The 115,343-nt window shown below is 66.0% G+C and carries 106 protein-coding genes, 3 tRNA genes and 1 riboswitch (1 of these 110 cut by a window edge); of the genes, 72 read left to right on the forward strand and 37 right to left on the reverse strand.

The features are described from left to right. The 4 genes from N2K95_RS04775 to N2K95_RS04790 all read right to left on the reverse strand — a co-directional run. Positions 1–1,640: the 5' portion of a sensor histidine kinase gene (locus tag N2K95_RS04775; protein ID WP_260653148.1), read on the reverse strand. The gene continues 49 nt to the left of window position 1, outside the view; the window shows 1,640 of its 1,689 coding nt (coding positions 1–1,640); its start codon is at positions 1,638–1,640; the stop codon falls past the left edge of the window. A 130-nt stretch (positions 1,641–1,770) separates the two neighbouring features. Then, positions 1,771–2,142, reverse strand: a complete 372-nt coding sequence (locus tag N2K95_RS04780) for an Hpt domain-containing protein (RefSeq protein WP_260653149.1) — start codon at positions 2,140–2,142, stop codon at positions 1,771–1,773. A gap of 271 nt (positions 2,143–2,413) precedes the next feature. Beyond that, entirely contained in the window at positions 2,414–2,851 is a 438-nt protein-coding gene (locus N2K95_RS04785) for a VanZ family protein (RefSeq protein WP_260653150.1), read from the reverse strand. After that, positions 2,848–3,426, reverse strand: coding sequence for an arsenate reductase/protein-tyrosine-phosphatase family protein (locus N2K95_RS04790; protein ID WP_260653151.1), 579 nt, complete (start codon positions 3,424–3,426; stop codon positions 2,848–2,850). The genes N2K95_RS04785 and N2K95_RS04790 overlap by 4 nt, the downstream gene beginning before the upstream one ends. Positions 3,427–3,660: 234 nt before the next feature. On the opposite strand from N2K95_RS04790, the gene N2K95_RS04795 reads away from it, so the two are divergent. The 5 genes from N2K95_RS04795 (at position 3,661) to N2K95_RS04815 (ending at position 7,191) form a co-directional block, all read left to right on the forward strand. Then, positions 3,661–4,224 carry an alternate-type signal peptide domain-containing protein gene (locus N2K95_RS04795; RefSeq protein ID WP_260653153.1) on the forward strand — a complete coding sequence of 188 codons (564 nt, stop codon included), beginning with the start codon at positions 3,661–3,663 and terminating at the stop codon, positions 4,222–4,224. Positions 4,225–4,310: 86 nt separating this feature from the next. Beyond that, positions 4,311–4,859 carry a hypothetical protein gene (locus tag N2K95_RS04800; protein WP_260653154.1) on the forward strand — a complete coding sequence of 183 codons (549 nt, stop codon included), beginning with the start codon at positions 4,311–4,313 and terminating at the stop codon, positions 4,857–4,859. A 22-nt stretch (positions 4,860–4,881) separates the two neighbouring features. Next, positions 4,882–5,643 (forward strand): signal peptidase I, encoded by a 762-nt coding sequence (locus tag N2K95_RS04805; RefSeq protein ID WP_260653155.1) that lies wholly within the window; start codon positions 4,882–4,884, stop codon positions 5,641–5,643. 29 nt (positions 5,644–5,672) lie between these two features. Further along, positions 5,673–6,614: a hypothetical protein gene (locus N2K95_RS04810; RefSeq protein ID WP_260653156.1), complete on the forward strand. Its 942-nt coding sequence runs from the start codon at positions 5,673–5,675 to the stop codon at positions 6,612–6,614. Continuing rightward, positions 6,607–7,191: a hypothetical protein gene (locus N2K95_RS04815; RefSeq protein ID WP_260653157.1), complete on the forward strand. Its 585-nt coding sequence runs from the start codon at positions 6,607–6,609 to the stop codon at positions 7,189–7,191. Before N2K95_RS04810 ends, N2K95_RS04815 begins: the two co-directional genes overlap by 8 nt. Positions 7,192–7,199: 8 nt before the next feature. On the opposite strand, the gene nhaA is transcribed toward N2K95_RS04815, so the two are convergent. The 4 genes from nhaA to N2K95_RS04835 all read right to left on the reverse strand — a co-directional run bounded on the left by nhaA (position 7,200) and on the right by N2K95_RS04835 (position 10,264). Then, positions 7,200–8,567, reverse strand: a complete 1,368-nt coding sequence (gene nhaA, locus N2K95_RS04820) for a Na+/H+ antiporter NhaA (RefSeq protein ID WP_260653158.1) — start codon at positions 8,565–8,567, stop codon at positions 7,200–7,202. Between the two features lie 167 nt (positions 8,568–8,734). After that, a complete protein-coding gene (locus tag N2K95_RS04825; protein WP_260653159.1) occupies positions 8,735–8,956 on the reverse strand; it encodes an SCO4848 family membrane protein in 222 nt (73 codons plus the stop codon). Positions 8,957–8,959: 3 nt separating this feature from the next. Next, on the reverse strand, positions 8,960–9,463 hold the full coding sequence (locus N2K95_RS04830) for a DUF2505 domain-containing protein (RefSeq protein WP_255793331.1): 504 nt from the start codon (positions 9,461–9,463) through the stop codon (positions 8,960–8,962). Between the two features lie 129 nt (positions 9,464–9,592). Further along, positions 9,593–10,264, reverse strand: a complete 672-nt coding sequence (locus tag N2K95_RS04835) for a hypothetical protein (RefSeq protein WP_260653160.1) — start codon at positions 10,262–10,264, stop codon at positions 9,593–9,595. 564 nt (positions 10,265–10,828) lie between these two features. Between N2K95_RS04835 and N2K95_RS04840 the strand changes: the two genes are divergently transcribed. Continuing rightward, positions 10,829–12,265 carry a M28 family peptidase gene (locus N2K95_RS04840; protein WP_260653161.1) on the forward strand — a complete coding sequence of 479 codons (1,437 nt, stop codon included), beginning with the start codon at positions 10,829–10,831 and terminating at the stop codon, positions 12,263–12,265. Positions 12,266–12,472: 207 nt separating this feature from the next. Beyond that, on the forward strand, positions 12,473–16,072 hold the full coding sequence (mfd, locus tag N2K95_RS04845) for a transcription-repair coupling factor (protein ID WP_260653162.1): 3,600 nt from the start codon (positions 12,473–12,475) through the stop codon (positions 16,070–16,072). 2 nt (positions 16,073–16,074) lie between these two features. Here the strand turns inward: mfd and N2K95_RS04850 are convergent, their stop codons facing one another. The 3 genes from N2K95_RS04850 to deoC form a co-directional block, all read right to left on the reverse strand. Further along, a complete protein-coding gene (locus N2K95_RS04850) occupies positions 16,075–16,212 on the reverse strand; it encodes a hypothetical protein (protein ID WP_260653163.1) in 138 nt (45 codons plus the stop codon). Positions 16,213–16,347: 135 nt separating this feature from the next. Then, a complete protein-coding gene (locus N2K95_RS04855) occupies positions 16,348–16,599 on the reverse strand; it encodes a hypothetical protein (protein ID WP_146363517.1) in 252 nt (83 codons plus the stop codon). 39 nt (positions 16,600–16,638) lie between these two features. Next, complete coding sequence (deoC, locus tag N2K95_RS04860; RefSeq protein ID WP_255793336.1) at positions 16,639–17,313, reverse strand: deoxyribose-phosphate aldolase; 675 nt, start codon at positions 17,311–17,313, stop codon at positions 16,639–16,641. A gap of 546 nt (positions 17,314–17,859) precedes the next feature. Here deoC and N2K95_RS04865 point away from each other — a divergent pair. From N2K95_RS04865 to N2K95_RS04875, 3 genes are all read left to right on the forward strand, one after another. Next, entirely contained in the window at positions 17,860–18,888 is a 1,029-nt protein-coding gene (locus N2K95_RS04865; RefSeq protein WP_260653164.1) for a hypothetical protein, read from the forward strand. Between the two features lie 167 nt (positions 18,889–19,055). Then, positions 19,056–19,532, forward strand: coding sequence for a DUF7793 family protein (locus N2K95_RS04870; protein WP_260653165.1), 477 nt, complete (start codon positions 19,056–19,058; stop codon positions 19,530–19,532). Next, positions 19,529–21,103, forward strand: coding sequence for a putative bifunctional diguanylate cyclase/phosphodiesterase (locus N2K95_RS04875; protein WP_260653166.1), 1,575 nt, complete (start codon positions 19,529–19,531; stop codon positions 21,101–21,103). The genes N2K95_RS04870 and N2K95_RS04875 overlap by 4 nt, the downstream gene beginning before the upstream one ends. Positions 21,104–21,124: 21 nt before the next feature. On the opposite strand, the gene N2K95_RS04880 is transcribed toward N2K95_RS04875, so the two are convergent. Genes N2K95_RS04880 through N2K95_RS04890 form a run of 3 tightly spaced genes read right to left on the reverse strand, consistent with a single transcriptional unit; the run spans position 21,125 to position 24,316 of the window. Then, positions 21,125–21,682, reverse strand: coding sequence for a dihydrofolate reductase family protein (locus N2K95_RS04880; RefSeq protein ID WP_260653167.1), 558 nt, complete (start codon positions 21,680–21,682; stop codon positions 21,125–21,127). 18 nt (positions 21,683–21,700) lie between these two features. Next, positions 21,701–23,464 (reverse strand): phospho-sugar mutase, encoded by a 1,764-nt coding sequence (locus tag N2K95_RS04885; RefSeq protein WP_260653168.1) that lies wholly within the window; start codon positions 23,462–23,464, stop codon positions 21,701–21,703. A gap of 51 nt (positions 23,465–23,515) precedes the next feature. Further along, positions 23,516–24,316 (reverse strand): purine-nucleoside phosphorylase, encoded by an 801-nt coding sequence (locus N2K95_RS04890; protein ID WP_260653169.1) that lies wholly within the window; start codon positions 24,314–24,316, stop codon positions 23,516–23,518. Between the two features lie 91 nt (positions 24,317–24,407). On the opposite strand from N2K95_RS04890, the gene N2K95_RS04895 reads away from it, so the two are divergent. Further along, positions 24,408–25,814 carry an NAD(P)H-quinone dehydrogenase gene (locus tag N2K95_RS04895; RefSeq protein ID WP_260653170.1) on the forward strand — a complete coding sequence of 469 codons (1,407 nt, stop codon included), beginning with the start codon at positions 24,408–24,410 and terminating at the stop codon, positions 25,812–25,814. Between the two features lie 181 nt (positions 25,815–25,995). Beyond that, positions 25,996–27,423: an MFS transporter gene (locus N2K95_RS04900; RefSeq protein ID WP_260653171.1), complete on the forward strand. Its 1,428-nt coding sequence runs from the start codon at positions 25,996–25,998 to the stop codon at positions 27,421–27,423. 90 nt (positions 27,424–27,513) lie between these two features. Here the strand turns inward: N2K95_RS04900 and N2K95_RS04905 are convergent, their stop codons facing one another. Next, positions 27,514–29,319 carry an acetyl/propionyl/methylcrotonyl-CoA carboxylase subunit alpha gene (locus N2K95_RS04905; protein WP_260653172.1) on the reverse strand — a complete coding sequence of 602 codons (1,806 nt, stop codon included), beginning with the start codon at positions 29,317–29,319 and terminating at the stop codon, positions 27,514–27,516. Positions 29,320–29,875: 556 nt separating this feature from the next. Here N2K95_RS04905 and N2K95_RS04910 point away from each other — a divergent pair. Beyond that, entirely contained in the window at positions 29,876–30,538 is a 663-nt protein-coding gene (locus N2K95_RS04910) for an endonuclease domain-containing protein (protein ID WP_260653173.1), read from the forward strand. A gap of 174 nt (positions 30,539–30,712) precedes the next feature. Here the strand turns inward: N2K95_RS04910 and N2K95_RS04915 are convergent, their stop codons facing one another. The 5 genes from N2K95_RS04915 to N2K95_RS04935 all read right to left on the reverse strand — a co-directional run bounded on the left by N2K95_RS04915 (position 30,713) and on the right by N2K95_RS04935 (position 36,604). Beyond that, complete coding sequence (locus tag N2K95_RS04915) at positions 30,713–31,348, reverse strand: Maf family protein (RefSeq protein WP_260653174.1); 636 nt, start codon at positions 31,346–31,348, stop codon at positions 30,713–30,715. A gap of 93 nt (positions 31,349–31,441) precedes the next feature. Beyond that, positions 31,442–32,836 carry a dicarboxylate/amino acid:cation symporter gene (locus N2K95_RS04920; RefSeq protein WP_260653175.1) on the reverse strand — a complete coding sequence of 465 codons (1,395 nt, stop codon included), beginning with the start codon at positions 32,834–32,836 and terminating at the stop codon, positions 31,442–31,444. A 173-nt stretch (positions 32,837–33,009) separates the two neighbouring features. Beyond that, complete coding sequence (locus tag N2K95_RS04925) at positions 33,010–34,734, reverse strand: DUF885 domain-containing protein (protein WP_260653176.1); 1,725 nt, start codon at positions 34,732–34,734, stop codon at positions 33,010–33,012. 44 nt (positions 34,735–34,778) lie between these two features. Further along, positions 34,779–35,012 (reverse strand): acyl-CoA carboxylase subunit epsilon, encoded by a 234-nt coding sequence (locus tag N2K95_RS04930; RefSeq protein ID WP_260653177.1) that lies wholly within the window; start codon positions 35,010–35,012, stop codon positions 34,779–34,781. Next, positions 35,009–36,604 carry an acyl-CoA carboxylase subunit beta gene (locus N2K95_RS04935; RefSeq protein ID WP_407080117.1) on the reverse strand — a complete coding sequence of 532 codons (1,596 nt, stop codon included), beginning with the start codon at positions 36,602–36,604 and terminating at the stop codon, positions 35,009–35,011. Before N2K95_RS04935 ends, N2K95_RS04930 begins: the two co-directional genes overlap by 4 nt. A 248-nt stretch (positions 36,605–36,852) precedes the next feature. Between N2K95_RS04935 and N2K95_RS04940 the strand changes: the two genes are divergently transcribed. The 6 genes from N2K95_RS04940 to N2K95_RS04965 all read left to right on the forward strand — a co-directional run bounded on the left by N2K95_RS04940 (position 36,853) and on the right by N2K95_RS04965 (position 41,705). Continuing rightward, a complete protein-coding gene (locus N2K95_RS04940) occupies positions 36,853–37,710 on the forward strand; it encodes an SDR family oxidoreductase (protein WP_260653178.1) in 858 nt (285 codons plus the stop codon). A gap of 59 nt (positions 37,711–37,769) precedes the next feature. Then, a complete protein-coding gene (locus N2K95_RS04945; protein WP_260653179.1) occupies positions 37,770–38,657 on the forward strand; it encodes a biotin--[acetyl-CoA-carboxylase] ligase in 888 nt (295 codons plus the stop codon). A 34-nt stretch (positions 38,658–38,691) separates the two neighbouring features. Continuing rightward, the gene (locus tag N2K95_RS04950) at positions 38,692–39,261 is read left to right on the forward strand and encodes a PH domain-containing protein (RefSeq protein WP_260653180.1); all 570 of its coding nucleotides are present in this window, start codon (positions 38,692–38,694) and stop codon (positions 39,259–39,261) included. Then, positions 39,254–40,402 (forward strand): adenylate/guanylate cyclase domain-containing protein, encoded by a 1,149-nt coding sequence (locus N2K95_RS04955; protein WP_260653181.1) that lies wholly within the window; start codon positions 39,254–39,256, stop codon positions 40,400–40,402. Before N2K95_RS04950 ends, N2K95_RS04955 begins: the two co-directional genes overlap by 8 nt. A gap of 120 nt (positions 40,403–40,522) precedes the next feature. After that, the gene (locus tag N2K95_RS04960) at positions 40,523–41,350 is read left to right on the forward strand and encodes a PP2C family protein-serine/threonine phosphatase (protein WP_260653182.1); all 828 of its coding nucleotides are present in this window, start codon (positions 40,523–40,525) and stop codon (positions 41,348–41,350) included. A 37-nt stretch (positions 41,351–41,387) separates the two neighbouring features. Continuing rightward, a complete protein-coding gene (locus N2K95_RS04965) occupies positions 41,388–41,705 on the forward strand; it encodes a DUF6457 domain-containing protein (protein WP_260653183.1) in 318 nt (105 codons plus the stop codon). Between the two features lie 105 nt (positions 41,706–41,810). Here the strand turns inward: N2K95_RS04965 and N2K95_RS04970 are convergent, their stop codons facing one another. Beyond that, positions 41,811–44,159 (reverse strand): FdhF/YdeP family oxidoreductase, encoded by a 2,349-nt coding sequence (locus tag N2K95_RS04970; RefSeq protein WP_260653184.1) that lies wholly within the window; start codon positions 44,157–44,159, stop codon positions 41,811–41,813. A gap of 303 nt (positions 44,160–44,462) precedes the next feature. On the opposite strand from N2K95_RS04970, the gene N2K95_RS04975 reads away from it, so the two are divergent. From N2K95_RS04975 to N2K95_RS05020, 10 genes are all read left to right on the forward strand, one after another. After that, positions 44,463–44,912 carry a hypothetical protein gene (locus N2K95_RS04975; RefSeq protein ID WP_260653185.1) on the forward strand — a complete coding sequence of 150 codons (450 nt, stop codon included), beginning with the start codon at positions 44,463–44,465 and terminating at the stop codon, positions 44,910–44,912. A gap of 204 nt (positions 44,913–45,116) precedes the next feature. Then, a complete protein-coding gene (locus N2K95_RS04980) occupies positions 45,117–45,434 on the forward strand; it encodes an immunity protein YezG family protein (RefSeq protein WP_260653186.1) in 318 nt (105 codons plus the stop codon). Next, positions 45,424–45,918 (forward strand): hypothetical protein, encoded by a 495-nt coding sequence (locus tag N2K95_RS04985; protein WP_260653187.1) that lies wholly within the window; start codon positions 45,424–45,426, stop codon positions 45,916–45,918. The genes N2K95_RS04980 and N2K95_RS04985 overlap by 11 nt, the downstream gene beginning before the upstream one ends. A gap of 92 nt (positions 45,919–46,010) precedes the next feature. Continuing rightward, positions 46,011–46,847, forward strand: coding sequence for a hypothetical protein (locus N2K95_RS04990; RefSeq protein WP_260653188.1), 837 nt, complete (start codon positions 46,011–46,013; stop codon positions 46,845–46,847). Between the two features lie 122 nt (positions 46,848–46,969). Further along, positions 46,970–47,494 carry a hypothetical protein gene (locus tag N2K95_RS04995; RefSeq protein WP_260653189.1) on the forward strand — a complete coding sequence of 175 codons (525 nt, stop codon included), beginning with the start codon at positions 46,970–46,972 and terminating at the stop codon, positions 47,492–47,494. A gap of 371 nt (positions 47,495–47,865) precedes the next feature. After that, positions 47,866–48,066, forward strand: coding sequence for a hypothetical protein (locus N2K95_RS05000; RefSeq protein ID WP_260653190.1), 201 nt, complete (start codon positions 47,866–47,868; stop codon positions 48,064–48,066). 110 nt (positions 48,067–48,176) lie between these two features. After that, the gene (gene ligA / locus N2K95_RS05005) at positions 48,177–50,426 is read left to right on the forward strand and encodes an NAD-dependent DNA ligase LigA (protein WP_260653191.1); all 2,250 of its coding nucleotides are present in this window, start codon (positions 48,177–48,179) and stop codon (positions 50,424–50,426) included. After that, positions 50,423–51,217, forward strand: a complete 795-nt coding sequence (locus N2K95_RS05010; protein WP_260653192.1) for an inositol monophosphatase family protein — start codon at positions 50,423–50,425, stop codon at positions 51,215–51,217. The genes ligA and N2K95_RS05010 overlap by 4 nt, the downstream gene beginning before the upstream one ends. A 26-nt stretch (positions 51,218–51,243) precedes the next feature. Then, positions 51,244–52,107 (forward strand): aminoglycoside phosphotransferase family protein, encoded by an 864-nt coding sequence (locus tag N2K95_RS05015; protein ID WP_260653193.1) that lies wholly within the window; start codon positions 51,244–51,246, stop codon positions 52,105–52,107. Between the two features lie 529 nt (positions 52,108–52,636). Continuing rightward, the gene (locus N2K95_RS05020; protein ID WP_260653194.1) at positions 52,637–54,010 is read left to right on the forward strand and encodes an HNH endonuclease signature motif containing protein; all 1,374 of its coding nucleotides are present in this window, start codon (positions 52,637–52,639) and stop codon (positions 54,008–54,010) included. Positions 54,011–54,025: 15 nt separating this feature from the next. On the opposite strand, the gene N2K95_RS05025 is transcribed toward N2K95_RS05020, so the two are convergent. Further along, positions 54,026–54,775 (reverse strand): class I SAM-dependent methyltransferase, encoded by a 750-nt coding sequence (locus tag N2K95_RS05025; protein ID WP_260653195.1) that lies wholly within the window; start codon positions 54,773–54,775, stop codon positions 54,026–54,028. 151 nt (positions 54,776–54,926) lie between these two features. On the opposite strand from N2K95_RS05025, the gene N2K95_RS05030 reads away from it, so the two are divergent. The 9 genes from N2K95_RS05030 to N2K95_RS05070 all read left to right on the forward strand — a co-directional run bounded on the left by N2K95_RS05030 (position 54,927) and on the right by N2K95_RS05070 (position 63,497). After that, complete coding sequence (locus N2K95_RS05030; RefSeq protein ID WP_260653196.1) at positions 54,927–55,313, forward strand: TraR/DksA family transcriptional regulator; 387 nt, start codon at positions 54,927–54,929, stop codon at positions 55,311–55,313. Positions 55,314–55,431: 118 nt separating this feature from the next. Beyond that, a complete protein-coding gene (locus N2K95_RS05035; RefSeq protein ID WP_260653197.1) occupies positions 55,432–55,926 on the forward strand; it encodes a GNAT family N-acetyltransferase in 495 nt (164 codons plus the stop codon). Positions 55,927–56,119: 193 nt separating this feature from the next. Further along, positions 56,120–56,416, forward strand: a complete 297-nt coding sequence (gatC, locus tag N2K95_RS05040) for an Asp-tRNA(Asn)/Glu-tRNA(Gln) amidotransferase subunit GatC (RefSeq protein ID WP_227924393.1) — start codon at positions 56,120–56,122, stop codon at positions 56,414–56,416. Positions 56,417–56,424: 8 nt separating this feature from the next. Next, entirely contained in the window at positions 56,425–57,927 is a 1,503-nt protein-coding gene (gene gatA, locus N2K95_RS05045; RefSeq protein ID WP_255793366.1) for an Asp-tRNA(Asn)/Glu-tRNA(Gln) amidotransferase subunit GatA, read from the forward strand. After that, a complete protein-coding gene (gene gatB / locus N2K95_RS05050; protein ID WP_260653198.1) occupies positions 57,928–59,445 on the forward strand; it encodes an Asp-tRNA(Asn)/Glu-tRNA(Gln) amidotransferase subunit GatB in 1,518 nt (505 codons plus the stop codon). It abuts the gene before it with no gap. A 98-nt stretch (positions 59,446–59,543) separates the two neighbouring features. Then, positions 59,544–60,443, forward strand: coding sequence for an aminoglycoside phosphotransferase family protein (locus N2K95_RS05055; protein ID WP_260653199.1), 900 nt, complete (start codon positions 59,544–59,546; stop codon positions 60,441–60,443). A gap of 4 nt (positions 60,444–60,447) precedes the next feature. Then, positions 60,448–61,251: a SpoIIE family protein phosphatase gene (locus tag N2K95_RS05060; protein WP_260653200.1), complete on the forward strand. Its 804-nt coding sequence runs from the start codon at positions 60,448–60,450 to the stop codon at positions 61,249–61,251. Next, positions 61,248–62,408, forward strand: coding sequence for an NAD(P)/FAD-dependent oxidoreductase (locus tag N2K95_RS05065; protein WP_260653201.1), 1,161 nt, complete (start codon positions 61,248–61,250; stop codon positions 62,406–62,408). The genes N2K95_RS05060 and N2K95_RS05065 overlap by 4 nt, the downstream gene beginning before the upstream one ends. A 150-nt stretch (positions 62,409–62,558) precedes the next feature. Next, positions 62,559–63,497 (forward strand): hypothetical protein, encoded by a 939-nt coding sequence (locus N2K95_RS05070; RefSeq protein WP_260653202.1) that lies wholly within the window; start codon positions 62,559–62,561, stop codon positions 63,495–63,497. A 282-nt stretch (positions 63,498–63,779) separates the two neighbouring features. Here the strand turns inward: N2K95_RS05070 and N2K95_RS05075 are convergent, their stop codons facing one another. Together N2K95_RS05075 and hutH are read right to left on the reverse strand one after the other, a co-directional pair. Further along, on the reverse strand, positions 63,780–64,079 hold the full coding sequence (locus tag N2K95_RS05075; protein WP_260653203.1) for an acylphosphatase: 300 nt from the start codon (positions 64,077–64,079) through the stop codon (positions 63,780–63,782). A 61-nt stretch (positions 64,080–64,140) separates the two neighbouring features. Further along, complete coding sequence (gene hutH, locus N2K95_RS05080) at positions 64,141–65,718, reverse strand: histidine ammonia-lyase (RefSeq protein ID WP_260653204.1); 1,578 nt, start codon at positions 65,716–65,718, stop codon at positions 64,141–64,143. Positions 65,719–65,879: 161 nt separating this feature from the next. Here hutH and N2K95_RS05085 point away from each other — a divergent pair, with 161 nt between their 5' ends. The 8 genes from N2K95_RS05085 to N2K95_RS05120 all read left to right on the forward strand — a co-directional run bounded on the left by N2K95_RS05085 (position 65,880) and on the right by N2K95_RS05120 (position 75,780). Beyond that, positions 65,880–66,743, forward strand: a complete 864-nt coding sequence (locus N2K95_RS05085; RefSeq protein WP_260653205.1) for an IclR family transcriptional regulator — start codon at positions 65,880–65,882, stop codon at positions 66,741–66,743. Between the two features lie 24 nt (positions 66,744–66,767). Next, positions 66,768–68,453: a urocanate hydratase gene (gene hutU / locus N2K95_RS05090; protein WP_260653206.1), complete on the forward strand. Its 1,686-nt coding sequence runs from the start codon at positions 66,768–66,770 to the stop codon at positions 68,451–68,453. 17 nt (positions 68,454–68,470) lie between these two features. Then, complete coding sequence (locus N2K95_RS05095; protein ID WP_260653207.1) at positions 68,471–69,670, forward strand: allantoate amidohydrolase; 1,200 nt, start codon at positions 68,471–68,473, stop codon at positions 69,668–69,670. Positions 69,671–69,696: 26 nt separating this feature from the next. Further along, a complete protein-coding gene (locus tag N2K95_RS05100) occupies positions 69,697–71,136 on the forward strand; it encodes a formimidoylglutamate deiminase (protein WP_260653208.1) in 1,440 nt (479 codons plus the stop codon). Beyond that, positions 71,133–72,356, forward strand: coding sequence for an imidazolonepropionase (gene hutI / locus N2K95_RS05105; protein WP_260653209.1), 1,224 nt, complete (start codon positions 71,133–71,135; stop codon positions 72,354–72,356). Before N2K95_RS05100 ends, hutI begins: the two co-directional genes overlap by 4 nt. A 65-nt stretch (positions 72,357–72,421) precedes the next feature. Next, positions 72,422–72,982 (forward strand): dihydrofolate reductase family protein, encoded by a 561-nt coding sequence (locus N2K95_RS05110; RefSeq protein WP_260653210.1) that lies wholly within the window; start codon positions 72,422–72,424, stop codon positions 72,980–72,982. A gap of 60 nt (positions 72,983–73,042) precedes the next feature. Further along, complete coding sequence (locus tag N2K95_RS05115; protein WP_260653211.1) at positions 73,043–73,831, forward strand: CPBP family intramembrane glutamic endopeptidase; 789 nt, start codon at positions 73,043–73,045, stop codon at positions 73,829–73,831. A gap of 32 nt (positions 73,832–73,863) precedes the next feature. Further along, positions 73,864–75,780, forward strand: coding sequence for a glycoside hydrolase family 2 protein (locus tag N2K95_RS05120; RefSeq protein WP_260653728.1), 1,917 nt, complete (start codon positions 73,864–73,866; stop codon positions 75,778–75,780). On the opposite strand, the gene N2K95_RS05125 is transcribed toward N2K95_RS05120, so the two are convergent. After that, complete coding sequence (locus tag N2K95_RS05125) at positions 75,695–76,261, reverse strand: DUF3592 domain-containing protein (RefSeq protein WP_260653212.1); 567 nt, start codon at positions 76,259–76,261, stop codon at positions 75,695–75,697. The genes N2K95_RS05120 and N2K95_RS05125 overlap by 86 nt on opposite strands. 46 nt (positions 76,262–76,307) lie before the next feature. Then, a complete protein-coding gene (locus tag N2K95_RS05130; protein ID WP_255793381.1) occupies positions 76,308–76,958 on the reverse strand; it encodes a VOC family protein in 651 nt (216 codons plus the stop codon). Positions 76,959–77,118: 160 nt separating this feature from the next. Then, a riboswitch (SAM riboswitch) is annotated at positions 77,119–77,235 on the forward strand. Positions 77,236–77,312: 77 nt separating this feature from the next. Here N2K95_RS05130 and N2K95_RS05135 point away from each other — a divergent pair. Beyond that, positions 77,313–78,629: a bifunctional o-acetylhomoserine/o-acetylserine sulfhydrylase gene (locus N2K95_RS05135; protein ID WP_260653213.1), complete on the forward strand. Its 1,317-nt coding sequence runs from the start codon at positions 77,313–77,315 to the stop codon at positions 78,627–78,629. 38 nt (positions 78,630–78,667) lie between these two features. Next, positions 78,668–79,777, forward strand: coding sequence for a homoserine O-acetyltransferase MetX (gene metX, locus N2K95_RS05140; protein ID WP_260653729.1), 1,110 nt, complete (start codon positions 78,668–78,670; stop codon positions 79,775–79,777). A gap of 5 nt (positions 79,778–79,782) precedes the next feature. On the opposite strand, the gene N2K95_RS05145 is transcribed toward metX, so the two are convergent. After that, a complete protein-coding gene (locus tag N2K95_RS05145) occupies positions 79,783–80,562 on the reverse strand; it encodes a VOC family protein (RefSeq protein WP_260653214.1) in 780 nt (259 codons plus the stop codon). A gap of 119 nt (positions 80,563–80,681) precedes the next feature. Between N2K95_RS05145 and N2K95_RS05150 the strand changes: the two genes are divergently transcribed. Further along, positions 80,682–81,122: an SRPBCC domain-containing protein gene (locus N2K95_RS05150; RefSeq protein WP_260653215.1), complete on the forward strand. Its 441-nt coding sequence runs from the start codon at positions 80,682–80,684 to the stop codon at positions 81,120–81,122. A gap of 11 nt (positions 81,123–81,133) precedes the next feature. Here N2K95_RS05150 and N2K95_RS05155 read toward each other — a convergent pair whose 3' ends face one another. Continuing rightward, entirely contained in the window at positions 81,134–81,928 is a 795-nt protein-coding gene (locus N2K95_RS05155; protein ID WP_260653730.1) for an SGNH/GDSL hydrolase family protein, read from the reverse strand. Positions 81,929–82,057: 129 nt separating this feature from the next. Between N2K95_RS05155 and N2K95_RS05160 the strand changes: the two genes are divergently transcribed. After that, entirely contained in the window at positions 82,058–82,720 is a 663-nt protein-coding gene (locus N2K95_RS05160; RefSeq protein WP_260653216.1) for an alpha/beta hydrolase, read from the forward strand. On the opposite strand, the gene N2K95_RS05165 is transcribed toward N2K95_RS05160, so the two are convergent. Then, positions 82,717–82,947 (reverse strand): RNA-binding S4 domain-containing protein, encoded by a 231-nt coding sequence (locus N2K95_RS05165; RefSeq protein ID WP_260653217.1) that lies wholly within the window; start codon positions 82,945–82,947, stop codon positions 82,717–82,719. The genes N2K95_RS05160 and N2K95_RS05165 overlap by 4 nt on opposite strands. 76 nt (positions 82,948–83,023) lie before the next feature. On the opposite strand from N2K95_RS05165, the gene N2K95_RS05170 reads away from it, so the two are divergent. The 3 genes from N2K95_RS05170 to N2K95_RS05180 all read left to right on the forward strand — a co-directional run bounded on the left by N2K95_RS05170 (position 83,024) and on the right by N2K95_RS05180 (position 86,519). Next, entirely contained in the window at positions 83,024–84,037 is a 1,014-nt protein-coding gene (locus N2K95_RS05170) for a DMT family transporter (RefSeq protein WP_407080118.1), read from the forward strand. A gap of 188 nt (positions 84,038–84,225) precedes the next feature. Further along, positions 84,226–85,614, forward strand: coding sequence for a glycine--tRNA ligase (locus tag N2K95_RS05175; RefSeq protein ID WP_255793388.1), 1,389 nt, complete (start codon positions 84,226–84,228; stop codon positions 85,612–85,614). Then, positions 85,614–86,519, forward strand: coding sequence for a GNAT family N-acetyltransferase (locus N2K95_RS05180; protein WP_260653218.1), 906 nt, complete (start codon positions 85,614–85,616; stop codon positions 86,517–86,519). The genes N2K95_RS05175 and N2K95_RS05180 overlap by 1 nt, the downstream gene beginning before the upstream one ends. Before the next feature lie 76 nt (positions 86,520–86,595). Here the strand turns inward: N2K95_RS05180 and N2K95_RS05185 are convergent, their stop codons facing one another. Next, positions 86,596–87,180 (reverse strand): TetR/AcrR family transcriptional regulator, encoded by a 585-nt coding sequence (locus tag N2K95_RS05185; RefSeq protein WP_260653219.1) that lies wholly within the window; start codon positions 87,178–87,180, stop codon positions 86,596–86,598. Positions 87,181–87,286: 106 nt separating this feature from the next. Continuing rightward, a complete protein-coding gene (locus N2K95_RS05190; protein WP_260653220.1) occupies positions 87,287–88,741 on the reverse strand; it encodes a short-chain fatty acid transporter in 1,455 nt (484 codons plus the stop codon). A gap of 180 nt (positions 88,742–88,921) precedes the next feature. On the opposite strand from N2K95_RS05190, the gene dusB reads away from it, so the two are divergent. From dusB to N2K95_RS05215, 5 genes are all read left to right on the forward strand, one after another. Next, on the forward strand, positions 88,922–90,094 hold the full coding sequence (dusB, locus tag N2K95_RS05195; protein WP_260653221.1) for a tRNA dihydrouridine synthase DusB: 1,173 nt from the start codon (positions 88,922–88,924) through the stop codon (positions 90,092–90,094). A gap of 8 nt (positions 90,095–90,102) precedes the next feature. Next, positions 90,103–91,386 (forward strand): deoxyguanosinetriphosphate triphosphohydrolase, encoded by a 1,284-nt coding sequence (locus tag N2K95_RS05200; RefSeq protein WP_260653222.1) that lies wholly within the window; start codon positions 90,103–90,105, stop codon positions 91,384–91,386. Positions 91,387–91,510: 124 nt separating this feature from the next. Continuing rightward, a complete protein-coding gene (locus tag N2K95_RS05205; protein WP_260653223.1) occupies positions 91,511–94,582 on the forward strand; it encodes a thioester domain-containing protein in 3,072 nt (1,023 codons plus the stop codon). A 117-nt stretch (positions 94,583–94,699) separates the two neighbouring features. Further along, the gene (gene dnaG / locus N2K95_RS05210; protein ID WP_260653224.1) at positions 94,700–96,733 is read left to right on the forward strand and encodes a DNA primase; all 2,034 of its coding nucleotides are present in this window, start codon (positions 94,700–94,702) and stop codon (positions 96,731–96,733) included. A gap of 73 nt (positions 96,734–96,806) precedes the next feature. Next, positions 96,807–96,879 (forward strand) — tRNA-Asn (locus N2K95_RS05215). A gap of 45 nt (positions 96,880–96,924) precedes the next feature. Here the strand turns inward: N2K95_RS05215 and N2K95_RS05220 are convergent. Then, positions 96,925–97,380 carry an NUDIX domain-containing protein gene (locus N2K95_RS05220; protein ID WP_260653225.1) on the reverse strand — a complete coding sequence of 152 codons (456 nt, stop codon included), beginning with the start codon at positions 97,378–97,380 and terminating at the stop codon, positions 96,925–96,927. A gap of 113 nt (positions 97,381–97,493) precedes the next feature. On the opposite strand from N2K95_RS05220, the gene N2K95_RS05225 reads away from it, so the two are divergent. From N2K95_RS05225 to N2K95_RS05260, 8 genes are all read left to right on the forward strand, one after another. Further along, positions 97,494–97,566, forward strand: a tRNA-Asn gene (locus tag N2K95_RS05225). Positions 97,567–97,940: 374 nt separating this feature from the next. After that, positions 97,941–99,377 (forward strand): sugar porter family MFS transporter, encoded by a 1,437-nt coding sequence (locus N2K95_RS05230; RefSeq protein WP_260653226.1) that lies wholly within the window; start codon positions 97,941–97,943, stop codon positions 99,375–99,377. Between the two features lie 101 nt (positions 99,378–99,478). After that, a complete protein-coding gene (locus N2K95_RS05235) occupies positions 99,479–100,267 on the forward strand; it encodes a phage holin family protein (RefSeq protein ID WP_260653227.1) in 789 nt (262 codons plus the stop codon). 36 nt (positions 100,268–100,303) lie between these two features. Next, positions 100,304–100,945, forward strand: a complete 642-nt coding sequence (locus N2K95_RS05240; protein ID WP_260653228.1) for a CDP-alcohol phosphatidyltransferase family protein — start codon at positions 100,304–100,306, stop codon at positions 100,943–100,945. A 48-nt stretch (positions 100,946–100,993) separates the two neighbouring features. Beyond that, positions 100,994–101,926, forward strand: a complete 933-nt coding sequence (locus N2K95_RS05245; protein ID WP_260653229.1) for a DMT family transporter — start codon at positions 100,994–100,996, stop codon at positions 101,924–101,926. After that, positions 101,923–103,122, forward strand: coding sequence for a glycosyltransferase (locus tag N2K95_RS05250; protein ID WP_255793399.1), 1,200 nt, complete (start codon positions 101,923–101,925; stop codon positions 103,120–103,122). The genes N2K95_RS05245 and N2K95_RS05250 overlap by 4 nt, the downstream gene beginning before the upstream one ends. A gap of 72 nt (positions 103,123–103,194) precedes the next feature. Then, positions 103,195–103,268 (forward strand) — tRNA-Ile (locus N2K95_RS05255). 226 nt (positions 103,269–103,494) lie between these two features. Further along, a complete protein-coding gene (locus N2K95_RS05260) occupies positions 103,495–104,679 on the forward strand; it encodes an acyl-CoA dehydrogenase family protein (protein WP_260653230.1) in 1,185 nt (394 codons plus the stop codon). A 295-nt stretch (positions 104,680–104,974) separates the two neighbouring features. Here N2K95_RS05260 and N2K95_RS05265 read toward each other — a convergent pair whose 3' ends face one another. Then, on the reverse strand, positions 104,975–105,547 hold the full coding sequence (locus tag N2K95_RS05265) for a M23 family metallopeptidase (RefSeq protein ID WP_313771182.1): 573 nt from the start codon (positions 105,545–105,547) through the stop codon (positions 104,975–104,977). 453 nt (positions 105,548–106,000) lie between these two features. Between N2K95_RS05265 and rpsB the strand changes: the two genes are divergently transcribed. The 6 genes from rpsB (at position 106,001) to N2K95_RS05295 (ending at position 111,377) form a co-directional block, all read left to right on the forward strand. Next, positions 106,001–106,894 (forward strand): 30S ribosomal protein S2, encoded by an 894-nt coding sequence (gene rpsB, locus N2K95_RS05270; protein WP_255793402.1) that lies wholly within the window; start codon positions 106,001–106,003, stop codon positions 106,892–106,894. 128 nt (positions 106,895–107,022) lie between these two features. Continuing rightward, the gene (tsf, locus tag N2K95_RS05275; RefSeq protein ID WP_260653232.1) at positions 107,023–107,862 is read left to right on the forward strand and encodes a translation elongation factor Ts; all 840 of its coding nucleotides are present in this window, start codon (positions 107,023–107,025) and stop codon (positions 107,860–107,862) included. Positions 107,863–108,014: 152 nt separating this feature from the next. Then, positions 108,015–108,734 carry a UMP kinase gene (gene pyrH, locus N2K95_RS05280; RefSeq protein ID WP_313771183.1) on the forward strand — a complete coding sequence of 240 codons (720 nt, stop codon included), beginning with the start codon at positions 108,015–108,017 and terminating at the stop codon, positions 108,732–108,734. Between the two features lie 357 nt (positions 108,735–109,091). Then, positions 109,092–109,649, forward strand: coding sequence for a ribosome recycling factor (frr, locus tag N2K95_RS05285; RefSeq protein WP_255793405.1), 558 nt, complete (start codon positions 109,092–109,094; stop codon positions 109,647–109,649). Positions 109,650–109,726: 77 nt separating this feature from the next. Further along, entirely contained in the window at positions 109,727–110,614 is an 888-nt protein-coding gene (locus tag N2K95_RS05290) for a phosphatidate cytidylyltransferase (protein ID WP_260653234.1), read from the forward strand. 184 nt (positions 110,615–110,798) lie between these two features. After that, entirely contained in the window at positions 110,799–111,377 is a 579-nt protein-coding gene (locus N2K95_RS05295; RefSeq protein WP_260653235.1) for a DivIVA domain-containing protein, read from the forward strand. Here N2K95_RS05295 and N2K95_RS05300 read toward each other — a convergent pair. The 4 genes from N2K95_RS05300 to N2K95_RS05315 are packed head-to-tail and all read right to left on the reverse strand — an operon-like array spanning position 111,374 to position 115,263. Further along, positions 111,374–112,897, reverse strand: coding sequence for a sodium/solute symporter (locus N2K95_RS05300; protein ID WP_260653236.1), 1,524 nt, complete (start codon positions 112,895–112,897; stop codon positions 111,374–111,376). The two genes, N2K95_RS05295 and N2K95_RS05300, sit on opposite strands and share 4 nt — an antisense overlap. Positions 112,898–112,924: 27 nt before the next feature. Then, a complete protein-coding gene (locus N2K95_RS05305; RefSeq protein ID WP_255793409.1) occupies positions 112,925–113,305 on the reverse strand; it encodes a DUF485 domain-containing protein in 381 nt (126 codons plus the stop codon). Further along, positions 113,302–114,042 carry a LytR/AlgR family response regulator transcription factor gene (locus tag N2K95_RS05310; RefSeq protein ID WP_260653237.1) on the reverse strand — a complete coding sequence of 247 codons (741 nt, stop codon included), beginning with the start codon at positions 114,040–114,042 and terminating at the stop codon, positions 113,302–113,304. The genes N2K95_RS05305 and N2K95_RS05310 overlap by 4 nt, the downstream gene beginning before the upstream one ends. Positions 114,043–114,051: 9 nt before the next feature. Further along, on the reverse strand, positions 114,052–115,263 hold the full coding sequence (locus tag N2K95_RS05315) for a sensor histidine kinase (RefSeq protein ID WP_260653238.1): 1,212 nt from the start codon (positions 115,261–115,263) through the stop codon (positions 114,052–114,054). Between the last annotated feature and the right edge of the window lie 80 nt (positions 115,264–115,343).

A 115,343-nucleotide genomic window follows, 5' to 3' on the forward strand; every position in this document is an offset into this window, starting at 1 on the left:
CCGTGTCCGAGGGTGCTCTCCACCCGGATGCTTCCGCCGTGCGCCTCGGCAATATCCTTGCTGATGGCCATGCCGAGCCCGACGCCGGGGATTCCCGCCTGCCGCACCGTGCCGGTGCGGAAGAACTTCTCGAACACATCCTCCACGTCCACCGCGGACATGCCCATACCGGTGTCGGCCACACGGAAGACGGCACGGTCCGCCTCGCGCCAGGCGCTCACGGTGACCGTCCCGCCGTCGGGCGAGTACTTGATGGCGTTGGAAAGCAGGTTGTCCAGGACCTGCGCAATACGGTGCGGGTCGGCATGCATGGGCAGCTCGGTCGGTGCCTCGTTCACCAGGTCGACGCCGGCCTTCCGGGCCCTGGTCTCAGCTGTGCGGAGGCTGGTGGTGATGACGTCCGCCAGGCACATGGGCCGGTATTCCAGCTGAACGGTGCCTGAAGCGGCGGTGAGCAGGTCCGACACCAGCCGCAGCAGCCGTTCGCTGTTGCGCAGCGCCACCCGCAGGGATCCGGGGATGGGCCCCTGCAGCTGGGTTTCCTCGGCCTCGTCCAGGGCGAGGTCCAGATAGCCGATGATGGACGTCAGCGGGGTCCGCAGCTCATGCGACACGCTGGCGACGAAGTCGTCCTTCGCGGCCAGTGCACCAACCAGGGCAGTGATGTCCGAGAATACGATGACCGCGCCGTTGAAGCCGCCGTCGTCGTTCCGCAGTACCGCCCCTGAGGTGTTCATGGCCATCTGGTTGCCGGGAGGTCCGAGCCACAGCGGTACGTCATGGAAGTCGGAGCCGAGCAGGGCGCGGGCCACGGGCCGCTGCTCGAAGGGCATCAGGGTGGTGCGGTCGAGGGTATAAAGGAGCAGATCGCGTTCATGCGGGCGGGTTATTCCGGCGGGCAGCGCCCGCTCCTGCAGAAGCCGCTGGCGGCGGTTCATATGCCGCGGAATGCCGTCCTCATCCACCAGGAGGACCCCGACGTCGATGGCATTGAGCACTCCGTCGAGGCGTTGGGACTGCCGTTTGCTCTCGGCCAGCGCGGCTTCGAGCAGCCGGTCCTTGTTCTCCAGGGTTTCACGCTGCGAACGGATGTCCTCACGCAGCACGGACACGGTGACTGCGACGCCGAGGCTCACCAGCGGAACAAGCAGGGGAGCGGAGAGGTCCGCACCGCTGACCGGGCCGCCGGTGCCCAGGATGAAGGGATGCCAGACAGACAGCAACGGGCAGAAGAAGCTCAGCACCCGCGCAGACGCGGGGGATACCCGGGACCAGGAGATCCAGAACACGGGGAAGACGTGCAGCAGGCTCAGTCCCGTGAGGATGCCGTTGCTGCCGTGCTGGAGCTGGGCAATGGCCACGAAGTCCAGCAGGGGGATGATCCAGTAGGACGGGTACCAGAGCCGGTTCCAGGGAACGGCGATGCATACGGCGGTGACAACGGCCAGCGTGATCAGGCCCGAGACGAATTCCTGCCTCTGGAAGATCTCCGGCAACTGCCAGGCGGCAACGGCGCAGATCAGTCCCACCACGATGACCAGGGGCGCCTGGCTTAGGGCCGTCCGATAACGCAGCGGCAATTCGTGGAACTGGGAGGTGATGCCGAAAAACCCCAGTGTCGACCGTGACAACCGCGACATGCATGACCCCCTTGTAAGCACAACAGGGTCTAACGATACCGGGGGTATGTCGCTCCCGTGACCGCGCTCACGGGCGGGACGGCCGGGGGTCGGTTTCGGCGGCGTCGGCGCATCCTGGGGGGGGCAGGCCCTAGGCTGCGGAGAACAGGGAAGGCTGGTTCAGGTGTGCCATGGTTTCCGTGCCGCAGGCACGGACAGCAGCAACCATTGCTTCCAGGCCGAGTATGTCGCGGCGTGACACCAGGTCCTGCGCCGCAGCCCCCAGGGCCGAGAGCCGTTCCGCTCCGGCCATGTCGCTGGAGATCTTGATACTCAGGACCACGTCCATAGCGGCGTCGAAGTCCCGGCCCTGAACGGCCTGACAAAGGCGGGTAAACCGGCTCTCCCACATGGAGATGAAATTGGAGACGAACTGGCGGCAGGACTCGGTGCCCACCTGGTCGCTTAGCTCCCGGAGCCGCTCCAGGGAGATCAGCCGCACGTCAATTTCTTCGCGGGGCATCATCATGACCTGCTGCTCCCGGGGCGCTGGGCTGCGGCATTCTGTTTCAGCGGTCAGGCTGATGCACCGGCGGCCGGGCTCGGTGGCCCGGCCTGCGGAAGCTGCGGGGGAGTCAGATATAAACAAAATATCCTTCGGGTGGGTTGCCGTGGGGGGCATTCGGTTCCTGGCGGAAGCCAGCCGAAAGCTTCCGGCCGATGCTCTACGCTCTCACTCCAACCTCAGGAAACCTGGCCTGCGACGCTCAAGATCGAGGCAATATTGGCGGCCCTCACGCGTTGTGTTTCCGGCTGCGGACCGCGTAGACCGCAAGCGTGCCGAGCGCCGCACCCAGCGCGTTGGCCAGAACGTCGTGGACGGTGGCAAACCGGGCAGGCAGGAACACGTGCTGTCCGGTTTCAATGGTGCAGGAGACGGCAACGCCGACGACGGCGGCGAACCAGGCATAGCGTTCGGCAAGATACGCGGCGGCCAGGACACCGAAGGGAACGAACAACACCACATTGGCCGCGGACTCCACCAGGGTGTAGTCGACCCAGCCGGGCACGCCGCGGGCATGCAGGGCAGCGAGGATCTCCTGCAGGGTGCCGGCCGCGCCTGCGTCTACCGGGGAGGGCCAGAACGCGATCAGCCCCAGTGCACCTATATAGAGCAGAAACAGGCCCGCCAGCCGGCGTCGTCGTTGTGTTCCCGGAATGACTACATTCACCGGTAGCGGCGCTCCCAGGCGAGCAGTGCGTCCACCGCGGGGGCGAGCTGGCGGACCATCTGCTGGTAAACAGCATCGCTTCGGCGGTAGGGGTCCACCACGTCGTCTTCTTCCGGGCTCACCGGGTGGGCGCTGCGCATCCTCAGGGCTCCTGCCACCGCTGCCTGCCACCGGTCGGCGGCACCGACGGCGGGGTCGGCGTCCACCAGGGGGAGCAGGCGGGCCAGTTCGCGCAGAGTGAAGGTGCGGCGCAGCAGCCCAGGGGCGAGCTCCACTATGCGACTCCGGTGCGCCCGGGTCAGGGCCAGTACGAGGTCTTGATCCTGAAGGATCTCCGGCGTGAGCTGCCGGGAACTGAAATCGGCTGAGTTGCCGCCGAAGATGTTCACGAATCCGGCCACATGCGGTTCGATGCCTGAGCCGATCAGGGCGCCGGTGCCGGCACTGGAGACCTCGAATTCACCGGGGGCAACTCTATCCAGCCCGGCCTGAAGCAGACGCTCGGCCATGGGGGAACGGCAGATATTGCCGGTGCAGACGGCCAGGATGCGGAAAGGGGTACTGGTGGCTTTCATGTCCTCAGGCTTCGAATAGGGCGGATTCATCGGGCCGGATCCGGCCGTTTGCGCTGATGCTGAGGGTACCTTGCGCCGCAGTTGAGCTTTGCCGGAATGTTTCACGAACCCTGTGTCTGGGCGGCGATGTTTCTTGAGGGGAGCACGGAAAAGTAATACCCAGCGGCGAGGAGAAAAATCTCCTCAGGCCGAAAACGAATTTAGACGGAACAACAAGGGGACAAGATGAACAAGATGGCTAAAGGCGCACTGGCAATCGGTATCGGCTCGGCAATGCTGCTCGGCGGCGGCGGCACCTTGGCAGTCTGGAACCAGACGCAGGCAGCCAACGCCGGCCAGATCGCGGCAGGTGACCTGGAACTGACCACCCAGGCCGGTGTCTGGACCAACGCTTACGGCACCGTGGTGGATCTGGATCCCAGCAACACCGTTGCTGACTACAAGGTGGTGCCGGGCGATGTCCTCACCTACAGCCAGACCATGGACGTCAAGCTGACCGGTGACCTGATGCAGGCCAAGCTCTCCATCCAGAACGTCCCCTCCAGCACCTTCGTGGCCCAGAACGTCACCATCGACAACGTCGTGGTCAAGGACGCCGCAGGAGCCAACCTGCAGAACGCCATCCTGAAGCCGGCCAACTCCGGCAAGGTCACTGCCTCCGCCAAGTTCACCTTCAAGCAGGACACGGATCTGCGCAGCAGCGCCAACGCCCTGGCTGACTTCAAGAACATCACCTACAAGCTGGACCAGCAGGCACTGCCGGCCGCACCGGCCGCGACCCCCGCCGCCGGCAAGTAGTATCGGCTAAGGCCACCTTGTTCTAACCCCTGGCTGTGCGCGGTGCATCCGCACCGCGCACAGCCTGTTCCCTGGAGACAAAAACCATGAACAGTCTTCGATCACTGAAAGCGGCAGGTCTGATCCTCGCCGCGGTGGTGCTCGGGCTAATGACGGTCCAGGGAAGCTACGCATTATGGAATACCATCGCTCCGTCGAACGCCGGCACGATTCAGGCAGCTGACTTTCGGATCGACGTCAACAACGTGGAAATGACTCCCACCTTCGATTTTCCGGTGGGCCAATTGAGCCGCGGCGGGAAAGCCGTCAAATACTTTGAAGTCAAGAATTCCGTGAATGTCACCGCGGCGTCACCGCTTCGAATCCAGGCAAGCCTGGCCGGACTGGGGCCAGTCAAAGGTTTTGACGGACATTTGACCGTGACAGCAGCAGCGGTTGCCGCCGGAACGAACTGCGACACCCTGGCCCCCAACCGGTACACACCAGTTTCGCCGGCACCCGTCCTCGCCAAGGGCGCGCCGCAGGGGATCTGCCTGAAGGCAGAACTCAGCCCCTCCACCCCCTCCGCCTACCTGGGGCGGGACATCGCCAGCACAGTAACCCTCAACGTCGCGCAGACAGCGCCGGTCAAGTAACACGCAGAGGATAGGACAAACCATGAGCGGTCGCAGGAAAGCAGAAGCCTCAGCCAGCCCCCTCGGCTTCCTCGGCGCCGGCCTGAGCTACCTGGCCCTCTGCCTTGCCGCGCTTGCTGCCCTCGCCCTAGTGATTGTTCCGATGCTCACTGGCTCACAGACCTACAGCGTCCTGACCAGCTCCATGGCCCCCAAGTATGCGCCCGGAACTTTCCTCGTGGTTAAACCCCTGCCGTTCGAAGAACTGCGCGTGGGCGACATCATCACCTACCAGATTGAGTCGGGCAGCGCCGCCGTCATCACACACCGCATCACGGCCATCAGCGCTACGCAGAGCGGTGAACTGGAGTTCATCACTAAGGGTGACAACAACGACGCCGATGACGAGTTGCCCGTACGCGAACTTCAGATCCGCGGCAAACTCTTCTATGCGGTACCGTTCGTTGGATTCGCGGCCAATGCGCTCGGCAACTCGGACCGTGGAGCTGCCTTCCAGTGGGGAGCCGTTGCCCTCATGGGCTACGGGGTTATCTCACTCGTGCGCGGTGCACTGGCAAAACGGCGCGAGGACGGCTCCGAGGCAACGCCGGGGCAGGGACCGGAAGATGGCCGCGACGGCGACGACGGCGGCGACGATGCGGATACGACCGGCACAAAGGGCCCCGAACACCAGGAACCTGTTGATCCGCTGGAATACGACGACCCCATCCTCACGGACTGCGGCTGCAGCGCTCCCGCGAGGCACCCCCACCGGATGAATCACCGGACGCCCGCGGGCGTTTGATGGAAATATTGCCGAAGGTGTCCCTGCGTTTGGCGAGTGCATCCGCCGTGCTCGCGCTGGCCGGAACACTCGCCCTGGTTGGCGCCCCCAGTGCGCGGGCGTCCAACAACTACCTTGAATTCAGCCCGGACGGAAACCGGTATGGACCCACCATTGCGGGTCCCCTCTTCAACGAGTCCCTGACCTATGTTCCCGGGGCTGAACAGGCCGCTACGGTTTGGGTCCGCAACAACAGTGCTGATCCGGCCCGGCTGAGCTCCGCGGCCGTGATGGTCCGTTCCGACCCCGAACTGAACGGGTACCTGGGACTGGCCGCCGAGTCCGCCAGTAGTTCCTTCGCGCGCGCTCCGCTGGGAACTCAGGGCGCGTGCGCGGACCTGCCTGCAACCTGGGACCTGGCCGGCGGAGAAGAAATCGAACTGACGTTTGCCGTTGACCTGTCCATCGATGCACCCAACGCAACAATGAACCGCACCGCTGAATTCAACGTTCTCTTTTACCTCGAGTCGACGGACGCAGGGCAGGCGCCCCGCCCGGCCTGTGACGCCTTGGGCAACGGGACCGGCGACGGCAGCGACAATGGCGACAACGGAACTGACGTCGACGACGGAACCGTCGCTGCCGTGCCCCGCGGGGAAACCCCGGCAGTAGTGGAGGCAGCGGGCGCGGGCGCACAGAGCATTCCGCCGCCTGGCCCGGCAACGGGCTCGCTCGCAATCCTGCCGGGCAGCGGAACGTCCAGCGAACCGCAGGCCGTGGCGGCGGCGGCGGTCAGTGCTCCGGCTGCTGCCCAGGTTCCGAAGGGCACGGCGATAACAGGGGCGGAGTCGTCGCCCCCGGTCCTGGACGCCATGGTTCAAAGCACGGTGGAGCCGGTCATCCGCTCCATGTCCGGTACGCTCCTGATAGCAATGTCGGTGGCATTTACGGCGGCCGTGGTTCTTCGGGTATGGAGTAGAAGATATGAATGACAAGCAGCTGGGGGCTGCTCCTGAGCCGCAGGCGGAAACAGAGCAGGCTTCCGGCTGGGTCACTCGTCTGCGTGCCCAGCCGGGCTTCCGGACCGCCACCGTGGCTTTTGCCCTGACCGTAATGCTGGGGGTAGGCGGCCCGGCCGCATACGCCTATTGGAGCGCGTCGACCAGTGTCATGATCTCCGGCAAGACCGTTCGGCCACCGCTTCCAACGCTGCAGGGTGATGTCAGATGCGGCTGGAACGGCTCACGCGTTGTTATATCGCAGCCGACACCTGTATCTGCCCTGCCCGGCGGGGCGTCTGTGGTCATGCGGATCAGCGATCCGAAGGGCACAACATACTACACGGTCAGCCCGCGTGAATACGTGCGCCTCATCGATGTTCCAGACCTGGAAGATCGCTTGCGGTGGGGTAATTCCCTCAGTATCTCGTACGCAACGGCATACCTGAACGGAAATGCTGCACCCAATATAGGGCTCGTCCAGGAAGCCGATCTTCTCGACTTCAAGTCCCTCGCCTGGACTAAAGAGGCCAGCGCATACTATCGCGCATCGTTCTTCTGCGAGCGATGATTGGCAGTCTAACGCCCCCCGCCGTCCCCATACACGTCCGGAATGCCGTCCTGGTCATCGTCACGGCGGTCCTCCGCCTCAATGAGCCGGTAGCGCCGGTTCCGGGCGGTCAGCAGGGCTGAGGCCAGCAGCGCAGCGAAGACGGAAGCCAGGAGGATGCCCACCTTGGCGTCGTCGTTGTGCAGGGTTCCGACGGCGAAGCTCAGGTCGTTGACCAGAAGGGACACGGTGAAACCGATTCCCGCGAGGATACCGATGCCGGTCAGGTCCACCCACCGGACATCGGCATCGAGCTTCGCGCGGGTGCCGGCGGTGACGGCCCAGGTGGTGAGCAGGATGCCGATGGGCTTGCCGACCACCAGGCCGAGGATGATGCCGATGGCAACCGGATCCTTGACCACCGCGCCCAGCCCGCTCCAGCCGCCGAGGGCGACGCCGGCGGAAAAGAAGGCGAAGACGGGGACCGCAAAGCCGGTGGAGACAGGCCGGAACCGGTGCTCGAAGATTTCCGACAGGCCGGGGGCTTCCGGGTTGGCCGGCAGTTTCTGTCGGTCCGGTCCGCGGCGCAGCACCGGAACGGCGAAACCCAGCAGAACCCCGGCCACAGTGGCGTGGACGCCGGAGGCATGCATCAGGGCCCAAGTCGCGACGCCGAGCGGCAGGAGGATCACCCAGGCGGGCCAGCTGCGGGCGCCGAAGAAACGGGGGACGCGCTGGACCAGCAGGGTGAAGGCGGCCAGCGGCAGCAGCATCCACAGCAGGTAGACCAGGTGCACGTCTTCGGAGTAGAAGAAGGCAATGATGGCGATGGCAATCAGGTCATCCACCACGGCCAGGGTCAGCAGGAAGATCCGCAGCGCGCTGGGCAGGTGGGAACTGATGACGGCCAGGACAGCCAGCGCGAAGGCAATATCGGTGGCGGTGGGAATGGCCCAGCCGCGCAGGCCGTCGGACCCGGCAGCCACATTCACGGCTACGTAGACCAGGGCGGGAACAATAACACCGCCCACTGCGGCTGCAACAGGAACAATGGCCTGCCTCAGGTCCCGCAGGTCCCCGGCAATGAACTCCTTTTTCAGCTCAAGGCCAACCAGGAAGAAGAAGATGGCCAGCAGCCCGTCGGCGGCCCACGTACCGATGCTCAGCTTGAGGTGCCACGGCTCGTATCCGATTTCAAAGTCGCGCACGGCAAAGTAAGTGTCGGCAGCCGGGGAATTGGCCCAGATCAGTGCGGCAACGGTGGCGATGAGCAGCAGGATCCCGCCCACGGTTTCCTTGCGGAGGATCTCGCCGATGCGAAGTGTTTCGCCGTAGCTGCGCCTGCCAAGGATGGTGCGTGCACCGTTTGGCTGAGGGGAGGAGGGCTCAGAGGCCATGAAGGATTTCCTAACGAATTCGGGTACGGCAAAGTTATTGCCGACCAGACTTCCCGGCGCACCGTTTACCAGTCTAGCCGCACCGCGCAGGCGGTGTGTGGTGAAAGACGCGGCACGCAGCAAAACGCCCCGGAAGGAAACCTTCCGGGGCGTTCTGGAGGGGAAATTCAGCCGATCAGGCCGCGGACACCGATGACGAGGGTGGCCAGGCCGAAGATGATCGCCGTGCTGATCTTCATCAGGTTCAGGGTCATGTACCGGGTAGGTGCACCTTTGGCGTCCCGGGACTGCGGGGACTTCAGCACGTCCCGCAGATAGGACGGCCAGATCAGGATGGACCAGAGACCGGCAATAACCAGGACTAGCGCCAGGGGAGTGGAAAGGACCATGGGTTAGCTCTGCCGGCTTTCAATCCACTTGCCGGCCTGGCCGGCCTGGATGGTCAGTGCCTTGCCGATCATCGGTTCGGCAGCCTTCGCGATCTTGTCGCCGAGGAACGGAATGGAGGAGGCCACCTTGCCGTCGACGTCGACGCGGGTGCCCTCGGGGGTGTTGACCAGGCGCTGCACGGCGTTGACCTTCAGCGGTACCCCGCCTACAGACAGTTCCACCTTGGCTTCCCGGGATCCGTCGGCAGCAGGGGCGGCCCACTGCTCCTTCTGGGTGACGGTCAGGGTGGCACCGACGAACTTCTTGGCCATGTCCGGCAGGCGGTCCGTAGGCATGGTCCGCACAGCGGTGAGCACAAATGCCCCGGCAGTGTCACCGTCCACGGAAGCGGACACCAGGGAACCGCCGACGTGCTCGCTCATGCTGCGCAGGAACCCCTCGTTGGCGAACGTGTCGGTCACGGTGCGTACGTCGTAGGGCAGGATGGTGGATGCGTTCAGGGCCATAGGTCCTCCGTAAGGTGGGCGTGATGCCGGAATCCCGCGGGCTTGTAACCCCGCGGCCGGCCAACCCTCATCCTAAACTGCACCCGCAGCTGCCCTGAAACTCCGCGCCGGGGACCGGAGCGGACGGGGCTACGGCACCAGGTTGATGCAGCCCACCGGCTGCCCGGCCGCCCCGCCCTGTCCTGCATCGAGGACGAGGAGGGACTCGGCGTCGTCGTCCGGCAGCGTCCACTGCACCGTGGTGCTCGCGGAGGCATTGCCGGCGGCATCCGTGGTGAAGTCCAGAACGAGCCCGCCCTGGCTGGTTTGGTACTCCTCCCCGGCGTCCGCCGGATCCGCGCCGCAGTCGTCCGTGTGCAGCCGGGCGCTGTACGTCGTATTGGCTGCGAAGCTCTGCGCCTGCAGCCGGACCGTAGTGTCGGCGTCGGTCTCCTCGACGGTGACGATGGCGACGGATTCGTCCGGGATCAGTGCCGTGCTGTAGGAGGTCGCGACGGCGTCATCACAGTAGGGACCAAACGTCCCCTCAATGATGCCGCCCGGCGTCAGGGAAGCGGTGAACTTTCCGCACCGGTCGGGGTTGGCGGTGGTCCCCGGAATGCCGGCAGCCTGGCAGTTCTCTTCACCCGGGCCGTCGGGGGAAACGGTGGCGCAGGACGCGTCGCCGGAAGTGGAGGCAGTCCGCGAAGGACTAACGGGGGAGTCGTTGTAGCCGTCGCCTTCGGGGTTGCCGGCGCATCCGGCGAACGTGAGCGCAAGTACCGCGAATCCGGTCATCCAAAGGGGCGCGTTGCGTGCCATGGGGCACTCCTTACCTCGACAGGGACGTGCGGTCCGGTTCTGCCCGTGCCTTTCCAGCGTGGCAGGGGGGCCGGTGAAAAACCAGATATCCGGTGCCGCTTCCAGCCGCCGGGCTGCACCTGGGCAAAAACCCCGAGACTATGCGCCCCAACGGCAAATCAACAGGGGGGAGGCTGATTCTGCCCGCCATCGGTACCGATCAGGGTCCGGGCGCCACCCTGCCCTTACTCCGGCCCGGTGCGTCGCGTACGTTCTGCGGCACGGTACCGCCGTCGGGCGACGGGACGCGGCACCGGACCATCACCGCAGTTACGGGGACTCACACCTAGGGGAACGATGAACAGGAACAGAACTTTGCGTACGACGGCGCTCGCAGCAGCGGTCTTCCTAGCCGCGGCAGGTCAGGCGCCGGCAGTGGCGACCGGCAACGATGCTGCGGGAGGACAAGAGGAGATCAGTGGCACGGCATCAGGGAACGGGTATCCCGGGAAGGGGCATCCAGGAAAGGGCCATCCCGGAAAGGGGCACGGGAAGCCCGATGCCAGCGAGATACTGCGGCAGAAGGTGACCCTCAAGAATGTGATGCGGCATCTGGACGGACTGCAGCGGGCGGCGGATGCCAACGGCGGAAACCGCGCGTCCGGAACTCCCGGCTACGAGGCATCCGGCCGCTACATTGAGAAGCAGCTGCGCCGTGCCGGGTACAAGCCGGTCCGTCAGCCCTTCTCCTATGATCAGTTTGAACTGGTGTCGGAGGCGCTGGAGCAGGTGTCGCCGGAGGCGCGGACATTAGTGGCGGGGACGGATTTCAGCACCATGTCCTACTCCGGTCCCGGGGACGTCACGGCGGCCGTGACGCCGGTGGACATCAACCTCCTCGGGGACCGGGCAACGACCAGCGGCTGTGAACCGGAGGATTTCGCCGGCTTCCCCGCGGGCAACATTGCGCTGCTGCAGCGGGGCGAATGCACATTCGAGATCAAGGTAGACAACGCCGCCGCCGCTGGCGCCTCAGCTGCCGTCGTCTTTAACCAGGGCGACGATGTACCCGGTGACGACCGCACGGGTCTGGTGAACGGCGGGCTTGGCGCCGAGTTGGCGGCCATTCCCGCCGTGACCGCGACGTTTGCCCTGGGTGAGGAACTGGCTGGAACGCCCGGGGCCGTTCTGCATCTTTCCGTGGAATCCGGGATACGCACCACCGAGTCCTTCAATATCCTGGCGGACACAAGGAGCGGTGACCCGAACCGCACCGTGGTGGTGGGTGCGCACATGGATTCGGTGCCGGAGGGGCCCGGCATCAACGACAACGGCAGCGGCTTGGCGGCCACCCTGGAGACCGCAATCCAACTGGCCAAGACCAAGACAAAGGGCGGCCTGGAAAACCGGGTTCGGTTCGCGTTCTGGGGCGGGGAAGAGGACGGGCTGGTGGGCTCGGACTACTACGTCGAGCAACTGGGTGAAGCCGGGGTGGCCGGAACCCTGCTGAACCTGAACTTCGACATGGTGGGATCCCCGAACTTCGCCCGGTTCATTTACGACGGCGACGGCAGCATGCTCCCTCCAGGCGAAGAATCCTCCATACCTGCCGGATCCGATGTCATTGAGCAGGTCTTCGAGGAGTACTTCGCTTCCCAGGGCCTGACCACGGCACCCACCCCGTTCGACGGCCGGTCCGACTACGGCGGGTTCATCGCCGAGGGAATAGAGATCCCGGCGGGCGGGCTGTTCACGGGTGCCGAAGGCCTGAAGACGCCCGAGGAAGCCGCACTGTTCGGCGGGACGGCGGGTGCTGCGTATGACGCCTGCTATCACGCCGAGTGTGATGACATCACCAACATCAACCGCAGGGTGCTGGACCAGATGTCCGACGCCGTGGCCCACTCCGTGATCACCTTCGCCCGAATGGAGGAGGACCTGCGCGGGGGCGGCGAAACACAGTCCCGCCAGCTGAACGCCCCGGCTGACAACACCTACCGTGGCCATCAGCTGCTGAAGTAGGCGCGGAGCAGGACCGCCGCGTACCACCTGTAAATGCCCGGCGCGAAGCGGGAGGCCCCTCAACGGCCTCCCGCTTTTGCGTGCTTTCCGCTCTCAGCGGGAGCAGCAGATCACTGGCCCCGCAGCAGGTAATGTGGAAGAAAACCCCGGGGTTCCGTTTGTGGACTTCGGGTATTTGCGTTGCCGTCATGAAGGAGAAAACACCCCATGAGCCTGAACGGACTGCGTGCCGCCCTCGCTGAGGACCCCTCGTACGCAAGGGTGCGGACCCTTTCCTCCCGGCCCGTAGCAGGCCGCAGCGAAGACCTGCAGATCGGTGCACCGCAGGGCATGCGCGCCGCCCTGCTCGCGGAAGTCGTGGACGGGCTGGCGGCGGCCGGGACCGGTGACGGGATCCCGCCGGTGGTGCTGGCGGTGACGGCAACCGGACGCGAGGCCGAGGATCTGGCCGCCGCCCTGCGCAGCTACCTGCCGCTGGCCGGCATCGAGGAGTTCCCCAGCTGGGAGACGCTGCCGCACGAGCGGCTGTCCCCGCGCTCGGATACCGTGGGCAGGCGCCTGTCGGTGCTCCGCCGGCTGGCGCATCCGGAGACCGCTCCGGTGCAGATTGTGGTTGCCCCCGTGCGGGCCGTGCTCCAGCCGCTGGTTGCGGGACTGGGCGAACTGAAACCGGTCGCCCTGAAGGTCGGCCAGGAGCAGCCCTTCGACTCCGTGGTGTCCGCGCTGGCCGATGCCGCCTATGCGCGGGTGGACATGGTCTCCCACCGTGGCGAATTCGCCGTGCGTGGCGGCATCCTGGACGTTTTCCCGCCCACCGAGGATCACCCCATCCGCATCGACTTCTTCGGCGATGAGGTGGATTCCATGCGCTGGTTCGCGGTCGCCGACCAGCGGACACTCACAGGGGAGCACATCACCCACCCCTCCGAGCTCTACGCCCCTCCGTGCCGGGAAATCCTGATCACGCCGTCGGTCATGAGCCGCGCGGCGAAACTTCAGGGCCAGATGCCGGCCGCGTCCGACATGCTGGAGAAAATCGCCGGCGGGATCGCCGTGGAAGGCATGGAGTCCCTTGCCCCGGTCCTGGTGGACTCCATGGTTCCGCTGATGGGTGAGCTGCCCCGCGGGTCCATTGCCGTGGTGATCGAGCCCGAAAAGGTCCGTGCCCGCGCGCACGACCTGGCTGCCACCAACGAGGAATTCCTCGCGGCTGCATGGGCCACAGCGTCCGACGGCGGTGCCGCACCTCTGGATCTTTCCGCCGGGCTGGCTTCGGACCTGGACGCCGCAAGCTTCCGTTCCCTGGCAGACACGCGCACTGCAGCGCAGGCCAATGACGTGGGCTGGTGGTCCATCACCTCCTTCAACCCCGACGACGAAACCGTCCTAGACATCGACACCCTGACCATTAATGCCCGCGAACCGCGCGGCTACCGGGGCGACGTCGCGGAAATGATGGACTTCATCGGCGGCCGTGTCCGTGACGCCTGGCGCGTAGTGGTGGTGACAGAGGGTCCGGGCCCAGCCGCCCGCCTGGCCGAACTCTTCAAGGAAAACGACATCCCCGCCGCCCTGGTGGATTCCGTGGACGAAGAGCCGCGCCCCGGCGTCATCTCCATCACCACGGCCAGCGCCGGCCGCGGATACGTCTTCGACACCCTCAAGACCGGGCTGCTTACCGAAGCGGACCTGCTAGGCCGAGCCAGCGCCTACTCCACCCGCGACATGCGCAGGATGCCCTCGAAGCGGCGCAACGCCGTCGACCCGCTGCAGCTGCAGGAGGGCGACTTCGTGGTGCACGAGCAGCACGGGGTGGGCAAGTTCATCGAACTGATCCAACGGGCCACCGGAGCCGGCACCAACAAGACCGTGCGCGAGTACATGGTGCTCGAATACGCGTCCTCCAAACGGGGTGCACCCGGGGACCGGCTCTTCATTCCCACCGACCAGCTGGACCAGATCACCCGCTACGTGGGCGGCGAGACCCCCGTCCTGTCCAAGATGGGCGGCTCCGACTGGGCCAAGACCAAGAGCCGGGCGCGCAAGGCCGTCAAGGAGATCGCAGGAGAGCTGATCCGGCTCTACTCCGCACGGATGGCCTCCAGGGGCCACGCCTTCGGCCCGGACACCCCGTGGCAGCGCGAACTCGAGGAAGCGTTCCCCTACATCGAAACCCCGGACCAGCTGACCACCATCAACGAGGTCAAGGCGGACATGGAGCGCGAAGTTCCCATGGACCGGCTGGTCTCCGGCGACGTGGGCTACGGCAAGACCGAGATCGCGGTCCGGGCAGCCTTCAAGGCCGTGCAGGACGGCAAGCAGGTCGCCGTGCTGGTGCCCACCACCCTGCTGGCCCAGCAGCATATGGAGACCTTCGCCGAGCGGTTCTCCGGCTTCCCGGTCCGGGTGGACTCCCTGTCCCGGTTCCAGACCTCCAAGCAGGCCAAGGAGACCATGGAAGGCGTCAGGACCGGCGCCGTGGACGTAGTCATCGGTACCCACCGCATCCTGTCACAGGAAGTCCAGTTCAAGGATCTTGGCCTGGTGATCGTGGACGAGGAGCAGCGCTTCGGCGTCGAACACAAGGAAGCGCTGAAGAAGATGCGCACCAACGTGGACGTGCTGGCCATGAGCGCAACGCCGATTCCGCGCACCCTGGAAATGTCCCTGACCGGCATCCGCGAGACCTCCACGCTGGCCACCCCGCCGGAGGAACGGCACCCGGTGCTCACCTATGTGGGCCCGTACACGGACAAGCAGGCCTCCGCCGCCATCCGCCGCGAGCTGATGCGGGAGGGCCAGGTGTTCTTTGTCCACAACCGGGTCTCCTCGATTGACCGGACCGCCGCGCACCTGCGGGAGCTGGTCCCGGAGGCACGTATCGCCGTCGCCCACGGCCAGATGAGCGAGTCCAAGCTTGAGCAGATCATTGTGGACTTCTGGGAAAAGCGCTTCGACGTACTGGTCTGCACCACGATCATTGAAACCGGCCTGGACATCTCCAACGCCAACACCCTGATCGTGGACCGGGCGGACCACTTCGGCCTCTCCCAGCTCCACCAGCTGCGCGGCCGGGTGGGCCGCGGCCGGGAGCGGGCCTACGCCTACTTCCTGTACCCGTCGGAAAAGCCGCTGGGCGAGGTCGCCCTGGAGCGGCTGAAGGCCGTGGCCACGCACAACGAACTGGGTGCCGGAATGCAGCTGGCCATGAAGGACCTCGAGATCCGCGGCGCCGGCAACCTGCTGGGCGGGGAGCAGTCAGGCCACATTGCCGGCGTCGGCTTCGACCTGTACATCCGGCTGGTAGGCGAAGCCGTGGCCGACTACCGCGGCGAGGCCGAGGAAAAAGCAGCGGAGATGAAGATCGAGCTGCCGGTCAACGCGCATCTGCCGCACGAATACGTGCCGGGGGAGAGGCTGCGGCTGGAGGCCTACCGCAAGCTGGCCTCCGCGCTGACCAACGAGGCGATCGACGAAGTCCTGGCCGAACTGGTGGACCGCTACGGCGAGCCGCCGCAGGAAGTAAAGAACCTGATCGACGTGGCCCGCTTCCGGGTGGATGCACGCGCCGCCGGGCTGACCGACATCGCACTGCAGGGCAACTTCATCAAGTTCGCGCCGGCGGACCTGCCCGAATCGCGCACCATGCGGCTGCAGCGGATGTACCCGGGTGCGCTGGTGAAGCCGGCCTTGAACGCCGTGCTGGTGCCCAAGCCGAAAACCGCTCGAATCGGCGGGCGGGATTTGGTGGACGCCGAAATCCTCGCCTGGGCCAAGCAGGTGCTCGACGCCGTGTTCAAGGAGTAGGGCTAGCCCGTCACCGCGATAAGGAAGACAGCGGCGGCGGCCACTACGCAGGAGGCGAGTACCGAGTACCCGATGAGGACAATGCGCTGCTGCCGGGCGCGGTCCCGGCGCCACTGCCTGCGGGTCATGGTCGTAGTCATACCCGTAAATCTAGGGACGACGGGCCCCTGCGGCCTAGAGTAGGACACACCTGCCTGCCCGCGGCGACTACTCAGTTAAACAGCGATGCACCCCGGCGTGAAGGCCGGGGTGCATCGCTGTTTTAGGTAAGGGGTTTACTCGTTGTGCGAGTATCCCTTGGCCAGTTCCGTGGTGGTGTCGGAACGGCCGATGCTGAACGCTACGAGGTACATGCCGGTGGCGGCGACCAGCAGGATGGCCATCGGCCAGACGTTGTCCAGCGTCAGCCAGTTCACCGCGTAAATGGCGCCGAGGAAAATGGCGAACATCACGGCAAAGATGAGGATGTTGCTGACCAGGTGGCCCTCGCCTGAGTGTGAAGGCTGCTTTGACCGTGTTCCAACCATGAAGTTCTCCGTTTCAAAAAGTGTCAGTAGCTATGCCGGTCAGTAGTCCGACGTGGCTTTGCTTCCATTAACAATAGCGATTCCGGAGCTCGCTCCGATACGCGTGGCCCCGGCGTCGATCATTGCCTGCGCATCTTCGAGCGAACGGACACCGCCGGAAGCCTTGACTCCCAGGTCCGGGCCGACGGTGCGGCGCATCAGCGCGACGTCTTCGGCCGTGGCTCCGCCGCCGTTGAAACCGGTGGAGGTCTTGACGAAGTCGGCGCCGGCCTCGACGGAGGCTTCGCAGGCCAGGACTTTCTGCTCATCGTTGAGCAGGGAGGTTTCAATGATGACCTTCAGGATCCCGCCGGCAGCGTGTACGGCGTCCGCTACGGCGGCGATGTCGCGGACCAGGGCTGCGCGGTCTCCGCGCCGGGCTGCGGCGATGTCGATGACCATGTCGATCTCATCAGCGCCGTCCTGAAGTGCACCCTGGGCTTCGAAGACCTTCACCTCGGTGGTGGTGGCTCCCAGCGGGAAGCCGATGACCGAGCAGGTGAGGACTCCGCTGCCCTTCAGTGCGTTGCGGACCGTACCGACCCAGAGCGGGTTTACACAGACGGATTTGAACTGGTACTCAGCGGCTTCGGAGCAGACCCGGAGGATGTCGTCGCGGCTGGCCTCGGGTTTGAGGAGCGTGTGATCAATGTACGAGGCAATGGGTGTAGACATGGGATCTATCTTGCCATAGGGGAGTGTCAGCGCGTGGCTGAGATCACGCTTGCCCTGGTGGGCGCGGGGGCGCTCCATCGGCCCCCAACGGTCGTCAGAAGGCTTAGGCCCGGATGCCCCGCGCGATAGCGGCGCATCCGGGCTCTTGCGACGGAGTCTTTAGTCGCTCTTAGGCCACATTCCGAAAACGGAAGCACCGGCAATTTGCTTGACTACTTTGTCCGAGGTGGCCGGGGAAAGGGATGCCGCTGACGCGGGTGCAGCCACACCCACACCTGTTATAACTGCGGCCAGCAGCACTGCTGCACCAAGCTTTTTCATGTTGTGCTCCTAGGAAGATATATGTGCTGAACAATTCAGACACAAGGAGTATAGCTATACATATTCCGCGTGAAACGCCGATTGTTGTTCTATTAGGAAATCCTGACCAGGGCCGGCGAGGATGCGGTACGCCCGCTGACTGTAACCTTTGCGGCGCCAGCAAGATAGAGTCACGATAAGGTTCCATTAACATGCGGACGAATACTGTGAGAAGGTGTCGAGGTTTTGGATAACAATGCAGTGTTCATCCTGAACGAATACCGTGCCCTGAGGGCGCAGGAGCGACGGGACTATGTTGCCGCTGTCGATCATTCATGGACAGCAGCAAAAGCCGCGTCGCAGCATGATGACGCGTGGGGTTTCTGTCGCATGGCCTTTCAAGCAGGTCAGCTACAGCTTAATCTCGGCCTGCTCCAAGAGGCCGTAGACACCTGTCGGCAGCTGCTCGAGTCCGAAGCAATAAAGCAGTACCCCGAGTTTGAATCGAGGACACGGGTGCTGCTGTCGCGGATATTACAAAACGAAGGGCAGATGCAAGGAGCGCTGGCGGTGGCCCGGGAATTGTCGAGGATGCCATCGCGGGAGCTGTCCCAGGACGGGCGGCGAAGTGTCCAGCACGTACTGGTCGCGTCGCTAGCTGAGGAAGGGGACACTGAGGCAGCGTGGGTGGAAGCGCTGAATCTCGTTGGCATGTTGGAGGGCGTCACCAGTCCGAGGACCATAGGCATGGCGTACTGGACAGTCAGCAACGTGGCCTTCATGTCTTCTCGGATCGACGAAGCTTTGGAAAATCAACGCCTAGCGGCAGAGGCCTTGTCTCGATTGGACGATGTCAATCTGTGGGCACAGTTCAATAAGGCAATTGCTCACATGCGGTTGATGGCTGGGCTCAACGGGCCTGAGACCGCTGAGTTCGTCGAGCGTGCAGAGGTCGCTTTTGCCGTCGCCGGTGGTGGCGAAATAGATCTGTACGAAATCCTGATCACCCGCGCTTGGTGGGAATTCGCGTCCGGCAATGCGGCCAAAGCCGAAGGACTGCTTCGCCCACTCGAAAAAGAGTTAGCCGGTCCCTACCCGTTTTTGCAAGCACGTGCGTTGCTAGTCTTGGCTCGAAGCTTAAGGGCGTTGGGCTCCCACGCCGAAGCCTTGGAATGCGCCCTGCAATGTGAGCGTATCTTTACTGGGATCGGTGCGGACGTGTATGCCTCCGAATCTCGGAAACTCATTGACACCGTTCACGAGACGGTCTCATAATCGCAAGTCACCGAATTAACGTTTTAGCGTCGGATGCTCAAGAGATGGGTGTTGAACGGCGAACATTACAGACTGGGGCATCAATTCCAGGCGGTGATTCCAGACGCTCCGGTACGGTAAGGCACATCCGCTGCATTGAGGTCCTGCGCGGCAACTTGGGGGAAGCAATGGCAAGACAGGAAACAGTGCAGCACAACGGCTCCGGAGCGCTCAGAGACAGCGTCTCGCTCATCGTCCGGCAAAGTGCAGACCCTGACCGTGGAAACGGGATTCAAAACCCTTCGCCGCGCTCGGAAGCTTTGGTAAACCTGTCGGATGAGGGGCACCTTGTACTGGTGCTGCCTCCCGGCGAGGTGATTACTGGTTCCATGGCTACCGCCGTTGCCGAGAAGATTGATCAACTGGCGACTGCGCACAGTCTCCCGCTGCTTCTGACGTTGACGGGTGTGGAATCCATTTCCCGTAGTGCCCGGGACATCTTCAGTGCTGCACGTTCCCTGGCCGCCGTAGCTGTCCTCGGGGTTTCTCCGGTCGATCGGGTGATCGCGAATTTTCTGCTCGGAGGAGAGGTTCAGCCCTGTCCCACACGGTATTTTTCTCAGGAAGGCGATGCCCTGAACTGGCTCAGAAGGTATGCCGCGTGATCCCTCCACAAGAGGGAGCCGGGGACCTGCCGGCGGACCCGCGCCTCGGCAGCATCGTTGAGGGCATTGTCAGGATCGCAGCGGGAAACCTCACGTCCCGGATTCCGGTCTCATCCGCCCGCGATCAGGTTGATGCCGTCAGCACGGGCATTAACCTCCTGGCAGCGGAACTGGACGACATGTACCAGGACATGGAGCAGCGGGTCGAGTCCCGCACGCTGGAACTCCGCGCAGCGCACCAACAGGTGCAGCGAATGGCGCTTTCAGATCCGCTCACCGGACTGAGCAACCGGATTGACTTGATGCAGCAGGTGGAGTTGGCTCTGACGGACTGGGACGGTCGGGAAGCCGCACCCGCCGTGCTGATGATTGATCTGGACGGATTCAAGGAAATCAACGACAGTTTTGGACACAAAGCCGGGGACTTGGTGCTGCAGGAAGTGGCGGGCCGGCTGCTCGCCTCGGTTCCGGAGGAAATCGTTGTAGCGCGGCTCGGCGGCGACGAATTCGCGGTTTTGCTCCCCGAGGTTGCGCGGTTATCGGCGCTCGAAGCCGCGGAAAGGATCCAGGCGGCTTTGGGCATTCGGACCGTTGTGGAGGGACTGGATGTTTGGCCTCGTGCGAGCATCGGCGTGCACCTTGCCGAGGCTGGGCAATCCGCCGAGGATCTGCTGCTCCGCGCCGATACCGCCATGTACGAGGCGAAGGAAGGCGGCCCGGGCCAGGTGCGGTTATTTGAACCGGTGATGCTCTACGCCCGCCAACTGCGGCGGGAAATGGCCTCTGACCTGCGCAGGGCCGTTGAACGCAACGAATTCCGGTTGGCGTACCAGCCTGTCGTTGACATAGTCACCGGTAAGATGCAGGGCGTGGAGGTGCTGCTGCGCTGGGAGCATCCGACGCAGGGACTGGTCATGCCGGACATCTTCATCCCGCTGGCCGAGGAGAGCGGAGCCATCCTGGGGATCGGACGCTGGGTGCTGCGGTCTGCCCTGGAACAACTAGCGCAGTGGCGTAATTCGGGTCAGGACCAGGACGGCTTCCATATCCGCGTCAATGTGTCCCCGTCCGAGCTGGAGAGCATGGATCTGGTGGACTACGTCCGCGCCGTCCTGCGCGAAACCGGTGCCGTGCCCAGAGACCTGGTCCTGGAAATCACCGAGAGTGCCTTTGTCGGCAGCGGAGATGTGGAGACCTATTCCATGAAAGCGCTGAAGGCCTTGGGCGTCCGCCTGGAAATCGACGATTTCGGCACGGGCTATTCCTCCATAAGCTACCTGCGCCGGCTGCCCGTGGACACCGTTAAGGTGGACCGGGCACTCATCGCGGACATTGGCCGGGACAAGGGGCAGCTGGAGTTCGTCGACGCTGTCCACCACCTCATCCAGGCCGCGGGCATGGAGGCGGTCTTCGAGGGGATCGAAACCCCGGAGCAGGCCGAACTGCTGCAGGACATGGGCTGCTGCAACGGCCAGGGCTACTACTTCAGCCGGCCGCTTACCGCAGAGCAGGTGGGGACGCTCCTGGCGAGCGGAAGCCGCCTGCCGGTGGCTACGGAGCTGGTGGCGTAGCCTGACTCCCGGACGGGAAGATCAGTTCAGGACCCGGTAGTGCAGGAACACGACGCCGTTGGCGAAGCGTTTCTCATCCAGCAGCTCCAAACCCAGCCGGAGTCCGTCCGGGAGGAACCGCTTCCCGCCGCCGATGATCACGGGGGAGAGCAGCTGATGCAGCTCGTCAACCAGTCCAGCCTTCAGCGCCTGCCCCGCGAGGTTCGCGCCGCCCACTGACACGTCGTCGTCGGACGCCTCCACAAGCGCCCGCACGGCGGCGGGATCGAACGTCCGCGCGAGCCGCGTGCGCGGGGCGGAGACCTCGGTGAGCGAACGGGAAAAGACCACCTTGTCCGCCGCCTGCCAGATCCGTGCATATTCCTGGATGGCCTGCGGCTCGCCTTCGGGCGGCAACGAATCCCAGTACGACATCACCTCGTACAGCTGCCGCCCGATCAGATGCGTGCCTACGTTGCGCTCGAGTCCATTGACGAAGAGATGCACCTCTTCATCGGGCATGCTCCAGTCAAAGGACCCGGCCTCATCCGCAACGTAGCCGTCCAGGGAAGTGATGCTTGTGTAGATCAGCCGTCCCATGCCGGCCTCCTGACCTGGTTAGAGTCCCAGGGCCGTCCGCACATCCGCCAGTACTGCATCCAGCGTGGCGCGGGCGTTTGCACGCGCAGCCGGCAGATCGGCGGCCGAGCCGACGGGTTCAATCACTTCGAGGTAGCACTTGAGCTTCGGTTCGGTTCCGCTGGGACGGATGATGACCCGGGTGTTGTCCTCGGTAATGTACCGCAGTCCGTCCGTGGGCGGCAGGCCGCCTGCACCTTCCGAAAGGTCGACGGCGGTTGCCACGGGTGAGCCTGCGAACGAGGCGGGCGGGAACTCGCGGAGCCGCTGCATCATTTCCGTGCGCAGTCCAAGGTTCTGGACGCGGATGGAGAGCTGGTCGCTCTGGTGCAGGCCGTGCTCCAGGGCGAGCTCATCGAGTTCGTCAAAGAGGGTGCGCCCGGCAGCCTTCAAAGAGGCCGCCAGCTCGGCCAGAAGCACGCCGGCGGAGATTCCGTCCTTGTCCCGGACCAGTCCGGGGGCCACGCAGTAGCCCAGGGCCTCTTCGTAGCCGAAGGTCAGCTTCGGCACACGGGAGATCCACTTGAAACCGGTCAGGGTTTCCTGGTGCTCAAATCCTGCAGCCTCGGCAATGCGGGCCAGCAGCCGGGAGGACACGATCGAGTTGGCGAAGACGACGCCGGAACGCGTCTTCTCGCCGCGCACCTTCCACCGGCCGGCGGCGATCCGGCCGGCGATGTGGCGGCCCAGCAGGGCCCCCACTTCGTCACCGCGCAGCATGCGCCAAACACCAGTGGCGGGATCCTTGGCGGCGACGGCGGCGCGGTCGGCGTCGGGATCGTTGGCCAGGACGAGGTCCGCGTCGCGTTCGGCGGCAAGCTTCAGGGCCAGGTCCAGTGCTCCGGGTTCCTCCGGATTGGGGAAGGCAACGGTGGGGAAGTCCGGGTCCGGCAGGGCCTGCTCGGGAACCAGGGTCACCGACGTGAAACCGGCTCCGCGAAGCACTGCGGACATGGTTTCGCCGCCGACGCCGTGCATGGGCGTGAGGACGATGTCCAGGTCCCGTGCCGGGTAGCCTTCACGGTGCGCCAGGTCGTCCACGGCGCCGATGTAGTCGGCGATCAGAGATTCGGAAACCTCCGTGTAGCCATCCGGTGCCAGCTCAATGGAGTCCAGCGGAACGGTGTAGTCGATCCGCGCGGCGATCTCGGCGTCGTACGGTGTGACGATCTGTGCGCCGCGGCCCGGGCCCTTGACCGTACGGCCGCCCAGGTAGACCTTGTAGCCGTTGTCCGCGGCAGGGTTGTGGCTGGCCGTGACCATCACGCCCGCGTCCGTGTCCAAAGCGCGCACCGCGTAGGCGAGCAGCGGCGTTGGAAGCGTGCACGGCAGGAGGAAGGTTTCGATGCCGGCGGCGCCGAACACGGCAGCCGTTTCCAGGGCGAAGTCCTTCGACTTGTACCGGGCGTCGTATCCGATGACGGCGCTGGGGGTCCAGCTGTCGCGGGCAGTGTCCTGCAGGAAGGAGGCAATGCCGGCGGCGGTGCGGCGCACCACCACACGGTTCATCCGGTTGGGGCCGGCGCCCAGCTCCGCACGCAGCCCCGCGGTTCCGAACTCAAGCGTGCCGGCAAACCGGTCCGCCAGCTCCTGGGCCGCCGCGGCTGCCCCGGCGTCCGTACCGTCCGCGATGGTGCGCAGAAGGGTACGGAGCTGGAGCACGGTGTCAGGATCGGGGTCGCTGTCCGCCCATTCCTGCGCGGCGGCGGTGAGTTCTTCGAGTTCAGCGGGAATCAAAGTCATGTGGATACCTAATGTTGCTGGTGCGGATAGCTGAGCGGCGGCGGAAGCGGGCTAGATCTTGTTGATGATCTCGGCAAGCAGCTTGGAGATGCGCGGTCCGGCGGCCTGTCCCGCTTCGAGGACCTCGCCGTGGCTCAGTGCCACCGGGCTGATGCCGGCGGCGAGGTTGGTGACCAGGGAGATGCCGAAGACCTCCATGCCGGCGTGGCGAGCGGCAATGGCTTCCAGCGCGGTGGACATGCCCACCAGATCGGCGCCGATGGTCTTGGCGTAGCGGACCTCGGCCGGGGTTTCGTAGTGCGGACCGGTGAACTGGGCGTAAACGCCTTCGTCAAGGGTGGGGTCCACGCTGCGGGCAACGTCGCGCAGGCGCGACGAGTAAAGGTCCGTCAGGTCCACGAACGTGGCGCCTTCGAGCGGTGAGGTTGCCGTGAGGTTCAGGTGGTCGCTGATGAGCACCGGGGTGCCGGGCTGCCACTCGGGGTTCAACCCGCCGCAGCCGTTGGTGAGGACCATGACCTTGGCGCCGGCAGCTGCTGCGGTGCGGACGCCGTGGACGACGGCGCGTACGCCCTTGCCCTCGTAGTAGTGGGTGCGTGCACCCAGGACGAGGGCGCGCTTGCCATCGGTGGTGAGGACGGAGCGGATGGTACCCACGTGCCCCTGCACGGACGGGGCGGAGAAGCCCGGGATGTCGGAGGCGGAGAGGGTGGCGGTGGTCTCGCCGATCAGTTCAGCAGCTTCACCCCAGCCGCTTCCGAGGACCAGGGCAATGTCATGGGTGGGCACGCCGGTGTGCTCTGCAATGTAGTCGGCGGCCTGCTGGGCAAGTTCAAATGGGTCGTTAGTCACTTAACAAACTTACAGCCTGCAGGGAGCGCCGGAGTCCGCGGCGGAGACCACCGTTTGAGCGCCGTCACGGGATGGGACAGAATAGAGCCTTGTGACCACCCAACTAGATTTCACTGCCCGGAAACTTGCGATTCTCGGAGGGGGCCCCGGCGGCTATGAGGCTGCCCTCGTGGCCGCATCCCTCGGTGCGGACGTAACCATCGTCGAGCGGCAGGGGTTGGGCGGCTCTGCAGTGCTCACCGACGTCGTTCCCTCCAAGACCCTCATCGCCACCGCCGATGTGATGACCCGCATGAATGCTGCCCGCAATCTCGGCGTGGAATTCGGGGACGTGGCCTCGCCGGTCTTCGCGGACCTGAAGGTGGTCAACCACCGTCTGCTGGCCCTGGCCAAGGAACAGTCCAACGATATCCGCAGCACCCTCGAGCGGGCGGGCGTCAAGGTGAAGATCGGTGACGGCCGCCTGCTGGACAACTCCACCATCGAGGTCACCGCCGCGGATGGCACCGTGGAAACGGTCAAGGCCGAGGCGCTGCTGATTGCCACCGGCGCGAACCCCCGTGAGCTGGACACCTCCGTGCCGGATGGTGAACGGATCTTCACCTGGAAGCAGATCTACAACCTCACCGAGGTTCCCGAGCACCTGATCGTCATCGGTTCCGGTGTCACCGGCGCCGAATTCGCCTCTGCCTACAACGGCCTCGGCACCAAGGTCACACTGATCTCCAGCCGCGACCGGGTGCTGCCGGGCGAAGACGCAGACGCCGCCGTTGTGCTGGAGGACGTCTTCCAGGCCCGCGGCATGACCGTGCTCAGCCGGTCCCGCGCCGACTCCGTGAAGAACACCGGCGACGGCGTGCTCGTGACGCTTTCGGACGGACGCACGGTGGAGGGCAGCCACTGCCTCGTGGCCGTGGGCGCCATCCCCAACACCGCCGGCATTGGCCTGGAAGAAGCCGGCGTGCAGCTGGACGAGCGCGGCCAGATCCGGGTCGACGGCGTCTCCCGCACCACGGCGGACAACGTCTACGCCGCGGGCGACTGCACCGGCGTCTTCAACCTGGCGTCCGTGGCGGCCATGCAGGGCCGCATCGCGGTGGCGCACCTGATGGGCGACGGCGTGAAGCCGCTGAAGCTCAAGACCGTGGCCTCGAACATCTTCACCTCCCCGGAGATTGCCTCCGTGGGCGTCAGTGAAGCCGACGTGGCCGAGGGCCGCTACCAGGGCGACGTCATCAAGCTGTCCCTGCACACCAATGCCCGGGCCAAGATGATGGACGTCAAGGAAGGCTTTGTGAAGATCATTGCCCGCAAGGGCTCCGGCAGTGTGATCGGCGGCGTTGTGGTGGGTCCGCGTGCGTCGGAGCTGATCTTCCCGATTGCCATCGCCGTCACGCAGAAGCTGCACGTGGATGACCTGGCCAGCACCTTCGCCGTGTACCCGTCCCTCACCGGGTCCATTTCCGAAGCCGCCCGGCGGCTGCACGTTCACCTGTAGGGAGCTGCTCTTTTTACTTCCCGCGTCCGCGGCGGATTATCCGTCCGCGGGCGCGGGACTTTTTTTATGCCCGGATTTCGACGGCGCGAAACATTTGTCCGGTATTTGGACACAAATCTCAAATAACGGACGGATGCTCCTACGATATGGATACTTCATTTCCTCTTGCGAAAGAGTTCCAATGTCTACTAAGAAACCCTCCGCGGCATCCACGCCGGCGCCGGTGCCGGCCAAGGCCAATTCCAAGGGCCGCGTGATTGTTGCCAGCCTCGTCGGAACCTCCATCGAGTTCTACGACTTCTACGTCTACGCAACGGCTGCGGTCCTCGTCTTCCCCCGGCTGTTCTTTCCGAACGCCGATGGGTTCACGGCCCTGCTGAGCTCGTTCGCCGTGTTTGGGGTGGCTTTCATTGCCCGGCCGCTGGGCTCCATCGTCTTCGGGCACTTCGGTGACAAGGTGGGCCGCAAGGGAACCCTGGTGGCATCGCTGTTGACCATGGGGATTGCGACGTTCCTGATCGGCTGCCTGCCGGAGGCCAAGGACGGCTGGATTATCTTAGCCCCGGCGCTGCTGGTAGTCCTGCGGTTCGCCCAGGGCCTGGCCCTCGGCGGCGAATGGTCCGGCGCCGCACTGCTGGCAACGGAAAACGCACCGGCGAACAAGCGCGCCGTGTGGGGAACATTCCCGCAGCTGGGCGCGCCCATCGGCTTCATCCTGGCCAACGGCTTGTTCCTGCTGCTGAGCTTCCAGCTGACCCCAGATCAGTTCGACACCTGGGGCTGGCGCGTGCCGTTCCTGGCCAGTGCCGTCATGGTCATCATCGGTCTGTACGTCCGGCTGAAACTGGTTGAGACGCCTGCATTCCAGAAGGTCGTCGACTCCGGCGAGGTCAGCAAGCTGCCGCTGAGCCGCGCCTTCAAGTACAGCTGGCGTCAGATGATCGCCGGCACGTTCATCATGCTGGCCACCTATGTGCTGTTCTACCTGATGACCACCTTCACGCTCACCTACGGCACTTCCGCGAAGACCGAGGAAGCCGCCCGTGCCGCCGCCGAAAAGGCCGGGAAGATTTTCGACCCCGAAACATTCACCGCCGGCCTGGGGTATGCGCGCAACGACTTCCTGATCATGCTGATCATCGGCGTGGTGTTCTTCGGGATCTTCACGCTGGTCGCCGGCCCGCTGGCGGAGAAGCACGGCCGCCGCAAGACGCTGCTGGTGGTCACCGCCGGGATCTTCCTCTTCGGCTTCACCTTCTCCCCGCTGCTCGGCGGCGGAACCGTGGGCGTCATGGCGCTGCTGATCATCGGCTTCACCCTGATGGGCCTGACCTTCGGACCGATGGGTGCGATGCTGCCGGAGCTGTTCCCGACGAACGTGCGCTACACCGGCTCGGCGATCGCCTACAACGTCTCCTCGATCCTGGGCGCTGCGGTGGCTCCGTTCATCGCCGTCGCGCTGTGGCAGGCGGCGGACGGCAGTCCGTGGCTGGTGGGCATCTACCTGTCCTCGATGGCGGTGCTGACGCTGATCGCGCTGTTCGTCACCAAGGACACCAAGGACGTCGACTACGAGAACAACTCCAGTGAGGCCGTGAAGGTCCTCTAACCGGTAACAACACAGCAGGCCCGGTTCCCTCTGCGGGAACCGGGCCTGCTTTGTTTTGCGCTGCTGCTGTTGTTCGGGGGTCGTCCGGGGTCAGTCCAGGATCGAAGCGATGACGGCGCCGGCGGAGACCGTTGCACCGGGAAGGGCGCTCAGACCGGTGATGGTGCCGGACTTGTGCGCGGTCAGCGGCTGCTCCATCTTCATGGCTTCCAGCACCACGACGAGATCGCCCTCGCGGACCACTGCTCCGTCCTCGACGGCTACCTTGACGATGGTTCCCTGCATGGGGGAGGTGAGGTCATCGCCCGCAGCTGCAGTTGAGGCTCCGCCGCGGGACCGCTTGCGCGCCTTGCCGTTGCTGCGTGCGCCGTTGGAGGTGCCGGCACCGGGGCCGCCCAGGCCGGCCGGGAGCACAACCTCAAGCCGCTTGCCGCCTACTTCAACGGTGACGCGGCGGCGCTCGTCGTCGTCGTCGCCCGTTGCCGGTTCACCGCTCCAGGCCGGGATGGTGTTCACGAACCCGGTCTCGATCCAGCGGGTGTGTACGCCGAAGCTCTCCTCGCCGGTGAAGGCGGGGTCAGCGGTCACGGCGCGGTGGAAGGGCAGTACTGTCGGCATGCCGACGACGTCGATCTCGGCCAGGGCACGCCGTGCCCGCTGCAGCGCCTCGCGGCGGGTGGCACCGGTGACAATCAGCTTGGCGAGCATGGAATCGAAGTTTCCGCCCACGGTTTCGCCGGCTTCGATGCCGGAGTCCACGCGGACACCGGGGCCGGTGGGCAGCTTGAATTCCGAGACGGTGCCGGGGGCGGGCATGAAATTGCGGCCCGGGTCTTCGCCGTTGATGCGGAATTCGAAGGAGTGGCCGCGTACTTCCGGATCGCCGTAGCCCAGTGCTTCGCCGCGGGCGATGCGGAACTGTTCGCGGACCAGGTCCAGGCCGGTGACCTCCTCGGAAACCGGGTGCTCCACCTGGAGGCGCGTGTTGACCTCGAGGAAGGAAATGGTGCCGTCCGTGCCGACCAGGAATTCGCACGTGCCGGCGCCCTGGTAGCCGGCCTCCTTCAGGATGGCCTTCGACGCCGCGTACAGGCTGGCGTTCTGCTCTTCGGAGAGGAAGGGAGCGGGAGCTTCCTCAACCAGCTTCTGGTTGCGGCGCTGCAGGGAGCAGTCGCGGGTGGAGACGACGACGACGTTGCCGTAGGCGTCCGCCAGGCACTGGGTTTCCACGTGGCGGGGTGCATCGAGGAAGCGTTCGATGAAGCACTCGCCGCGGCCGAAGGCAGCTGTGGCCTCGCGGACGGCGGAGTCGAACATCTCGGGGATCTCGTCGCGGGTGCGGGCAACCTTGATGCCGCGGCCGCCGCCGCCGAAAGCTGCCTTGATGGCCAGCGGGAGGCCGTGCCGGTCCGCGAAGTCCAGGACGTCCTGGGCGGACTCGACAGGGTCCGGGGTGCCGGGAACCAGCGGTGCACCGACCTTGGCGGCGATGTGGCGGGCCTGGACCTTGTCTCCGAGTGAGGAGATGGCGCTGGGGGAGGGGCCGATCCAGGTCAGGCCGGCGTCGATGACGCGCTGGGCGAATTCGGCATTCTCGGAGAGGAAGCCGTAACCGGGGTGGATGGCGTCCGCTCCCGAGCGGGCGGCGGCGTCGAGGATCTTGCCCATGTCCAGGTAGGACTCGGCGGCGGTGCTGCCGCCCAGGGCGTAGGCCTCGTCGGCAAGGCGGACGTGCAGGGCGTCGCGGTCGGGGTCGGCGTACACCGCAACGGCGGCAATTCCCTCATCGCGGGCGGCGCGGATGACTCGGACCGCAATCTCGCCGCGGTTGGCAATGAGGATCTTGGTGAGTGCCTTGGCGGGGGTCGCTTCGGGCGCGGGGATGTTCTGGCTCATTGGTGCACTGGCTCCTTTTGATCTGTTCGGAGCCTAGCGCGGTTTTGTGGTCTCGGGCCATAATGCGTGCTGTTTCTGCGTGGGAACCGGCGGATCGTTGTGGGGATTCTACAAAGCCGGGCGGTTGCGACGGGTGCTTGGTGCGTCCGCGACACATCCGGGACCGGTGCCGGTGTCCGCCGGGACTGCTCCTCCCGGATCGACTGCCCGGCGAGGTTATGTACCTGCGGTCCATACCCTTGGAACGAGCTCCCGGGGGACCGCGTGTAATGGCCGCATGAGACGCCCTGCTCCGCTGCCTGCACCTCTCCAAGGGATGCCTTTTACGCTGGACGCCGCCCAGGCACGAAGGGTCAATCCGGGCCGGCTCCGTGCTTCTGACGTGAGGACTCCCAGCCGCTCCGTCCGCGTGCCCGTAGAAGGCCGATTCTCCCTGGCCGACAGCTGCCGGCCGTATGTAGAGCTATTGCCGGACGCTGTCCTGAGTCACACGACAGCCGCACGGTTGCATGGACTGGTTCTTCCCCGGCGCCTGGCTGAGGAGCCGGTGATCCACTTGAGCCGGTCTCCGGGCAAGAGCCAGTCCCGGCGACGGCACGTAGTCGGACACCGGCTGGTTCTTTCGCCGGAAGAAACCACCCGCATCCTCGGACTGCCGGCCACCACCATTGCCCGCACCTGGCTTGATCTGGCTGCCATGCTGACGCTGGAGGAGCTGATCGTCCTGGGAGATCAGATTGTGAGCGAACATCAACGCAGCTTCGGTCCGCGCAGATTGGCGCTCGTACCGTTGGCGGAACTGCAGCGCTTCATTGAGGGGAAATCGGGCATTGCGCATCTGTCCCGGAGCCGTAAGGCTCTGGGGTACCTTCGCGTTGGGGTGGATTCACCGCCCGAAACCCGGCTGCGGCTCATGCTCCAGCAAGATCCGCAGTTGCCCGAGTTCGTTCCCAATGTGGCTATCTGCGACGCCGCGGGCGAGCCGCAGGTCTGGGCTGATCTTGGTTGTCGTGAGTTCCGGACCTGTTTGGAGTACGACGGCGCCCACCATCTGACCCCGGAACAACAGGCGAAGGACCATCACAGGGACCTCTTGGCGGCTGAGCTGGGGTGGGTGCAGGTGAAGATCAGCCGGAACGATCTGTTGCAGGGCGCCGGCTGGGTGGGAGCGAAGGTGCGCCGGGGACTGGTCCTGGCAGGATGGGTACCTCCCCAATAGCTCTTCGGGGCAGCGCCGTCCCGGTGAAGGGACCTAGCCAGACATCTACTGAGCAGATAACGGGGTCATGGGGACTGGATAAGCCCGTTATCTGCTCAGTAGATCGCCAACGGGCCTGGATAAGCCCGTTATCTGCTCAGTAGATCGCCGACAGCGCCAGCCGCCACCAGGAAGCTACTTCCAGAGGTCGATGATCCGCACATCGGCGCTGGCCAGCAGCTGGCGCAGGGTCGACACGGACAGGCCGACGACGGCGTGCGGGTCGCCGTCGACGCGCTCGATGAACGCCCCGCCCAGGGAATCGATGGTGAAGGAACCGGCCACCTGCAGCGGCTCACCCGTGGCGATGTAGGCCTCGATCTCGTCGTCGGAGAGCTTCGCGAAGTGCACCTCGGCGGAGGACACCGCCCCGAGGGTGGCGCCGGAGCCGTCCTCGTCGGTGTCACGGCAGTCCACGAGCCAGTGCCCGGTGTGCAGGACCCCGGAGGAACCGCTCATGCGGCGGATCCGTTCGCGGGCGACGTCGGCCTCCCAGGGCTTGCCGTGCGCCTCGCCGTCGAATTCGAAGACCGAATCGCAGCCGATCACCAGGGCGCCGTCGGCCTCGGGCAGGGAGGCCACGGCTTCGGCCTTGGCCCGGGCCAGCAGCAGGGCCGTATCGTGCGGGTCGGTCAGGCCGTAGTGGGCGGTGACGGCGTCTTCGTCGACGTCGGAGACGAGGACGGTATGGCTGATGCCGGCATCGGTCAGCAGCTTGGTGCGGGCGGGGGACGCGGAGGCCAGAATGAGGCTCAGGTTCGGGTTGGTCACGGAATCAAGCCTAGTGCCGGGGCGGACCGGCCCGGAAACTCCAAACGCCGGGCCGCCCCCGAAGGGACGGCCCGGCGCTGCAACCCGAAGGGATCAGCTCTTGGACTCGACGAGCACGGGGACCTCGAGCTGCTCGGAATCATCCACGAACGGATCGCCCTGGCGGCGGGCGTTGTACAGCCCGGTATCCAGCAGTCCGTTGCGCCGGGCCACGAGCGTGGGAACCACGGTCTGGCCGGCCACGTTCACGGCGGTACGGCCCATGTCCAGGATCGGATCGATGGCCAGGAGCAGGCCGACGCCGGCCAGCGGCAGGCCGAGGGTGGACAGGGTCAGCGTGAGCATTACGACGGCGCCGGTGGTGCCGGCGGTTGCGGCAGAACCCAGAACCGAAACCAGTGCGATCAGCAGGTAGTCGGTGAAGGCCAGGTCCACGTTGAAGAACTGGGCCACGAAGATCGCGGAGACGGCCGGGTAGATCGAGGCGCAGCCGTCCATCTTGGTGGTGGCGCCCAGCGGCACGGCGAAGGAGGCGTAGGCCCGGGGGACACCCAGGTTGCGCTCGGTCACGCGCTGGGTCAGCGGCAGCGTTCCCACTGAGGAGCGGGACACGAAGGCCAGCTGGATAGCGGGCCAGGCGCCGGAGAACCACTGGCGGACGGAGAGTCCGTGGGCCTTGATCAGGGCCGGGTAGACACCGAAGAGGACCAGGAACAGGCCCAGGTAGACGGTCAGGGCGAACATGCCGAGCGACCCGATGGTATCCCAGCCGTAGGTCGCGACGGCGGTGCCGATGAGGCCGACCGTGCCGACCGGGGCGAGGCGGATGATCCACCACAGGACCTTCTGGATGACGGCCAGGGCGGAGGCGTTCAGGGCCAGGAAGGCTTCGGCGGGCTTGCCGACCTTGAGTGCGGCAATGCCGACGGCAATCGCGATCACGAGGATCTGCAGCACGTTGAAGCTGACGCTGGTGGTGACGTCACCGGATTCCGCCACCTTGGAGCTGGCACCGAGTCCCAGGAAGTTGGCCGGCACCAGGCCGGTCAGGAAGCCCACCCAGCTGCCCTGGCTGCCGCTGAATTCCTCGCCCTCGCTGACCGAGGCGTTGTTGCCCGGCTGCAGGAAGAAGCCCAGCAGAATGCCGATGACCACGCTGATCAGCGCCGTAATGGCGAACCAGAGCAGCGTCTGCCAGGCGAGCCGGGCGGCGTTGGACACGGCCCGCAGGTTGGCGATCGAGCTGACCACGGCGGTGAAGATCAGGGGGACAACGGCGGCCTTCAGCAGTGAGACGTAGCTGCTGCCGATGGTGTCCAGCGTGGTGGTGAGCCAGTTCGGTTCATCGTCAACGGTGCCCATTGTCTTGGCCAGGAGGCCGAGCGCGATGCCTGCAATGAGGGCGGCGATGATCTGCGGTCCGAAGGACGTTGCCCACTTGGGCAGCCGCCGGGCGGGGGATTCGGGGGAGGAAGTCTGTGAGGTCACGGGAAAGACTCTAGCGGTGATCCCATAGCAGACCGGACTCAAAGTTGCGAAATGTGACGGCAACAAAAAGTGTCCAAGTCAGCGGGTTCTGGGGGGAATCCGCGCGGTTACTGCCCGGAAACGGCAGTGGCCCGGGATATTCCCCGGGCCACTGTGACTAACGTCGCAGGCTGCTACTCGCCCAGCAGGGCACGCCTCAGCGTATCCAGGCCGACGGAACCCAGCTGCAGCGCCCGGGTGTGGAACGCCTTCTCGTCAAACGCGTCGCCCTCGCGGCTGCGGACCTCGTCGCGGATCTGTTCCCAGAGCCGCTGGCCCAGCTTGTAGGAGGGGGCTTGGCCCGGCCAGCCGAGGTAGCGGGTGAACTCAAAGTTCAGCTGACCCTCGCTGATGGACAGGTTCTGCTTCAGGAAGCCGTAGCCCTTGTCCGCGGTCCAGGTGCCTTCGCCCCAGCGTTTCGGGATCTCCAGTTCCAAGTGGACGCCGATGTCGAAGACCACCCGTGCGGCACGCATCCGCTGCGCGTCCAGCATGCCCATCCGGTCGCCCGGATCGCTGAGATAGCCCAGCTGCTCCATCAGCCGCTCCGCGTAGAGCGCCCAGCCCTCACCGTGGCCGGACACCCAGCACACGTTGCGCCGCCAGTCGTTGAGCAGGCCGCGGGATGCGGTCGCCGTTGCAATCTGGAGGTGGTGGCCGGGAACACCCTCGTGGTAAACGGTGGTGGTCTCCTGCCAGGTGGTGAAGGTGTCCTCTCCTGCCGGCACGGACCACCACATGCGGCCCGGACGGGAGAAATCATCACTGGGGCCGGTGTAGTAGATGCCGCCCTCCTGGGTGGGGGCAATCATGCACTCGATCCGGCGCATCGGTTCTGTGATCTCGAAGTGGGACCCGGCGAGGTCGGCGACGGCGCGGTCGGCGAGGTTCTGCATCCAGGCCTGCAGCTCGTCCGTGCCGTGCAGCTGGCGTGCCGGATCCTCGTCGAGGATCCGCATCGCTTCGGCGACGCTGGCGCCGGGGCGGATCTGCTCCGCGACGGCCTCTTGTTCGGCAATGATGCGGTCCAATTCCTCGACGCCCCACTGGTAGGTCTCTTCCAGATCCACGGCGGATCCGAGGAACCGGCGGGACATCAAGGCGTAGCGTTCCCGGCCCACGGCATCCTCGGCAGGGGCGGCCGGAAGCAGTTCCTCTTCAAGGAAGGACGCGAGGTTGGTGTAGGCCCGGCGGGCCGCGTCAGCGCCGGTCCGCAGATCCGCACGGAGTGATGCGGGCAGCTCCTCGCCGCCGGGCAGTGAGGCGTTGGCGGCAAGGGCGTCAAAGAATCCGCCGTCCTCGGCATAGGCTGAGGCCTGCTCAATGACGATCTTCACCTGCCGGCGGGCGGCTGACAGGCCGCGCCGGATACCGCTGCGCAGGCTGGTGATGTAGCCGGCGACGGCGTCGTCCACGTTGTTCAAGCGGCCCGCAATATGGTGCCACTGTTCCTCAGTGTCCGTGGGCATGAGGTCGAAGATGCTGCGGATGCCCTGCGCGGGGGAGGCAATGTTGTTTAGCTCCGCCAGGTCCCAGCCCGATTCGTGGATTTCCAGATCCAGGCCGAGGCGTTCGTGCATCGCGTCAAGGGTGACGCGGTCGACGTCGTCCGCCGGCTCCAGTCCGTCCAGTCGGCCCAGCGTCTCCCGGGCGGCCTCGGCAAAGGACTCCAGGCCGGCCGGCGAATAGTCGCCGTATTCGGTTTCCTGCCCGGGGATGCCGAGGGACGTGGCGAAGGACGGGTCCAGGTGCAGGAGCGTGGCGGTGTAGGCATCGGCAACGGCGTCGATGGCGGTGGGCTGGCGCACCGGGGCGCTGCTGGCAGCGGCGGTGGTGGGCGATGATGTCTGATGGGTCACAAACGTAGCCTAACCGCAGTGCGGTCCGGCGGTCTCGTTTATGACTAGCGGTAGCTCCGCCGCCAGGAGCCGGGCCCCGGTTTCGGGTCCAGCCGGAGATTCCGCCGCCGCACCCAGGAGCGGTGGGCCGGACGTGCGGGCGGCAGCGGGCCGGCCTGCGCCTGCAGTCCGGCGACGACGGCGGTCAGCGCCGCGATCTCCTCCTCCGTGGGATTGCCGGCGGTCACGGAAAGCAGGGTTTCGGAAACGGGTTCCCGGCCCTCGTTGCCGGTACTCACAGCGGCATGTTTCCGTGTTTCTTGGCGGGCAGCGAAGCACGCTTGTCGCGCGTTGCCCGCAGTCCGCGGATCAGCTGCAGCCGGGTCTCCGACGGTGCGATGACCGCGTCCACGTAGCCGAGCTCTGCGGCCTGGTAGGGGTTGAGCAGCTCGTCCTCATACTGCTCGATGTATTGGCGCCGGACGTCATCGACGTCGCCGCCGGCGTCGGCCGCTGCCTTCAGCGGAGCACGGTAGAGGATGTTTACCGCACCCTGGGCGCCCATGACGCCGATCTGCGCCGTGGGCCAGGCCAGGTTGATGTCCGCGCCGAGCTTCTTCGAACCCATCACGATGTACGCGCCGCCGTAGGCCTTGCGGGTGATGACGGTCAGCTTGGGCACGGTGGCTTCGGCGTAGGCATAGAGCAGCTTGGCGCCGCGGCGGATGATGCCCTGGAACTCCTGGTCCTTGCCCGGCAGGAAGCCCGGCACGTCCACGAAGGTCAGGATCGGGATGTTGAAGGCGTCGCAGTTGCGGACAAACCGGGCTGCCTTCTCGGAGGCGGCGATGTCCAGGGTTCCGGCGAACTGCATCGGCTGGTTGGCCACGATGCCCACGGTGTGGCCCTCCACGCGTCCGTAGCCGATGATCACGTTCGGGGCGTACAGGGCCTGCATCTCCAGGAAATGCCCGTCATCGAGCACATTCTCGATGACGGCGCGGATGTCGTAGGGCTGGTTCGCCGAGTCCGGGATCAGCTCGTCCAGGGCCAGATCCGCCTCGGTGGGCTCGGGATCGGAGTCGAAGGCGGTCAGCGGCGCTTCGGCCAGGTTGTTCGAGGGCAGGAAGTCGAGCAGTTCACGGACAAACTCGATGGCGTCCTCTTCGTCGGAGGCCAGGTAGGCGGAGGTGCCGGTGTTGGCATTGTGCTGCCGGGCGCCGCCCAGGGTCTCCATGTCCACGTCCTCGCCGGTGACGGTCTTGATGACATCGGGTCCGGTGATGAACATGTGCGAGGTCTTGTCCACCATCACGACGAAGTCGGTGAGGGCGGGGGAGTAGGCAGCGCCGCCGGCGGAGGGGCCCATGATCAGCGAAATCTGGGGAACGACGCCGGAGGCATGGACATTGTTACGGAAGATATCGGCGAACATCGCCAGCGAGGCGACGCCCTCCTGGATGCGGGCGCCGCCGCCGTCCAGGATGCCGATGACCGGGCAGCCGTTGCGGAGGGCAAATTCCTGGACCTTGACGATTTTTTCGCCGTTGACCTGGCTGAGGGAACCGCCGTAGACACTGAAGTCCTGGCTGTAGACCGCCACGGGGCGTCCGTCCACCGTGGCGTAGCCGGAAACCAGTCCGTCGCCGAGGGGCTTCTTCTTTTCCATGCCGAAGGCGGTGGAGCGGTGCACGGCAAGGGCGTCAAACTCGACGAAGGAACCGGCGTCCACCAGCAGGTCGATGCGCTCGCGGGCGGTGTGCTTTCCGCGGGCATGCTGCTTCTCCACTGCTGCAGGCCCGGAGGGCACCGCTGCCGCGGCCCGGCGGCGCCGGAACTCGGCGATTTTGCCGGCCGTCGTATGCAGGGACAGGTCCTGGTCGATGCTCAAGGGGGCCTCCGGGCGCTTCAGTTGAGACGCTGCACCGCCTCCGCAACGGGAGGAAGCACACGTGTTAAGTAGGTTCCGCACAAAAATCATGACGGTTTACCCAGTCTAGTGAGCCGGACCGGAGGGACTGAGTGTAGAAAACCTACAATTTCGCTCCCTGCCGGTTGGTCCGTCCCCCGCCGGTCACCATCCGGAGCCGGTATGTTACCGGCTAGTAACATAGGAGTGAGGTGCATTACCCTGTGGCTATGAGCATCCCCAACAGCACCCCGGAAACGGCGTCCAGGTCCCTCGCCGGACGCACCATCCTGATGTCCGGCGGAAGCCGCGGCATCGGCCTCGCCATTGCCCTGCGCGCAGCAGCGGACGGCGCGAACATCGCCATGCTCGCCAAAACGGCGGAGCCGCACCCGAAGCTGGAAGGTACTGTCTACACGGCCGCCGAACAGCTGGAAGCAGCCGGCGGCAAGGCCCTGCCGATCATCGGCGACGTGCGCCGCGACGAAGACGTTGCTCGCGCCGTCGAATCCACCATCGAGCAGTTCGGCGGGATCGACATTGTCCTGAACAATGCCTCGGCCATCGACCTTTCCGGCACCGACGCCGTGACAATGAAGAGCTACGACCTGATGGCCGATATCAACACCCGCGGCACCTTCATGCTCTCCAAGTTCTCCCTGGATGCCCTGCGCCGGTCCGGCAACGGACATATCCTGACGCTGTCCCCGCCCCTGAACCTGGATCCCAAGTGGGCCGGCGGCTACCTCGCCTACACGATGGCCAAGTACGGCATGTCCCTCACCACGCTGGGCCTGGCCGAGGAACTGAAGAACGACGGCGTGTCCGTGAACTCGCTTTGGCCGGTGACCGGCATCAACACCGCAGCCATCCGGAACATGCCCGGCGGAGAGAAGCTGGCCGCCGCTTCCCGCAGCGCAGACATCATGGCGGACGCCGCGCACGCCATCCTCACCCGTCCCAGCGGTCAGTCCACCGGCAACTTCTACACCGATGAAGAGGTGCTGCGCGAGGAGGGCATCACGGATTTCAGCCGTTACGCACCCGGGGTTCCGGCGGACAAGCTGATGCCGGACTTCTTCCTCTAACCGCTGCCGCCGGACCGGGTGCGGAGGGAATGTCAGGGCGCCCGCGTAAGATCGGAAGAATGCAACTGCACTACTCCAGCATGGAAAGACCGGCCCTGGATCCCGGCCGCCTGAGGGCGGCCCTGGTGGCGCCCAACGGTCCCTTCGCTGCGCTGGACGTAGTAGCGGAAACCGGATCCACCAATACGGACCTCGCGGACGCGGCACGGCTGCGCCCCTGGGAAGTGCCGGACCTGACCGTCCTGACCGCCGAGCTGCAGACCGCGGGCCGCGGCAGGATGGACCGCAGCTGGGTGGCCCCGGAACGCTCCTCGCTGTTCGTCAGCGTGCTCCTGCGGCCCGTGAATTCTTCCGGCCGGCCCCTGCCCACAACCTCCTACGGCTGGCTGTCGCTGCTGGCCGCCCTGGCCATGGCTGAAAGCGTGGCCGCGCGCACCGGCGTCGAAGCCCGGCTGAAGTGGCCGAACGACGTCATGGTGGACGGCCGGAAGCTCGCCGGCGTGCTGGCACAGTTGGTTCCCTCGTCCGACGGCGGCCCCCCGGCCGTGGTGGTTGGCGCCGGACTGAACGTCAGCCTTACCGACGAAGACCTGCCCGTCCCCACCGCCACCAGCCTGCTGATGGAGTACGCCTCCACCACGGACCGCAATGTCCTGCTGCAGGATTACCTGCTGGCGCTGGCGGCACGGTACCGGGCGTTCTGTTCCGTGGACGGAGACCCGGAGGCAGTGCCGGCCGGACGGCAGGACGCGCTGCGGGACGAGATCACCGCACGTCTGGGCACCCTGGGCCGCAGCGTGAGCGCACAGCTGCCCGGCGGCAGTGTACTTACCGGGCGTGCCGTGGCGCTGGCGCCCACCGGTGCGCTCGTGATTGTCGACGGCGTCGGTGCCGCGCACACCGTCAGCGCGGCCGACGTCGTTCACCTGCGCCCCGAGCAGCCGTGAGGGCTGTCCCGGCCCGCCTGCGGGGAGGCACTCCGTGCGCCTGAAACTCTCGCCCGGTGAGCAAATCATTGCCGCCGGGCGCCCGCATGCCCGTTCCCTGTGGAAGCCGCTGACGCTGGCGGGAATCACGGGGGCGCTGGCCGGCTACGCGTTCGGATGGCTCGGCCGGGACACGCTGCCCGGACAGCTGGGCGAATTCAGCCCCTACCTGCAGGCTGTGGCTGTTGTCCTGGCCGTGCTGGTGCTGGCCCGGTACTGCATTCCGCCGGTCCTGCGATGGTTCGCCGGGCGCATCATCCTCACCGACCGGAGGCTGATCCAGCGGCAGGGAGTGCTGATGCGCCGTGAGCATGAAATAGCCCTGGCTGCCATCTACCAGCTGGAAATCCGGCAGTCCGTGACGGACCGGATGCAGCGCAGCGGCACCCTCATCCTTGATCTGGGCCACGGGCGGATTATGCAGTATCCGGCCGTGCCCGAGGTGCACCGATTCCGCTCCATTGTGGTGGCCGCCATCGGGCAGCTGCCGCTGACTGCCATGTTCGATGGTGTAGATATGGAAACAAACGGGGGATACGACTACGAAGGGAGGGACGATGACTGATGCCGGCCACGGCGGGTCCGGCCCCGCGAGCCACCCCGAACCGATAACCCGGCCAATCCAGCCGGTGCCGGTACGGCGTCCCGACTACACCCATGCCGGCACGGGTACCGAGATTGACCGCGAGGACGTCCGCAGGCTCGAGGCGCAGCTGCTGGGCGGACCGCGGACGCTTAAGCGCCGGGAGGCTGCCGCCGAAGCGGGCGTGTCCCTGCTTTCCGCCCGCAAGCTCTGGCGCGCCATGGGCTTTCCGAACCTCGACGACGACGCCGTCTTCTTCACCGAACAGGACCGCGAGGCCCTGAGCACCGTGATTGAACTGGTGCGCGATGAACAGCTCACCGAGGAAGCGGCTATTTCCATCATGCGGTCCATCGGGCAGATGACGGACCGGATGGTGGTGTGGCAGGTCGAAGCGCTGGTGGAGGAAATGGTGGTCCGCCGCGGGATCACCGACGCCGAAGCCCGCAAGCGCCTGGTCGAGGCTCTTCCCGACCTCATCGAGCCGCTCGAAAAGACCCTCGTGTACGCCTGGAAACGCCAGCTCAATGCCGCCGTCCAGCGCCTCGCCCTGCGCGCCGAGGCCGGTCTGGCCAGCCACGACGACGCCGCCTCCGACGATGCGCCGCTTCCGCTGGCACGCGCCGTGGGTTTCGCCGATCTGGTCTCCTATACGAGCCTTTCCCGGCAGATGAATGAGAAGACACTGGCCCAGATGGTGCAGCGCTTTGAGCACAAGTGCGCCGAAATCATCTCGGTGGGCGGCGGCCGGCTGGTCAAGACCATCGGCGACGAAGTCCTGTTCAACGCCGAAACGCCCGAGGCCGGTGCCGAAATCTCCCTGGCGCTGGCGAAGGCGTTCACGGAGGACGAGCTGCTGCCCTCGGCCCGGGTGTCCCTGGTCTGGGGCCGGGTGCTTTCCCGGCTGGGGGATATCTACGGCCCCACCGTCAACCTGGCCTCCCGGCTGACCTCGCTGGCCGAACCCGGCACTGTCCTCACCGATGCCTCCACCGCTGCCGCGCTGAAGGACAACCCGAAGTTTGTGCTGATTCCGCACCAGCCGCGCAATGTCCGGGGGTTCGGGGAGATCCATCCGGTGACCCTGGCCCGGGGGACCGGATCGGGACTCGTGCTCGACTAGCCTTCCGCCCATGTCGAAGCTGCGCGCTGTGCCTAAGCCGTGGCGGCTGTCGTCGGTTAGGGTATGAGGGAGATATGCGTAAGCCAGATCACTTTAGTAAACCTGCCGAATAGGGCGTGAATGAACTCCGACGAAACTGCATCCCCGGATACTGACCTGCACGCTGTGTTTGGTTACGCCTCCGACCGGGGACTGCGACGCGAATTGAATGAAGACTCGCTTATCGCTGCCGACCCGATCTTCGCTGTCGCAGACGGCATGGGCGGACATGAAGCAGGAGAGGTGGCGAGCAGCATCTGCGTCCGGACCCTCGGTGATTCCCCGATCGTAGGGAAACATCTGCCGGAGTTTTCGGCCGAGCAGCTGGAGGCATTGATTGGAGAGTCAGACCGCCGCATCCGTGAAGCCACGGGTGGGCGCGCCGGCACTACGCTGACCGGTGCGGTCCTTGTCCGGGAAGGGGGAAAGCCTCACTGGCTTGTCTTCAACGTCGGCGATTCCCGTACCTACCGGCTCAGCTCCGGGGTCTTGGCACAGGTCACCGTGGACCACAGCGAAGTGCAGGAACTGGTGGACCTGGGGCAGATCACCGCAGACGAGGCGCTGGTGCATCCGCGCCGCCATGTGGTCACCCGCGCACTGGGAACGGGCAACGACGCCGAGGCCGATTTCTGGCTCATCCCCGTGGAGCCCGGAGACCGGCTCATGGTGTGTTCCGACGGATTGACCGGCGAGGTTGCCGACGCCCACATCTTCCAGGTCCTCACCTCCGTGCCGAACCCGCAGGACGCGTGCTCGGCCCTGGTTCAAGCCGCTCTGCGCTCGGGCGGACGGGACAACATTACAGTTTTGGTAGTCGACGCCGAGGGTGCCGCCAACAGCGGCGAGGGGTCCGACGCCGTCACCCTGACGGGGACGCCGGCAGACTCCACCGACTTGTCCGAATAAGCTTGACGAATACAACCCGCACCACCGAAGGAGCCTAATGAGCAAGAACCCGGACATGGAAGAGCGCGTACTGAGTGATTGGAGCCGCCGCCTGACCCAGGCACTGCAGATCCTGGATCTGGAAGTGGACCACAAGATGCTCGTGGAACTGGGCGAAAAGTCCGCGCAGAGCGTCTCCGGCAACGCAGGCGTGATCAGCGCCTTTGTCGTTGGGTACGCGGCAGGGCTTACTACCACCAGCGGGCGGAAGGGTGCGGATGAGGCAGTCCAGAAGGCTGCGGACACTGCTTTCCAGCTGGCCGAGACCGGTGTGGACGGACCGGATAATCCGGGCTGGAAGGGTTCTGCGCAGTAAAGGGCAGAATCGAATGCACTGACCGTCAGCGCTCATAAGGCGCAGATAGACGCACGAGAGGCCAGGACCGAAGTCCTGGCCTCTCGTGCGTTTTGCCTAGGACTGCTAGGCGTTTACCTTGGTGCGGCGCATCTTATCCTCGGGTCCGCTGGCCGGCTGTGCGGCAGGCTCTACCCGGACCACAACGGCCTTGGAGACAGGGGTGTTGCTGCCCTCGGCTACATGGTCCATCGGTACCAGCACGTTGGCCTCGGGGTAGTAGGCGGCAACGCAGCCCTTGGGGGTGGGATAGGAAACCACCCGGAAGTTACGCACCACCCGCTCGACGCCGTCCTTGTAGACGCCGTGGATATCGATCTGCTGGCCGTCCGCCAGACCGAGTTCCTCGATATCCCCGGAGTTCATAAACAGGATGTGGCGGCCGCCCTTGATGCCGCGGTACCGGTCATTGTGCCCGTAAATGGTGGTGTTCCACTGATCGTGGGAGCGCAGGCTCTGCAGCAGCAGCGTGCCTTCCGGACGCTCAACAGCTTCGAGGTCATTGACCGTCAGGACGGCCTTGCCGGTGGGCGTGTTGAAGGTCCGCGAATCGCGGGGACCGTTGGGGAGCACGAACCCGCCGTCCTGGCGGATCCGTTCGTTGTAGTTTTCGCAGCCCACAACCACCCGGGAGATGTGGTCCCGGATCAGGTCGTAGTCCTTCTCGTAGCCGGCCCAGTCTGCGTCGATCCGGTCGCCGATCACCAGGGCACCGAGGCGCGCCACGACGGCGGGTTCGGAGAGCAGGTTCTTTGACACCGGCGCCACGCCGCCGTGCGAAGCATGCACCACGCAGACGGTGTCTTCCACTGAGACAAACTGGCGGCCGGTTTCCTGGTCGTCGAATTCCGTGCGCCCCAGGACCGGAAGGATGAGTGCTTCCTTGCCGGTGACGAGGTGCGAGCGGTTCAGCTTGATCGACATCTGGACCGTCATATCGGTCTTCACCATGGCAGCCTCGGCAAAGTGGGTGTCCGAGATGGCGGAGATCAGGTTGCCGCCCAGTGCCATAAAGAACTTGATGCGTCCGTCATGCATCCGGTGGAACGTTTCGACGGCGTCGGCACCGTGCTCGCGGGGCGGGTCGAAGTTGAACTCCTTGCCCAGCGAATCGAGGAACGCCGGCGGCATCTGCTCCCAGATACCCATGGTGCGGTCGCCCTGGACGTTGCTGTGCCCGCGGATCGGGGCGGCGCCGGCGCCGGGCTTACCGATGTTGCCGCGCAGCAGCAGCAGGTTGATGATCTCCTTGATGGTGGCGACACCCTTTTTCTGCTGGGTGATGCCCATGGCCCAAGTGATGATCACCTTTTCCGCACGCAGGTAGCGGTCGGCCAGCTCGTCGATTTCCTCGACGCGCAGCCCGGTGGCTTCAAGGACTTCGTCGTCGTCAAGGAGCATGATGTGCTCCTTGAGGTCCGCGAGGCCCTCGCAGTGCTTTTCCAGGAAGTCGTGGTCCAGGACGGTTCCCGGATTCTTTTCCTCGGCCTCGAAGACCCGCTTGGAGATGGCCTGGAGCAGGGCCATGTCACCGCCGAGCCGGATCTGCAGGAACTGGTCGGCCAGTTCCGTGCCCTTGCCGGCGATGCCGCGGGGTTTCTGCGGGTTCTTGTAGCGCTTCAGTCCTGCTTCGGGGAGCGGGTTGACGGCGACGATGTTGCCGCCGTTGCGCTTGCAGTCCTCCAGGGCGGTCAGCATACGCGGGTGGTTGGTGCCCGGGTTCTGGCCCATCAGGATGATCAGGTCGGCTTTTTCGAAGTCGTCATAGGCCACCGTGGCCTTACCGATGCCGATGGTCTGGCCCATGCCCCAGCCCGAGGACTCGTGGCACATGTTGGAGCAGTCCGGCAGGTTGTTCGTACCGTAGGCGCGGATGAACAACTGGTAGAGGAAGGCGGCCTCGTTGGAGGTACGCCCGCTGGTGTAGAACGCAGCCTCGTCGGGGGAGTCCAGGGCCTTGAGCCGGTCGGCCACAATGCCGAGCGCCTCATCCCAGCCGACGGGACGGTAGTGGTCTTCGCCCGCGGGCTTGTACAGAGGCTCGGTGAGCCGGCCCTGCATACCCATCCAGTATTCGCTGCGTTCGCGCAGCTCCGTGAGGCTGTGTTCCGCCCAGAACTCCGAGGGAATGACAACCGGCGTGGCTTCCCACGTGACGGCCTTGACGCCTTCCTCGCAGTATTCAAAGGGACTGCGGTCCTTGGGATCGGGCCAGGCACAGCTCGGGCAGTCGAACCCGTGCTTCTGGTTCATCTTGAAAGTAGCACCCAGGGCACGGGAGAGCCCCATGTTCTCAATGGCCGGTTTCATGGAGTGGTAGACGGCAGGGATGCCGGCTGCCCATTCCTTCGGATGCCCCTTAACCTCTATGTCGTTCTCATTCACTTCTTTTACGCGGGGTTCTTTCCTGGCCACGCCGCACTTCCCTTCATCGCTTAGCTGCAGGTACGCCGTAGGCGAACTAGACTCTCCCGCAGTTTACCTACCATTAGGCCTAACCGTCAGGCCGCACCGCCGCAAGCGCTGCGGCAGTCGGGCCGCGTCCCTTCACTCCCGAACGATGGCGGGGCACCTGGGCGCCGTTGGGACCGGTACGAAGTAGTCTCAAGCGTTGGTGAATTGCCTCCGGATTTGCACACCGGATTTCCTTGACCGTTTTCCATTCTGTGGGTTTGATGGGTGGCTACTGATGTCCAGGGGCCACAAGTGGGGGAGCCGGTGTCTGAGGAATTGGCGGGTCTGGATCTGGTTTTGCGGCGGACGGAGCTGGAAAAGGATCTGGCCCGTGTTCTTGACGAGGGTGTGCCGGGTGGCTGGCAGTCATTGAAGTTTGAGGCTCGTTCTGCGGGCAAGGTGACGGAATCGCTGACCTATGTTTACCGTAATGGTGTCGAAGAGCGGGCAAACTCGAAGGCCGCCTTTTCGCTGTTGAGGCCATTGCGCAAGCTGATGTATCGGCCGGACTACGGCACCTGGTTTTCGATGGAGATGCACCTCGATAACCAAGGCCATGTCGAAACGCACTACAACTTTGATGAGGAAGCGGACTGGAGCTTCCCGCTTGCGGATCGGTCCTATCAGCAAGACCAGCAGAGGTTCCCGCGGGATCCCGAGCACATTCCGGCGTGGCTGGCGCCGAAGCTTGGGCTTGGCAGCGCTTCCAACTAGTTCCACGGGGTGGGAGCCGCTCCCGCCCGAGCAGTAGCTGTAATCATTCGATCATGAGGGGGGTGGCCTGTGTCTGAACAGTTGGCGGGTCTGGAATTGGTTTTGAGACGGACCGAATTGGAGACGGCGTTGGCGCGCGAGGTGGACGGGAGCGTCCCGGCGGGCTGGCGGTCGCTCAGGTTGGAGGGGCGCTCGGCTGGCACCGTGTCGGAGGTCCAGCTCTTCTTTGACCGGAACGGCACGACGAAGGGGGCCGAACCTTCGGATGACACGCTCGACCTCATCCGAGAGTTGCGCAAGCTTATGTATCGCCTGTCCTACGGCACCTGGTTCTCCCTGACCATGAAGATCGATGACCAGGGCCACGCGGAGACGCATTACAACTACGACGAGGAATCGGACTGGAGTTTCCCGCTGGATGACGAATCCTACGTAGAGGACCAGCAGAGGTTCCCGCGGGAACCGGAGCACATTCCCGCGTGGCTGGCTCCGAAGCTCGGGCTTGGCAGCCATGGTTCGTGATGACGAGCAGGGAACATCCCTGCCGGCCAAAAACCGTCCGACGGAGACCTTCCCGAATGGGATGCGGATCCCGCAGTACTACGGGGTATGGCGGGGTGAATGGTTCTCCGCCGTACTCACTCGGGAAACTGCGACACTCGCGTCATATGGCCTTGAGCCGCCGGGCTCGGAGTGGTCCCCCTCGCGGCAGACGGATGAATCCGGTCATCCCTGGTACTGGATGCTGGAGGTGCCGAGGGAAGCGCTTGACCGCTTGGTTGATGTTCGCGTGACCGCGACCTGGCGCGGATTTGACTGCTACCTGGGTGGATACAACAACGGCATCGTTCATGCCCGAGTAGGCGGCAACGGGAATCAGACGGCAAGGATTATGCGGGGAGAAATTCCCGAGATTGTCCAGATGGATCGGATTGAGTATGTGGGCACCTTCCGCTGGGAAGACCTGGAGGACATCAGGATGGAAGAAAAAGACCTCAAGAAGTAGGACGCGTAAAGCACTTATCGCTGCCCAAGGGCTGCGGAAAGCAGGAAACTTTGATTTTTCAGAAGCCGCTAAGCCCGGCCCATGTGGGCCCGATGGTGGAGGGCAACCGCGACACGATCGCCGGGTTTGTCCTGAACGCCGCCGACCTCGCGCAGGTGAAGTCGCCGCGCGAGCTGTATGAGGTGCACGGCCTGGGCTTCGCCGGCTCGCCATGGGACCCGGCCGCCGACTATCTCGACGTGCTGCGGTTCCAGGCGCCGCCGTCGGTCTACGTGCATTCGGCGACGGCGCCGGAGTTCGTGGACCGGCCGCCGTTCACCGGTACCGGGTTTGCCCGCTGGGGCGGAGGCGTGGCGCCGGTGTGGTTCCTGGATGAGTGCCGGATCCCGCCGCGTGCACAGCTGTGGCGGATCCGGGAGGGCCAGCAGGATCAGTTGCTGGCGATGTACATCGACGCAGCTTCTGGCTGGGGCATCCTCGAGGGTTCCGGTATCTCCAGTCCTGCGCACACGGTGCCGCAGACGGTGATCGGTTGGGTGGCGGTATGGGACGGCTTCCAGTTCCCGGCCGACGTGGTGGGTGACAAGGCGGTGCTGGCTGCGGCGTCGGAGCCGCCCGCTGAGATCACCGGGTTCCGGCGGACGATGCGCGGATGCTGGAGCCGGGAGGTGCCAGTTTCGGAATTGGATGACCTGTTCGAGGTCAATGCGGTGTGCCGTTGGCAGGGGCATCCGTTCCGGATTACGGATGTGGCGCACGACGGCGGTGCCCGCATCTTCCGACTGTTCTACACCGGGCACAACGCGGATATTGCGGAGTCGCTGGGCTTGAACAAGGGCGATGCCGGCGTGTACTGGACCGTTCAGCCGGAGTCCGCGGTGACGGGGGTCGAGATGTTCCAGAACCGGCTCAAGTCCGCCGCGCGCTAGGAGCGGTCGGCCCCGCCGCTCGTGCTGCGGAGGGAGGGCTGGAACGGATTAGGCTTCGAAATGGCGCGACGCAAAGATGTTGTTGCCTGAGCTCACATTCATATCGCAGGGGGATAACGGACATGACTGGTTATATGGGCTCGGCCCCACCGTCGCCGGAGGGGGACCGGTCGGCGACATCCTGCCCGGTCAGGAACCGTCCGGCGGAGACCTTCCCGAATGGGATGCGGATCCCGCGCTATTACGGGGTGTGGCGGGGTGAATGGTTCTCCGCCAAACTCAGGCGGGAGACTGCAACGCTCATCTCATTTGACCTTGAGCCACCGAGCGCGGAGTGGTCTCGCTCGCGGCAGACGGATGAATCAGGTCATCCCTGGTACTGGAAGCTGGAGGTGCTGAGGGAGGCGCTTGACCGTCTGGTTGATGTTCGCGTGACCGCGATATGGCGCGGAATTGAATGCAACTTGGGTGGATACAATAACGGCATCGTTCACGCCCGCGTTAGGACAAACCCGGAGCAGGAGGCGAAGGTCAGGCGGGGAGAGATCCCCGAGATCGTCATGGCCGACCGGACTGAATATGTCGGGACCTTCCGCTGGGAGGACCTGGAGGACATCCGGATGGAAGAAAAAGACCTAAAGAAGTAGAAAGCTTTCATCGCTGTCTGGGGGCAATTCAGATCTTCGAAAAATGGTTGTTCCTTAGAACAACGGATTCCGAGACAAACGGTGCCGGCGGTATATTCTCTGGCTATGTGGAGTTCCAGCGGGATGAAGTTGACCGGTTCGTACGGTACGTGGAACGGGCAGGAAGTTGAACTGGATTCAACGACGCCATCCGACGGGACACTTCTGCTTATTCAGCATGGTGGAGACCGCCCGGATGCAAGTTGGATGACTATCGACCTGGGGAACGTGTACCCCATTCCCGGTATCAGGCACTGCTTCGGGTTCCTGCGGAGGAGGTCTCAGACATCCATGCCGTGCGGACCACCGGGGAAATCAGCCCTTGGAACCAGGTGCAGATCCTTGCAGAGAATCCAGAAGGAAAATTCGCTGTCGTTACCGGTTCCGATAAACAGCGGCTGGTGGACAGTTACGGGTTTTCCACATTTTCCGGCGAGCCGGTACACCGCTCGCATGTTTTCGGATGGCTGCCAGAGGAAATGGTCCACAACATCGAATCCGTCGTGCGCTGGCGTAAGGACGACGCGTCATGAGTCGACCCGGGGATGCGGGACGCGGGCGGTCCCGACGCCGGCCCTGACATCCGTCGTCGCCCGTTTCGCATAACTCCCGCTGGCGGACACTATGGGGCAAGATTGGTTAGGTGAGCACAGCCAAGACATCCCCGGAACCCACGGACACCGAAGCCGCCGTCGAGTCGGTCAGCACAGACACCCCGCCCGCCGGGGACCTGCGCGAGGAGTACCAGACGCTCGCCGAGCAGGTGCGCCGCTACCGCTTCGCGTACTACAACGAAGACGCCCCCCTGGTTTCGGACGCAGAATTTGACCGGCTCTACCGCCGCCTGGAAGAGCTCGAGGCGCTGCACCCCGAGCTGGTCACCAATGACTCACCCACGCAGGAGGTGGGCGGCGAGGTATCTTCCGCCTTCGCCCCGGTGGAACACCTGCAGCGCATGTACAGCCTCGAGGATGTCTTCTCCCTCGACGAGCTCGACGCCTGGGTGCGTAAGGCCGAGGCCTCCGTGGCCAACATTGCCCCCGGCGCGCAGATTAAGTGGCTGACCGAGCTCAAGATCGACGGCCTCGCGGTGAACCTGCTCTACCGCAACGGCGAACTGGTCCGGGCCGCCACCCGCGGGGACGGCACCACGGGTGAGGACATCACCCACAACGTACTCACCATCGCCTCCATCCCGCGCACCCTCAAGGGCGAGGACCTCCCCGCGGAAATGGAAATCCGCGGCGAGGTCTTCATCCCCTCCAAGGAATTCGCGCACCTGAACGAAACCATGGTGGAAGCGGGCAAGGCACCGTTCGCCAACCCGCGCAACGCCGCCGCCGGTTCCCTGCGGCAGAAGGACCCCGAAGTCACCGCCCGCCGCCCGCTCAGCATGTACGTGCACGGCATCGGCGCCCGCGAAGGCCTCAACGTGGCGAGCCAGTCCGAGACCTATGAACTGCTGAAGCAGTGGGGACTGCCGACGTCGCCCTATTACAAGGTGCTGGACACCTACGAAGAAGTGCTGAAGTACATTGCCGACAATGGCGAGCACCGGCACGACCTCTCCCATGAAATTGACGGCATTGTGGTCAAGGTGGACGACTTCGGCCTGCAGCGCGCGCTGGGCAACACCTCCCGCGTGCCGCGCTGGTCCGTGGCCTACAAGTACCCGCCGGAGGAAGTGAACACCAAGCTGCTGGACATCCGGGTGAACGTCGGCCGTACCGGCCGGGTCACGCCCTACGGCATGATGACGCCGGTGCTGGTCTCCGGCTCCACGGTGGAAATGGCCACGCTGCACAACCAGGACGTGGTGAAGGCCAAGGGCGTGAAGATCGGCGACACCGTGGTGCTGCGCAAGGCCGGTGACGTGATCCCCGAAATCGTGGGCCCCGTCGTCGCCCTCCGTGACGGCAGTGAACGCGACTTTGTGATGCCCACCCACTGTCCCTCCTGCGGCACGGAACTGAAGCCGGCCAAGGAAGGGGACGTGGATATCCGCTGCCCCAACTCCATGTCCTGCCCCTCCCAGCTGCGCGAGCGGGTGTTCCATCTGGCCGGCCGCGGTGCTTTCGATATCGAAGCGCTGGGCTGGGAGGCGGCCATCGCGCTCACCTCGCCGGCTGAGCCGGAAACTCCGCCGCTGACCAGCGAGGCCGGGTTGTTCGACCTGAAGATCGAAGACCTGGCCGACGTGCGGATCGAACGGCCGAAGCGGGTGAAGGGTGTGGTGGACGGCACCGAGCTCGTGCCGTATTTCTACACCAAGGGCACCGCGAAGAAGCCGTCCGTGCCGAGCGCCACCACGCACAAGCTGTTCACCGAGCTGGAGAAGGCCAAGACCCAGCCGCTGTGGCGGGTCCTCGTGGCCCTGTCCATCCGGCACGTCGGCCCGACGGCGGCACGCGCCCTGGCCGGCGCCTTCGGCTCCATGGACGCCATCCGTGCCGCCACCGAAGAGCAGCTGGCGCACGTCGACGGCGTCGGCCCGACCATCGCCGCCGCGCTGAAGGAATGGTTCGCCGAGGACTGGCACCGCGAGATCGTGGATGCCTGGGCGGCCGCAGGGGTGCGGATGGCCGACGAACGCGACGAGTCCATGCCTCGAACATTGGAGGGCCTGACCGTCGTCGTCACGGGCACGTTGCCGAACTTCAGCCGCGACGAGGCCAAGGAAGCCATCCTGACCCGCGGCGGCAAGGCTTCCGGCTCGGTCTCCAAGAAAACCGACTATGTGGTGGCCGGGGAGAACGCCGGCACCAAGCTGGACAAGGCAGAGCAGCTGGGCGTGCGCGTGATCGATGAGGACGGTTTCCGCACGCTGTTGGCCGAGGGATCGGTGCCGGACGGCGCTGCACCGGCCGTTGAATCCGTGCCGGAGTCCGAATGATGCCGCTGCCCGACGCGGCGGATCCGCTGGAACTGCTCGATGTGGCCCGCGAGGCGGCCGCAGCCGGTGCCGCTGTACTGGCGCGGCGCTCTGCCGGCGGCCTCAACCCGGTGAACAAGAGTGCCGACGGCGACTGGGTCACGGACTTCGACACCGCCGCCGAGGCAGCGGTCCGGGAAGTGCTGGCCCGCCTGCGCCCGCACGACACAGTGCTGGGGGAGGAGCTCGAACCTGCTGTTCCGGTGCATCCCTCCGGCATCCGCTGGTCCATCGATCCGCTGGACGGCACCACCAACTTCATCCGCGGCATCGTCTATTACGGCACCTCGGTGGCGGCGGTGAACGACGACGGCGAGTGGCTGGCCGGCGTCGTCCACGCTCCCGCGCTGGTGCGCGTGTATTCGGCGGCCCGCGGGCACGGTGCCTGGTTGGCCGAGCACGGCAGCGTCCGGAAGCTGACCGGTCCCGATCCGCAGCGGGTCGGAAAGCTGCTCGGCACCGGATTCTCCTATGATGCCGGCGTGCGATCCGAGCAGTACGCGGCTTTGGCGCAGCTGGCCGGGAACTTTGCCGATGTCCGGCGGCTGGGGTCTGCGGCCCTGGACCTGTGCATGGTGGCGGACGGTTCTCTGGACGCCTATATCGAGCGCGGTCTCAACGAATACGACTACGCAGCCGGTGCCCTGATTGCCGAGGAAGCCGGGGTGCCTGTTCAGCGTCCTCCGCAGCCTGCCAACGACGCCGAGCGGCTCGACGCCGTTACTGTCGCCGGAGCTGCGCTGCTGGGCTAGCTGTGGCTGGACGCTAGTCTGCTGGGATGGAAACCTGGCATCGGAACCGGCTGAGTGCGCGGCAAGCTGAACTTGTCGAGGCTTGGCTGCCGGGGGTACGTCTCGTTGCCGATCTCTCCTGGAACCTTCTGGATACCGCGGTCCTTGAAGTTGCCGACGCAGCCGAAAGGCAGCGCAGATACGTCGTCAAAGCTGCCGGGCCCTCCAACCACCACATAGGACGTGAGATAGACGCGCACGAGTCATGGATCAGCGTCTGGTCCCGGCAAAACCGTGCGCCCAAACTCGTCCACGCGGACCGTTCCGAGAACATCTTGGTCACGGAGTATCTGGAAGGGTCCCTCGTGGAGGGAACCGAAGCTGAATATGACCCGGGCACCTATCAGCAGGCCGGCTGTCTTTTGCGGATATTCCATGAGCAAAGCGCGCGCACTGACGCGGACTATGAGTCACGGGCCACTGCCAAAGCGTTGTTGTGGCTGGAGAGGCCTCACCGCATTTCCGAATCCCACGTTGCCCGGGTTAGGGCCATCCTCGACGGCTACCGGCCCAAGCCGGTGGTTCTCGTTCCAACCCATGGCGACTGGCAACCCCGCAACTGGCTCATGGATGGCAGCGAGCTGAGGGTCATCGATTTTGGTCGGTACGATTTCAGGCCGGCCCTGACCGATCTTTGCCGTCTGGCTGCGCAGCAATGGAGGCCTCGCAGTTATCTGGAGGCTGCCTTCTTCGAGGGGTATGGAACTGACTTCAGGGACACTGAACTCTGGAATGTGGCGCTGCTGCGCGAAGCTGTCTCCACCGCTGCGTGGGCTTACCAAGTCGGCGACCCTAAGTTTGAGGAACAAGGCCACCGGATGCTTAGGGATGCGTTGGGCAACTTCGCGTAGGTTGCGGCTGCCGGGTATCGGGCCTAAAGCGTTTTCCGTGCGCCGCCAGCGGCTTGCTTTGCGGGTAGGTAGTTGCGTTCAAAAGACGGGTATTTTCGGTTTCTTCGAGGGGCTGTTTTGGGGCTGTTTTTGGGCCGGAAATGTCAGTGCCGGATGAAATCCTGAGGGTATGGATCAGCTCGGGAAAACCGGACGGACAACCGAAGAGCAGTGCAGTGAAGACCAGCAGTCGGAGGGGCAAGCTGGTCAAGCGGATGCGCCCAGTGCGGCCTGCACTTTGTCGGTGTACCGGGCGGAATTGGCTGCTGGGCCTGTCGGGACTGCTGGCGCTAGTGCCGGCACTTCCACTGCGGAGAACGGGGCCGGACCGGGCGCCCAGTCAGCCGAGAATCCCGTTCCCGATACCGAGTCTGGCCATGCCGACCCCTCCGCCGCCGAGCCCTCCGATCCCGAAGCTCCCGCCGCCCCCGATTCCGAAGCCGATAGGTCTGCCTCCGATTTCCCAGACGGTTTCACCGGGACATTGGCCGTGCAGAACCTTGAAGCCTTCGACGAGCAGACGGTCGGCGAAGCCCTGTCCCGGGTGTCACACCTGATGTCCTGGGGGCAGGCGCTGCATGCCCGTCTGATCAACCGCATGGGGGAGCTCTTCCGGGACGACAGGTATACCCCTTCCGATCGGATCGAAGCGGGGCTGGCGTTCAGCCTGGCAGCTTCCGAATGCGCGGCCATATTGAATGTTCCGCAGGTCACCGGTCAGCGGCTCCTCAGCGAAGCGACGAGTCTATGCACTTCCCATACGGCAACTCTGACCGGGCTGGAAGAAGGTCGCCTTTCCTACCAGCATGCCCAAGTAATACTGGATCAGTGCCAAAACGTTCCAACCGGGGCACTCCCGGAATTCGAGGCGGACCTGCTGGCAGCAGCGGAGGGCCAGACCCGGTCCCAGTTCTCCGCCCGGGCGCGCCGGCTGCGCGAGAAACGCTATCCGGACACCATCAGCAAACGGCATCTGACCGCGTTCGAGCAGCGCAAAGTCATTCTGGACCGGGAGGAGGACGGCATGTCCTGCCTGTCGGCTTACCTGCGGGCTGCGGAAGCGCAGCAGATTTACACCGCTCTCAGCACTGCGGCGCGGGGTGAGCAGGCTGGAGGCGACTCCCGGTCCACGGATCAGTTGCGTGCCGATATTCTGGCTCAGCTGCTGATGGGCAGCAGTCGGGGACTTTTTACCGCGACCACAGACCAGGCCGGAGCCCCAGATGAGGCCGAAACCGGCTCTGGAGGCGGCTCGGAAAGTGCTCCCGAGCGCCACGCCGGACCAGACGAGGGGATCGTCCCACGGGCGGAAATCATGGTGCTGATCAACGCCGAAACTCTCTTCGGAGCCGACGACCAGCCGGCCGAACTGCACGGCTACGGGCCCATCAGTGCAGAGGCGGCCCGCAGGCTGGCCCGCAACGCCGCCGGATGGACCAGCCTGGCCCAGGACCCGCAGACCGGAGAAATCCTGGGCGTGGGGCGGCGGCGAAAGGTCCCGGCCGGGCTAAGACGCTGGCTCCGGGCACGGGACGGAACCTGCAGGTTCCCCGGCTGCAGGGTCAGCACCGCAAATTCGGACGTCGACCACACCGTCGACTGGGCGCAGGGCGGCCCTACGGATCACGGAAACCTGGAGCATCTGTGCCGTCGTCACCACAGGTTCAAGACCTTGGGATATTGGAAGGCCTGCCAACCCGTGCCCGGCTTGATCGAGTGGACCTCACCGACCGGACGGGTCTACCGGACCGAGCCCTTCTTGGAAATGAACCTGCCGGGTCCGGCATTGGATCGGAGCGGACCTCCCAGACCGAAGGATTCAGGGCAGGACGATTCTCGGCAGGAACAGGCACCGCCATTCTGAGGCTCGTCTCCCGGGCTACCGCCGGGCAGCCACAATGATCTCCCGGCTCTCCGCTTCCACGAACGGGCCGCCCTCCCAGTCGCCGTACCAGTCCACATAAGTGAACCCGGCCCGATCCAGCAGATCCTTCAGCACCTCCGCCCGCACAAACTTCAGCGTGCTGCGGCTGACGAACCGCTCGCCGTCGGACCGGAAGACGGTACGGTCCTCGAAGGTGACCAACGCGCCGTCGGGCTGGTCGTCCACCGAGATCAGCTCCCACTCCACCTCGAGCGTTCCCGCAGAAGATTCAGAGACCGACGGGCCGGCATTGCCGCTGTCCCACTTCAGCCAGGCTTTCGCCGCAGGGTTCCGCGTCTCGAAATAGAAGGTTCCCCCTGGGGCCAGCCGGGACCGAACAGCTATCAGCGTTTCGAGGATCTCGGCCTCGGTAAGCAGGCACTGGAACGCATGCCCGGTCATCACCGCAGCATCAAACGGACCCGGAGGCAGATCTGCTGCGGTGCCCTGTACCCAGTCGACCAGCTCGCCGCCGTCGCGCGACCGCGCCGCCTCCAGCATGCCGGAGGCCGGATCGATGCCGGTCAACATGTGGCCCGCCAGCGCCAGGCGCACGGCGAAACTGCCGGTGCCGCATCCGACGTCGGCGATGCGGAGCGGTTCATCGCCGATCAGACCCGCGTAAAAGTCGGTGTCCCATTGCCCGGCATTGTCTTCGTCATAGAGAGCTACAAGCCGCGGCTCGTTGTAGACCGTGTCAACCATTATTCCCCCGGATCTCGGACAGTTGACCCGAATCCTACCGGTATTAAGCCCTGAGGAAAGGACCGCACCCGGAGGCCCTTTTCCCCGCTCCGGAGCCGGATAATTTATCCCGATGCATCCCGTGCAGCACCGACTCACAGGAGGAAAAGGCATGCCTAAAAAAGCACCCACGGCCCCGCCGGAACTCGACGCCGCCTACTTTGCCCGCCTGATCGACGAACGGATGGAACACACCCGGGAGCAGATCACCACGCTGACCGCGGTGATCCGGGAAGTCACGCTGGCAGCCAAGGACATCCCGGCGGATGACGAACACGATCCCGAAGGAACCACCGTGTCCGTGGAGCGCGCCAACGAGGTAGCTCTGCTGGCCGCAGCGGAAGCATCACTGATCGAACTGATGGAGGCGCGGGAACGCCTGGCCACGGATGGCTACGGAATCTGCGAACGCTGCCAGAATCCGATCCCGGCGGCACGGCTCGAAATCCGGCCGGAAACCCGCTTCTGCGTGGAGTGTGCAGCAGCCCGCCGACGGTAGTTCAGCGACAGGAAGGGGTCAGAGGCTGTGCGCCGTCTCACCGCCGTCCGGAAACCCACCGGAGCGGGGATAGAATCTACGTGCACTTCAACCATGACTTTAAGGATCCGTACCACGCATGAGCATCACCATCCGGCTTGCCACCGAGGCTGACTTTGACGACATCCGCCGGATTACCCGTGAGGCTTACCTGCACGGCAATCACATTGAGGCCGACAATCCCTACGTCAAGGAACTGGAAAACGTCGAGGACCGGGCCAAGCACACCGAGCTGTGGGTCGCCGAGCTCGACGGCAAGGTGGCAGCTTCTGCCGCCATCACCTATGCCGGCCAGCCCTACACGGACATCGCCGTTGAAGGCGAACTCGAATTCCGGATGCTCGCCGTGGATCCGACCCTCCAGCGCGGGGGAGTGGGCCGCGCAATGGTTAACGCCATTGTTGATTACGCCCGGAACAAGGACGGCATCGAGGCGGTCAGCCTCACCAGCATGACCACCATGCTGAACGCCCATGCCCTCTACCTGTCCTGCGGGTTTGAACGCGTTCCGGAGCGGGACTGGACCGTTCCCGGCGAGGACTACATTCTCTGGGTGTTCCGCAAGGCGGTCTAGTTCTCCATCAGTACGCGGCCCAAGCCGTCCCGGTGCCCGACGGCGCCGGGACGGCTTTTGCGTGTCGGAAGCGTGTTGCAGCGTGTCGGCAGCGTGTGGCGGCGGCCTCCATGCCCTGCCCCGGAACGCCGTAGACTGGAACGGATACCGGCGTAAAGCCGAAAAACGTTCCTAAAAGACGCATGGGAGACTCATGTCTGAGATCAATCGTGAGGCTGTGGCGCATCTGGCGCGGCTGGCCCACATTGAGATGACCAACGACGAGCTGGACAAGATGGCCGGCGAACTCGATGTCATCGTGGATTCGATCAAATCCGTAAGCGAAGTTGCCGGCGAGGACATCCCGGCAACCTCCCACCCCATCCCGCTGGTCAACGTTTTCCGTGAAGACGTTGTGGGGCAGACGCTGACCAATGAAGAAGCCCTGTCCGGCGCCCCGGACAATGCCGCCGGCCGCTTCAAGGTCCCTGCCATCCTGGATGAGGAGTAAAAGCTTCCATGAGTGAACTGATTACATCAAGCGCCGCACAGCTGGCCGCCAAGCTGGCTGCCGGTGAAGTGTCCGCCGTCGAGGTCACCCAAGCCCACCTGGACCGCATCGCCGAAGTTGACGGCGCCATCAACGCCTTCCTGCACGTCAACACCGACGAGGCGCTGCAGGTTGCTGCCGACGTCGACAAGGCCCGCGCCGCCGGCGAGGAACTGCACGAACTGGCCGGCGTCCCCATCGCCATCAAGGACCTGATCGTCACCAAGGGCCAGCCCACCACGGCCGGCTCCAAGATGCTCGAGGGCTGGATGAGCCCCTACGACGCCACGGTGATCTCGAAGATCCGTGCAGCCCGCATGCCGATGCTGGGTAAGACCAACCTGGACGAGTTCGCCATGGGCTCCTCCACGGAGCACTCCGCGTACGGCCCCACCCGCAACCCGTGGGACCTGGACCGCATCCCCGGCGGCTCCGGCGGCGGATCAGCTGCCGCCGTCGCCGCTTTCGAAGCGCCGCTGGCACTGGGCACCGACACGGGCGGATCCATCCGCCAGCCGGCCTCCGTCACCGGTTCGGTGGGCGTGAAGCCCACCTACGGCGGCGTCTCCCGCTACGGCGCCATCGCCATGGCCTCCTCGCTGGACCAGATCGGCCCGGTCTCCCGCACCGTGCTGGATGCTGCACTGCTGCAGGAAGTCATTGGCGGCCATGACCCCCGCGACTCCACCTCCCTGACTGACCCCGTGGGTTCGCTGGCCGACGCCGCCCGTAACGGCAGCGTTGCCGGGATGCGGATCGGCGTCATCAAGGAACTGCAGGGCGAAGGCTACGAAGCCGGCGTCCAGGCCCGCTTTACCGAGTCCCTGGAACTGCTGCGGGATGCCGGCGCGGAAATCGTTGAGGTCTCCTGCCCCAACTTCAAGTACGCACTCGGTGCCTACTACCTGATCATGCCGTCCGAGGCCTCCTCGAACCTGGCCAAGTACGACGGCGTCCGGTACGGCATGCGCGAGCTGCCCGCCGAGCCGCCGCTGACCATCGAACGCGTGATGGGTGCCACCCGCGCCGCCGGCTTCGGCGACGAGGTCAAGCGCCGCATCATCCTGGGCACCTACGCCCTGTCCGCCGGTTACTACGACGCCTACTACGGCTCGGCCCAGAAGGTGCGCACCCTGATCCAGCGCGACTTCAACGCCGCGTTCGCCCAGGCCGACGTGCTCATTTCCCCGACCTCGCCCAACACGGCCTTCAAGCTCGGCGAAAAGCTGGACGATCCGCTGGCCATGTACCTGAACGACGTCGCCACCATCCCGGCCAACATGGCCGGCGTCCCGGGCATCTCCATCCCCGGCGGACTGTCCGACGGGCTGCCCGTCGGCATCCAGTTCCTGGCCCCGGCCCGCGAAGACATCCGCCTCTACCGTGCCGGCGCAGCTCTGGAGAGCATGCTGGAACAGAAGTGGGGCGGCCCGCTGCTGGCCTCGGCACCCGTACTCGGAGGAGTGAAGTAAATGTCCGTCCATATCCAGGATGAAACCCTGTCCTTCGAAGAGGCCATGGAGAAGTACGATCCGGTGCTGGGGTTCGAGGTCCATGTGGAGCTGAACACCAAGACCAAGATGTTCTCCGACGCCCCCAACATCTTCGGCGACGAGCCCAACACCGCCGTCACGCCGGTGGACCTGGGCATGCCCGGCGTGCTGCCGGTGGTGAACAAGACCGCTGTGGAGTACTCGATCCTCATCGGCCTGGCGCTGAACTGCAAGATCGCCGAAACCTGCACCTTCGCCCGGAAGCAGTACTTCTACCCGGACACACCCAAGAACTTCCAGACCTCCCAGTACGAAGACCCCATCGCGTACGACGGCTACCTGGACATCGAGCTCGAAGACGGCACTGTGTTCCGCGTCGAGATTGAACGCGCCCACATGGAGGAAGACGCCGGCAAGCTGACGCACATGGGAGGCGCAGCCGGCCGCATCCAGGGCGCCGACTTCTCCCTGGTGGACTACAACCGCGCCGGCGTTCCGCTGGTTGAGATTGTCACCAAGCCGATCGAAGGCGCCGGATCGCGTGCCCCCGAGCTGGCCAAGGCCTACGTGGCCGCCATCCGGGAAATCGTGAAGAACCTCGGGGTCTCCGACGCGAAGATGGAGCGCGGCAACGTCCGCTGCGACGCCAACGTGTCGCTGCGCCCGTACGGCCAGGAAAAGTTCGGCACGCGGTCGGAAACGAAGAACGTCAACTCGCTGCGCGCCGTCGAACGCGCCGTCCGCTTCGAGATCCAGCGCCACGCCGCCGTCCTGGACTCCGGCAACTCGATTGTCCAGGAGACCCGGCACTGGCACGAGGACACCCGCTCCACCACCTCGGGCCGGCCGAAGTCCGACGCCGATGACTACCGGTACTTCCCGGAACCTGACCTCCTGCCCGTGGTCACCACCACGGAATGGATCGAAGAGCTGCGCTCCCGCCTGCCCGAGCCGCCGGCCGAACGCCGGAAGCGGCTCAAGGAGGACTGGGGATACTCCGACGCCGAGTTCCGCGACGTCGTCAACGCCGGAGTCATGGAAGCCATCGAGGAAACCATTGCCGCCGGCGCTTCGGCGCAGGTAGCCCGTAAATGGTGGATGGGCGAAGTCGCCCGCCGCGCCAAGGAAGCCGAAGTGGACCCGGTCGACGTCGGCGTCACGCCGGAGCTGATCGTGGAACTGGACCGCCTGGTCCAGGCCGGCAAGATCAACGACAAGCTGGCCCGCCAGGTCCTCGACGGCGTCCTCGCCGGCGAAGGCACCCCGGAGGAAGTCATCGAGGGGCGCGGCCTGGCCGTGGTGTCCGACGACGGCCCCCTCCTCGAGGCGATCGACGCGGCCCTAGCGGCCCAGCCGGACGTCGCGGACAAGATCCGCGGCGGCAAGGTCCAGGCTGTCGGCGCCATCGTGGGCGGCGTGATGAAGGCCACCCGCGGACAGGCCGACGCCGGCCGCGTCCGCGAGCTGATCCTGGAACGTCTCGGAGTACAGGGCTAACGTCCCCGGAGATTGACAGGGGACCCCGGCAGGCATTGTGCCTGCCGGGGTCCTTTACATTGGTGACCCGCCGCACACCCGGCGGGTACGCTGGCGCAATGGCCAACCTTCCCGCAGCTGAAATCGCCGCCGACCCCGCCCTGGTGCGGCAGCTCGTGGAGGAGCAGCATCCGGAGCTGGGCGGGCAGACCCTGCAGCAGGTCGCCAGTGGATGGGACAACTACATTTACCGGCTCGGCACCGACTATGCCGTGCGGCTGCCGCGCCGACGGACCGCCGCCGGACTGACGGCCAACGAACAGCGCTGGCTCCCGCAGCTGACCGCCGATGTGCCCGTACAGACCTCCGCCCCGCTGTTCTGCGGGGCACCGTGCGAGCTCTACCCCTGGCCGTGGAGCATCACCGCCTGGTTCGACGGCCAGGACGTGTCCCTCTCGCCCCGCGACCGCAACGTTGCCCTGGCCGAACCGCTGGCCCGGTTCCTTAATGCCTTCCACCGTCCGGCCCCGCCGGATTTCCCCCGCAACCCCGTCCGGGGCGGTCCGCTGTCGGGCCGGGACGAAGCCGTACAGGGCAGGCTGAACAGCGGCATGGTGCCCCACGCCGCCCGCGTGCAGGAACTCTGGGACGAAGCCCAGAACATCCCGGCCTGGACCGGGCCCCCGCTGTGGCTGCACGGAGACCTACACCCCGCGAATCTCGTGGCCAAGGACAACACCCTGCAGGCGGTCATCGATTTCGGCGACCTCACCGCCGGTGACCCGGCCACCGACCTCGCCGCGGCCTGGCTGGTGTTCGACGCCGAGGGCCGGGCCGGATTCCGCGCCGCCCTGGGTAGCCAGTACGACGGCGACCCGCACGTCTGGGAGCGGGCCCGCGGCTGGGCGGTCTGCATGGCTACCGTTCTGCTGGCCAATTCCGACGATGCCCCCGGGCTGTACCTGGTGGGCTCGGAAACCCTGATGGAAATTCTCACCGGCGACCGGGAAAGGTTCTAGCCCCGTGGCGGCCAGCAGCTGGAAGCACTCTGTCCGGATCTCCACCGAAGGCGACGGGCACGTGCAGGAAGACACCTGCGGGTACGCGGCCGGCACGGCCTGGGTGATCGACGGTGCCAGCGTACTGCTGCCCCAGCTGGGACTGCCCGGGCCCTCGGACCCGGCCTGGTACGCCCGGAACCTGGACCTGCTGTTGACCGATGCCGCGGTGGCTGCAGGTCCCGCCTCCGGCGAGTGCTCCGCTCCGGAGGTGCTGGCGGAAGCCCTAACCCGGATGGATCAGCTGGCCGGCACGGTGGCGGGGGAGGAACGGATCCGGTTTCCTTCCGCTGCGCTGTGCCTGGCCCAGCTGACGGGGGACGGCGTGGAGATTCTCGCACTGGCGGACTGCCATGCAGTGGTGGAACTGGAGGACGGTTCATCGGTTCACGTCACCCACGAACCGGCCGATATCCGGATCGGCATCGAACATTCGGCGGACCCGGTGCGGGAACGCGAGCTGCGCGTGCTGGACCGGGAGCTGCGCAACACCCCCGGCCGGCTGTGGGTGGCTCGACGGGAAGCAGAAGCCGCGTACCAGGCGCGCACTGTCCGGCTGGGCCCGGCACGGCGGGTGGTGCTTGCCTCCGACGGCGCCTGGCGGGCAGTGGAACTGGGTCTCGTCGACGGGCCGGACGGCTTCCTCGCGGCGGCAGGCTCCGCAGTCGCCGCCCAGGAACTGCTGCTGGCGCTGCGGACCCTGCAGGCGGAACTGGGCGAAAACGCCGACGACGCCACCCTCCTCACACTGGAAAGGATTTGCCCATGACTGCGAGTACGGCCTGCGACATCCTGGTGATCGGCGGAGGAATAGCCGGTCTCTCTCTCGCCGCCGAGGTCGCGGCGCGGCTGGCCGCGTCCAGACAATCCGCGTCCGGACAGGCCGCAGCCGGGCAGAACCGGGGGAGCAGCGGCGGGGTTGTCCTGGTGGAAGCGGAACCTACCTTGGGGTACCACACGTCGTCCCGGTCCGCCCGGCAGCTGATCCCCAGTTATGGACCGCCGGTCATCCAGCACCTGACCGTACGGACCCTGGCCTTGATCAGGGCGGCGGAGGCGGACCTGCCGGAACCCGTCCTGGCGCCTCGGAGCTTCCTGCTGATCGGGGATGAGGAACCGGTGCGGGACCGGGCGAGCGCCCATATGCACCCGGTGATGCCGGCCGAGGCACTCGGGCTGGCTCCGGAACTCCGGCCGGAGGCGTTCAGTGCCGCAGGACTCGACACCACATCAGTGGCCTGTAATACCGATGCCCTGCTGGACTACCACCGGGAACGCCTGACCGCTGCAGGCGGCCGCATCGTCACGGGCCAGCGGGTGCAGGCGGCACGGCGCACGGGGAGCCCGGGCCGGCAGCGCTGGGAAGCCGCTGCTGACGGAATGCGGTTTGAGGCTCCGGTGGTGGTCAATGCAGCCGGCGCCTGGGCGGATATCGTCGCGGAAATCTTCGGAGCCCGTCCCCAGGGCCTCACACCCTACCGCCGCACCGCCGCCGTCGTCGATGTTGAACGGCCGCTGGACGCCGGGGCGCCCATGGTGGCGGATGCCGGCGACCGGTTCTACTACCGGCCTGAAGGCAGGCAGGTACTTATATCGCCGTCGGAACGCGAACCGAGCGTGGCAGAGGACTCCCGGCCGCGCGACGCGGATGTGCAGGCATTGGTGGAACTGGTCAACACGGTCACGACCATGGGCATCACCGGAGTTGCCCGCGCCTGGACCGGGCTGCGTACGGAGACACCGGACGGGCTGCCCGCCGTGGGCTGGGATCCGGCCGTCCCGGGGTTCTTCTGGCTGGCCGGACAGGGCGGATACGGGTTCCAGACGTCCTCCGCCATCGCCGAGCTGGCAGCGGGAATCCTGCTTGCCGAGGGCGTCGAAAACGGTGCCCGGGAAGCCCTCAGCCCTGCCCGCCACCAAGTGTGACCAAAGTCTCATCAATTGGCGCGTAACGAATCAGCCAAGGTGCGCGCGTATGGTCAGGAGATTCCCGGGATATGCCTAGAGTTGTAGTCATAAGCCCTTCCGCCAAAACGTGTATGCATCGAAAATGCAGTGCTCGAAAGGTCAGTCTCAGTGCCAGATTTCTTGCCGCCGAAAGTTGTTGGCGTGCAGCAGCGTCCGTTTTACCTCCGGGTTCGTTCGATCCTGGTCATTCTTAGTACGCTGTGGCTGATTTCTGCCGTTATCGGGGTTGGCTTCTTTTCCGGCGGCACCACTTCACTCGCCTTTTCGCTGATTCTTCTTTATGGCACGGGCGCCGCTCTGCTGGTGGTTATTTCGGCCCTTTACCGCGTCCTTTCCAAGGCAGCGCTTCAGCGGGTGGTCGCCGCCCCCGACGACAATGCCGCCGCCGTGTTTGTGGACACCACCCGGTCAGCGACGGAAGAAATCATGGCTGCGCTGCGCCCGGCCACACCCCGCGGACGTCCGGCCGCGTCCGTCCGGATGCCGCGGACGGTGGATGCCGTGGACGTGGCTGCTGCTCTGGCGGCACGCACGGCGGCAATGACGAACGCCGTGGCGGCTGAGAAGTCCGCGGCTGCCGCGGCAGGGATGGTGGCTAAGCCGACGGCCGCAGGCAAGTCCGCGGTAAGCAAGCCCGCCGGCCAGAAGAAAACAGCCCCGAACCAGCCGGCGCAGGCAAATAAGGCCCAGGCCAGCAAGGCACAGGCCGGCAGGAACCGTCCCGCCACTAACACCGGTTCACGCGGCACGGGCAACCAGGCCAGCACCGCGCCGAAGAAAAGCACCGGCGGCAAGAAGCCGGGTGCCGCGGGGAACAGCGCATCCGGGGACAAGGGCACGAAAAACGGATCCGGCGAAGCTTCCGCAGGGGCCAAGGGCCCTGCCGGGGCCGCGGATTCAGCAGCAGCGAAGGCGCTCACCATCCCCGGCATCCGCACCGCCCAGCAGGACATCCTGCCGCGCCAGACCGGCGCCCCGTCCTGCGGCCTCGCCACGGGCCCGGCCCGGGCGGGCAGCACCGGAGACTGCCGGTACGCCGCAGCCTGACGCTTCCGGAGCATCGAACTGCTCCGCGGCCAGCGCCTAGAAACCGTCACGTACTCAGGTAGTTGTCAGGTTGTCTTCAGCACCTACCCAGACGGGCCGTTTATTGTCGTTAGTACCTCATAAGGGTGCGAGTGATGAATGGACCGAGTAGTGACCGGTCCGGACGCCGGCAGACAAGGGTTGTTTCCCCCAACCAGCCCCATGTCTGCCGGCGTTTTCCCTTTTAACCGGCGCTGCTGCTAGCCGGCGCTGCGGCGGCGGACCGCCCGGCACCCGGCAGGGTTATTCGGCACTGAAGTTCGGAAATTCCCCGGTAGCCGGAGAAAAGGATTCTTCGACGCCGGCCACCACTCCCGGTGCCTTCGGGCCGCGCAGGAACTCCCGCAGTCCGTCCAGGGCCGGTTCCCTGCCTTCGGCCACCACCCGGACGGATCCGTCCGACGCGTTCGAGACGACGCCGGTCAACCCCAGCTGCACGGCCTGCTGGAGGGTGCGGTAACGGAACCCCACGCCTTGTACCTCGCCGGTGACCCGGGCGGTCAGCCGGCGGGGCGCGCCTTCGGGATGCTCTTGCTCGCTCATCCGCACAGCGTAGCGCGGGGGAGAGCCGGAGCGGCGGGCATTCCGGCAATCGGCAGCGAAATCAGTGCAGACGGGTTCCCAGAACGTCCTCCACCGCTGCCAGCAGCGAGCCGTCGTCGACGAGCACCCGCACCGCCTCGATCTCGGGGGAGAGGTAGCGGTCCGGACCCGGTCCGGGAACAACGGCACGGATCGCCGTTCGGCAGGCAGTCACGGCTGGTGCGCTGCGGGACGTGGCAGCGCCGCCGTCGCGCATATCGAGGCCGCGGGCACTGGTCAGCAGTTCGATGGCCAGCACCCGGGTCAGCCCGTCGATCGCCCGGCGCAGTTTCAGCCCCGCGGCCCAGCCCATGGAGACGTGGTCCTCCTGCATGGCGGAGGACGGGATGGAATCCACCGAGGCCGGCACTGCCAGGCGCTTGAGCTCCGAGACAATGCCGGCCTGGGTGTACTGGGCGATCATGTGGCCGGAGTCCACACCGGGATCAAAGGCCAGGAACGCGTTGAGGCCGTGGCTGCGGGACCGGTCCAGGAACCGGTCCGTGCGCCGCTCGCTCATGGAGGCGACGTCCGCGACGGCGATGGCCAGGAAGTCCAGCACATAGGCCACCGGCGCACCGTGGAAGTTGCCGTTGGACTCCAGACGCCCGTCCAGCGTCACCACCGGGTTGTCGATGGCTGAGGCCCGTTCACACTCCGCCACCATTTCGGCGTGCTGCAGCGTGGAGCGTGCGGCACCGTGCACCTGGGGTGCGCAGCGCAGCGAGTAGGCATCCTGCACCCGGGTGAACCCGCCCGTCTTCTGCTCCTCGATCAGGGCCGATCCGGCCAGGACCGAACGGATGTTGGCCGCGGAGTCGGCCTGCCCCGGCTGGGGCCGCAGCGCCTGCAGATCCGCGGCAAACACACTGTCACTGCCGAGCAGGCCTTCCACACTCATGGCGGCGGCGAGGTCCGCCGTGGCCAGCAGCCGGCGCAGGTCCGCGACGGCCAGCGTCAGCATGCCCAGCATTCCGTCCGTGCCGTTAATGAGCGCCAGCCCCTCCTTTTCCTGCAGCTCCACCGGCTCCAGCCCGGCAGCGGCGAGCGCGGCGGACGCAGCCATGAGCTGCCCGTCCGCCGTCCGCACCTCGCCTTCACCCATCAGTGCCAGGGCACAGTGGGAGAGGGGAGCCAGATCGCCGGAACAGCCCAGGGATCCGTACTCACCCACCACCGGCGTGATGCCGGCATTGAGCATCCCGGCATACGCCAGCCCGACGGCGGGACGCACGCCGGTGCGGCCGGTGGCCAGCGTCGCCAGACGGTTCAGCATCAGGGCCCGCACCACCTCGCGGTCCACTTCCGCTCCCGACGACGCCGCGTGGCTGCGGATCAGCGAGCGCTGTAGCTGGGTGCGTTGTTCCGGCGGGATCTGCTTGACCGCCAGGGCGCCGAAGCCGGTGGAGACCCCGTAGTGCGGCTTCTCATCGGCGGCGAGAGCTTCGATGACTCCGCGCGAGGACGCCATGGCAGCCAGGGCTTCCGGGGTCAGGGTCACCGGCACACCGTGCCGGGCGACGGCGAGGAGGTCCTCTCCGGACAGCGGACCTACCCCCACCCGCACGGCAGCTGCCTCGTCGTTGTTTTGTACCTGCATGCTGGCTCCTCCTGCGCTCCCACGGATGTCCGGTCCGGGCATTGGTGCCCGGCCGGTTCGTGCCGGCGGTTGCTATCCATCTTGCCCGTCCGACCGTCCGGCGGAGTGCAGGCCGGCTGATTCCGTTTCTGGGATCCCAGACGCTCGCCTAGACTCTGGGCATGCCCGCCGCCTATTCCCGCGTCCAGGTTCCCGCCGCGGCCCAGGTCCTGGCCATCCTGCGCTATCTGGGACAGCAGGCCGGCCCGGTCAGCGCTTCCGCCGTCGCGCGGGACCTTTCGCTGCCTCGCTCCACCACCTATCACCTGCTTGCGGCGCTGGTGAGCGATGGTTTTGCCGTGCACCTTCCGGAGGAGCGCCGGTATGCGCTGGGCGCAACGGCCCACGAGCTGGGCACCGGTTACTCCCGGCAGGCCCCGCTGCAGCGTATTGCCCGGTTCCCGCTGCGCCGGCTGGTGGCTCGGACCAGGTTCACTGCACACCTGGCCGTGCTGCAGGGGACGGATGTGATCTACGTGCTCGAGGAACGGGCCCCGCACCAGCAGCCGCTGGTGACCGACGCCGGTATCCGCCTGCCCGCCCACCGCACCGCCAGCGGCAGGGTCCTGCTGGCCGGCATGACCGGGGCGCAGCTGCGGGCCCTGTATCCGGACCCCGGGGCGGTCCGGTCCTCCCGCAGCGGCGGCACCGCCCTGCCCGGCCTGCTGGAAGAGGTCCGCGGACGCGGCTACGCCTGGGAAGAGAATGAAGTCACCGAAGGATTCTCCTCCGTCGCCGTGCCGGTCCCGGATCGAACCGGGCACGCCGTCGCCGCCCTGACCCTGACCGCACCGAACCGCGCACAGAACCGCGCACCGGGCATCGAGGCGGCTTCGGCACGGGGGATCGATGCCCTGGCCGCCCAGGTCCTGCCCGGCCTGCTCCGCTGCGCCGCCGAACTTTCCCGCCGGCTGGGTGTCCGCCCGCAGCTGGATCCACAGGCGTCTGGTACCCCAGACATCCCTCCCGGGGCGGCTGCGCCCTGAGCGACCCGGGGCTACGGTCTGGCTATGGCAACCACTTCTGACCCGTCCCGCCGCATCCGGGCACCGCGCGGCACCGACCTCACCGCGCACAGCTGGCAGACCGAGGCGCCGCTGCGGATGCTGATGAACAACCTGGATCCGGAAGTAGCCGAACGCCCCGCGGACCTGGTGGTCTACGGCGGCACCGGCCGGGCCGCCCGCAGCTGGGAAGCCTACGACGCCATCATCCGGACCCTGTCCACCCTGGCCGACGATGAAACACTGCTGGTGCAGTCGGGCAAACCGGTCGGGGTTTTCCGCACCCACGAATGGGCGCCGCGCGTGCTGATCGCCAACTCCAACCTGGTGGGGGACTGGGCGACCTGGCCCGAGTTCCGCCGGCTGGAAGCCGAGGGCCTGCTGATGTACGGGCAGATGACCGCCGGGTCGTGGATCTACATCGGAACCCAGGGCATCCTGCAGGGCACCTTTGAAACCTTTGCCGCCGTGGCCCGGAAGCTCTTCGCCGACGAGAACGCCACCCTGGCCGGCACCCTGACCCTGACCGGAGGCTGCGGCGGCATGGGCGGGGCACAGCCGCTGGCAGTCACGCTGAACGGGGGAACTGTCCTGATTGTCGACGTCGACGAGGCACGCCTGCGCCGACGCGTCGGGAAGCGCTATCTGGACGAGGTGGCACCGGACCTGGACACCGCCGTCGCCCGCGTTATGGCCGCCCGCACGGAAAGACGGGCCCTGTCCGTGGGGCTGGTGGGCAATGCCGCGGAAGTATTCGAGGAACTGCTGCGCCGCCAGCTGGCCGGGGAGGTCACAGTCGACATTGTCACGGACCAGACCTCTGCCCACGACCCGCTGAGCTACCTGCCCGCCCGTATTCCGGTGGACCGCTGGCAGACCGAAGCCGCCGCCGATCCGGAAGGCTTCACCAAGCAGGCGCGCGAATCCATGGCCCGGCACGTGGCCGCCATGGTCGGGTTCCAGGACGCGGGCGCCGAAGTGTTTGACTACGGCAACTCCATCCGCGACGAGGCACGCCAGGGCGGCTATGCCCGGGCGTTCGACTTCCCCGGCTTCGTCCCCGCCTACATCCGTCCGCTCTTCTGCGAAGGGATGGGGCCGTTCCGCTGGGTGGCCCTGTCCGGGGATCCGCAGGACATCGCGGTGACCGATGCGGCCATCAAGGACCTGTTCCCGGAGAACCTGCGCCTGCACCGCTGGATCGACGCGGCGGCCGAACACGTGGAATTCGAAGGCCTGCCCGCGCGCATCTGCTGGCTGGGCTACGGAGACCGTGCCAAGGCCGGTCTCCTGTTCAACCGGCTTGTCGCCGAGGGAAAGGTCAGCGCGCCCATCGTGATCGGCCGGGACCACCTGGATTCGGGGTCGGTAGCCTCCCCGTACCGGGAGACCGAGGCCATGGCGGACGGGTCGGACGCCATCGCGGACTGGCCCCTGCTTAACGCCCTGCTGAACACCGCTTCCGGTGCTACATGGGTGTCCCTGCACCACGGCGGCGGCGTGGGCATCGGCCGTTCCATCCACGCGGGCCAGGTGGGTGTGGCCGATGGAACCGACCTGGCGGCCCGTAAACTGGAAACCCTTTTGACCAATGATCCGGGTACCGGGGTAATGCGGCATGCCGACGCCGGGTACTCCCGCGCCGCGGACGTGGCCGCCGAGCGCGGCATCCGCATCCCGATGAGTGAATAGCCAGCCTGGAGAGAACCATGGACACCGTTAGCAGCCTGCTCGCCTCAATTGCCGACGTCGGTCGGGATCCACTGCGCGGCGGCTACTCCCGCCCGGTGTTTTCGACGCCGGAGCTGACGCTCCGCGAGTGGTTCGTCCAGGAGGCACAGCGCCGCGGGCTCGACGTGGAAACGGACCGCAACGGCATCCTCTGGGCCTGGTGGGGGGAACCCGAACGCGGGGCGCTGGTCACGGGCAGCCACCTTGACTCCGTGCCGGGCGGCGGCGCCTTCGACGGACCCCTGGGGGTGGCCTCCGCGCTTGCCGCCGTGGACCTGCTGCGCGAGCGCGGGATTAGCCGCAACCGCTCCCTGGCCATCACCGTCTTTCCCGAAGAGGAGGGGTCCCGCTTCGGGGTCGCCTGCCTGGGCTCGCGGCTGCTCACCGGCGACATCGACGCGGACAAGACCCGGAACCTGCGCGACGCGGACGGAACCACCTTTGCGGACGCCGCCAGGGCAAACGGACTCGACCCCGCACGGCTCGGACGCGACGACGAGGCGCTGGCCCGCATCGGCGACTTTGTGGAACTGCACGTGGAACAGGGCCGCGGGCTCGGCGAGGACGGAGCGGCCGTTGCCGTGGGCGGATCCGTCCTGGGCCACGGCCGCTGGCGGATCAGTGTTACCGGGCAGGGCAACCACGCCGGCACCACCGCTATGGCGGACCGCGCCGACCCGATGGTGGCAGCCGCGCAGATCATCCTCGCCGTGCAGAACGCCGCCGCCGCGGTCGACGGCGCCCGGGCCACAGTGGGCCGGATCGCGCCGGTCCCGGGCGGCACCAACGTCATCGCCTCCCGGGTGGACCTCTGGCTCGATGCCCGGCACCCGGACGACGCCACCGCGCTGGCCCTGGTGGAAACCATCCACGGCAAGGCGCAGAAAATTTCCGCCTTCGAAGGCTGCACCGTGTCCCTGACACCGGAATCCTGGACCGGCTCGGTCACCTTCGACACCGCCCTGGGCCGCAGCCTGGAACTGGCGCTGCCCGGAGCCCCGGTGCTGGCCACCGGTGCTGGCCACGACGCCGGCATCCTCGCCGGACACGTGCCGTCGGGGATGCTGTTTGTCCGCAACCCCACCGGGATCTCGCACTCCCCGGAGGAACACGTGGAAGCCGAGGACGCCGACGCCGGAGCCGGGGCGCTCGCCGATGTGCTGGAGGCTCTGCTGTGAACGGCACCGCTGTGAAAGGCGCTGTTGTGAACGGCACCGCGATGAAAGGTGTCGCGGACCGGTCCCCGGAGGACGGCGCTGCCATCTGGTGCGAGGCCGGCTGGTACGAGGGCAGCATCCGGGAAAGCATCCGGCTCACGGTCGACTCCGCCGGAAGAGTCGCGTCGGCCGTCCCCGGATCGCGCTCCGAGCCCGGGGACCTGCTGCTGTCCGGCGTCGTGTTCCCCGCAGCAGCCAACGCCCACTCGCACGCCTTCCACCGGGTGCTGCGCGGCCGCACCCACACCGCGGGAGATTTCTGGAGCTGGCGGGAACAGATGTACTCGGCCGCCGGGTCCCTGACCCCCGGCCTGTACGAGCAGCTGGCCACGGCAGTCTTCACGGAGATGCTGGTCTCCGGGTATACCAGCGTGGCCGAGTTCCACTATGTGCACCACGCCCCGGACGGGTCCGCCTATCCGGAGCACGGGATGGAACTGGCCCTCGCCCGCGCCGCGGTTGCCGCCGGCATCCGGCTGACCCTGCTGGACACCTGTTACCTTTCCGGCGGTTTCGGGGCCGGTGGAGTGGGCACGCCGCTGGATACCCGGCAGCAGCGGTTCGGAGACGCCGACGCCGATGCCTGGCTGGAGCGCTTCGCCTCACTGCAGGCGGCGGTCCGGAAGCGGTTTGCCCCGGAGCAGGTGAGCGTCGGGGCCGCCCTGCATTCGGTCCGCGCGGTCCCGGAGGCCGCGCTGGCCCGAATTGCGGAGCGGCTGCCGGCCGGGATTCCGCTGCACATCCACCTGTCCGAACAGCCGCAGGAAAACGCCGACTGCCTCGCTGCCACCGGGATGACTCCCACGGGGCTGCTGCACCGGCACGGCCTGCTCGGACCCCGGCTCGCCGCCGTCCATGCCACTCATCTGACCGACGCGGACATCGCCCTGCTGGGGGCGGCCGGCGCCACCGCGGTGTTCTGTCCCACCACGGAAGCGGACCTGGCTGATGGTCTCGGCCGAGCCGCGGAGCTGAGGAACGCCGGGGTGGCCCTGGCGCTGGGCAGCGACCAGCACGCCGTCGTCGACCCGTGGCTGGAGATGCGGGCCCTGGAATACGGGGAGCGGCTGCGGACCGGCCGGCGCGGGTCCTTTGCCCCGGCGGACCTGCACGTCGCCGCGTCCGACGCCGGAGCCGCGGCGCAGGGACGAACGGCGCCCGGGCTGGAACCGGGGAAGGCCTGCGACCTTATGGCGGTTCGCCCGCACAGTGTGCGCACCGCCGGGTCACGAACCGACCAGCTGGCATTCTCCGCCACCGCCGCGGACGTGGCCGCCGTCGTCGTCGGCGGCCGGCTTCGCGCCCGGAACGGGCAGCACACCACCCTCGGAGACCCGGCGGCCCTCCTGCAGGCCGCGATTGCCGCGGTCGACTCCGCCCCCGCACCAGTGCACGAAACCCGGCTGGAAGGAACCCGGCACCTATGAGCCCGGCCACGATACTCGTCACCAACATCGGTGAACTCTCCACCCAGGACCATTCCGCTGACGCGCCGGTGCTGCAGGATGCCGCCATCGTGTTCGAGGGGGAGCGGATCAGCTGGATCGGTCCGGCGCGGAACGCTCCGGCCGCGGACGAGGTGATCGACGCCGGCGGGCGGGCCGGGCTGCCCGGCTGGGTGGATTCGCACACCCACCTGGTGTTTGCCGGGGACCGCAGCGCGGAGTTCGAGGCGCGGATGGCGGGGAAGGCCTACGAAGCCGGCGGGATCGCCGTCACGACGGAAGCCACCCGGGCGGCGTCGGACTACGACCTGACCCGGCTGCTGCTGGCCCGGGCCGCCGAAGCCGCAGCGGGCGGCACCACGTACCTGGAGACCAAGACCGGCTACGGATTGAACGTGGAAGAGGAACGCCGGCATGCCCGGATCGCCTCCACCGTGGCGGACGCCGTCACGTTCCTGGGCGCCCACCTGGTGCCGGACGGAGCCGATGCGGATGAGTACACGGACCTGGTCTGCACCGACATGCTCGCCGCGGTGCGGCCGTACGTGCAGTGGGCGGACGTCTTCTGCGAAAAGGGAGCGTTCACCGAGGGGCAGTCCCGCCGGGTGCTGCAGGCGGCCGCGGATGCCGGGCTGGGGCTGCGGGTGCACGGCAACCAGCTCGGGCCCGGGGCGGGGGTGCAGCTTGCGGCGGAGTTCGGGGCGGCCAGCGTGGACCACGTGAACCATCTGTCCGACGACGACGTCGCGGCGCTCGCGGACACCTGGTCCGGGTGGGATGCCGGAGCCGGCGTTCCCGGCACCGTCGCGACCTGCCTGCCCGCCTGCGACCTGTCCACCCGGGCTCCGTTGGCGCCCGCGCGGCGCCTGCTGGACGCCGGGGTGCAGGTGGCCCTGGCTTCGAACTGCAACCCGGGCACGTCCTTCACGAGCTCCATGGCTTTCTGCGTGGCCACAGCTGTGCTGCAGATGGGCCTCACCGTGCAGGAGGCTGTCCGGGCAGCCACCTACGGAGGTGCCCTGGCGCTGCGGGTGCACACCGGTGAGGACCGGGACGGTGTACGGGCTGTCGGGTCCCTCGCCGTCGGGCATCGTGCCGATCTGCAGCTGCTCAACGCTCCTTCGGCCGCCCATCTGGCGTACCGGCCCGGCATGCCCCTGACCGGCATGGTGTTTAAGGCCGGGGTGCCCGTCCGGCGGTGACTTAGGGGAGGGCGACCCGCAGCAGCACCCTTGCGCTCTGCCGCCGGGATGGATGGAGTGAGCCCATGGGAAAAGTTCTTTATTCCGTGTCCTCCACGCTGGACGGCTACAACTCCGATGCCCAGGGCGACTTTTCCTGGGCCTTTCCCGCCGAGGCGGTGACTGCAGCCTTGGCCGAGGACATCGCGGACGTGACCACCTATCTGTACGGACGGCGGATGTACGAAACCATGGCCGTCTGGGAGACCGATCCCTCCGCTGCCGAAGAGTCCCCGGAATCGGCCGACTTTGGCGAGGTCTGGAAGCGCGCCCGGAAGGTGGTCTTCTCCAGGACCTTGGACGATGTCTGGACGGACCGGACCCGGCTGGAAAGGGAATTCACCGCGGAGGCGGTCGAGCGGGCGAAAGCCGAAACGCCCGGCGACCTCACCATTGAGGGCCCCACCCTGGCCGGAACCGCCCTGGTGATGGGCCTGGTGGACGTGGTGGAACTGATGATCTGGCCCGTGACGGTGGGCGGCGGCACCAGGGTGTTTCCGGACGGACTCAGGGCAGGCTTCCGGCTGGCGCGGGAACGGCGCTTCGATGAGCAAGGCATGGTCCAGGTCCGATACGAGCGACGGTAAGTCCGCCTCCGGACGTCCGCACGGGTCTGGGCCCCGTGAGCATCCGGCACAATGGTGTCCATGTCTGCTGCCCTGCCCTCCGCCCCCGCTGAATCCCTGGATCCGCGGGCACGCCGGATGCTGGTCTTCGAAATCCTGATTGTGCTGGGGCTTTCGCTCGGCCGGTCGGGGGTCTACGCCGTCGTCGAACTCATCGAAAAGGCCACCGAGGCGCCGCTGGGCGACCAGACCACCACGTTGAATCCCGTCCTCGACGAGCGGCCGTACTTCGACCTGGTGTACCAGCTGCTGGGAATCTTCTTTTCGCTCCTGCCGGTGGCGCTGGTCCTGTTCCTGCTGACCGAACCCGGAAAGTCCGCGTTCCGCCGGATCGGGTTCACCTTCGCTCGACCGCTCCGCGACTTCGGCCTGGGGGTTGCCCTGGCGGCGGTCATCGGCGTCGGCACGCTGGGTGTCTACGCTGCCGGACGGGCGCTGGGCATTACCACCGCACTGGTGCCGGCAGCCCTGGATACCTACTGGTGGACACTGCCGGTGCTGATCCTCTCGGCCATGCGGCATGCCGTGCTGGAGGAAGTCATTGTGGTGGGCTACCTGTTCCTGCGGCTGCGGCAGCTGGGCTGGGGAACACCGGCGATCATTCTCACCAGCGCCCTGATCCGGGCCAGCTACCACCTGTACCAGGGGATCGGCCCCGGTATTGGAAACTTCCTGATGGGCCTGCTCTTCGGCTATGTCTACACCAAGACGCGTCGGGTCATGCCGCTCGTGATCGCGCATGCTCTGGTGGACATTGCCGGCTTTGTCGGGTTTGCCCTGTTCGGTTCGGCCATCGGGATCGGGAACTGAACGGCGGCACATAAGATGGCCCGGTGACACTGATGACCCGATGGGGTGCAGCCCTGGACCCCGGCTCCGTCCTGCAGGAATACCCCCGCCCGCAGCTGGTGCGCGACAGCTACCTGAACCTCAACGGTTACTGGGAGTACGCCATCACCGACGCCGGCCGGAACGAGCCACCCGCAGACGGCACCTGGGACGGACGCATCCTGGTGCCGTTCTCCCCGGAAGCGGCACTGTCCGGCGTGAACCGGCAGCTGAAGCCGGACCAGGCGCTGTGGTACCGGCGCACTGTCCGGCTGCCGGCCGGATTTGCGGGGGAGCGGGTACTGCTGCATTTCGGCGCCGTCGATTCCAGCTGCACAGTGGCGGTCAACGGTATTCCGGCAGGCGGGCACGACGGCGGCTACCTTCCGTTTTCCCTCGACATCACGGACGCGTTGGCGAACCGTTCGCAGCCGGCAGGTGAGACGGGGCAGGAACCCACCGAACACGAGATCGTCGTCCGGGTACGCGACACCAGTGATACGGGGTACCACAGCCGCGGCAAGCAGAAGCTGGACCGCGGCGGTATCTGGTACACCGCCCAGTCGGGGATCTGGCAGACCGTGTGGCTGGAATCCGTGCCGCGGACCAGCATCTCCCGGCTGGTCCTGGTGCCGGACCTTACCTCGGTCACCGCCACCGTCCTGCTCAGTGCCGACGCCGGCGCGGTCAGTGACGCCTCCGGCGCCGGCGCCGGTACCTCCGTGAGTCCCCGCGTGCCTCCCGGCCTGCGGGCCGAAATCACGGTAAGCGCCGCCGGCCGGACCGTAGCGCAGGCAGACGCCGGGCCGGGCCGGCCCGTGCGGATTCCGGTTCCCGATCCGCACCTGTGGACCCCTGAGGATCCCTTCCTCTATGACCTCGACATCCGGCTGCTCTCCGGAGATGAGGAAATCGACCGGGTCCGGAGCTACACCGGCCTGCGGACCGTGGGCATGGGCCCGGATCCGCAGGGTCACCAGCGGCTGCTGCTGAACGGCGTCCCCTACTTCCATGCCGGACTGCTGGACCAGGGGTACTGGCCGGACGGGTTGTATACGGCGCCCTCGGATGAGGCACTGGCCTTCGATATCGGCGCCGCGAAGGAGCTGGGCTTCACGATGCTGCGCAAGCACATCAAGATCGAACCCCTGCGCTGGTACTACCACTGTGACCGGCTGGGGATCCTGGTCTGGCAGGACCTGGTGAACGGCGGCACCACCTACCGGCACTCCGTGGTGAGCGCTCCTGCAGCCGGTGCTCCCCACCGCTCAGACAATGCCTATCTCGCCTTTGGGCGGGCGGACGCGCAGGGTCGGGAGGAGTTCCGCCGCGAACTGCACGGCACCGTGGAGCTGCTGGGCAGCAGCCCGTCGATCGCCGTGTGGGTGCCGTTCAACGAAGGCTGGGGCCAGTTCGACGCCAACGCCCTCGCGGAGGAGCTCCGCGGCCTCGATCCGACCCGGATCATCGACCACGCCAGCGGCTGGCATGACCAGGGCGGCGGAGACCTCAAGAGCGTGCATGTGTACTTCGTGCCGTTCCGGCTGCGGAAGGCCTGGCAGCGGGGCCGGCGTGCGGTGGTCCTGTCCGAATACGGCGGCTACGGCCTGCGGATCCCCGGGCACACGTTCAACGACAGGGAGTTCGGCTACCGGATATTCCGGTCCCGGCGGGACCTGCGGCGTGCCTATATCCGCCTGCATACCCGGCAGATCGAGCCGGCGGTGGCCCGCGGGCTGGCTGCCACCGTGTACACCCAGCTCACCGACGTCGAGGACGAGGTCAACGGGCTGCTGACCTATGACCGGGCAGTGCTGAAGATCGACGCCGGCACGGTGAAGGGGCTCAACGGGCGGCTTGTCCTTGCCGCTGGGTCCGGCGCCGGCGGAGCTTCCGGACCTCCTGGACAGGCACCGCCACCAGCACCGTGACACCCATAAAGGCCAGCAGCCACACCATTCCACCCCTGAAGCCGTAGGTGCGCTGCCATCCGTCCACCACGGCATGGTCACCGTCCTCCGGGTTGTAGAGCACGGTCACCCGTTCGCCCTTCACGGCCTCGGGAGGTTGCGTGCCGAACATTTTCCAGCCCTTGCGGACCCGGGAATCCATGGTCCTTGCCGATCCTTCCGGACCGGCATACCGGACCTCCGCATAGGTGACGATCCGGCCGGACCGTCGGCCATGCCGTTCCGTGTAGACACGCTCCACGATGCCCTCGGTGCGGATGCCGATGTGCGTCACGTGCCGGTCGCCTTCGACTGCCGGCACGAACACGGAGAGGCCGAGGACGGCCATGGCCAGGCACCCCAGGCCGCTTAGGAATATCACCAGGGGCGGCTGCTGCTTCGGAGTCCGGGGAGGAACCGAAAGAGTCCCGCGCCGTCGTCGTTTGGTGAATCCCGCAGCCATACAGCCCCCCCAGATGCTATCGGCCGGGCGAAGCCCGGCCCCGGAACTAGATCTCTACCGGACCGTTCGCGGTGTCGAAGGTGACGGACATGATGCCCGGCGTGCCGGCGGGCGCAATCCACGTGACATCCACGTTCTCCAGCGGCTTCTCCACCGGATGGCCCAGCCAATCCGTGACCCGCGCTGCGGACCCGGCGATGGTCAGGGACTTGAGCTTCACCGATCCGGGCATGCCCGGAAGCGCGTTGGAAGGGTGCAGTTCCTCCGTGCCGTCGTCCCAGCGCAGCAGGTAGGGCACCTGCGGGTCTGCGATCAGCCCGTTGATGCCGATCTGCCGCCAGGTCAGCTCCTGGCCGTCGGGGAACTTGCGGTTGCCCGGCACGGACGCCCGGCCGAGCCGTTCCTCAAAGGGTGTGAGATCATCCACGGCAACGCACCAGCCCATCCAGCCGCCGCCGCATTCCGAGCGCTGGCGCACGGCCTGGCCGAACGGCGCCTTGTCCGACGCCGGGTGGTTCAGGACCTCCACCACCTCGACGTACTGGTTGTTGGCGAGGGGCAGGATCATATTGCGGGTACCGAATCGGGGGTGGACGCCACCCTTCACGAAATCGGCGCCGAGAGCAGCAGCAATCCTCTCGGTAGTGGCCAAAAGACCGTCGGATTCACAGGCATAAGAAACATGGTCCAAGCGCATGCGGCCCATTGTGGCACGTTGTGATACCCGTCTCGACCAAGGGCGGCCTAAGTGCGGAAACTTCCGCGGCGCAGCCCCGGTCCGGCGCCAAAACACTCCGTATTTTCATGGTGCGTCATAGAGGTTGCGCGACGGCGGCATATCGGTTTCCATAGGTGCAGGTCATGAGTGCCAGCAGATAGCCCCGGCTTGCTGGCCGGCAACCCTCCAACCGCGGTGGGGTGCCCCGGGTGAAGACCTGGCCGTACGCCAAACGGGCGTCCGGCAAGCGCGGGTCCCACGACCCCACCGGACATCCGGCGTACCCGGATGCACCCCGGCGGCGTTGTGCGGCCCCTGGTTTGAGGGAGCATCATGAGTGCAGATTGGTCATTTGAAACCCGCCAGATCCACGTAGGCCAGGAGCCCGACGCCGTCACCGGTGCACGTGCCCTGCCGATCTACCAGACCACGTCCTTCGTTTTTCCGAGTGCAGAGGCCGCCGCGAACCGGTTTGCCCTGGCCGAACTGGAACCGATCTACACCAGGATCGGCAACCCCACCCAGGAAGCGGTGGAAAACCGGATCGCTTCCCTCGAGGGCGGCGTCGGTGCCCTGCTGCTGGCGTCCGGACAGGCGGCCGAAACCTTCGCGCTGCTGAACCTGGCACAGGCCGGCGACCACGTGGTCGCCAGCCCCAGCCTCTACGGGGGGACCTACAACCTCCTGAAGCACACCCTGAAACGGTTCGGCATTGAGACCACGTTCGTGCAGGACCCGGACAACCTGGACCACTGGCGCGACGCCGTCCGGCCCAACACCAAGGCCTTCTTCGGCGAGGTGGTTTCCAACCCCCGCCAGGATGTCCTGGACCTGGAAGGCATCAGCGCCGTGGCCCATGAGGCAGGTGTACCGCTGATCGTGGACAACACCCTGTCGACGCCGTACCTCATCCGTCCGATCGAATGGGGCGCCGACATTGTGGTCCACTCGGCCACGAAGTACCTGGGCGGGCACGGGACGGCCATTGCCGGCGTCATCGTCGATTCGGGCAACTTCGACTTCGCCGCGGATCCGGAGAAGTTCCCCGGGTTCAACACCCCGGACGAAAGCTACAACGGTCTCGTCTACGCGAGAGACCTGGGCGTCAACGGGTCCCTCGGGGCCAACCTGGCGTTCATCCTCAAGGCCCGGGTCCAACTGCTGCGGGACCTCGGGTCCGCGGTATCGCCGTTCAACGCGTTCCTGATCGCCCAGGGACTGGAAACGCTGAGCCTGCGGCTGGAGCGGCACGTATCCAACGCCGTCGCCGTAGCGAACTGGCTGGAAGGCCACGACGACGTCCTGTCGGTGGCGTACGCGGGCCTGGAATCCAGTCCGTGGTTTGAGCGCGGCCGCAAATACGGGCCGCGCGGCACCGGCGCCATTGTCTCCTTCGAGATCGAGGGCGGCATCGATGCCGGCAAACGCTTCGTGGACGGCCTGGAACTGCATTCCCATGTGGCGAATGTCGGCGATGTGCGTTCCCTGGTGATCCATCCGGCGTCGACCACCCACAGCCAGCTTGGTGCCGAAGCGCAGCTGGCCGCGGGGGTCAGCCCGGGGCTGGTCCGGCTCTCGGTGGGCATCGAGCACATCGATGACATCCTCGCGGACCTCGACGCAGGGTTCCGGGCTGCCAAGGGAGCATAGCCTCCGTGACCCGGCACCCGGCACCCCGGCATGAGCCGCTGACGGTGTCCCCGCTGCAGCACCCCGCCGATGGGGTGCTGCAGTACGCCTCCATCGGCGGACTGGAACTGGAAACGGGCGGGTACCTGCCCGACGTCGTCCTGGCCTACGAGACGTGGGGGCAGTTGGACCCGGATGCCGGCAACGCCGTGCTGGTCCCGCATGCGCTGACCGGCAGCAGCCACGTGGCCCGGGGCAGCAGTACCGAACCGGGCTGGTGGGAGGAACTGGTGGGCCCGGGCCGGACCGTGGACACTAACCGGTACTTCGTGGTCTCGGCCAACATGCTGGGCGGCTGCTACGGCTCCACTGGACCTGCCTCCGCGGATCCGGACGGACTGCCCTGGGGATCCCGCTTTCCGTTCGTCACCATCCGGGATTCCGTCCGGGCGGAGGCGCGGCTGGCCGACCAACTGGGTATTGCGCGCTGGCATGCCGTGCTGGGCGGTTCGCTCGGGGGAGCGCGGGCGCTGGAATGGGCAGTGACCGAGCCGGACCGGGTGCTGCACTGCGGGGTGATCGCGGCGACCGCAGCCAGCACGGCGGAACAGATCGCGTTTGCCCAGGCGCAGCTGGCCGCTATCCGGCTGGATCCGGATTTCAGCGGAGGCGACTATTACAACGGCACGCCTCCGCTGACCGGCCTCGGCCTGGCCCGCCGGATTGCACACATCACCTACCGGTCCGAACCGGAACTGGAATACCGGTTCGGGCGCACCCCCCAGGCAGCCGAAGATCCGTTCGGCGCCATGCTGCCCGCCGGAAGGGGGCGGTACTCCGTGGAGAGCTATCTGGACCACCAGGCCCGGAAGCTGGCCGGAAGATTCGACGCCAACAGCTATCTGGTCCTGACCGAGGCGCTGGTCAGCCACGACGTCGCCCGGGGCCGGGGATCCCTGCGTGCGGCGCTCGCAGGCACGGCGGCGGACTTCTTTATTGCCGCGGTCGAATCCGACCGGCTCTACTTTCCCCGGCAGTCGGCGGACCTGGCGGCAGCCCTGCCCCGGGAAACCTCCGTCCACCACATCCGGGCACCCATCGGGCATGACGGGTTCCTGACCAGCGTCCGGGAGATTTCCGGCGCTTTGAAGCGGGAGGTGTTCGGGTAGGACGCTCAAGCCTCCGGGGCCGCCATCAGCCAAAACGCTGCTCCGGTGGGGTCGGCCAGCTGGACCATCCGGCCGTAGTCGGAATCCTCCGGCACACTCAACACCGATCCGCCCAGCTGCTCCGCCTGCTCGGCCGCAGCGTCGATATCCGCATGGCCGAAGTAGATCTCCCAGTGGGAGGGGATGTCCTCCGGCAGTCCCTCGGCGGCATCCATCACCCCGGCCACCGGACGGCCGTTGCTCTGCAGCGTGGAGTAGCGGAACTCGCTGGTGTCTGAGAGGACCGCCGTTTCCCAGCCGAACACGTTCCGGTAAAACTCCAGGGCCGCCGGATAGTTATTGGTCATGAGCTCGTACCAGACCGGTGCCCGGGTCTCATCGATCCGCGCGAATCCCCGGAGGGTATCCGGCTGCCAGACACCGATGGCCGCTCCGGTGGGGTCGCCGAGCACCGCCACCGTGCCCTGGTCCAGGGCGCGCGCCGGGTCCAGCAGCACCTGCCCTCCGGCGGCGGCAGCGGAACCGGCTGTGGCACCGGCATCGTCGGAGGCAAGGTACACGGTCCAGAAATCCGGGAACGTGGTCTCCGGCGAGTTCTGCATCATGCCGGCCACCACGTCCCCGTTGTGCCGGAAGTGGAGGTAATGTCCGGATGCCCTGCCCAGGTCCACGGTGTCCCAGCCGAGCAGACCGGCATAGAACTCCCGGGCCCGGGCAGGATCGGAGGAGGTCAGATCCGCCCAGCAGGGTGAACCTGCAGGAAAGCGGTCGGGTGCAGCAGGCATGAGGGCCACCTCTTTCGGAGGAACTGCAGCGGGATATCCGCAGTTATACCAACCCCGGGAGGCGCACAACAGGGGTTTACCCCTTGCCCGCCGCGGCAATTCATGGAAGAACATTCCCCATGGCAGATCGGATTTCCCTCTCTGGCCGGGCGCAGTGCACCCCGGAGGTACTCTGGCACGTACTCGTGGATAACCGGGCGTCCTGGTGGCCGGACATGGACTTCGCCCCGCACCCGGGGGCGCCCCTGAAAGAGCGGTGGAGCGAGGACGGGGTGGAGCACACCGCCACCGGCACGGTGCTGGCCGTGGCCCCGGGCAGGTTGCTCTCCTTCCGCTGGACCGCACCCGAATGGGGCGCCCACACAGTGGTCAGCTTCGAACTGACCGATGAGATAGATACCACCGGGATAGCAGTGACCGAGAGCGGCTTTGCGGCGCTCGACGCCGGTATCGGCGCGGAGCTTTCGGCAGCCCACCGCGAAGGGTGGGCCTTCCACCTGGCGAACCTGATTGAGCAGGCCGAAAAAACCGACCAGGCGCAGCAGGCCGGCGGCTCCTGACGAAGCAGTTCCTAGTCGGCAGATCCCTGCGGCATCCGCCGGCCGAACATCGGTCCCGCCTCGGGGCGCTTGGCGGAGATCCCGTCACCCGAGGACTGGTGCCGCACCCGGCGGACCACCCACGGGAACAGGAACTCGCGGGCCCAGACCATGTCTTCGGAGCGGGCCGTGCGCCATTTCTTGGCGGGCAGCGGCTTGGTTTCCAGCGGCTGCAGGGAATGCGGCACCTGCAGGGTGTCCAGCACCATGGCGGCAATGGTGTGGTGTCCCAGCGGAGAGAAGTGCAGCCGGTCCGGAGCCCACATCTGCGGATCATTCAGCTCACGGAGCGCCCACATATCGGCAATGATGGCGCCATGCCGTTGCGCCACGGTCCGCAGGTTTTCGTTGTAGATTGCCGCCCGTCCGCGGACACTGCCCAGCACGGGAGTGCTCCCGAGGTCCGGTCCGGTGAACAGCACAACCCCGGCACCGGTTCCGCGCAGTCGGGCAACGGCACCGTCCATGCGTTCGGCAAGCCGGTCCGGATCACCGCCGGGGCGGATCACGTCATTGCCGCCGGCGCAGATGGTGACCAGATCCGGTTTCAGGGCCAGGGCCGGTTCCAGCTGCTCGTCGATGATCTGGTTCAGCAACCGCCCACGGATGGCCAGGTTCGCGTAGGCAAAATCGGGCTGTCCGGAAGCCAGTTCCTCCGCCACACGGTCCGCCCAGCCCCGGTTGCCGCCCGGACTGTCCGGGTTGGGATCGCCAATGCCTTCGGTGAAAGAATCCCCCATGGCCACGAACCGGGACCACAGGTGCAGCGGAGGCTGCTTCTGCTGGGATTCGGGAGAAAGAGGGGCTTCGGGGAGGGAATTTGTACTCACCGGTCAATACTTGCAAACGGGCCCTTGGCTACGCGACCGTAGGTTCCCGCATGCCAGAATAAAACCATGACAAACCCCGCATGGAATCCCGTTGTTCTCTGGTCAAAACCCGAAGCTGAGCGGGCAGGAACGCCGCTGCTGGTGCTCTTTCACGGGTACCTGGCCAATGAGGAGGACCTCATGGGACTGGCGGACCACCTGCCCGAAGACTTCACAATCGCCTCGGTCCGGGCACCGCAGGCCTCCGGCCCGGGCTACACCTGGTTCCCGCTGATGAGCGACGCGGACTACTCGGTGGACGCCGTCGTGGAGTCCGTGGCGGACGTCGCCGCCTGGCTCGACACCGTACGGGACAATCACACCAGTGTGAGCCTGCTGGGCTTTTCGATGGGCATGGCCGTGGCCACCACCCTGCTGCGGCACCGCCCGCGGGACTTTGCCGCCGTCGTCGGACTCTCCGGTTTCGTGGTCCCGTCACAGGACAACCCGTTCTTCCACGACGACGAACTGGAGCCGGGCGGCATGCAGTTCTTCTGGGGGCGGGACCAGGCAGACCCGGTCATCGACGCACCGCGGATCGAGTACACGCACGCCTGGCTCAATGCCCACACCGCGCTGACCAAGATCCTCTACTCGAACATGGGCCACGGCATCAATATGCAGGAGCTGGGCCACGTGAAGGAGTTCCTGACGCACACGGTGCTGCGCGCCGGAACCCGGACGAGCTAGCCTTCGCGCGTAATCCGGACGGTCTCGCCGTTGACGGAGACCAGGTCGCCAGCGTGCAGCTGGCGGCCGCGGCGCTCTTCAATGTCGCCGTTGACGGAGACCAGGCCGTCTTCGATCAGCTGTTTGGCCTGGATCCCGTCCTCGGCCAGGTTGGCAAGCTTGAGCAGCTGGCCCAGGCGGATCATTTCGTCGCGGATGGGAAGGTCTTGGGCATCGGAGGAACTCATGCCTCCATTCTGCCCGACTTTCCGGCCCCGTCCCTGCCCCGCCGGTCCCTGCGGCCCGGAGCGGTAGGGTAGTCGGGTGCCAAATGCTGTGCGGATGTCCCCGCTGATCGGTCTGCCCCTGTCCCTGCTTGCCGGGGTTGCCATCCCGTCCCAGGCCCGTGTCAACGGGGCCCTGGGGGAGCGGCTCGACGACGGCCTGGCCGCCGCGCTGGTCAGCTTCCTGGTGGGGCTGGCGGTCATGACCGCCATCAGCCTGGCGCTGCCCCGCGGCCGCGCCGGTGCCGGGCAGCTGATTCCCTCGCTGCGGGAGCGGCGGTTCCCGCGCTACTACGTCCTGGCCGGCATGATCGGCGGCTACTTCGTGCTCTCCCAGACCCTCACCGTCGCAGTCCTGGGCGTGGCGGTGTTTACCGTTGCCGCCGTCGCCGGACAGACCCTCACCGGGCTGGTGGTGGACCGGCTCGGCATTGGCCCGGCCGGCAAGAAGGCGCTGACCGTGATGCGTGTGGTGGGCGCGGTGCTGACCATCGCCGCCGTCGCCTGGGCCGTCAGCCCGAAGCTCGGTGCCGGGGGAGAGCCGTCCGAATGGCTCGTGCCGGTGCTGCTGCCCCTGACCGCCGGCATGCTGATGAGTTTCCAGCAGGCCATGAACGGCACCACGGGCATGCACTACGGCACGCCGATCACCGCCACCCTGGTGAACTTCATCTCCGGCACCGTCCTGCTGGCCGTGATGTGGGGGATCAAGGTTGCCGTTTCGGGTCCGGGCAATCCGCTGCCCGGCGAATGGTGGCTGTACCTGGGCGGGCCGCTGGGCTGCATCTTCATCGGCGTCGGCGCCCTGCTGGTGCGCAGCCTGGGCGTCCTGCTGACCAGCCTCGGGCTGATCGGCGGACAGCTGATCGGCTCGCTGCTGCTGGACATTGTCTTCCCCGCACCGGGCAGCGTTGTGGTGGCGGCAACCGTACTCGGTACCCTGCTCACGCTGCTCGCCATTGTGCTGGCCACGCTGCCGTGGAACATGCCCGGCGGCGGCCCGTTCCGCCGTCGTCGTCCCGGACAGCCCCGGACGGAGAGCACCCTGCGCTGACCCGAAACGCCGTGGTCCGGCGGGCCGGTAGGTGAGCGGGGCATCCCCGCCTTAAGCTGGTAGCTGTAGCTTTGCCCGGCGGCGGACTCCCGCGCACCCATTCGGCGGTGGTGCAGAATGCCCAAGGGACCACAAGAGGACCGCACCCAGCGGCCCTCTAGACACGAAAAGAACGGCGGTACCATTCCATGGCTTCGACCAAATCCAAGCTGGATCCCATCATCTCCCTCGCCAAGCGCAGGGGGTTTGTCTTCCAGTCGGGAGAGATTTACGGCGGGTCCCGGTCCGCATGGGATTACGGCCCCCTGGGTGTCGAACTCAAGGAAAACATCAAGAAGCAGTGGTGGCAGCACATGGTCCGCGGACGCGACGACGTCGTGGGGCTGGATTCCGCCGTCATCCTGCCGCGCCAGGTCTGGGAGGCCTCCGGCCACGTGGAGGTGTTCTCGGATCCGCTGGTGGAATGCCTGAGCTGCCACAAGCGCTACCGTGCCGACCACCTCGAAGAGGCCTACGAGGAAAAGAAGGGCCACGCCCCCGAAAACGGCCTGGCCGACATTGCCTGCGCCAACTGCGGCACCAAGGGCCAGTGGACCGAGCCGCAGGAATTCTCCGGCCTGCTCAAGACCTTCCTCGGCCCGGTGGCCAATGAAGAAGGCATGCACTACCTGCGCCCCGAAACGGCCCAGGGCATCTTCGTGAACTTCAACAACGTGCTGACCACCTCGCGGAAGAAGCCGCCGTTCGGCATCGGCCAGATCGGCAAGAGCTTCCGCAACGAAATCACGCCGGGCAACTTCATTTTCCGTACGCGTGAGTTTGAGCAGATGGAAATGGAATTCTTCGTCGAGCCGGGCACGGACGAGGAATGGCACAAGTACTGGATCGAAAACCGGTTCAACTGGTACACCGAACTGGGTATCAACCCGGAGAACCTGCGCCTCTTCGAGCACCCGCTGGAGAAGCTCAGCCACTACTCCAAGGGCACCACTGACGTCGAATACCGCTTCGGCTTCGCCGGCTCCGAGTGGGGCGAGCTTGAGGGCATCGCCAACCGCACCGACTTCGACCTCGGCACGCACTCCAAGCACTCCGGCACGGACCTGAGCTACTTCAACCAGGCCACGAACGAGCGCTTCACACCGTACGTGATCGAGCCCGCCGCCGGCCTGACCCGTTCCTTCATGGCGTTCCTGGTGGATTCCTACACCGAGGACGAGGCACCCAACGCGAAGGGCGGCGTCGACAAGCGCACCGTCCTGAAGCTGGATCCGCGCCTGGCCCCGGTCAAGGCCGCCGTGCTGCCGCTGAGCCGCAACGAGGACCTTTCGCCCAAGGCCAAGGACCTCGCCGCGCAGCTGCGCCGCAACTGGAACATCGACTTTGACGACGCCGGCGCCATTGGCCGCCGGTACCGCCGCCAGGACGAAATCGGCACCCCGTTCTGCATCACCGTCGACTTCGACACGCTCGAGGATCAGGCGGTGACCGTGCGCGAGCGCGACACCATGGCGCAGGAGCGCGTGAGCCTGGACAAGGTCCAGGGCTACCTGGCTGAACGGCTGATCGGCGCGTAATGGCACTTTCATTCCGCGAATGGCGTGAAGACGATGACCTCAAGCTGAACCAGCTCTGGGGCGATCCGGAGAGCACGCAGGCCGGACAGTTCCGTGCCGTACTGCGTCCCTCCTCCAACGAGCCGTGGAGCCGCTGCATCGTGGCCGAAGACGACGGCATTCCGGTGGCCGCCGGCGTCGTCTACGAGACGAGCCTGCATCCGGACCGCCTGTGGGCATACGTGGAGGTAGCCCGGGAAAACCGGCGCACCGGACTCGGCACCACACTGCTGGACATGCTGCGCAAGGAAGCCGAGTCGGCGCCGTCGGGCGTGACCAAACTCCGCGCGAAGGTCGAGCCGGGCACCCCGGGCGCCGCGTTCGCCGAAGCCGCCGGGCTCACCCCCATCCAGCGGTCCTGCGTGGTGCTGGTGGAACCGGGCAAGCTGAAGCTGCCCGTGTTCACCGACGACGGACCCCAGCTGGACGAGGCAGCCACCGGCTCGGTGGAGCTCACGCAGGCAGTCACGCAGTTCTACAACGCCGTGCACGAGTGGGACCGCGCCGAAATGACCCTCGGCAAGGCCCAGCAGATGCTGCTGAACGACGCCACCGGAGCTTCCGGCGCCGTCGTCCTGCGGGACAAGCCGAAGAAGGACGGAGGGAAGATCGCTGCCTTCGCCGTAAGCTACACGCAGGAACGCACCGACGAACCCGCTGATGTGCTGGTGGGGTACGACACCACCCTGGACCTCGACGAGGCGCAGGCCGCGGTCGAGTCCCTGGTGGCCATGCTTGCCTACCAGTACCCGGTGCAGCTGGAAGTGGACGAGTCCATGACCGCCGTGGTCCGGGCGCTGGAACCGCTGATCAAGGCGGGCGTGGCCCGGCAGGTCGGCAGCGAAACGCTGATCCTCAGCGACTAGCCTTTCGAACGAAAAGAGGCGGTCCCCGCGGAATGCGGGGGCCGCCTCTTTTGTGCGTGGCGTCAGGAGTTCAGCGTCAGGAGTTCAGTCGGCCGGACAGCGCGTAGAGCACCGATCCCGCGACATCCTCGACGGAACGCTCCGGATTGAACACGAGCCAGTCCAGCGCCCCCATCAGGGTGGCACCGAAAACGCTGCCGGCAATCAGCGTGAGGCGGTCCGGGCTGCCGTCCGGCAGATCCGACGCTCCGCCGGTCTGCCGGATGGGTTCCACGAACTCGGCCAGTGCTTCCTTGCGAAGTAAGTGGAGGGAGTGTTGCCAGGAGCGGTCCGTGCGCAGGATCTCCGCGGCCATCAGCTTGGCCAGGTCCCGGTTCTCGGACAGCAGCTCCAGCAGGGCGCGGACCATCGACTCGATGGCGTTCCAGCCGGTGAGGCCGCTGCGTGCCGTCCGCAGACACTCCGTCAGGGTGCCTACGCCCTCCAGCAGCAGTTTTTCGAAGAGCTTGTCCTTGGAGGAGAAGTTGTAGTACAGGCTGCCCTTGGCCACGCCGGCCTGTTCCGCCACGTCATCCATGGTGGTCCCGGAGATGCCGTTGGCTGCGGCAAGTTCCAGGGCGGCGTCGAGGATGGCGCGCTTGGTGCCGGATTCACGTGGCATGGGGAAATGGATCCTTAGGCGGAAGGGAACTGCTGTCCCTTCGATCTTAGATGCCGAGGGGACGGCGCATCGTCCGGCGGCCCTGTCCGGCCGGGGTTCGGCCGGACTAGGGTGCAGGGGCGGCCGGAGGGATCACCGGAGGTTCGAAACTGAAGGTCATGCCCAGCAGCCAGACCAGCAGCAGTACCACTGGCAGGTGGATGGTGAACTGCAGGAACGTGAAGCCCACCAGATCGCGTGCCCGCAGTTTCAGCACTGCCAGCAGCGGGAGCATAAAGAACGGATTGACCAGGTTCGGCAGGGCCTCGGCTACGTTGTAAATCTGCACGGTCCAGCCAAGATTCATTTCGACGTCGGTGGCGGACTGCATCACATAGGGTGCCTCCACCAGCCACTTCCCGCCGCCCGAAGGAACAAAGACGCCGAGGATGACGGTGTAGACCGCAATCACCACGGCGAAACCACCCCCGGAGCCGATGCTGGTGAAGAACTCGGCCAGATGCTCCGAAACGGTCATCCCACCCGATCCCTCGGCCTTCGTCAGGATGGCTGCCATGGCCGCATACAGGGGGAACTGCACCAGAATGCCGGCCGTGGCAGGAACCGCCTTGGTCACCGCTTGGAGGAAGTTTCGCGGGGTGCCATGCAGCACCAGCCCCAGGATCAGGAAGACCAGAAGGTAGCCGTTCAGGCTCGAGATCACAGTCAGGAAGGGCATGGTCGCGAACTGCGATACCAGCCACCCTGCGGTGAGCAGGCCGAGCAGTACCGGCAGGATGCGGCTGTACTCCAGCCACTCGCCGGGCCGTTCGCGCTGGGCCGCCGGTTCCGGCGAATCGTCCAGGTCCACGCCGAGGTCCTGTGCAGTGCGGATAGCAGCACCGCGCGGAGCGGAGAAGTGGGCAATGAGGGTGGTCAGGGCGATCAGGATGGCGCAGGTCAGGAGGGACTGCCAGGTGAAGATGGTCTTGCCGAAGTCGAGCACCCCGGTAATCTCCAACAGTGCGGGCGGCAGGGAGGTCGCCGTCGCCTGCAGTTGCGCGGCGGAGGAAGAGAGTCCCAGAGCCCACACGGCGCCCAGTCCCATAAACGCTGCGGCACCCAGGGCACGGTAATCCACCTGGAGGTCGCGCCGGCGGGCAATCGCCCGTGCCAGCAGACCGCCGAAGACCAGGCTGAGCCCCCAGTTCAGGAAGGACACGGACATGGACAGGAACGCAACAAAGCTCACGGCGGTGGCCGCCGTCTGCGGAACAAGCGCCAGCCGTGCAATCAGCCGTGCCACCGGCGGGGACGTGGCTACCACGTAGCCGGTGAGCACCACCATCGCCATCTGCAGGGTGAAGGCGGTCAGGTCCCAGAAGCCGTTGCCGAAGGAATCCACCACGGCCTGCGGCGAGGAACCGTTCAGCAGGGCCGCCAACGCGACCAGAACCACGCCGCCGAGAGCGAAGACATATGCATCCGGGAACCACTTCTCCGTCCACCGGGCCATCACCTGGGCTACACGGGCCAGGCCCTTCTCGGACGGTGCGGAGGTGCTCTTGGCAGCGGTGGTCATGGGGAACCTCGAATCTTCGGTTGCAGCGGCGAAACCGATGGATGCGGAAGCAAAAAGTGATGCAGGTCACCAGCACGCTAGGGGCGCCAGGGGAGCAGTGTCAATTCACCGCGCCGGGGGCGTTTCACGGGCTGAGTGCCGGGCGGTATCGGATTTGCATCGGCTTGCGAGAATAGAGGGGTGACTGTTTTATCTCCGGAACTCAAGCTTGAGCTTCCCCCGCTGCAACTAGGCCCCATCACCGTGGACACCCCGGTGATCCTGGCACCCATGGCGGGCATCACCAACAAGGCCTTCCGCCGGCTCTGCCGTGAATACGGGGGAGGGCTGTACGTGACTGAAATGGTCACCTCCCGCGCCCTCGTGGAACGCTCGCCGGAATCCATGCGGATCATTAAGCACGACGACGACGAAAGGGTCCGGTCCGTCCAGCTCTACGGGGTGGACCCCAAGACCGTCGGTGCAGCCGTCCGCCTCCTGGTCGAGGAGGACCGCGCCGACCACATTGACCTGAACTTCGGCTGCCCGGTCCCCAAGGTCACCCGCAAGGGCGGCGGTTCGGCCCTGCCGTGGAAGCTGGACCTGTTCACCGCCATCGTCCAGACGGCGGTGAAGGAAGCTTCCCGGGGCAACGTGCCGCTGACCATCAAGATGCGCAAGGGCATTGACGAGGACCACCTGACCTTCCTCGACGCCGGGAAGATCGCCCGTGACTCCGGCGTGGCCGCGGTGACCCTGCACGGCCGCACGGCGTCGCAGTTCTACTCCGGCAAGGCCGACTGGTCTGCCATCGCGGAACTGCGCGAAGCCCTGCCGGACATGAACGTCCTGGGCAACGGTGACATCTGGTCCGCCGAGGACGCCATCCGCATGGTGCGCGAGACCGGCGTGGACGGCGTCGTCATCGGACGCGGCTGCCAGGGCCGCCCATGGCTCTTCGGTGACCTGGAAGCAGCCTTCGAGGGACGGTCCGAACGGCACCGGCCCGGTTTGAAGCAGGTATCCGACAGCGTGTACCGGCATGCGGAACTGCTGGTGGAGACCTTCGGCGACGAAGTGATTGCCCTGCGCGACATCCGCAAGCACATGGCCTGGTACTTCAAGGGCTACGTAGTAGGGGGAGACCTCCGCGCTAAACTGGCGACGGTACCGTCCCTGGCGGTCCTCCGTGAACTGCTGGACCAGCTGGACCCCGACGCACCCTACCCCGGCACAGACGCCGAGGGACCGCGCGGACGGGCCGGAACACCCAAAAAGACAGCGCTGCCGGAAGGCTGGCTGGACGGGCGGGAACTCAACGCCGCCCAGAAGTCCATCATTTCGGCAGCCGAACTCGACGTATCAGGCGGCTAAAGCACCCCATGACCTTCCCGCAGGCAGTCTCCACCGCAGGCTATACCGAAGTCGATCTGGCCCGATGGGTTACGGAACCGGCGAAAAACACCAACCGAACACAGTTCGGCCGTGACCGCGCGCGGGTGCTCCATTCCTCCGCGCTGCGCCGGCTGGGTGCCAAGACCCAGGTGGTCGCCCCGGACACGGACGACTTTGTCCGCACCCGCCTGACGCACAGCCTCGAAGTGGCCCAGGTGGGCCGGGAGCTGGGCAACGCACTCGGCTGCGACCCCGACGTCGTCGACGCCGCCTGCCTCTCCCATGACCTGGGGCACCCGCCCTTCGGCCACAACGGCGAGACCGCGCTGAACGACATTGCCCATGCCATCGGCGGCTTCGAAGGCAACGCACAGACGCTGCGGCTGCTGACCCGCCTCGAACCGAAGATCATTGCCCCCGACGGCACGCCCGCGGGCCTGAACCTCACCCGCGCCAGCCTGGATGCCGCCACCAAGTACCCGTGGTCCATTGCCAATGCTCCGCTGGTGAACGGGCACCGCACCACCAAGTTCGGTGTGTACGAGGATGACCTGCCCGTCTTCACCTGGCTGCGCGACGGCGCGCCGGAGGGACGCTCCTGCCTCGAGGCGCAGGTGATGGACCTGGCGGACGACATTTCCTACTCCGTGCACGACGTTGAGGACGCGATTGTGGCCGGCCATGTCCAGCTCAAGTGGCTGGACAACCCGGACCAGCGTGCCCGGGTGGTCGGCTACACCCAGCAGTGGTACCTGCCCGGTGCGGAACCTGCCGCCATCGATGCGGCGCTTGCCCGGCTGGAAGCCACCAAGGTGTGGGTCCGCGAATCGGACGGCAGCCGACGCGCCATGGCCGCCCTGAAGGACATGACCAGCCAGCTGATCGGCCGGTTCTGCAACAGCGCGCTGGAAGCCACGCGCGGCATTTACGGCACCGATCCGCTGACCCGGTACCACGCCGAAATGGTGGTCCCCGAGGAGACCCAGCTGGAAATTGCCGTCATGAAGGGCCTGGCCACCACGTTCGTGATGACCACCGACCAGCGCCAGCCGCTCTACGAACGCCAGCGCGAAGTGCTCACCGCCCTCGTCGCGCAGCTTTCCGCCACCGGGGATAAGCACCTGGATCCGATGTTCGCCGCCGACTGGCGGGACGCGCCCGACGACGGCGCCCGGCTGCGTGTCGTCGTCGACCAGGTGGCCTCGCTGACGGACGGTTCGGCACTTGCCCTCCACGAGCGGCTGGTAGGCCCGGTTCCGGCGCTCTGGTAGGGATTGCAGCCGGCTCTCTGGTGAACGGGCGGCTGCACCGTTAGCCTCTGGCGCGGGGTGGTTCAGCGTTCGGCGATTCACTATCGCCGGACGGTCGGCCGGACACGCGTACCCGAGGACCGCCATGAGTACACAGCAGTCAACCCGTTCCCGTCAGCTACGCCGCGTCAGGAAAGGAAGCCGACGGTTCCACTCTCGGAGCCTTCTGGTTTTCCTGCTGGGCCTGGCGATGTTGCCGCTGGGGCTGCCCGCGCAGGCCGCCCCGGATCCCGGGCCTATTCTGGGTGCGCCTCCTGCCAGCAACGCGAACACGGACATCGTGGTCACGTCGCTCGGCGCCGGGACAAGGGTGTCGGGAGGGTTGCCGCCCGTGGGACAAAGCTGGCCCATTGACGCCTATCCCGCCGGTGTTCCGGCCGGGTACCAGACGGAAAACGTCAGCTTTGCCGGCATCATCAACACCCAGGACGCCAGCGGCACCACCACGGCCGAGATGTACTGCATCGACCTGCGCACCTCCACGAGGGTGAGCATCGGTTACGAAAACGGCAGCTGGGATGAGTCCAACGTCCCGAATATCGGATACGTCAACCGGATCCTGAACACGTACTATCCGAGTACCAACCTGCCGGCGGGCAACGTCAACAACAAGGCCGCCGCTGTGCAGGCTGCCATCTGGTTCTTCACGGACGGGTTTGTCCTCAATCGGCAAAGCACTCTCTATTCGACCGTCGCCGGGATAGTGAACGACACCATCGCAGCCGGTCCCCTGGAGGAGCCGGACCCACCGGCGATCGCCATCACTCCGCCCACTACCGGAGCACCTGTGACGGGAGTCGCAGGACCGCACACGGTGACGTCAGAGGCGGACGAGATTGAAGTGACGATCGATGAAGGATATAGCCTCTACGCCGACGCCGACGGGACCGTTCCGTTGAACAGCCCCGTGGCCAGCGGAACGCAGTTCTGGGTGCGCAGCGATACGGGTGCTACGGGACCGGCAAACATTACGGCCCGGGCCGCGGTCACCGTACCGACGGGCAACGTCTACCTGTACGACGCGGCAACACCGGGGGTGGACAACGCGCAGAAGCTGATCCTGGCGGTTACGCGGGAGCTCAGCTCCAACGCGACGGCGGCCGCCGCCTTCACCGAAGTGGGCTCGCTGACCGTTACCAAGTCCATTGCCGGTCCTGCAGCAGGCAGCCAGGATGCCGTGGTGATCAGTATCGACTGCGGCCCTGATAACCAGTTCACGTTCACCATCGACGCGGAGGCCACCGGGACAGCGTCCGAGACGTTTAACGACATTCCCGCGGGGTCCACCTGCACCGTCGCCGAACCGACGGACGGGTCCAATGAAAGCGTCGCCGTCAGCACCATCCTCCCCGGCGCCGTCACCATTGTTTCCGGCACGACGGCGTCGGCCACGGTCACTGACACCTATACCTTTGCCCCCGGGACGCTGGTGGTGACCAAGACCAACACGGGGGAGGCCGCCGGCGCCCAGGGCGAGGTGACGATCTCCGTGGTCTGCACCTCGGACGGTGTCACCGTGCTGGACACCACGGTGACCATTCCGGAGGGAACCGTTACCCCGGAAGCTGCCGAATTCCCCGACCTCGCCGCCGGCAGCAGCTGCACCGTGACGGAAACCGTTGACGGCTCAAGCGAAGCCGTGGCCGTTACCGTGACAGGAGGGGGGACTGTCACGGTTCCCGCCGCGGGCAGCGTTACTGCGGCACTGACCAACGACTACACCTTCACCACCGGAACCCTCGCCGTCCGAAAGGATTTCGCCGGGACTGGGGCGGGACGGCAGGGCGTCGTCACGCTGCAGGTGACCTGCACCGCCTCAGGCGCGACAGTTCTGAACGAGACCGTCACCATTGCGGCCGGCACGACTGAACCGACCACCGAAGAGTTTGAGGGCCTCGCCGCGGGAGCCGTGTGCACGATCACCGAGACCGCCGACGGTGCGACGACGGCAGTCAGCGTTGTGACTGTGACCGATCCTGCGGGCGGGACGGTCACCATTCCTGCCGGCGGCGGCGTGGAGGTCACCGTGACGGATACGTACACCGTGAACCCCGGCGCCCTGACAGTGGACAAGGTGATCACCGGCCCGGCGGCTCGTGAACAGGGTCCAATCACGGTCGAGGTCATCTGCACCGCAGACGGAGAAGAGGTGATCCGCCAGGACATCACCATTGAAGCAGGCGCCGGAGGCACCATTCCCGGCACGGTCAGCGGAATCCCGGAAGGTGCGAGCTGCAGCGTCACCGAACCCGGAACGGGTGAAACGCCCGCGGTGGGTGTCACCGTGGAGCTGCCCGAAGACGTGACCATAGCCGCCGGTGAAACTGCGGAAGCTGCCGTCATCAACACTTACGAGGTGAATCCCGGCTCTTTGACCGTCACCAAAGCTATTACCGGTGAGGCCGCAGGAAACCAGGATTCCGTGGAGGTTGATGTCCTGTGCACCCTGGACGGGGTGACGGTATTCGAGGAGGTTTCCCAGGTTCCGGCCGGGACCACCGAAGACGTGGGCGCGGTGTTTTCGAATATCCCGGCAGGTGCCTCCTGCTCCATTACGGAACCGGTGACCGGGGCCACCGCCGCCGTCACCGTGACCACCGAATTGCCCGGCGACGTCGAAATTCTGGCCGGCGACACCGTCGACACCATGGTGACGAACAGCTACAGCCCCGTTCCGGGGGGCCTCGTGGTCACCAAGGTCATCACCGGGGCTGCCGCCGGCGAACAGGGTGAGATCGTCCTCGAGGTCCGCTGCGGCACCGACGGCTCCGCGCTGGATGAAACGGTGACCATCCCGGCCGGCGCCACGGGAGAGGTGACCGCCGAATTCGACGGACTCCCCGCCGGAACCGAATGCACGGTGACGGAAACCAGTACCGGCGCCACCTCTGCCGTGCAGGTGCAATCCGAGCTGCCCGGCCCGGTCACCATCCCGGCCAACGATACGGCCACTGCCATCGTGAACAACACCTACGCCTTCGTGGAGTCGCCGGCCCCGGCTCCGGCGCCTGAACCCCGCCCGGAGCAGCCGGACCGGTCAGGGCTTCCGAGCACCGGCCTGGAGGTATCCGCCCGCACCTATCTGGCCCTCGGAGCCGGTCTGTGCCTGATGGGTGGTCTGGGCATCTATGCCGCCCGGCGCCGGACGGAGGACTGAGCCAACAGGCCCGGACACCGGACGTCTTCAGCGCCCGGGGCTGCGGTCCCGGGCGCTGAGTGCGTCCACCGTCTGGTCCCCGGCGCCGGTTTGGCGGGGAAGAATAGACTGGATGCTATGGCCGGACTGATCAAGCGTGAAGACATCGATGAAGTGCGGCTGCGTACCGACATCAAAGCAGTGATCGACGGATACGTAACCCTGAAATCTGCAGGCATCGGTTCCTTCAAGGGTCTGTGCCCGTTCCACGACGAGCGCTCGCCGTCCTTCCATGTCCGCCCGCAGGTGGGCAGCTACCACTGCTTCGGCTGCGGTGAGAGCGGCGACGTGATCTCCTTCGTGCAGAAGATGGACCACGGCACCTTCTCCGAAACGGTCGAGAAGCTCGCCGCCCGGCTTGGCTACGAACTGCACTACGAAGACGGCGGCACCGGGCCGCGCCGCGAAGACGTCGGCAAGCGCCAACGCCTGCTGGATGCACACAAGGTGGCCGCGGAATTCTTCCGCAGCCAGCTCGGCACGCAGGGTGCCGCCGCAGCCCGGAACTTCCTGCAGGAGCGTGGCTTCGACCCGGCAGCGGCGGAGCATTTCGGTGTCGGCTACGCACCGCAGGGCTGGGACTCCCTGCTGAAGCACCTCACATCCAAGGGCTTCACCCGCGAGGAACTGGCCGAGACCGGGATGTTCTCCACCGGCTCGGACGCTTCCCGGTTCTACGACCGCTTCCGCGGCCGCCTGATCTGGCCCATCCGCGACCTCACCGGTGCCGTGATCGGCTTCGGCGCACGCAAGCTCTACGAGGACGACCAGGGCCCCAAGTACCTGAACACCCCCGAAACCCCGCTCTACAAGAAGTCCCAGGTCCTGTATGGCATTGACCTGGCCAAGCGGGACATCGCCAAGACCCGGCAACTGGTGGTCGTGGAGGGGTACACCGATGTGATGGCCTGCCACCTGGCGGGCATCACCACCGCCGTCGCCACCTGCGGCACCGCCTTCGGCACCGACCACATCAAGATCGCCCGCCGCCTGCTGTCCGACGACGGCACCGGGGGAGAGGTCATCTTCACCTTTGACGGCGACGCCGCCGGGCAGAAGGCGGCCCTGCGCGCCTTCGAGGAGGACCAGCGGTTCACCGCGCAGACCTACGTGGCCGTGGATCCCAACGGCATGGACCCCTGCGATATCCGCCAGACGCACGGCGACTCCGCCGTGGCTGAGTTGATCTCTTCCCGCCGCCCGCTGTTCGAGTTCGCGATCCGCTCCACGCTGCGCAAGTTCGATCTGAACACCGTGGAGGGCCGCGTCTCGGCGCTGCGTGCTGCGGCACCGGTGGTGGCGGACATCCGTGACCCGGCCATGCGCCCGGCGTACGCCAGGGAGCTGGCCGGTTGGCTGGGGACCGACGTCGACGACGTCAGCCGGGCGGTCAACGCCGCCACCAAACGGGGGAAGGCAGCCCCCGGCGCAGACACTGCCGGGCAGACCATACCGGCCGGACGCAGCCCGGAAGGGCAGCAGGGCCGGCAGCAATACGGCCAGCGCGGGGGCCAGCAGCGCGGCAGCCAGCAGCAGTACGGGCGGCGCGATGAGCAGCCGCGGCAGTGGCAGGGCCAGAACCAGACGTACGGCCGGGAGCAGAGCCGGCCGCAGGAACCGGAGCCTTCATCCGCGTTCAGCCGTCCCAACCTGAGTGATCCCGCTGCCCGGATGGAACGCCAAGCCCTGGAAGTCGCACTCCAGCAGCCGGGAATGCTCGACGCGGGGCAGTGGGAACGCTTCAAAGCGGTCCGGTTCACCGTCCCGGCCTATGTTGCCGTCCATGATGCGATCCGTGCCGCGGGCGATGCCGGAACCGCCCCCGCGGCCTGGGTGGAACGGGTCCGCGAGGAACTGCCGGAGCCGCTGCGCGGTTTCGTCAGCGAGCTGGCCGTGACGCCGCTGCCTGCCCGTGACGCCGATGCGCTGGCCATGTACTGCCGGGACATCCTCAACCGGCTCTTTGAGCTGCAGGTGACGCACCTGAAGGCAGAGAAGCTGGGCCAGCTGCAGCGGCTGGACCCCAACGCCGACCAGGAGCTGTTCCACCAACTCAACCGCGAACTCATGGAGCTGGAAATGCAGCGCCGGGCTCTGCGGGGAGACCAGTAAGGGCCCGGGTTCCTCCGGCGGGGCGCCGATTTCGTTTCGGCGCGGAATCTCTGTAAAGTAAAACCTGCCGCTTTCCCCCGTAGCTCAATTGGCAGAGCATTCGACTGTTAATCGAAGGGTTACTGGTTCGAGTCCAGTCGGGGGAGCAAACAAGATCCCTGACCTGCAGCTATGCAGGTCAGGGATCTTTTTTATGTGCTCGGGAGTACGGCTGGATCCTCCGCCAGATCCCCGAGCCTGGCCCCCAGCCCGCCGGCAAGGACATGGGCCTGGGGGAGCGGCATCCACCAGCAGGTCCACGAGACCGGTGATCCGCCGTCGTCCGGATCCGGTTCTCCCGCTCCCCAGCGGGCGGAGACGCTGCTGGCCGGAACCTCCAGCTGGAAGAAGTACCGGGTAGCTGTCTCGGGCCGCAGAGGCCGCAGGTCGTAAACGGATTCGCCGAGGTACCTCCGCACCTTTCCGGCCACCCCGGTCTCCTCACGCAGTTCACGGACCGCGGCATCGGCCGGCTCTTCGCCCGGCCGGACCGTCCCCGCCGGGACCTGCACACCCGTGATTTCCATCGGTACTGCGTTATGGGTGAAGACAAGCAGATGATCCTGCTGCACCGCGTAGCAGACGACTTTCCGGACCTGTTTAATCATGGGCAACTGTCTCACAGGCCGGCAACGCGGCGTCGGAACCACTAACGGCGGAGTCCCGGGGCGGACCGGTTCGGAAGGACCGGCGATTTACTGTATAGTTGAGGACGCCGCTTTCCCCCGTAGCTCAATTGGCAGAGCATTCGACTGTTAATCGAAGGGTTACTGGTTCGAGTCCAGTCGGGGGAGCAAGCAGAGGGTCTGTGACCGGGTTTCCCGCGTCGCAGGCCCTTTTTTTATGCGCCCGCCGCGTCCCGGCGGAGGCGCCGTCACGGCCGTCCCCGCGTGAGGGAATGCCGGGAAACCTGTGATCTGAATGACACCGGAACGGGTGTGTCCGCACGGAACCTTCTTCTCCGAGGTTGCCGGCCGCCCTCGGTCCTGCCGGAATTCCGGTGCCGCGGCCTTCCAACACCGCGGCGGGTTGTCCCGCGTTTCTGCCGTTGGAGCCGCGCTTCGGCTACCGTGCATGAACAAGCATGCTTAGTGTTATGCGTAGGCTTAAGTGTTTTGACACCAGTCACGTGTACGCAGCTAGTTGAGTAGAAAACGAGGAACGGTCGATGGGCGCGACTCAGCCAGGACCCAACAACGGCAAATCCGAACGGGTGGCCCACCCCGGCAGGGTGATTGGTGTCACCGTTGCCGCAGCGGTGGGCGGTTTGCTTTTCGGGTTTGATACCGCAGTAATCAACGGCGCGGTCGATGCCATCGGAGAGGAATTCACCCTCAGCCCGGGCATCCTCGGCTTCACCGTGGCCATCACGCTGCTGGGCTGTGCCGCCGGCGCCTGGTTCGCCGGCCAGCTGGCAGACAAGCTTGGACGCAAGTTGGTCATGGTCGGCGCCGCCGTACTCTTCGCAGCCAACTCCGTGGGATCCGCGCTGGCATTCAGCGAATGGGACCTGATGCTCTGGCGGCTGGTCGGCGGTCTTGCCATCGGCACCGCATCCGTCATCGCCCCCGGCTACATTGCCGAGGTTGCCCCCGCAAAATGGCGCGGCGCGCTGGGCTCCGTCCAGCAGCTGGCCATCACCATCGGTATCTTTGCCGCACTGCTTTCCGACGCCTTCCTGGCCAATACGGCCGGCAGCGCGCTCGGCGAACTCTGGTGGGGCCTGCCGGCCTGGCGCTGGATGCTGCTCGTCGGCGTCGCGCCCGCCATCGTCTACGGCGTCCTGGCACTCACCATCCCGGAATCCCCGCAGTACCTCGTCCGGAAGAACCGCGACGCGGAAGCCGCCAAGGTGCTCACCACCATTTCCGGCGTGACGGACACGGACCGCAAGATCGCCGATATCCGCGACAGCTTCAAGAGCCCGCAGCCGACCTTCCGCGACCTGCGCGGGCCCAAGTTCGGACTCCAGCCCATCCTCTGGGTCGGCATGGCAATCGCCGCGTTCCAGCAGCTGGTCGGCATCAACGCGATCTTCTACTACTCCACCACCCTGTGGAAGTCCGTAGGCTTCAGTGAGAGCGACTCCTTCACGACGTCGGTGATCACCTCGATCGTGAACGTGCTGATGACACTGGTCGCCATTGCGTTCGTGGACCGCATCGGCAGGCGCAAGCTGCTGATGATCGGTTCGGCCGGTATGTTCGTGGGCCTGCTGGCAGCCACCGTTTCGTTCTTCCAGGCCGTGGACGTAGACGGTGAAGTCTCCCTGCCCGGCATCTGGGGCCCGGTTGCCCTGGTCGGCGCGAACCTCTTCGTGGTCTTCTTTGCGGCAACCTGGGGACCGGTCATGTGGGTTACCCTCGGCGAGGTCTTCCCGAACAACATCCGTTCCCTGGCCCTGGGCCTGGGCGCCATGGTCAACTGGATCTTCAATTTCATCGTTACCCTTGCCTTCCCGTGGGTCAGCGATAACTTCGGAGTCTGGATTATGTACGCCATCTTTACCGCGTTCGCGGTGCTGTCCTTCTGGTTCGTGAAGACCAAACTTCCCGAGCTGTCCGGCCGCGAACTCGAGGACCGCGAGGGCCTCGAAACGTCCTAACGTGCCATTGGTGCGGATGGGCAGACTGATAACGCTGAGGAGAATGGTAATTTGGGGTTATGGCAACGGTGAATACTGAACAGGGGACGGAGGCTGGGCGCATGAACCGCTCCGCTAGCACTCGGACACAGCGAACGGCGGGGAGCTCGTCGCTGGTGGGGCTGGCGAAAGTCATGGCCCGACTGACGCCGCGCCAGCTGAATGACGAGTTCGCCCTCGCCACAGCCGAAATGAAGCAGAAGGGCATCAAGGCCGGCATTGCCGCGGCCTTCATGGTGGTGGCGCTGCTGATGGTTGCGGCTTTGGCCATCTCGCTGCTTGTTGCCGGCATCATGGCGCTGTCACTGATTATGCCTGCCTGGCTGGCTGCGCTGCTGGTTGCCGCCCTGTTCCTAGTGATCGCCGGTATTGCCGGATTCATCGGCTACAGCCGCTTCAAGAAGGCGCTGCCGCTGCTTCCCGAGGAAGCCATCCGCGGCGTGCGTTACGACCTCGGCGTGCTGAAGGAAGGCCGCAGCTTCGATCCGGCTACCCTGGACAAGCCCAAGGAGCCGAAGGAAAAGAAGGACAAGAAGGCTGAGAAGGCGGACAAGCCTGAAGGCCCGAAGCCGCCCACCCCCGAGGAACTGCGCACCCGTGCACGCCAGCGCCGCGAGCACATTGCCGCGGTCCGGGACGGACTGGGCGAGAAAGTGGACGTCAAAGCCCGCATTCAGGAGCTGAAATCCCGCCGGGCTGCCGCAGCCCGCAGCAACGAAGACAGCGCTGCCGGTCCTTCCGCGGCCGACGACGTGCTGGCACTGATCAAGGAACGCTGGCAGCCGCTTTCGGTCATGCTCGCCTCGCTGCTGGCGCTGCTCATCATGTCCCGCCGGCTCGCGCGAAAGTAAGCTGTACTCGTACATCTTTGACGAGGGGAACGGACCGTGATCAGATTCATCGGTGCCGGAGCGCGTCCCGATACGGAACTCACCGTATTGGAACGGTTCTGGACCCTACCGAATCTGGTCACGGTCCTTCGTTTTCTGGGCATCCCCCTGTTTGTGCTGTTCGTCAGCGAGGACCGCTACGGGAGTGCGTTCCTCACGCTGGTAGCGGTGGGCAGCACGGATTGGATCGACGGCTATCTGGCCCGCCGGCTGAACCAGGTCTCAACCACCGGACAGTGGCTGGACCCGGTGGCGGACCGGCTCGCGCTGATCATCGTGGCCGCCACCTTCGTGGTGGACGGCATCGCACCGGTGTGGCTGATCCTCAGCATCGCCGTTCCGGACGCCGTCCTGATCGTCAACTCCCTGCTGCTCTTCCACGGCAATCCGGACCTGCCGGTCAGTCTCGTCGGAAAAATCCGGACAGCACTGCTGCTTCTGGGTGCACCCCTGCTGCTGCTGGGCCGGGTGGACGGGTATGACTACCAGTGGCTCTGCTCCGCCGGTTCCGCCGTGCTGGCACTGGGCTGCATCGGCCATGTTGCAGCAGCCGCCGGGTACCTGGTGGCCGCGTGGCGCAAATACCTGCACCAGCGCGGCTCCGTTTACGCCGGAACCGGAACCGGCTATGCACCCTAGGACGGCTTCCGGCCGCCCGCGCCGCGGATTCCAGCCCGGGCAGTGCCGATGGTAGGCGTTGCCGTCGCCTGCGCCCTCGCAAGCGCCTTCTTCCTGGCCTTCGGCGCCCAGCGCCAAGGCAGCGCCGTGAAGGCCGACACAGGCGGCCTGGCCCTGAATACCTCCCAGATCAGCCGGCTGCTGCGCAACCCCCGGTGGCTTCTTGGCCTCCTGCTGCTGGGCACCGGCATGGCCCTGAATGTGGCGGCACTGTCGATGGCGCCCCTGACCGTGGTGCAGCCGATCGGTTCCATTGCGCTGGTGATCACCACCGTGGTGAATTCACGGGATCAGGGCCTGCACATGAACCGCATTACCGTCGCGGCCATTACCGCATGCGTGGCGGGCAGCATGCTGTTCGTGTCCCTGGCCATCATGGTCACCCGCACCGAGCAGGTAGTGGAGCCGCGGCAGGAAGTGACGATTGTCCTCATCCTCGCCGTCGTCGTGGTCTTCTTCGGTGGTCTGAACCTGGTCTTCCGTAAACGGCTCCGTGCGATCGCGCACATTCTGGGCGCCGGCATCCTGTTCGGGTTCGTCGCCGTCCTGACGAAGGTTATTGCCGGTGACCTGCTCAACCCGAACGGCCGGTTCCTGCTGAACGTGCCCTGGTACACCATCGTGGCGGTTGCAGCCGCCGGCGCACTGGGGTCCTGGTTTGTGCAGAACGCCTATTCCAGCGGGCCGCCGGACCTGGTGATCGCGGGGCTGACCGTCATTGACCCCATGGTGGGGATAGCCATCGGCATCGGTGTCCTGCATGAACTGCGGCCGGATGTTCCGGCCGTCGCCGCGGTGGCCATGTCCGTGGCGGCCTTGATTGCTATTGTTGGGGTCGTTGCCCTCTCGCGGTATCACCCTGACGTTATCCAGCGTCGGAATGAAGAGCGGAGGCGGCAAAAGCCGGCCTCAAAGAACCCGAAAGCAGGACCACCAACGTGACCGACGCCCCGGTAGACCAACCGCTGACTGTCCTCATTGCCTGTGACACCTATCCTCCCCACCTGAACGGTGCCGCGCAGTTCGGCTACCGGCTGGCCCGGGGGATGCACGGGCGCGGGCACAACGTCCATGTCCTGGCACCGAATGACGTCAACGGCGGCAGCCGCAGCGATCTCGGGGGTGAGTGGCCGGTGCACCGGCTCCGTTCCCACGGGGTTCCCACGCACGAGTACTGGCGGATCTGCCTGCCCTGGGAGATTAAAAAGGAAATCGCGCTGCTCTTCGACCGGGTGCAGCCCGACGTCGTGCACATCCAGTGCCACTACATGGTGGGGGAGTACACCCTCTACGAGGCCCGCAGGCGCGGGATCCGCGTGATTGCGACCAACCACTTCATGCCAGCCAACCTGGATCCGTTCCTGCCCTTCCCCAAGTGGCTGAAACGGATCGTCGCGACCAACTCCTGGAAGGACATGGGCAAGGTGATGGGCCAGGCGCAGGTGGTCACCACCCCCACGCCGCTGGCCGCCGAGGCCATGTACCGCCATGCCTTCCTGCATGACGTGATGGCGTTGTCCAACGGCATTGACGCGTCGGTGTATGAACTGCATCCGGGGGAGAAGATTCCCCCGCACGAGGCGCCCACCGTCCTGTTCGTCGGTCGGCTGGCCGAGGAAAAACACGTGGACGTCCTCATCGACGCCGTAGCCAAAACCCCGGCCCATCTCGGTGTGCGGGCGGAGATCGTCGGCGGCGGCGAGGTCCGCACCGCGCTCGAAGCCCAGGTGCAGCGGCTGGGACTGCAGGACCGGGTGGTGTTCCGCGGGCTGATCTCCGACGCCGAACTGCGCGAGGCCTATCTGAAGGCCGATCTGTTCTGCATGCCCGGCACCGCAGAGCTGCAGTCCCTGGTGACGCTGGAGGCAATGTCGGCGTCCAAGCCGGTCCTGCTCGCCGACGCCATGGCCCTGCCGCACCTCGTGGAGAAGGGGCGCAACGGCTACCTCTTTACGCCCGGCGACAGCGACGAGTTGTCCGGCCGCATCACGGAGATCCTTGAACTCTCCCCGGAAGACCGGCAGAAGATGGGCAGGACGAGCCGCGACATGGTGGACCGGCACAGCCTGGAAGCCACGCTGTCCACCTTTGAAGATCTCTACCGGGGCGATCCCGGGAGACCGGTGCCTGCGGCCTGATTGGTTGTCCGGTCCCCGGACACACTAGGATGGCATCGTTGCCTTTCGGGCACCGATGCCTTTCCGGCACCGGGGGCTGTAGCTCAGCTGGTCAGAGCAGCGGACTCATAATCCGTGGGTCGTGGGTTCAAGCCCCACCAGCCCTACAAGATTCCGGGCCTTCCAAGAGATTGGGAGGCCCGGATTTTTCTTTGGCCAGGTGCCCGGCGATGCGCTTCCAGCCGGCGCCGGCATTGGCCGCAGTATTTCTTACCGCCCGAATAAGTTCCGCGGCACGTTGTGATCGTTGTTACTGGTGGGTAACATAGGCTCAGCCGGTTCCCGGACGGGCACCAGTGGATCACCGATGATCAGCAGCGAAGGACATTTTCCATGGGAATTATCGACGTCGACAACCTTCCGTACCCGGACGGCGACTTCTACGCATTCGAGGACCTGCTCAGCGACAAGGAGCGCGACCGCCTGCACGAAATCCGTGCCTGGCTCACCGCCGAGGTCAAGCCGCATGCAGCCGACTGGTGGAACGCCGGGGAATTCCCGCACCACATGATCCCCAAGATCGCCGAACTGGATGTCATGAGCCCGGTGTACCGCCAGGGTTACTCCAATCTCTTCGCGGGCCTTTGCCACGCCGAGGTGACGCGTGCCGACACGTCCTTCGCCACCTTCCTCGGTGTCCACGACGGGCTCTTCACGGGCTCCATTGAGGCCCTGGCCTCCGAGGAGCAGAAGGCCGCCTGGCTCCCGGACATCTACGCCATGAAGAAGATCGGCGCCTTCGGCCTGACCGAACCGCTGGGCGGATCCGACGTCGCCGGCGGTACCCGCACCACTGCCCGCCGGGACGGGGACAACTGGATCCTCAACGGCGAAAAGCGCTGGATCGGTAACGCGACCTTCTCCGACTGGGTGGTCATTTACGCCCGCGACCTCGAAGACAACCAGGTCAAGGGTTTCATGGTGGATACCAAGACGCCGGGCTACACGGCCACCAAGATTGAAAACAAGATTGCGCTCCGCACGGTGCAGAACGCCGACATCGTCCTGGACAACGTGGTAATCAGCGACGACTTCCACCTCAAGGGCGCCAACAGCTTCCGCGACACCAACAAGGTCCTGAAGGTCACCCGCCTCGCGGTGGCCTGGCAGGCCGTGGGCCAGCAGATGGCTGCCTTCGACGTCGCCCGCAAGTACGCCGTGGAGCGCAAGCAGTTCGGCAAGCCGCTGGCATCCTTCCAGCTGGTGCAGGAACAGCTGGTGAAAATCCTGGGCAACACCGTCAGCTCGCTGGGCATGATGGTGCGTCTGGCGCAGCTCGAGGACCTGGGCCAGGCCAAGGATGAGCAGTCAGCCCTGGCAAAGGCGTTCACCACGGCACGCATGCGCGAATCGGTGGCCCTGGGCCGCAGCATCCTGGGTGGAAACGGCATCGTCACCGACTATGGGATGGCCAAGATCTTTGCCGATGCGGAAGCCATCTACTCGTATGAAGGCACCTACGAGATCAATACCCTGGTCACCGGACGCGCCATCACCGGAGTTGCCGCGTTCGTCTAAGCCTGTGACGTAACCGGGACCAGCAAAGAACCCCGGCCGGATCCTGTCAAAGGGTCCGGCCGGGATGGTTTAACGTCCGGCCGGGCGGGACAAAGGCGGTACGGGCCGCCGGCGGCGGACGCTGTGCGGGAGGGTAGGCCGCAGGGCGGCGGGGATGCCGTGCGGGAAGGTGCCGGGACATCGGCCGTACCGGAAGGCGCCTGGCACGACATCCACTGAGCAGATGAAGGGGTAATGGAGCACGGATAAGCCCGTTACCTGCTCAGTAGATTGGCGACGGACCGGGATAAGCCCGTTACCTGCTCAGTAGATTGGCGACGGACCCGGATAAGCCCGTTATCTGCTCAGTAGATCGCCCCGCCGGAAGAAGCACTGAAGGTCGGCGGTCAGACACGTAACGAAGCGGATCCTTGTAGTCGCCGTCCAGGCGGACGCCCCAGTGCAGGCATCCCGTACTGCAGTGCGACCCGGATCCCACCGACCCCACCGCGGTTCCCTTTGCCACTGCAGTGCCCACCGGCACGGAACTCTCCAGCGGCTCGAAACTGCTCTTCAATCCTCCTCCGTGGTCAATGGTCAGGACCCTCCGGTCCACCACCCAGCCGGCAAACACAACCCGTCCTCCCGCCGGAGCTTTTATCTCCGCACCGGCAGGCGCCGCGAGGTCGACGCCCCGATGTCCAGCCAGCCACCGCTGCGCCGGCGGATCAAAGCTGCGGATGAGGGCAGGCACCGGGTCCAGCGGCCAGGTCCAGGGCGGAGAATAAACCGCAGCCGCTGCGGGTGCGGGGTCTGTTGCCGGGGGGCGCTGCCGGGGCGCCCGCCGCCAATGCCGCCGCCGCCGCCGCCGCCAGCACCGACAACACACGTGTTCCTTTCATGCGGCAACAGTGCACCCGGGCCGGCGACGGACTCCGGTTCACCCCGTCGCCTGTGGACCGGAGGGGAAGGCGGGCCGGGTGGGGAGGAGAAGCTCCGGCCGGGACGGCAGGACCCCGGCGCTGTAGTACACTTGACGGAGCAGCTTGCTGTGCCATGGGACCTGCCCGGACGCTCTGTCCGGGCCCGGTCCCGGGTCTGGCCTTTCCGGTCACGACCAACAGGTACGGAAGCTGACTACGCGTGTCCCAATTATCCCCTTCAAGGGGGTGCGTCTCCAGCGGTCCGGCACTGCCGGCAGGGGAAGCACGTCGAAGCTCCCTCAAGGGCAACGGCTGATGGACACCAGGAGCTTCGCCCGACCGGGCGTACAGCTAAAACCGTCAATTGGCAGTAGGACCAGTGCGCCGTGCGCACGGCTGCTGCCGGAAGGAGTGACGACATGCCCGTCGTTACAATGCGCCAGCTGCTCGACAGCGGCGTTCACTTTGGTCACCAGACCCGCCGTTGGAACCCGAAGATGAAGCGTTTCATCTTCACCGAGCGCAACGGCATCTACATCATTGACCTGCAGCAGTCGCTGTCCTACATCGACCGCGCGTTCGAGTTCGTCAAGGCCACTGTTGCCCACGGCGGAACCGTCCTGTTCGTCGGTACCAAGAAGCAGGCGCAGGAAGCCATTGCAGAGCAGGCCACCCGTGTTGGCCAGCCCTACGTCAACCAGCGCTGGCTCGGTGGCATGCTCACCAACTTCCAGACTGTCGCCAAGCGGATCCAGCGCATGAAGGAACTCGAAGAGATCAACTTCGACGACGTTGCTTCCTCCGGCCACACGAAGAAGGAACTCCTGCTTCTCCGTCGCGAACTGACGAAGCTCGAAACCAACCTCGGCGGCATCCGCAACCTGACCAAGGCTCCGTCCCTGCTCTGGATTGTCGACACGCAGAAGGAACACCTCGCCATTGACGAGGCCAAGAAGCTGAACATCCCCGTTGTTGCCATCCTGGACAGCAACTGCGATCCGGACGACGTCGACTTCCCGATTCCGGGCAACGACGACGCCATCCGCTCCGTCAACCTGCTGACCCGCGTCATTGCCGACGCCGTGGCTGAGGGCCTGATCGTCCGCCACAACAAGTCCGGCAACAACACGGAAGCCCCGGCCGAGCCGCTGGCCGAGTGGGAGCGCGAACTCCTCGAAGGTGCTGCTGAGACCCCGGCCGCTGACGCCGCTGCTGAAGCTCCCGCTGCCGAAGCTGCTCCGGCCGCCGAAGCTCCCGCTGCTGACGTTGACGCCATCGTCGACGCCCCGGCAGCTGAAGTAACCGAGAAGTAAAGAACGTATTTCCTTAGTCCGGGGGATCGATTCCCCCGGACCCGGGCTGTGGTGCGGCTGGCCGGTTATCCGGCCAGCCGTACTGGCAGAACCGCACCAATACTTATTACGGGAGGACTGGAGTCCAAATGGCGAACTACACTGCTGCTGACATCAAGGCACTGCGCGAGCGTACCGGCGCGGGCATGATGGATGTAAAGAAGGCTCTGGACGAGGCCAACGGCGATGCCGACAAGGCCATGGAGCTCATCCGCATCAAGGGCCTCAAGGGCGCGACCAAGCGTGAAGGCCGTTCCACTGCTGAGGGCCTGGTTGCCGCCAAGGTTATCGACGGCACCGTCGGCGTTATGATCGAGCTCAACTGCGAGACCGATTTCGTTGCCAAGTCCCCGAAGTTCATTGAACTGGCGGACAAGGTTCTGGCCGCTGCTGTTGAGTCCGCTGCTGCCGACGCCGAAACCCTCCTCGCCTACAACGTTGACGGCAAGCCGCTGTCCGAGGTTGTTGTCGAAGAAGGCGCAATCCTGGGCGAGAAGGTTGTTGTCCGCCGCGTGGCACGCATCGAAGGCAAGACCGTTGACGCGTACCTGCACAAGACCTCCAAGGATCTTCCGGCACAGGTCGGCGTGCTGTTCGCCGTTGACGGCGAAGGTGCAGAAGCTGCCACCGCCGCCCACGACATCGCCGTGCACACCGCTGCATACGCTCCGACCTACCTGACCCGCGACGAAGTTCCGGCAGAGACGGTCGAGAACGAACGCCGCATCGCTGACGAGACGGCACGCGCCGAGGGCAAGCCCGAAGGCGCACTGCCCAAGATCGTAGAAGGCCGCCTGACCGGTTTCTTCAAGGAAATCGTCCTGCTGGACCAGCCGTTCGCCAAGGACGCCAAGAAGACCGTGGGCAAGGTTCTCGAAGAAGCCGGTGTTGCACCGGCAGGCTTCGCCCGCTTCCGTGTAGGCGCCTAATTATTTAGGCAGCAACGGTTTCGACGGAAACGTCATCATGACAGAGGGGGTGGTCACCATGGGTGACCACCCCTTTTGCCTGTCCAGAACAGCTCACTAGTCTTTAAGAGCAGCACCAGCACCTATGCCCGGGAGGCACCATGGCCCACGTATTGAAAGAATCCGACTCACCGCGACGACGCGTCCTGCTGAAGCTCTCAGGGGAGGTCTTCGGCGGCGGCAAGCTCGGAGTGGACCCCGAAACCGTGCGGGCAGTGGCCAAGCAGATCGCTGCGACAGTAGGCGAGGTCGAGGTGGCCATCGTCGTCGGCGGCGGGAACTTCTTCCGCGGCGCGGAGCTCTCCCAGAGCGGCATGGACCGCTCCCGCGCGGACTACATGGGAATGCTCGGCACCGTGATGAACTGCCTCGCCCTGCAGGATTTCTTGGAGCAGGCCGGCGTCGAAACCCGGGTGCAGAGCGCCATCACGATGGGACAGGTTGCTGAGGCGTATATCCCGCGGCGCGCCATCCGCCACCTCGAAAAGGGCCGCGTGGTCATCTTCGGTGCCGGTGCAGGCCTGCCCTACTTCTCGACCGACACGGTGGCCGCCCAGCGGGCGCTCGAGGTGCACGCAGACGAGGTGCTGATGGCCAAGAGCGGCGTGGACGGGGTCTACACCTCCGACCCCAACAAGGACTCCACCGCCGTGCGGCTGGAAACCCTGACCTACGACGACGCGCTGCGCCAGGACATCCGCGTTATGGACCAAACGGCCATGACCATGTGCAAGGACAATGACCTGAACATGGTGGTGTTCGGCATGGAGGGTGAAGGCAACGTCACCCGCGCCATCCGCGGCGAGAAGATCGGCACCATCGTTTCTAACTAACCGGTCCGCTGGGCGGTCCCTGCGGGACCTGGAACGGCGGCAACGAAATCCCCTCGGCCGCAGGCGGCCTCCGGGATTTAAAGCCGCCTTCCTCCAGGTCCCTCCGGGACCGGACCGCAGGCTCACGCACGTCGAAACGAATTACCTTGTTCTCCGCAGCGGGACGGTTGCCGTTCAACCTCCAGCTCTGAGGTGGGGGCTCGGTGCAGGGAACCCGGACCCTTTTGCGCCGAAAGGGTTTCCCTACACCTCGCAGGCTCGGTGCAGGGAACCCGGACCCTTTTGGCTTAGGATGATATTAGAGCCCGGCCACATAGCGGGTAGCGCTGTGTGGACACTGTTTTATGAGGAGAGACCGTGATCGAAGACACCTTGAAAGAGGCCGCCGAAAAGATGGACAAGGCGGTGGAAGTTGCTAAGGAGGACTTCTCCTCCGTCCGTACGGGCCGCGCCAACCCGGCGCTGTTCAACCGGGTGCTGGTGGATTACTACGGTTCCCCGACACAGCTGCAGCAGCTGGCGTCCTTCGCCACCCCGGATGCCCGCACGCTGCTCATCACCCCTTACGATGTCAGCGCCCTGCGTGCCATCGAGCGGGCCCTGAGTGATTCCGAAGTAGGCGCAAACCCGTCCAACGACGGCAAGGTCATCCGGGTCATCATGCCCGAACTGACGCAGGACCGCCGTAAGGAATACGTCAAGATCGTCCGCGGCAAGGCCGAGGATGCCAAGGTTTCCGTCCGTAACATCCGCCGCAAGGCCAAGGACGGCATTGACCGCCTGGTCAAGGACAGCGAGGTGGGGGAGGACGACGGTGCCCGCGCTGAAAAGGATCTGGACGCCCTGACGAAGGCGCACACGGATTCCATCGACGAGCTCCTCAAGCGCAAGGAAGCCGAGCTTCTCGAGGTCTGATGAGTGACGCCCAGCCTCCAACCCAGGCTGGCGGTTCACCGTCCGTCGAGACTGTTCCCGCAGCGAAGGCCAACGAAATGAGCGCAGCTGATTCCGGACAGGTCCGGGGCCGCGGCGCCCGGGACCGCCGCGGTGCCGGGAAGCCTGCAAAGGTCTCGCGTGCCGGACGCAACCTGCCTGCTGCCATAGCCGTCGGCGTGATCCTGCTGGGGTCGCTGCTGCTCGGCCTGCTCTTTTTCCCGTTCGCCATTGTGATTATCGCGGTGGGTTTCGCCGCTGTCGGCGTGTGGGAAGTCAACCGCGCCCTCGAGGTCCGCGGAATGAAGGTTCCCCAGGTGCCCGTCCTGGTCGGATCCGTGGGGCTGCCGTTCGCGGCGTACTTCGGCGGCACGGAGGCGCTGGCCTTCGCCATGGTTGCGACGGCCGTGGCCATCCTGCTGTGGCGGAGCATCGACACAGCCGCCGAAGCGATCCAAAGCATCCTGGCCGGCATCTTCGTTGTCCTCTGGGTGCCGTTCCTGCTGAGCTTTGCACTGTTGCTGCTGCGCGAGCCGAACGGGCAGGTCCAAGTGGCCGTACTGCTCCTGCTCGTGGTCTCCAATGACACCTTCGGCTATCTGGTGGGCGCCTTCTTCGGCAAGCACCCGATGGCCCCCAAGATCAGCCCGAAAAAGTCCTGGGAGGGCTTTGCCGGATCCGCGGCCGGTGCAGCAATCGTGGGTGTCGGAGCGGCGGTCCTGTTCCTGGACCAGCCCTGGTGGTTCGGCGTGGTGCTGGCAGTGGCGACGGTGGCAGCGGCAACCGCCGGCGACTTCTCCGAATCCATGGTCAAGCGGGAGCTGGGCGTGAAGGATATGTCCAACCTGCTCCCGGGACACGGCGGAGTGATGGACCGGCTGGACTCAGTGGTCTTCGCGTCCCCGGTGGTGTTCCTGCTTTCGGTGCTGCTTTCCACCGTTTCGTAGCGGCGTCCGGAACGGAACCGTAACGGTCCGGCAACGGGCGGTGCGCCGGAACACGAAGCTGAAGTGCCGGCATCGTACGATGTTTCAGAGTTTTTCAGACGATGCCGGCAGGAGCCCTGCAAAAACACCGGGTTCCGGCGGTAGTAGTTCCGCAAGGAAATGACCACAGAGGAACAATTTATTCATGGATGATGCGCGGCAGGCCAGTGCCCCTTTTGAGCGCGTGGGACGACGGGACTTCGGCTACAACATCCGCCAGGTCGATGAGTTCCTGACCAGGGCCCGGGACTACTACAACTCGGACTCCACCTCCGCCCATCCGGTGACCAGCGCCGATGTCCGCTCCATGGCATTTGACCCGGCGAAGGGCGGCTACGAACCGCAGGCGGTGGACGCCGCCCTGGACCGCCTGGAGGATGTTTTTGCCCAGCGGGAACGCGACCGCCTGATCGCGGACCGCGGCGAAGAGGCGTGGCTGCTGCAGATCGGCCGGATGTCCGCGGTTCTGCGGGCCCGGCTGCACCGCAAACCGGGGGAGCGGTTCCGCCGCCCCGGAAAGAAGCGCGTTACCAGTTACAACATCGAGGACGTTGACGCCCTGTGCAACGAGCTCCTCGGCTACTTTGAACATGACCGCCCGCTCAGTGTTGACGTGGTGCGCCGCGCCGTCTTCCGTGAGGCCAAGGGCGAGCAGGGCTACGAGGAAAGCCAGGTGGACGCCTTCCTGGACCGCGTCGTCGAACTGATGGCCTCCATCGACTAAACGGGCTTACTGCCCCCGGATCCGGTTCCGGCACCCGCACCCGGCCGGGCCCGGTCCAGCGGCTCCGGCGTATGCAGCCGGGCCAGGAACTTCGCCGCCCCGCCCGGCGCCGATCCGGCAGTCAGCCGGGAGACCAGGACCGTCACCGCGAACGCGGCGGGAACGGTCCACGCCGCCGGCTGCTCGATCCAGGCCGGGATCCCTGCACCGACCCGCGGCAGGACGGCCGCAGCGACCATCGCTCCGCCGCACAGCAGCGCACCGGTCAGCATTCCGGCTCCTGCCCCGGACGCCGTCAGCCGGCGCCACCAGATGCCCAGGACCAGCAGAGGGCAGAGGGTGGAGGCGGTGAACGCAAACACCGTGCCGATACTCCCGGCCAGCGCCGAGGACTCAGTCAGCAGCGCAATGACCAGCGGCACAACGGCGGCCAGTACAGCGGAGACCCGGAACCCGGCAACGCTGCCGCGGAAGAATTCCTGGCTGATCACCCCCGCCAGTGACACCGTCAGTCCGCTGCTGGTGGAGAGGAAGGCAGCAAAGGCCCCGGCCGTGACCAGCGCCGCGAGCAGGTCCCCGGAGGCGCCGTCGAACACGCGGCCGGGCAGCAGCAGTACCGTGGCGTCCGAAGCGCCGCCGTCTGCCAGATCAGGGGCATAGATCCTGCCCAGTACGCCGTAGGTGATCGGGAAGATGTAGAAGAGCGAAAGCAGGCCCAGGACAATCAGCGTGGTCCGCCGGGCCGAGGCGCCGTCGGGATTGGTGTAGAAACGCACCAGCACGTGCGGCAGGCCCAGCGTGCCGCAGAGCAGCGCGATGCTGAGGGAAATGTTGCGGTACAGCGGTGCGTTGGTCTCCGGGTTCAGGGCTTCCGTGAGCAGCTGGCCGCCGTCGGGGCCGGGAGGGCCGTCGCCGGCGAGGCGGAAGAGGATGAACAGCACCGGCACGGCAATCGCCGCCAGTTTCAGCCAGTACTGGAAAGCCTGGACAAAGGTGATGGAACGCATCCCGCCGGTCACCACGCTCAGGCAGACGACGCCGGTCACGACCAGGCAGCCGATCTCTGCGGGCAGCCCGGTGGTGATGCGCATGGTGAGGGCCGCTCCGTGCAGCTGCGGCACAATGTAGAGCCAGCCGATGGCGATCACCAGCAGGCTGGTCAGGCGCCGCACCGGGAGGGACTCCAGCCGGGCGTGCGCGAAATCCGGCACGGTATAGGCTCCGGACCGGCGCAGCGGCGCCGCGACGAAGAGCAGCAGCATCAGGTAGCCGGCCGTATAGCCGATGGGGAACCAGAGTGCGTCCACCCCGGAGGCGACAATCAGGCCGGCCACGCCCAGGAAGCTGGCCGCGGAGAGGTATTCGCCGCCGATGGCCGAAGCATTCCACCAGGGTTTCACCGTCCGGGACGCCACGTAGAAGTCGCTGGTGGTCCGCGAAATCCGCAGCCCGTAAAAACCGATCAGCAGCGTGGCCGCGGAGACCAGTGCCAGCGCGGTGTAACCGATGCCGGGGCTCATGCCCGCGACCGCATCCCCGGTCACCGGCTACCGCCCGTCCACGAGGTCACGGTAGCGGGTTTCGTTCCGCTGGGCACTGTGCACGTACAGCAGTCCGCAGCCGATGACCAGCGGATAGACACCGACGCCGAGCAGGATCCACGGCGCCGGAACGCCGAAGACAGTCAGCTCGGCAATCACCGGCAGGAAGGCAAGCAGCACCGGGACGCTGAGCAGGATCAGCAGGAAGCCGCCGCCCACCACCAGGGCCAGCCGGAGCTGGCTGCGGATCAGCGAACCGATAATCAGCTCGCCCACTTCGGACTGCTCGTCCAGTTCCCGGGAGACAGGGAACGGTGCTGCACCCGTGCCGGGAGCAGTGACCCGGACCCGTGGGGGTACCTGGCTGTGGAGCGGGTCGCCGGTCACGACGTCGGCCGGACGCGGCCGGCGTCGAGCGTTCCGCGAACAGCCGGCAGGTGCCGCCGGCTGACGGGAAGGTCCACCTCGCCCAGCTGCACGCTTGCCCGCCCGCCGGTCAGCCGGACCTGGCGGATGTGGTGCCGGGCCACCAGGTAGGAACGGTGGATCCGGACAAAACCGGCGCCGGCCCACTGCTCTTCCAGGTCCGCCAGGGGAACCCGGATCAGGTAGCTGGCATCGGCGGTGTGCAGCCGGGCATAGTCGCCCTGCGCCTGAACGTAGCGGATGTCGCCGCGGGGGATGATCCTCGTCGTCGCGCCCTGGACCACGGTCACGACGTCGGCGTCCTGGGGTTCGGCGTCGGCCGTGAGTTCACAGATGCGGCGCACAGATTCGGACAACCGCTCCGGCCGCACCGGCTTGAGCAGGTAGTCCAGGGCGGCCAGGTCAAAGGCCCGCAGCGCCTGGTCCTCATCCGCCGTCACGAAGACGACGGCGGGCGGCCGCTCCCGGCGGTTCAGGGCCTTGGCAATGTCGAGTCCCGAGAGGGCCGGCATGTGGATGTCCAGGAAGACGGCGTCGATGTTGCGGGTCTCGATCTCGTGCAGCGCCTGGGCGCCGTTGGCGGCACGGTGCACGGTGCCGATCCGGGCATCAAGGCCCAGAAGGTAGGCGAGTTCCTCGACAGCAGGAGCTTCGTCGTCGGCAACGACAACAGTGAGCGGCCGGAGAGGTTTGCGCATGGAAAAAGATTACGCGCCCGTGGGGCTGTTCTCCGGCTGCGACTTGGGGACACGCATGGTGATCAGGGTGCCGGCGCCGGGAGCAGTGTCGATCACGAGCCCGTGGTTCGGCCCGTAGACCTGGCGCAGCCGCACATCAACGTTGCGCAGGCCCACATGGTCGCCGTCCGCATGCCCGGCCAGGACGGAGCGCAGGTACTCGGGGTCCATACCCACCCCGTTGTCCTCGATGGTGATCACCGCGTCCGCACCGGCGTCGACGGCGGCAATGCTGATCCGCCCCTGCCCGTCCTTGGTTTCCAGACCGTGCCGGACGGAATTCTCCACCAGGGGCTGCAGGGACAGGAACGGAATAACGGTGCCCAGCACCTCGGGGGCGATCTGCAGTGCCACCTTCAGCCGCTCCCCGAAGCGTGCCCGTTCCAGCAGGAGGTACCGGTCCACCGATTCCAGTTCCTGGGCGATGGTGGTGAAGTTGCCGTGGCGGCGGAAGGAATAGCGGGTGAAGTCGGCGAACTCGACCACCAGCTCCCGGGCGCGTGCCGGGTCGGTGTTGATGTAGGACGCAATCGCGTTCAGGGAGTTGTAGATGAAGTGGGGGCTGATCTGCGCCCGGAGGGCCCGGACTTCGGCCTCCATCAGCTGCGCGCGGGAGGCATCCAGTTCCGCCAGCTCCACCTGCGTGGCCAGCCAGGCAGCCACCTCATTGGCCGCACGGACCAGCCCGGCGCGGACCTCGGGGGCGAACACCGCCACCGTGCCGACGGTCTCGCCGTTGACCGGCAGGGGGCAGATCAACAGTTCGCAGCCACACTCCTGCAGGCCCAATGCCCGCAGTGCGGCGCCGCGGAAGACCCGTGTCCGGCCGGACTCGAGCACCAGCGCTGCTGCGGTCAACAGCCGTTCGCGGCGGAACGGTGTGTCATTGACCGTCCCGTCCCATGCCAGCACGGCGGAGGCATCGGTGATCACCAGGGTGTCGCAGTCCAGCAGATCACGCAGGTGGCGGCTGGCCTTGCGGGCGCCGGCCGGGGTCAGGCCGGCCCGCAGATGCGCCGAGGCGAGCGACGCCGTGTGCAGTGTGGCGTAGGTGGCCTGTTCGGCGTCGGACCCCAGGTCCCGCTGCGAGCGGCTGAGCCGGAAGCCGAGCGCACCCACCGCTGCGACGGTCAGGACGGCGACGGCGCAGATCAGGGCGATATCGACGGCGGGACTGAGCATGCACCCACCCTAGCCGCCCGGCCGCCGTCCCCGCCGTTCGACGCCGTCGAGCACCGTTCACCGCAGAGAACCGACCGTTC

It is taken from the genome of Arthrobacter zhaoxinii (genome assembly GCF_025244925.1).
Classification (GTDB): domain Bacteria; phylum Actinomycetota; class Actinomycetes; order Actinomycetales; family Micrococcaceae; genus Arthrobacter_B; species Arthrobacter_B zhaoxinii.

Excerpts from the sequence above, each read along its gene's own strand:
- N2K95_RS05290 (WP_260653234.1), top strand. The coding sequence starts at position 109,727 with ATGAGCGCAGCTGATTCCGGACAGGTCCGGGGCCGCGGCGCCCGGGAC.
- N2K95_RS04905 (WP_260653172.1), bottom strand. The coding sequence starts at position 29,319 with ATGAGCCAGAACATCCCCGCGCCCGAAGCGACCCCCGCCAAGGCACTC.
- mfd (WP_260653162.1), top strand. The coding sequence starts at position 12,473 with ATGAGCCTGAACGGACTGCGTGCCGCCCTCGCTGAGGACCCCTCGTAC.
- N2K95_RS04805 (WP_260653155.1), top strand. The coding sequence starts at position 4,882 with ATGAGCGGTCGCAGGAAAGCAGAAGCCTCAGCCAGCCCCCTCGGCTTC.
- N2K95_RS05110 (WP_260653210.1), top strand. The coding sequence starts at position 72,422 with ATGGGAAAAGTTCTTTATTCCGTGTCCTCCACGCTGGACGGCTACAAC.
- N2K95_RS05065 (WP_260653201.1), top strand. The coding sequence starts at position 61,248 with ATGACTGCGAGTACGGCCTGCGACATCCTGGTGATCGGCGGAGGAATA.
- N2K95_RS05235 (WP_260653227.1), top strand. The coding sequence starts at position 99,479 with ATGAACCGCTCCGCTAGCACTCGGACACAGCGAACGGCGGGGAGCTCG.
- N2K95_RS05025 (WP_260653195.1), bottom strand. The coding sequence starts at position 54,775 with ATGGTTGACACGGTCTACAACGAGCCGCGGCTTGTAGCTCTCTATGAC.
- N2K95_RS04995 (WP_260653189.1), top strand. The coding sequence starts at position 46,970 with ATGACTGGTTATATGGGCTCGGCCCCACCGTCGCCGGAGGGGGACCGG.
- N2K95_RS05295 (WP_260653235.1), top strand. The coding sequence starts at position 110,799 with ATGGATGATGCGCGGCAGGCCAGTGCCCCTTTTGAGCGCGTGGGACGA.
- N2K95_RS04940 (WP_260653178.1), top strand. The coding sequence starts at position 36,853 with ATGAGCATCCCCAACAGCACCCCGGAAACGGCGTCCAGGTCCCTCGCC.
- N2K95_RS05185 (WP_260653219.1), bottom strand. The coding sequence starts at position 87,180 with ATGCCACGTGAATCCGGCACCAAGCGCGCCATCCTCGACGCCGCCCTG.
- rpsB (WP_255793402.1), top strand. The coding sequence starts at position 106,001 with ATGCCCGTCGTTACAATGCGCCAGCTGCTCGACAGCGGCGTTCACTTT.
- N2K95_RS05135 (WP_260653213.1), top strand. The coding sequence starts at position 77,313 with ATGAGTGCAGATTGGTCATTTGAAACCCGCCAGATCCACGTAGGCCAG.
- N2K95_RS05220 (WP_260653225.1), bottom strand. The coding sequence starts at position 97,380 with ATGATTAAACAGGTCCGGAAAGTCGTCTGCTACGCGGTGCAGCAGGAT.
- N2K95_RS04965 (WP_260653183.1), top strand. The coding sequence starts at position 41,388 with ATGAGCAAGAACCCGGACATGGAAGAGCGCGTACTGAGTGATTGGAGC.
- tsf (WP_260653232.1), top strand. The coding sequence starts at position 107,023 with ATGGCGAACTACACTGCTGCTGACATCAAGGCACTGCGCGAGCGTACC.
- N2K95_RS04850 (WP_260653163.1), bottom strand. The coding sequence starts at position 16,212 with ATGACTACGACCATGACCCGCAGGCAGTGGCGCCGGGACCGCGCCCGG.
- N2K95_RS04835 (WP_260653160.1), bottom strand. The coding sequence starts at position 10,264 with ATGGCACGCAACGCGCCCCTTTGGATGACCGGATTCGCGGTACTTGCG.
- N2K95_RS05010 (WP_260653192.1), top strand. The coding sequence starts at position 50,423 with ATGATGCCGCTGCCCGACGCGGCGGATCCGCTGGAACTGCTCGATGTG.
- hutU (WP_260653206.1), top strand. The coding sequence starts at position 66,768 with ATGGCAACCACTTCTGACCCGTCCCGCCGCATCCGGGCACCGCGCGGC.
- N2K95_RS05205 (WP_260653223.1), top strand. The coding sequence starts at position 91,511 with ATGAGTACACAGCAGTCAACCCGTTCCCGTCAGCTACGCCGCGTCAGG.
- N2K95_RS04880 (WP_260653167.1), bottom strand. The coding sequence starts at position 21,682 with ATGGGACGGCTGATCTACACAAGCATCACTTCCCTGGACGGCTACGTT.
- N2K95_RS04795 (WP_260653153.1), top strand. The coding sequence starts at position 3,661 with ATGGCTAAAGGCGCACTGGCAATCGGTATCGGCTCGGCAATGCTGCTC.
- N2K95_RS04945 (WP_260653179.1), top strand. The coding sequence starts at position 37,770 with ATGCAACTGCACTACTCCAGCATGGAAAGACCGGCCCTGGATCCCGGC.
- N2K95_RS05190 (WP_260653220.1), bottom strand. The coding sequence starts at position 88,741 with ATGACCACCGCTGCCAAGAGCACCTCCGCACCGTCCGAGAAGGGCCTG.
- N2K95_RS04825 (WP_260653159.1), bottom strand. The coding sequence starts at position 8,956 with ATGGTCCTTTCCACTCCCCTGGCGCTAGTCCTGGTTATTGCCGGTCTC.
- hutI (WP_260653209.1), top strand. The coding sequence starts at position 71,133 with ATGAGCCCGGCCACGATACTCGTCACCAACATCGGTGAACTCTCCACC.
- N2K95_RS05125 (WP_260653212.1), bottom strand. The coding sequence starts at position 76,261 with ATGGCTGCGGGATTCACCAAACGACGACGGCGCGGGACTCTTTCGGTT.
- N2K95_RS04885 (WP_260653168.1), bottom strand. The coding sequence starts at position 23,464 with ATGACTTTGATTCCCGCTGAACTCGAAGAACTCACCGCCGCCGCGCAG.
- N2K95_RS05030 (WP_260653196.1), top strand. The coding sequence starts at position 54,927 with ATGCCTAAAAAAGCACCCACGGCCCCGCCGGAACTCGACGCCGCCTAC.
- N2K95_RS05150 (WP_260653215.1), top strand. The coding sequence starts at position 80,682 with ATGGCAGATCGGATTTCCCTCTCTGGCCGGGCGCAGTGCACCCCGGAG.
- N2K95_RS05015 (WP_260653193.1), top strand. The coding sequence starts at position 51,244 with ATGGAAACCTGGCATCGGAACCGGCTGAGTGCGCGGCAAGCTGAACTT.
- N2K95_RS04985 (WP_260653187.1), top strand. The coding sequence starts at position 45,424 with ATGGTTCGTGATGACGAGCAGGGAACATCCCTGCCGGCCAAAAACCGT.
- N2K95_RS05180 (WP_260653218.1), top strand. The coding sequence starts at position 85,614 with ATGGCACTTTCATTCCGCGAATGGCGTGAAGACGATGACCTCAAGCTG.
- N2K95_RS05145 (WP_260653214.1), bottom strand. The coding sequence starts at position 80,562 with ATGCCTGCTGCACCCGACCGCTTTCCTGCAGGTTCACCCTGCTGGGCG.
- hutH (WP_260653204.1), bottom strand. The coding sequence starts at position 65,718 with ATGCAGGTACAAAACAACGACGAGGCAGCTGCCGTGCGGGTGGGGGTA.
- N2K95_RS05200 (WP_260653222.1), top strand. The coding sequence starts at position 90,103 with ATGACCTTCCCGCAGGCAGTCTCCACCGCAGGCTATACCGAAGTCGAT.
- dnaG (WP_260653224.1), top strand. The coding sequence starts at position 94,700 with ATGGCCGGACTGATCAAGCGTGAAGACATCGATGAAGTGCGGCTGCGT.
- N2K95_RS05075 (WP_260653203.1), bottom strand. The coding sequence starts at position 64,079 with ATGAGCGAGCAAGAGCATCCCGAAGGCGCGCCCCGCCGGCTGACCGCC.
- N2K95_RS04960 (WP_260653182.1), top strand. The coding sequence starts at position 40,523 with ATGAACTCCGACGAAACTGCATCCCCGGATACTGACCTGCACGCTGTG.
- N2K95_RS05260 (WP_260653230.1), top strand. The coding sequence starts at position 103,495 with ATGGGAATTATCGACGTCGACAACCTTCCGTACCCGGACGGCGACTTC.
- N2K95_RS04800 (WP_260653154.1), top strand. The coding sequence starts at position 4,311 with ATGAACAGTCTTCGATCACTGAAAGCGGCAGGTCTGATCCTCGCCGCG.
- N2K95_RS05310 (WP_260653237.1), bottom strand. The coding sequence starts at position 114,042 with ATGCGCAAACCTCTCCGGCCGCTCACTGTTGTCGTTGCCGACGACGAA.
- N2K95_RS05230 (WP_260653226.1), top strand. The coding sequence starts at position 97,941 with ATGGGCGCGACTCAGCCAGGACCCAACAACGGCAAATCCGAACGGGTG.
- N2K95_RS05035 (WP_260653197.1), top strand. The coding sequence starts at position 55,432 with ATGAGCATCACCATCCGGCTTGCCACCGAGGCTGACTTTGACGACATC.
- N2K95_RS05115 (WP_260653211.1), top strand. The coding sequence starts at position 73,043 with ATGTCTGCTGCCCTGCCCTCCGCCCCCGCTGAATCCCTGGATCCGCGG.
- nhaA (WP_260653158.1), bottom strand. The coding sequence starts at position 8,567 with ATGGCCTCTGAGCCCTCCTCCCCTCAGCCAAACGGTGCACGCACCATC.
- N2K95_RS05175 (WP_255793388.1), top strand. The coding sequence starts at position 84,226 with ATGGCTTCGACCAAATCCAAGCTGGATCCCATCATCTCCCTCGCCAAG.
- N2K95_RS05300 (WP_260653236.1), bottom strand. The coding sequence starts at position 112,897 with ATGAGCCCCGGCATCGGTTACACCGCGCTGGCACTGGTCTCCGCGGCC.
- N2K95_RS05245 (WP_260653229.1), top strand. The coding sequence starts at position 100,994 with ATGGTAGGCGTTGCCGTCGCCTGCGCCCTCGCAAGCGCCTTCTTCCTG.
- N2K95_RS05120 (WP_260653728.1), top strand. The coding sequence starts at position 73,864 with ATGACCCGATGGGGTGCAGCCCTGGACCCCGGCTCCGTCCTGCAGGAA.
- N2K95_RS04990 (WP_260653188.1), top strand. The coding sequence starts at position 46,011 with ATGGTGGAGGGCAACCGCGACACGATCGCCGGGTTTGTCCTGAACGCC.
- N2K95_RS05095 (WP_260653207.1), top strand. The coding sequence starts at position 68,471 with ATGGACACCGTTAGCAGCCTGCTCGCCTCAATTGCCGACGTCGGTCGG.
- gatC (WP_227924393.1), top strand. The coding sequence starts at position 56,120 with ATGTCTGAGATCAATCGTGAGGCTGTGGCGCATCTGGCGCGGCTGGCC.
- N2K95_RS04955 (WP_260653181.1), top strand. The coding sequence starts at position 39,254 with ATGACTGATGCCGGCCACGGCGGGTCCGGCCCCGCGAGCCACCCCGAA.
- N2K95_RS05160 (WP_260653216.1), top strand. The coding sequence starts at position 82,058 with ATGACAAACCCCGCATGGAATCCCGTTGTTCTCTGGTCAAAACCCGAA.
- gatB (WP_260653198.1), top strand. The coding sequence starts at position 57,928 with ATGTCCGTCCATATCCAGGATGAAACCCTGTCCTTCGAAGAGGCCATG.
- N2K95_RS05315 (WP_260653238.1), bottom strand. The coding sequence starts at position 115,263 with ATGCTCAGTCCCGCCGTCGATATCGCCCTGATCTGCGCCGTCGCCGTC.
- N2K95_RS05165 (WP_260653217.1), bottom strand. The coding sequence starts at position 82,947 with ATGAGTTCCTCCGATGCCCAAGACCTTCCCATCCGCGACGAAATGATC.
- N2K95_RS04815 (WP_260653157.1), top strand. The coding sequence starts at position 6,607 with ATGAATGACAAGCAGCTGGGGGCTGCTCCTGAGCCGCAGGCGGAAACA.
- N2K95_RS04780 (WP_260653149.1), bottom strand. The coding sequence starts at position 2,142 with ATGCCCCGCGAAGAAATTGACGTGCGGCTGATCTCCCTGGAGCGGCTC.
- N2K95_RS04870 (WP_260653165.1), top strand. The coding sequence starts at position 19,056 with ATGGCAAGACAGGAAACAGTGCAGCACAACGGCTCCGGAGCGCTCAGA.
- deoC (WP_255793336.1), bottom strand. The coding sequence starts at position 17,313 with ATGTCTACACCCATTGCCTCGTACATTGATCACACGCTCCTCAAACCC.
- N2K95_RS04900 (WP_260653171.1), top strand. The coding sequence starts at position 25,996 with ATGTCTACTAAGAAACCCTCCGCGGCATCCACGCCGGCGCCGGTGCCG.
- N2K95_RS04790 (WP_260653151.1), bottom strand. The coding sequence starts at position 3,426 with ATGAAAGCCACCAGTACCCCTTTCCGCATCCTGGCCGTCTGCACCGGC.
- N2K95_RS04855 (WP_146363517.1), bottom strand. The coding sequence starts at position 16,599 with ATGGTTGGAACACGGTCAAAGCAGCCTTCACACTCAGGCGAGGGCCAC.
- N2K95_RS05085 (WP_260653205.1), top strand. The coding sequence starts at position 65,880 with ATGCCCGCCGCCTATTCCCGCGTCCAGGTTCCCGCCGCGGCCCAGGTC.
- N2K95_RS04830 (WP_255793331.1), bottom strand. The coding sequence starts at position 9,463 with ATGGCCCTGAACGCATCCACCATCCTGCCCTACGACGTACGCACCGTG.
- N2K95_RS05055 (WP_260653199.1), top strand. The coding sequence starts at position 59,544 with ATGGCCAACCTTCCCGCAGCTGAAATCGCCGCCGACCCCGCCCTGGTG.
- N2K95_RS05130 (WP_255793381.1), bottom strand. The coding sequence starts at position 76,958 with ATGCGCTTGGACCATGTTTCTTATGCCTGTGAATCCGACGGTCTTTTG.
- gatA (WP_255793366.1), top strand. The coding sequence starts at position 56,425 with ATGAGTGAACTGATTACATCAAGCGCCGCACAGCTGGCCGCCAAGCTG.